This is a genomic window from Inquilinus sp. NPDC058860 (assembly GCF_042743185.1).
Lineage (GTDB): Bacteria > Pseudomonadota > Alphaproteobacteria > DSM-16000 > Inquilinaceae > Inquilinus.
The window spans coordinates 22,023-133,934 of sequence record NZ_JBHYMS010000006.1; the positions used below are offsets into that span (position 1 = coordinate 22,023).

Here is a 111,912-nt window from a genome sequence, read left to right on the forward strand (position 1 = left end):
TCTTCAACACCACCGACGCTTTGGTGGCCGCGCTGCGGGCGCCGGCCGGCGTGGCCCCGCCGGTTGCCGTTGGGTTGGGCTACTGACCCGCCGGCCCGTGACCGGCGGCAGCGCCGGTCACGGGCGACGGCATCGTGGCGGCGTCAGGGCAAGATGCCGATGAACACCCGGCGATAGGCGCCGATCAGATCCCCGGCGGAGGTCGCCGTGGCCCGGCTCAGCTGCTCCGCTCCGGATTCGCGCTCCCGCTCGACAAGCCTCACCAGCTCCTGAAACCGGCGATGCGCGATCGTCGCCGGGTCGATTCCGGCGCCGTCGTGGGGCGTGATGAAACCGGGCTCCGGCAACTCGCGGACCAGGATCCCCAGCAGGTCGAGCAGCTTGGCGCCGGTGTCGACGCGGAGCCACCGGCCCTCATCCCAGACCGATATCGTCGGCCAGATCTCCATCTGCATCCTGCATCTCCATGGTCTGTCCGGAGCCGCCGCGCGGCCGCTGGAATGGCCGTCAGCCCTCCATCGCCCGCAGCAGCGCTGCGATCTCGATCGTCGCGAGGGTGGAGAAGGTGTCGGAGACCGCGTAGGGCAGGACGATCTGATCGCCGTGCCGCATCGCCCCGCAGGTGTAGACGACGTTGGGCACATAGCCCTCGCGTTCCGACGGCTCGGGCCGGACCAGCGGTTCGCGCGACCGGGCCAGGACCTTGGACGGGTCCTCCTTGTCGAGAAGAACGGCCCCGATCGAATATCGCCGGACCGGCCCCACGCCATGGGTCAGCAGCAGCCAGCCCTGGTCGAGCTCGATCGGCGATCCGCAATTGCCGATCTGCACGAACTCCCACGGGAACCGGGGCTTCAGGATGGGCTGGCCGCCCTGCCAGACGCGCAGGTCGTCGGAATAGATCAGATAAAGGCTCTCATTGTCCTGCCTGCCGATCATCGCGTAGCGACCGTCGAGCCTGCGGGGGAACAGGGCCATGCCCTTGTTGACGGCAGCGTCCCCCTGTAGCGGGAACATCCGGAAAGAGACGAAATCGAGGGTCTCGATCATTTCGGACCGGATCGCCTGGCCGCTATAGGCGGTGTAGGTGGCGCGGAAGATCTTCCGGCCGCCCTCGTCGAATTCGACGAAGCGGGCATCCTCGATACCGTGCGCCTGGGAGTCCGTGACGGGAAAGATCACCCGCTCGCTGATGTCTTCGTCCGACGCGAAGACCAGCTCGACCTCGTCCCCGTGCGGGCCGGATGTTCGGCGCTCATCTCCGGGAACGGATGCGAGCCGGGCCGAAGGGTCGATGGACACGTTGCCGTCGGCCGCGATCGAGCCCGACCGGAAGGTCAGCGACGAGATGTGCCCCTCCCCGACGGCACGAAGGCTGAGGATGAAGCGGCGCCCGCCTTCCGGCGCGCCAGACTGGTCGGGATGGGGCACGATGCTGGGGTTGAACAGCGCTGCAGCCTCGAAGGCATATTCATGCAGGAAATACGCACCGACCAGCCGGCGCTGCGTCTCGGTGAACCGGACATGGTTCGCGAAGGCGCGCTCCATGTCGTCCGCCCGAGCCTCGAACCTCTCGAGCAAGCGGCGGTGGCGGCCCTGGAAGTTCCCGAGCACATCGCTCAGCTGGCCGGCGGCTGCCTCGGGATCCAGCGCCAGCACCCGGTCGACGATGTGGTTCGCGCGGGTCCTGTCGGTGGGATTGAGGTTCCGTGGCTCGACCGCCGGCCTGAACGGGCGCACGACCACCCGGGCGGGATCCGGGCGCAGATGGAGAGCCTGCCGGTTCAGGAAGGTGATTTGCGACAAGGCGTCCTCGGACAGTTCAAGGGAAGGTCACGGCGCTCACGTCTCGGCCAGGCGCGGCACGAATTTGGCCCGGCCGTCCATGACATGCGCGATGCGGCGCATCTCCAACTGGCTGAGGAGATAGGAGACGACCGATTCGCCGCCCTGGTTCTCGTTCACCCGGTCGGGATGCAGGCCGTCGCGGCAGCCGCCGGTCTCCGGGTCGACCAGAGGGAGCGACAGTTCGTTGTCGCCGAAGAACCAGGCGAAGGCGTGCACCGCGTCGGCCCTCCATTCCGGGTCACCCTCCACGCGCCACGCCGCCAGGCAGGCGGAGATCGTCGCCGTGACCTCCAGGGGTTGCTGATCGAAGGGCCTCGGCGCCATCCGCTTGTCGCCGAAGCTGCTCGATCCGACCGGCCGGAACACGCCCGTCGGCGTCGTCTGCTTCGACATCAGCCAGTGCAGGGTCCGCAGGCCCGCATCGACGAACTCCGCCGACCGGACGGCCATCCCGGTGACGATCAGGGCCTGCGGCAGTCTTGCATTGTCGTAAGCCAGCCCATCCTCGAACCAGGCCCAGCCCTGGGTCTCGACAGCCGCGAGGATCGACATCAGCCTCGCAGCGAGGCCGTGCCGGACCCGTTCGGCCAAGGTATCCTCGGCCGTCACGGCGCAGTAGGCGTCGAGCCCGAGCAGGGTGAAGGCCCAGGCGCGGGGCGAGCCGAAGGCCTCGGCCGCCGGCAGCGCTTCGGCGAACAGCGCGGCGGCCCAGCGCCGCCGCGACGCGCTGGCGTCGCTGCGGGCGCATTCGCCCAGGGCCCAAAGCGTCCGGCCGTGGCTGTCCTCCGAACCGCTCTCCTCGAGCCAACGCCGGTCGAAACTCATGAAGTTGCGGAACCGCCGCGTGCCGGGGTTCCAGGCATGCTGGACGAAGGCCGCAAGCCGGGCCGTCAGGATCTCGGGCAGACGTGCCTCGTGGGGGTGGTTGAGGGCACAGGCCACCAGCAGCGCGCGGGCGTTGTCGTCGACGCAGTAGCCATGGGACCGGTCGGGCACCGAATGCACCGCATGCTGGAATAGCCCCGTGTCGTCGCACATCGACAGGAAATGGCCGAGCTGCGTCGCCGGCGGCATGAAGCCGGGGCTGATCGGCTCGCGCGGGCCGGGCCGTTCAACCACCCGGAACCGTTGCCCGCGCCGCGCACGCTCGAAGACGTCCCGGTAGTGCTCCGCCGTGCGCGCCCAGGTCATCGACCGGCTGCTCGCATAGGCACGCCGGCGCATCGCCTCGCGCCGGATGTCGTCGGTCAGAAGCCCCGCGACCGCCGCACCGGTGGCCGAGGCGTCGCCGAACGGCACCAGGATGCCGCGCCCGCCGGCCAGCAACTCCTGGGCGTGCCAATAGGGCGTCGAGACCACCGCCTTGCCGAGGCCGAAGCTGTAAGCCAGGGTCCCCGACGTCATCTGCGCTTCGTCGAGATAGGGCGTGACATAGACGTCGCACATGGAGATGAATTCGAGCAGCGTGGCCAGATCGACGAATTGGTCCAGCAGCGCGACGTGCTCTTCGACCCCGCGATCCCGCGCCCGGGCCACCAGGCTTTCGCGGTAGACCTCGCCCTGGTCGCGGACCAGGTTGGGGTGCGTCGCGCCGAGCACGACATACATCGTGTCGGGCCGGCTCCGCAGGATCTCGGGCATGGCATCGATCATGACCTCGATGCCCTTGTTGGGGGACAAGAGGCCGAAGGTCAGGATGACCGGCCGTCCGGCGAAGCCCAGCTTGGCCTTCGCCGCGGTGGGCTCGGCGAAGGCGGCGTCGGGAATGCCGTGCAGGATGACGTCGATCTTATCCGCCGGGACACCATAGACCGTCCGCAGCAGGTCGCGGCCCTTCCTGGCCATGACGACGACCCGCGCCGATGCGGCGACGATCCGGCTCAGCACGTCCAGCTGCGCCGCCGTCGGCTCGGCCAGGACCGTATGGAGCGTGGTGACGACCGGCATGGTCAAACGCGACAGTAGCGCCAGGATATGGCCGCCGGCCTCGCCGCCGAAGATGCCGAACTCGTGCTGGAGCGAGACCACGTCGAACTGGCCGGCATTGAGGGCATCGGCCGCCCGGACGTAGTCTTCGATCCGGTCGTCGGCGATCTCGATGCGGACGGCAGCCGGATAGTCATAGGCGCGACCGGGGTCGGTCATCGCCGCGATGCAGGTGTCGGCCACCGCGTCCGACGCCGCGACCGCCTGCTGCAGATCGGTCGTGAAGGTCGCGATCCCGCAGCGGCGCGGGAGCGAGTTGCCGATGAAGGCGACACGGATCGGCTGGGTCACGGCAGCGCCTCCATCGGAACGGCCGCCTGCCCGTCGCCGTGCGGCGACCGCAAGGGGCCGGAAAAGGACGGTCGATGGGCCGGCCTCAGCTCTTCTTCTTGCTCTGGCCAGCCCCCGGGGCCGCCGTCCGGCTCAGCAGGCTGATGGTCGCCCCGTGCACCACCGGCTTCGCCGCCTGCTTGGGTTTCCGAATTTCCCGATTGCTGCGCTTCTGCCCTTTGGCCATGAAATCTCCTCTGCGCCCGATGCGGCGCCGCGCGGTCCGTGACGAAGAAAATGCAACTGCGGTCGCGCCGGCACGGTCACTCCACGGCCTTGAGATTGTCCGCGGACGGTTTCCCGCTCCTCTGATCGGCGACGAGATCGAAGCCCAGCCGCTGGCCCTGGGTCAGTTGGCCGAGGCCGGAGCGCTCGACGGCGGTGATGTGGACGAAGGCATCCTTGCCCCCGTCATCCTGCGTGATGAAGCCGAAGCCCCTCTGCGGGTCGAACCATTTGACGGTTCCCGTTGCCATGAATTCCTCTTTTCGCAAGCATTGGCCCGGCCGGCCCGCGACGTTCGCGGGGCGGCCGAATTCGCATTCAGATGAGAGAATCCGGATTTCCGCCGCACCCAATGAGCACAAGGCCGAAGTTCTATATCCGGAGCCGATCCAATAATCATGGACCAGAATCGTTGATATCCCTAGAAAATACGACGATCAAATTCAAAAAATAAACTATCAGAATCGATACTGAATCGGTAATACATTTCAACCACATACAAAAATAAGCGAGATTCAGTGATATAATTCTCCCGTGTATCGAGATTTTTTTATCGCAATATCTATTGGCTGACACCATATCAGGAGCCATAACGCAGGGAATCCAGTCCGGAGCTGCGCTCTTCTGGCGTTCCGCTCGTTCGACCCGACACCGAGGGCCGCCGCGCGGTGCCGAGCGCCAGCACAAGGAGACCACCATTGAAGATCGACAGCATGAGGCGGCTGCAGCGGGATGCCGAGCTCGGCGACGCCGTGGCGCAGTTCAATCTCGGCATCGTCTACGGCAATCGGAGCGGTGAACCCGGCCACACCGTCGAGGACAGGCGGATGGACGCCATCCGGTGGCTGCTACGCTCGGCGAACCAGGGCCTGCCGCGGGCGCAGAACCGGTTGGCCGAAATCTATGCCGAAGGCCCGGCCTCATCGAAGGATGCGGTCAAGGCGTGCGCCTGGTTCCTTCTGGCAGCGACGGCGGAACCCGGCGCCCGTGGCCAGGCCGCCCGATCGGGCTACCAGCGTGCCGCCGCGCATCTGACCGCCATGCAGATCGCGCAGGCGCATCGCCGGGCATCGCGCTGGAAACCGAAGATCGAGGCAGTGGAGACCGGGCCAGAGGTGCCGAATCTCGCGACGGCGGCATCGTGAAGGCCTGGTTCGTCCCGCCTCTCGTGATTCCGATCGGCTTCGTGGTGCTGATCGTCGTCTACGCCGCAGTCCGGGCCTTTGCCTAGCCGCCGACCCGGCGGACGCCGGCGTCGGAAGAGGCATCCGGCGAGAGGAAGGAGCCGCGAATGACCCTGCGGACCAGCAGCAGAACCGTGACCTTCGTCCGGCCGTTCACCCTGAGCGGCATCGACGGGCCGCAGCCGCCCGGAACCTACACGGTGGAAACGGACGAGGAGCAGGTCGACGGTTCATCGCCTCCCGTCCACCGGCGGATCGCGACGATGATCCGCCTGCCGGGCCGGCCCGGAAGCGGCGAGCTGGTCCAGGTCGTCACCGTGGATCCGGAAGAGCTTTCCGCGGCTTTGCTGCGGGACGGCGCATCGGCGGAATCCGCAGAAGCCGATGCCGCAGGAAGCGAGCGTTCCGAGGCCCGGCCGGGAGAAGCGCCGGGCCAACCCGCGCCCCGCCCGCTCGATCGGCTGCTCGAAGGTTGGCGATACTGGGTGGCGACGAATCCCCGGGCACCGGCTTGGATCGTCGCGATCGTCGCCGGCATCCTGTTCGCCGCCTTTGTCGTGGCCTGGTGATCGGCTGACACGGGAGGCGGTCGATCCGACGCCCGTCGCCGCGGCCAGATCTCAGCCGAGCGTGATCAGGTTCGGCGGACGGCCGCGGCCGGGAAGCCGACCATCCGCTGCCGCTTCTCGTCCCAAAGCGCGAAGAACGGCGCGCGCAGGGCATCCCACAGGCTCAGGCTCGGCACGGCGCGCAGTTCCTGGACGGCGGCGTGACAGGCCGACAGGCGGTAGTTGGGGATGCGTGGATTGAGGTGGTGGATATGATGGAAACCGATATTGCCGGTGAACCATTGCAGGATCCGCGGCAGCTTCAGATAGGATGAGCCCTGCAGCGAGGCCGCGCCGAACGTCCATTCCGCATCCCGCTGCCACAGCGTCTCTTCGAAGCGATGCTGAACCGCGAACAGCCAGACGCCGATGATCGACGCGATCACCAGGATCGGCAGCTGGACCAGCAGCACGCGCTCGAACCCCAGGACAAGCCCGAGGCCGCCGAAGAGGCCGGCGATGCCGGCGTTCGTGGCGTGGACCGACAGCCGTTCCCGGCGCCACGCCGCCGGCGTGTCGAAGGGAATCCGGTAGAGCAGCAGGAAGACCAGCGGCGGCAGCAGCAGCCCGGTGATGACCGGATGCCGGCTCAGCCGATACAGGAAGCGGCGCCGGGGGGCGAGTGCCTGGTATTCCGAGACCGTGAGGCAGGTCGAGTAGATGTCCACCCCGCTGTCGCGCCGGTCGAGATTGTTCCAGACGGCGTGATGCCCCGCGTGCTGGCGGCGCCAATTCGCAAAGGGCGTGAAGGTGACCAGCCCGCACAGGCGGCCGAGCACGATGTTGGCGCGGCGCGAGCCGAAGAACGACGCATGCCCGCAATCATGCTGGATGATGAAGAGGCGGACGGTCAGGCCGGCCCCGATCACCGCCAGCCCGAGCGTCAGCCAGTACGATACCCCGAAGCTGGCATACATCGTCGCGCAGACCGCGACAAAGCCGGCGAAGGTCGAGGTCAATTGCCACACCGCCCTTGGCAGGCTCGGCATCCGGAAGCGGGCCACCTCGGCCCGCAGCGCCGCGTCGATGTCGAGCGGCAGGCGCGGCTGTGCCGTCATGGGCTTCGAGTCTCGATCGCTTTGCATGTTTGTCCATGAACTGCCCGGCGGAGCCGGGCGGCAATGTCCGTGAGAATCGTCGAGGGCAATGCAGACGACAAACAGCGCTCCACAACGGCCGCGGTCAAACTTCGAAAGGTGCGGAAAGCTGGGCTCGGCGCTCGATCACGAGCTTTGAGAGCTGGCCGAACAAATCTAGGTCGACCGGAGATATATGGGAGCGGCGACCGGCGATTTTAAGCCGCCGCGGCTTGCGAACGGACGCGGCAGTCAAAGCCGGCTCTGCCGTTATCGCCGGAAGACAGCCGTTCTCAGGCGTGCCAAAGCCGTCCCCGGCGCGGTATGCTCGCCGGTGCCTGGAGACGGTTGCGCCCGATGCTGCTCGAGCGAGAGGGTCCACTGGAAGCGTTGCTGGCGGCCGCCCGAAGCGCTGCGGCCGGCGTCGGCCGCACCGTGCTGCTCGAAGGCGAGGCCGGCATCGGGAAAACGTCCCTCCTGCAGGAGTTCGCGGACCGCGCGGGCGGAGGCTGCCGGGTACTGTGGGGCTGGTGCGAGGCGCTGTTCACGCCGCGCCCGCTCGGCCCCCTGCAGGACATGGCGCGGTCGCTCGATCCGCGCGTGGCGGCGCTGCTCGACCAGGCGGCGGCGCCCGAGCGGCTGTTTCCGGCGCTGCTGAACGCCCTCCAGGGCGCGGAAGGCACGACGGTGCTCGTCTTCGAGGATGTGCACTGGGCCGACAACGCGACGCTCGATCTCGTCAAATACCTGGGCCGCCGCATCTCCGTCCTGCGGACGATGATGGTGCTCAGCGCCCGCAGCGACGAGGTCGACGCCGATCATCCCCTGACACATGTGCGCGGCGACCTGCAGCCGGCCTCGGTCACCCGCATCCGGCTCGAGCCCTTGTCTCCCGGAGCGGTCGCCGCGCTGGCGGAGCAGGCGGGCCGCGCCGCCGCGGATCTCCATCGCATCACCGAGGGCAACCCGTTCTTCGTCTCCGAGCTGCTGGCGAGCCGGGAGTTCGAGCTGGGGCAGATTCCGGATTCCGTGCGCGACGCGGTGTGGTCCCGCCTGGCCCGCCTGACGGCCGGCGAGCGCGAGGTGCTGGATGTGATGAGCATCATTCCGGGAAGCGCCGAACCGGGCCTGATCCGGTCGCTTCTCGGCGTCGAGGCCGAAATCCTGGCGGACCAGTGCGTGGCCCGCGGATTGCTGCGGCGCGACGGCAAGGGTGCCCTGACGTTCCGCCACGACCTCGCCCGGCAGGCGACGCTCGACCGGCTGTCGCCGAGCCTGCAGCGGTCGCTTCATGCCAAGGTGGATGCGGCCATATCGGGGCTCCTGACGGCGCAGGCGAGCGCCCTGCTCTCCCGCCGGATGCACCACGCCGCCGGAGCCGGCGACGGCGCGCGCGTCCTCGAGCTCGCGCCGCAGGCCGCCGCGCAGGCCTCGCGCATGGGCGCGCATCGCGAAGCGGCCTCGCACCTGGCCACGGCCCTGACCTATGTCGCGCAGGCGCCGCCGGCGCTGGCGGCCCAGCTTTACGAAGACTGGGCCTACGAGGCCGGGCTGGTGCTGCTCGTCTATGACGAGATCATCGAGGCGCGGCACCGCGCCATCGCGATCTGGCGCGACCTCGGGCGGATCGACAAGGTCGCCCTCAATCTGCGCTGGCTGTCGCGGCTGCACTGGCGCCGCGGCGAAGGCGAGCAGGCGGAGCATTTCGCCAACGAGGCGGTGCGCGAGGTGGAAGGCATGCCGTCGGGGCCGGAACTGGCCATGGCCTACAGCACGCGCTCGCAGCTCCACATGCTGCACTATCGCTTCGACGATGCCGTCGACTGGGGCCTGCGCGCGATCGCCCTTGCCGATCGGCTGGGCGAGATCGAAACGCGGGTCCATGCCCTGAACAATGTCGGCACCGCGCTACTCTTCGCCGACCGCCCGGGCGGCCGCGAGCGGCTGGAGGAAGGCCTCTCGCTGGCGCTCGAGCACGGGTTTCATGACCACGCGGCACGGGCCTACACCAACTTCGCCGAATATGCCGTGGTGTCCAAGGACTTCGCCCTCGCCGAACGGCTGCTGGCCGAAGGCATCGCCTTCTGCAGCCGGCACGACCTCGATTCGGCGGCCCAATACCTGCTCGGCCGGCAGGCGCAGCTTCGCATGGAGCAGGGCCGTTTCCGCGAGGCGGAGACCATTGCCCAGGGCGTCATGAGCCTGGAACGCCTGCCGGTGGTGATGCATCTGCCGGCCCTGACCGTGCTGGGCAGGGTGCGCGTGCGGCTGGGCCAGCCCGGCGGCCCTGCCCTGCTGCAGCAGGCCCTGCAGGAAGGATTGCCGACCGGCGAGCCCCAGCGGATCATACCGGTCCGGCTGGCGTTGACCGAAGCCGCCTGGCTCGCCGAGGACCTCGACGCCGGCCGCGCGCAGCTGGCGGCCCTCGCCGCGATGGGACTCGACGCTTTCAGCCCCTGGGACGTCGGCGAGCTGGCGGTCTGGTGGCGACGATGCGGGATGGCGGAGGCGCTGCCGGCGCCCGAAACACGGATGCTCGAAGCGCGGTCGGCCGAGCTCCGCGGCGATCCGTCCGCGGCCGCGACGGAATGGACACGCCTGGGCCTTCCCTACGAGGCGGCCCTCGCCCTCATGCAGGTCCGGGACGCCGATGCGGGGGCGGCCTTGGCCGGCGCGGTGACCATGCTCGAGGCGGTCGAGGCGCGGTCCGCAGCCGCGCTGACGCGAAAGCTCGCCCAACGCCTGGGGGTCACGGTCCAGCTGCCGAAGGCGCGCCGGGGGCCTTATACGGCCGCCCGCCATCATCCGCTGGGCCTGACCCAGAACGAGCAGCAGGTGCTCGCCCTGATCGCCGAGGGCAAGAGCAACAAGGAAATCGCCCGAAACCTGTCGCGGTCACCGCGCACGATCGAGCACCAGGTGTCGGCAGTGCTCGGCAAGTTCAGCGCCGCCAACCGGATGGAAGTCCTCCTGCGCCTCCGGGGCGAGCCGTGGCTGTTGTCAGCCGCCGGCGCGCGCCCATCCCTCGAAACTTAGGAAGACGGTCGCCAAACCTGGGAGGCCGTCCGGCCAAACTTGGGTGATCGCACCGAAGAGCGCGGCCGCCATGGCGCGTATGGTGACTCAGCCGCGATGATGGACGGGAGCCTCTTCCGGGAGACCGCGTTCGCGACGGCACCGAGACAGGTGCAGCTCCGGACCTCGAGCGACCGCATCCTTCTTCGTGGCGACGCAGCCGTCGACGGGCCGACCACGCCTGCGGGCTGAAATTTCTCAGCAAGGCTTTGGGATGCAATTTCTTGCATTGGAAATGGAGAACCGGACAATGCTCAGAACGATTGCGGCCTCCACGGTTTTGTTCTTGCTCACGCTCCAGGCGGCGCAAGCGGACACGACGTTTCGCCTGGTGTCGCAGGTCTCGGGGAAATGCATGCGTCTGCAAGCCGCGGATCAGAATGACGGCGGCGGGCTGACGATGCGGGACTGCAAAAACTTCCCGGACTTCTTCATGACGGGTGAAGTTTCGACCACCCAGCTCATCTTCCAGCTCAACAGCAGCAGATTCGTCTGCGTCTTTTCCAATGACGCACCGGTGATCGAGCCGAGCGGCCGGCTGGACAAGGTCCAGACGCGCAATTGCGGCGCGCTTGTCGGCAGCATCTGGAAGTTTCGAGGGGAGGATGAATCCGGCTTTCGCCAGCTGGAAAAAATGCAGGCGAACGGCATCGACCCCACGAACTTCTGCGCGCAGGAGAACAGCGAGACGTCCGAAATCGAGTTGGATGTCTGTCAGCCCACCCCGGAACAGAACTGGAAGCTCGAGCGCATCAGCTTTCCACCGGAACGATAACTCATCGATCCATGGAACGGCGATCCTCGCGCTACAGCACGAAGTCGGCGGCCTGCAGGCTGCCGACGTTGCTGAGCACGATGTTGAAATCGGAGACGCGGTCGCCATTGACGTCGCCGGCGATCACGGCGTCGCTGCCGGAGACGACGTAGCGCAGCTGTCCGGCCACGCCGGTATAGGCAGCGGTGCCGATGAAGCCGAAACTGCCGTTCCCGGCCGCGCCGCCATTGGCATCGATCTGCGACAGGTCGATCCTGTCCGCCTGGGCATGGCTGAAATCGGTGATCCGGTCGGCATTGGCCGCCCCCGTCGCGCTGTCGCCGACAGCGGCGAAGACGAAGCGGTCGGCGCCGCTGCCGCCGGTCAGCAGGTCTTTCCCGCCTGCTCCCCGGAGCGCATCGTTGCCTGCCCCGCCGCTGAGCGTGTTGGCGGCGCTGCTGCCGGCGATGGCGTCGGCATGGGCCGAGCCGGTGACCGCCTCGATCGAGACCAGCCGGTCGCCGAAGGCGGTGCCGCTGCTGCCGGTGCCCGTGGCGAGGTTCACCGTCACGCCCACGCTGCTGTCGGCATAGCTGGCGGTGTCCACGCCGGCGCCGCCGTTGATGACGTCCGCCCCGGCCCCGCCGGTGAAGACGTTGGCGGCGGCGCTGCCGGTCAGGGTGTCGGCATGGGTGGAGCCGGTGATCGCCTCGATCGAGACCAGCCGGTCGCCGAAGGCGGTGCCGCTGCTGCCGATGCCGGTGGCGAGGTTCACGGTCACGCCCACGCTGCTGTCGGCATAGCTGGCGGTGTCGGTGCCGGCGCCGCCGTCGAGCCAGTCGCCCCCGGCGCCGCCGCTGAGCACGTCGTTGCCGCCGTCACCCGTCACGATGTCGTCGCCGCCATTCCCGACCAGCCGGTCGTTGCCGCCGAGGCCCAGGATGCGCTCGCCGCCGGCGCCGCCCTGCAGGAGGTCGGCAGCGGCGGAGCCCGTCAGCGTCGCGACCGTGACGCCGGAGAACACGCGACCGCCGATCCCGTCGTCGTCGCCGTCGAGATCCTCGCTCTCATAGGCCACGAAGAATCCGCCGGTCTCCAGCGCCGTGACCGACGGCCACTCCTGGTTGCCGACGAAGGACTGGTTGACCAGGAAGTTGCCGCCGACCTTACGCCCGTCCTCGAAGAAGTATTGGCCGAACACCTCCTTGAAGTGCCGGTCCGGAAGCGGCAATTCGTCCGGGCCCCACTGGTCCCAGACCACGGCAAAGCCGCCGCCCGCCAGGCCGACCACGCTCGAATGGTCCGGGATCTCGCCGTCGAAGGTGTTGATCTGGAACGTCGGCGCCTCGGGCCGCCCGTCGGCCGAGAAGATCCGGCCGTAGAGCCGGTAGGCGGTGTCGCCGTCCGGCCGGCCTTCGAGAACCGTCTCCACCCAGGTCGCGACAAAGCGGCCGCCGGTGAGCGCCGCGACGGAGATGTCCGTGTTCGCGAGCGCGAAGCCCTCGTTGGGGCCGTTCGTCTCGGGGGCCAAGCCGAATTCCGCACTGACCGGCCGACCGTCGGCGCCGAGGATCCGCGCGCGCAGGTCCGAGGGGACGCCGTACGGGCTCTGGCTGCTGTACTCGCTTTCCCAGACCGTGACGATGTTGCCGTTGGAGAGCTGCACCGCACGCACATTGTGCTGGTCGCCGAAGGTCCGCTGGTTGAGCTGGAACGCGGTGTCGATGGGCGAACCGGCCGCCGAGAAGCTCCTGGCGAAGGAGTTGTCGCCATCGAATGCCGGCTCGCCGTCGACCGACCCTTCCCGCGACCAGAGGACGGTGTAGCCGCCATCCGCGCGGGAGACGATCTCCGGGGCGAAGTAATAGTCGTCGGTGGGCTGGTTGACCTTCTGGATCGCACTGACCCGGTTGCCGTTGTCGTCATAGACGGCGGTATAGATGTCGGTCCGCTCCAGGACCGATCCGGCGCTTCCCTCCCACACCGCCGCGAAGCCGCCGCCCTCGAGCGCCTCGATGCGGGCGTAGTTGGCGACGAGGGCGAGGTCCGACAGGATCTTCTCGCCCCCGACCGGCGTGCCATCGGGGCGGAAGACCTGGGCCGCGGCGTATTGGACGTCCAGGTCGTCCTCCAGGTACAGCGAATCCCAGATGACGACGACGTTGCCGTTCGCGAGCGTCGTGATGTCCGGGTTGTCCTGCCACGCGCCGTTCCAGGTGTTGACGACGAATTCGGGTGTGACGGGTCCCGGCATGAGCTCAGCCCTCCTCGTTCCGCCGCCACCCCGGGCGGCCCCCTTCCGGCCGTTTCGTCGGGCGGCCGCGACGCGCTGCGGCACCTCGGACCGACATGTTGCTTGTCCGCAATCTACGGGCGGCCGGTGGCGCTTTCATGACAGGGCCGATCGGATGATCCGGCCGCCTGTCAGCCGGGCGTCAGCGAGACCCAGTAGCCGGACCGGTACTCGACCGGCAGGAAACGCTCGTGGAAGGCGCGGAAGGTGGCGTCCGGGTCGAGGTCGGCGAACAGGTCGGGATGGATCCATTTGGCCAGCGCCTGGATCGCCACGAACTGATAGGGGCTGTCGTAGAACTGATGCCAGATGGCGTGCACCCGGCCGCTCTGCGTCGCCGGGATGGTGGTGAAGGCCGGCCGCTGCATCAGCGCCTCCAGCCGGGCGCGGCTGGCGTCGCGGTCGGCGCCGGGCCCGACGCCGACCCAGGCGCCGGCGGTCTCATAGAGGGTCCAGTTGCTGCCGGTGACGACCACCACATCCGGCTTCGACGCCACGATCTGCTCCGGGTTCAGCGTGCCGAAGGTGCCGGGGATCAGGTCGCGGGCGATGTTGTCGCCGCCGGCCACCGAGACCATGCGGCCGAAATTCTCGTCGCCGAAGGACATGCAGCATTCGTCGCTGTAGCCGCCGGCGCGGTCGATCATCACCTTCGGACGGGGTCCGGTGTAGGATGCGAGCCGGCTCGTCACCTTCTCGATCTCGGCGCGGCGGAAGGCGATCAGCTCCGCCGCCCGCGCCTCCCGCCCGATCACCCGGCCGAGGATGCGGATGCTCTTCTCCGCATTCTCGAAGGGCTTCTCGCGGAAGTCGATGAACACCACCGGGATGCCGACGGCGGCCAGCTTGTCGATCAGCCCGCCCTCGTCGGTCGCCAGCTTCGATTCCAGGTTCATGACGATCAGGTCGGGGTGCAGCGACAGCGCCTGCTCGACGTCGAAGGTCCCCTCCTTGGCGCCGCCGAAGCGCGGCAGGTCGGCGATGAAGGGATACTTCTGGCGATAGATCTCGTAGCCGTCGCGGTCAGCCTTCTCGAGATCGTCGCGCCAGCCGACGACGCGCTGGAACGGCGCCTCGGTGTCGAGCGCCGCCAGCAGATAGATCTGCCGCCCCTCGCCCAGGATGATCCGCTTCGCCTCGGCCGGGACCTGCACGGTGCGGCCGGCGACGTCCTCCACCGTCTGCGTTTCGGCCGCGGGTGCCGTACCGGCGGCGAACAGAAGAGCGGCGGCGAGGCCGAGGGAGCGCCGGGAGATCATGGAGGCTGGTCCGAGGTGAGGCGTTGCGTCGGGCGCACCCAATAACAGATGCGAATGATAATCAACACCTGTTTCAATCAGCACCTCAAAGCCGTCATGGCAAGGCGCGAAGCGCCGTGGCCACCTATGGGGCGGTACCGCTGGATGGCCACGCCCCTGCGGGGCTCGCCATGACGGTGAAGGGAGCCGGAAACCGGCCCTCTACAGCACCGGCCAGGGCCGTTGCGGGCCGCGGCGGTCCTCATAGGCCTTGGCCAGGCGCAGCACGCCGAGATCGTCGAAGCGGCGGCCGACGATCTGCAGCCCGATCGGCGCCCCGGCCCGGGTGTAGCCGCAGTTGATCGACACGGCCGGCTGCTCCGACATGTTCCAGACCACGGTGTAGCCGATGTGCTCGAACGGCTTGTCCGGGTCGTTCAGCGGCGAGGCGAGCTCCGCCGGGAAGCGCGCGACCGGTGCCGTCGGCGACAGCACGAAATCCAACGAGCCGAACAGCCTGGCGGCCGCTTTTCGCATCTCCATGGTGCGGTTGAAGCCGCGGATCACGGCGAGGCCGGAGCGCTGCGCCCCGGATTCCGCCCAGGCGCGGATATAGGGCAGGATCTTCGCCCGGCTCTCCTGCGGCAGCTTCTCGACATCATCCCAGGAGCGGGCCCGCCAGAAATCGTCGAGCCCGTCCAGCATCTCCCGCGTCAGGATCGCCGGCACCGGCTCGACCACCGCACCCTCTGCATCCAGCAGTCGGGCCGCCGCCTCCACCGCGTCGCGCACCTCCGGGTCCAGCGCCATGCCGGCGCCGATGTCCATCATCAGGCCGATGCGCAGCCCCTTCGGGTCGATCGCCAGGTCGGACCAGTCGATCTCCGCCGGCGGCAGGTTCATGCCGTCGCGCCCATCCGGCAGCGACAGCACCGACATGGCCAGCGCAGTGTCGGCCACGGTGCGGGTCATCGGCCCGGCGACGCGGCCGACATAGGGCGGGTCGATCGGGATCCGCCCCAGGCTGGGCTTCAGCCCGACGACGCCGCACCAGCCGGCCGGCAGGCGGACCGACCCGCCGATGTCGGTGCCGACATGGATCGGCCCGTAGCCGGCCGCAGCCGCCGCCCCGGCCCCGGCGCTGGAACCGCCCGGATTGGACGACAGGTCCCAGGGGTTGCGCGCCAGCTTGTGGAAGCTGGAGAGGCCGGAGGACAGCATGCCGTAATCCGGCATGGTGGTCTTGGCCAGGATGACGGCGCCGGATTCGCGCAGCCGGGCGGCCGGCGGCGCGTCCTCGGCCGCCGGCACCAGCGCCGTCGTGGCGGTGCCGACCGGCACCGCCACGCCCTTCGTCGCGATGTTCTCCTTGATCGTCACCGGCACGCCGTCAACCGGGCCGAGCGGCCGCCCCTCGGCCCAGCGCGCGGCCGAGGCCGAAGCGGCGGCGCGGGCGCCGGCCGGGTCGAGCGCCCACAGCGCCTGCAGCTTCGGCTCCCAGGCCTCGATCCGCTGCAGCACCGCCTCGGTCACCTCCACCGGAGACAGGCTGCGGTCGCGGTACCGGGCGACGAGATCGACGGCGGAGAGATCGGCAAGCGAGGTCATGCGTCACCGGCTGAGCAAGAAGACGGATGTCCCGTCCAGGTAAGCGGAAATCCGGCGCCCGGCCAAGCTTAATTGCCCGACATTTCCTGTCCGGGCGGAAGGAGCGCGCCGAAGCGCCGCTACCCCGCCTCCTCCTGGAACGCCTCCTCGCGCTTGCGGCGGATCGCCGGGCTGACCATCACCAGCAGCACGCCCACGGTCAGCAGCAGCAGCACGGCGCTGATCGGCCGGGTGACGAACACCGTGGCGTCGCCGCGCGCCAGCAGCATGGCGCGGCGCAGGTTCTCCTCCATCATCGGCCCCAGGATGAAGCCGAGCAGCAGCGGCGCCGGCTCGCATTCCAGCTTCACCAGGATGTACCCGACCAGGCCGAAGACCACCGTCAGGTAGACGTCGAAGACGTTGTTGTTGAGGCTGTAGACGCCGATGCAGCAGAACGCCAGGATCGCCGGGAACAGCAGGTGGTACGGCACCTTGAGCAGCCGCACCCAGATGCCGATCAGCGGCAGGTTCAGCACGATCAGGAAGAAGTTGCCGATCCACATCGAGGCGATCAGGCCCCAGAACAGGTCCGGCTGCTCGGTCATCACCATCGGGCCCGGCTGGATGCCCTTGATGATCATGGCGCCGACCATCAGCGCCATCACCGGCGTCGGCGGGATGCCGAGCGTCAGCATCGGGATGAAGGAGGTCTGGGCGCCGGCGTTGTTGGCCGATTCCGGCCCGGCCACGCCTTCGATCGCGCCCTTGCCGAAATCCTGCGGCCGGCGGGAGATCTTCTTCTCCAGCGAATAGGCGGCGAAGGAGGACAGGATCGAACCGCCGCCCGGCAGGATGCCGAGGACCGAGCCCAGCGCGGTGCCGCGCAGGATCGATGGGGTCATGCGGCGGAACTCCTGCCGCGTCGGCAGCAGCCCCGAGACCTTGCGCACCATGACGTCGCGCAGATGCTCGGCCTCGAGGTTGCGGATGATCTCGGCGATGCCGAACAGCCCCATCGAGATGGCGACGAAGTTGATGCCCTGCGACAGCTCCGGGATGCCGAAGGTGTAGCGCGGCGTGCCGGTCTCGACATCCTGCCCGACCATGCCGAGCAGCAGGCCGAGCGCGATCATGCCGAGCGCCTTCAGGACCGAGCCGTGCGCCAGGGCGACCGAGGCGACGAGGCCCAGGACCATCAGCGAGAAGTACTCCGCCGGTCCGAATTTGAGCGCGATGGCGGCCAAGGGAGGCGCGAACAGCGCGATCAGCAGGGTGGCGACGGTGCCGGCGAAGAAGGAGCCGATGCCGGCGGCGGCCAGGGCGGCGCCGGCCCGCCCCTGCTTGGCCATCTGGTAGCCGTCGATCGCCGTCACCACCGAGGCCGATTCGCCGGGCAGGTTGATCAGGATCGCCGTGGTCGAGCCGCCGTATTGCGAGCCGTAATAGATGCCGGCCAGCATGATCAGCGCCGCGATCGGCGGCAGCACGAAGGTGGCCGGCAGCAGCATGGCGATGGTCGCGGTCGGGCCGAGGCCCGGCAGCACCCCGACCAGCGTGCCGAGCAGCACCCCGACGAAGCAGTAGGCGAGGTTGGTCGGCGTGAAGGCGACGCCGAAGCCGAGGATCAGGTCGTGCAGCAGGTCCATGGTCGCCTCAGTTCCCGAACCAGCGGCCGAGGATGGGGATCGGCAGGCCGAGCCCCCAGACGAAGACGGCGACGCAGAAGGCGGTCAGGACCACCGCCGCCGCGGCCGCGACCGGCGGCCGGAACTTGACGCTGGCGGCGGCGCCGACGAAGACCACCACCAGCAGCGCGACCACCAGGCCGCCGCCGCGCAGCAGCAGGCCGAACAGCAGCATCGCCCCCAGCACGATCGCCCCGCCGCGCCAGGCCCACTGGCCGACGCCCTCGCCCTCCAGCACGAAGGATCGCACCAGGGTGATCAGCCCGATCAGGGCCAGGATCCCGGCCAGCACGGTCGGGAAGTACCCCGGCCCCATCTTGATGGCGCGGCCCATGGAATAACCTTGGGCGATCCAGCCGAAGCCGATCGCCAGGGCCAGGAAGATCAGCCCGGACCAGAAGTCCTTGGGATGACGGATGGAGAGGCGCATCGCGGCTCCTGGATCAGGGGATAGAATGGGATGCGCGAACTCAATCCGCGTAGACGCCAGCCGCCTTGATCACCGGCTCCCACTTGGCGATCTCGGCCTTGAGATGGGCGTCGAGCACGGCCGGGGTGGCCTGGTCGAGCGGCACCGGCTCGGTGCCGAGATCGGCGAAGCGGGCAATCACGTTCGGGTCCTGCAGCGCCTGCTTCAGCGCCGCCTTGAGCTTCTCGACCACCGGCTGCGGCGTGCCCTTGGGCGCGTAGAGCCCGTGCCAGATGCCGATCCTGAAGTTGGGCAGCCCGGCCTCGGTGGTGGTCGGCACGTCCGGCAGCGACGGCACGCGCTTGTCGGTGGTGACGGCGTAGACCTTGATCTTGCCGCCCTTGATCTGGCTGGTGGTGTTGGTGGTCTGGTCGCACATGAAGTCGAACACGCCGCCCAGCAGGTCGTTCATCGCCGGGCCGGTGCCCTTGTAGGCGACGGTGGTCAGCGGCGTGCCGATCGCATCCATGAACAGCATGCCGCAGAGATGCGAGGCCGAACCGACGCCGGCATTGGCGATGGTCACGTCGTCCTTGTGCGACTTGGCATATTCCACCAGCTCCTGCATCGACTTCGCCTCGAAGTCGCCGCGGGCGACGAAGGTCATCGGCACGTCGGTGACCAGGCCGATGCCGGCGAAGGCCTCGCCCGGCTTGTAGTCGAGGTTGCGGTACAGCGTGGCGCTGGTGGCCTGGCCGATATGGTGCAGCAGCAGGGTGTAGCCGTCGGCTTCGGCCTTGGCGACGCGGGAGGCGCCGATGGTGCCGCCGGCGCCGCCGACATTCTCGACGATCACCTGCTGGCCGAGCGTCTTGCTCATCGGCTCGGCGATCAGCCGCGCCACCGTGTCGGTCGGCCCGCCGGCGGCGAAGGGCACGACCATGGTGATGACGCGGTTCGGATAATCCTGGGCTGCGGTCGGCAGGGCAAAGGCAACGGCCGTGGCGGCAAGCATGCCGAGGCCGATCCGGCGGCTGAAACTCATAGACGTGACCCCCTTCATGTTCGTCAGTCCCGGCCGATTCCCGTCGGCCGTCATTTTTAGGCAATCTAACCTGTCCTTCCCGGATGGCACAGTTGCTTTTCCGGGCCCTGGCGCCAGGGCTGGGGCCGTGCGAGTGTCGGACCATGCTGCGCCCGAATTTCTACGTCCATCCGTCGCTCGACCGCGCCGGCCGCTTCCGCCGCGACGCCGAGTGGATCGCCCGCATCACCGTCAGCGAGCACACCCGGATCCTGCCGGTGTGGCAGGGCCGCAACCTGATCGCCGGGCCGCCGGAGGCACCGCACGTCGCGATGGTGCCGGCGACCGAGGCGTGGTGGCGCAGCGCCGCGGCCGAGACGGTGATGCTCGGCATCGACGGCGACGTCACCTATCTCGCGGTCGATGTCAGTGGCGTCGCCGACCCGGCCGCCGACCCGGTGCTGGCCGGGATGGGCAGCTTCCTCGATCTGCGTGCCGTCGGCCCGCTGCTGCCGCATGACGAGGGCGCCCTGCTGGCCTATGCCCGCGGCATGGTGTGGTGGCATTCGCGCCACCGCTTCTGCGGCGTCTGCGGCAGCCCCACGGCCAGCAGCGACGCCGGCCACCGCCGCGACTGCACCAATCCGGACTGCCGCACCCAGCATTTCCCGCGCACCGACCCGGCGGTGATCATGCTGATCCATGACGGCGACCGGGTGCTGCTGGGCCGCCAGAAGGTGTGGCCGCCCGGCATGCATTCGGTGCTGGCCGGGTTCCTCGAGCCGGGCGAGAGCCTGGAGGATGCGGTGAAGCGCGAGGTGCTGGAGGAAGCCGGCATCCGGGTCGACGACGTCCGCTACCACTCCAGCCAGCCCTGGCCGTTCCCGCAGTCGCTGATGGTCGGCTTCACCGGCCGCGCCGTGACCGCCGAGCTGCAGGTCGACCAGGACGAGCTGGAATCGGCCGCTTGGTTCGAGCGCAACTGGCTGCGCCGCCATGTCGACGACGAATCGTTCCGCCTGCCCCGCCGCGACAGCATCGCCCGGCGCCTGCTGGAGGACTGGCTGGCGGAGGGGTGAGCATCGGCCAAGACGTCGCCACGGCTTGTCTGGACTAACGGATAGACCATCTTTCATGCATGTCCACACCGCCCGATCGATGGGAGGGAACCATGCAGATCTCCGTCAGCGAGGCGAAGGCCCAGCTCACCGAGTTGGTGCGCCGTGCGGAGGCTGGTGAGGAGGTCGTCCTGACCCGGTTCGGCCAGCCCGTGGCTCGCCTGGTGCCGGAGGCCAGAAAGCCGACATTGGCCGAGCGGAAGGCCATCATCGCGGAGATCATGGCATCGGCTGGTCAGGCGAGCCCCGGTCCCTCCGCTGCCCGCAGCCAGGACTTCCTCTACGACGACGCCGGCCTGCCCAAGTGATCATCGTCGACACCTCGGCGCTGATGGCCATCATCATGAAGGAGCCCGAGGCTCAGCGCTGTGCAGCGGTCCTGGGGTCCGAACCGGATCTCGCCATATCGGCCGGCACCGTAGCGGAAGCCATGATCGTCGCCGGCGGGCGTCAGCTTGCCCGCGATATGGAGCGGCTGATCACCGAGACCGGTATGGAGATCGCGCCCGTCACCCCTGCCCTGTCCTGGCGGGTGGCAGAAGCCTATGCCCGTTGGGGCAAGGGATATCATCGAGCCGGCCTCAATTTCGGCGATTGCTTCGCCTATGCGGAGGCCAAGGCACGCTCTTGTCCGCTGCTCTTTGTCGGCGAGGATTTCAAGCAGACCGATCTGGCGAGCGCACTCAGCCCATGAGTTCCCCGTCACTCGTCGGCGGCGATCTGGCTCGGGTCGCGGCGGAAGGGGTGGGCCGGGTAGACGCCGAGCAGGTGGAAGTTCCGGGTGAAGAACTGCAGCTCCTCCAGCGCGAAGCGCAGCGCCTGGTCGTCCGGATGGCCTTCGACATCGGCATAGAACTGGGTCTGGCTGAACCGGCCGCCCAGCATGTAGCTCTCGAGCTTGGTGATGTTGACGCCATTGGTGGCGAAGCCGCCCAGCGCCTTGTAGAGGGCGGCCGGCACCGACCGCACCTCGAACACGAAGCTTGTCATCACCGGGCCGTTGTTCGGCTTCGGCCGCACCGGGTCGCGCGACAGCACGACGAAGCGGGTGGTGTTGTGCTCCGCATCCTCGATGTCGCGGGCCAGGATCTCCAGCGTGTAGATCTCGGCCGCCAGCCGGCTCGAGATGGCGGCGATGGCGGGGTCGCCGCGCTCGGCCACCATGCGCGCGGCGCCGGCGGTGTCGGCATGGTTGACCGGCTTCAGCCCGCGGGCCCGCAGCCACTGCCGGCACTGGCCCAGCGCCTGGACATGGCTGTGCACCTCATGGATATCCGCCAGCTTCGCGCCGGGCACCGCCACCAGCTGGTGGTTCACCCGCAGGAAGTGCTCGCCGACGATGTGCAGGCCCGATTCCGGCAGCAGGTGGTGCATGTCGGCGACCCGGCCGGCGATCGAGTTCTCGATCGGGATCATGCCGAGATCGGCCCGGCCGTCATGCACGGCCGCCAGCGCGTCCTCGAAGGACGGGCACGGCACCGTCTCCGCATCCGGGAAGGCCTGGCGCGACGCCATGTCGGAATTGGCCCCGGCCCAACCCTGGAACGAGATCCTCTTGGCACGGGTCATCGCACGGCTCCGCCAGTCGACAGAGGGGCCGCGAGCAGGCGCCGGGCGCGCTCCAGCTCCTCCTGGGTGTCGACGCCGAGCGGCACGGTGTCGACGATGGCGACATCGATCCGCATGCCGGCGGTCAGCGCCCGCAGCTGCTCCAGCTTCTCGCGCCGCTCCAGCGCCGCGGGCGGCAGCGTCACATAGCGTTCCAGCGCCGCCCGGCGATAGGCGTAGAGCCCGATATGGTGCAGGAGCGGCCCCTCGCCCGACGGCGCCGTGGTGCGGGTGAAGTAGAAGGCCCGGCCGGTCCGCGCCCCCTCCTCCCGCTCGACGATCGCCTTGACGATGGCGGGGTTGGTCTTCTCCTCCTCGCGCACGATCACCGCGGCCAGCGTGCCGATATCCACATCCGGATCGTCGAGCAGCGCCACCGCGGCCCGCGGCAAGGCCGGATCCAGCGTCGGCAGGTCGCCCTGGACGTTGACCACGATGTCGTGCCGGCCGTCCGGATCGACGCTGCGCAGCGCCTGGGCGATGCGGTCGGAACCCGAGGGCAGGTCCGGGTCGGTCAGCACCGCCGTGCCGCCGGCCGCCTCGATCGCATCGGCGATCGGCCGGTCGCCGCAGGCGACGACCACCGGGCCGAGGCCAGCCGCGACCGAGCGGCGCCAGACATGGACGATCATCGGCTCGCCGTGGATGTCGGCCAGCGGCTTGTCCGGCAGGCGGGTCGCGGCCAAGCGCGCGGGAATGACGACGATGGGGTTGGACGCGGTCATGATGCCGCGTCATCCTCCGTTGCCGCGACGGCGTCAAGACCGGCCAGACGCGACGAGGCTGGAGCCGGCCTGCGCGGCCGTCCTCCGCGGCGGCGGCAAAGGGTGTCGCAGCCGGACATCGCCCCTTGCCAGACCGATTGCAACGCCTCTACAAGACCCGCGGGCCCGCACGGTCGAATCGAGTCGTGCGTCCGGGGAGGTTGCCGTCGCGCTTCGAGGTGAGATCCGGCATGGAATTCAATAAAATATTCGCTGCTGTCCTGCTGGCCGGCATCATCGGAATGGCGACCGGCATCGTGGCCGACATCCTGGTCTCGCCGGAGCCGCTGAAGGAAAACGCATTCAAGGTCGACACCAGCGCGGTCGCCACCGCGCCGGCGCCCGGCGCGGAGCAGGCCGGGCCGTCGATCCCGCCGATCGCGCCGTTGCTGGCCGCCGCCGACCCGGCCAAGGGCCAGGCTCTGTCGAAGGCCTGCACCGCCTGCCATACCTTCGAGAAGGGCGGCGCCAACAAGGTCGGGCCGAACCAGTGGAACCTGGTCGACGCGCCGATGGGCCACAAGGAAGACTTCAACTACTCGGCCGCGATCAAGAAGAAGCACGAGGAAGGCGCGCACTGGACCTATGAGGAGCTGAACGAGTTCCTGGCCGGCCCGAAGGCGCATCTCCCCGGCACGACCATGACCTATGCCGGCATGAAGAGCGAGAAGGACCGCGCCGACCTGATCGCCTGGCTGCGCACCAACGCCGACACGCCCGCGCCGCTGCCGAGCCCGGATGCCGCCCCCGCCGGGGGCACGCCCCCCGCGGGCGGCGCCCCCCCGGCGGGCGGCGAGACGCCGGCCGGCGGGTCGGAGCAGGCGCCGAAGAGCGGCGGCTGATCGCCGCAGCCTTCCAGCTTCCGGAGCGGGACCGCCAAAAGCGGTCCCGTTTCCATTTATGTTTGGCTTTATTCCGCGCCGTGGGATTCCCTAGACTCCGCCCATCGACCGGCGCCACGGCGGCGCCGGATGTCCGGCCCGGGAGCCTCATGCGCATCGTCACCGCCCTCCTGCTCGCCCTCGCCCTCGCCCTCGCGGCCCCGGCCGTCGTTCGCGCGGAGGAGCCGGCGGCGAGCCATGCCCTGGCCCTGTTCGGGCAGCCGAAATACCCGGCTGGATTCACCCATTTCGACTATGCCGACCCGGACGCGCCGAAGGGTGGCAGCCTGGTGCTGAGCACGGTCGGCACCTTCGACACGCTGAACGTGATCCCGATCGGCACGCCGCCGCGCTCGCTGGGGCTGCTCTATGATTCGCTGATGGTGGAGAGCCAGGACGAATCCGGGGTCTATTACGGCCTGCTGGCGGAGAGCGTGACGGTGCCGGACGACGTCTCCTGGGCGATTTTCGCGCTGCGGCCGGAGGCGCGCTGGCACGACGGCGTGCCGGTGACGGCCGAGGACGTGGTGTGGAGCTGGGAGACGGTGCGCGACAAGGCCGAGCCATTCCTGAAGTCCTTCTTCCGCGACGTGACCGGCGCCGAGGCGCTGGACGACCACCGGGTGCGCTTCACCTTCGCCAGCCGCAACACCCGCAAGGCGGTCGGCCAGGTGGCGAACTCGCTGCCGATCCTCCCCAAGCACTGGTGGACCGCGAACGGCCGGGACGTCAGCCAGAACACGGTCGAGCCGCCGCTCGGCAGCGGACCGTACCGGATCGCGTCGGTCGATCCCGGCCGGACGCTCGCCTGGGAGCGCGTGCCCGACTATTGGGGCCGCGACCTGCCGGCAAGCCGCGGCCAGTGGAATTTCGACCGCATCCGCTACGACTACTACCGCGACCGCGACGCCGAGTTCGAGGCGTTCAAGGGCGGCAACTCCGACTTCCGGCAGGAGTTCACCTCGCTGTTCTGGGCCACCGGCTACGACATCCCGGCGGTGCGCGACGGCCGCCTCATCCGCGCCGAAATCGCCAGCGAGGATCCCCGCGGCATGCAGGGATACTTCTTCAATCTGCGCCGCGCCCCGTTCTCCGACCCCAAGGTGCGCGAGGCGTTGGCTTGGCTGTACGATTTCGAATGGGTGAACAAGACCCTGTTCTTCGGCCTGTACGAGCGGCTGACCAGCTATTTCAACGCCGAGGGCTTCCGCTCCTCCGGCGTGCCGGAGGGCGAGGAACGGGCGCTGCTGGAGCCGTTCCGCGGCCAGGTGCCGGATGCGCTGTTCGACACCCCGTTCACGCTGCCGACGACCGACGGCAGCGGCAATATGCGCGACAACATCCGCACCGCGCTGCGTCTCTTGAAGGAGGCGGGGTGGGAGCAGCGCGACGGCGTGATGACCAACATCGCCACCGGCGAGCCGATGCGGTTCGAGATCCTCGACGACACGCCCCAGCTCGAGCGGGTGACCCAGCCCTTCATCGACCGGCTGCGGCAGATCGGCATTCAGGCGAGCCTGCGCATTGTCGACGCGGCGCAGTTCCAGCAGCGTTATCAGCGCTTCGATTTCGACGTCACCATCTTCGCCTACACCTTCTACCCGCCGCCGGGCAGCGAGCTGCGCAGCTATTTCGGCTCGGAGGCGGCGGGAATCGAGGGCTCGGGCAACCTCATGGGCATCCGCAACCCGGCGGTGGACGCGCTGATCGACAAGGTCGTGGCCGCCCGCGACCTGTCGTCGCTGCAGGTTGCGACCCGCGCGCTGGATCGTGTGCTGTTGTGGAACCGCTACCTGATCCCGCATTGGGGCAAGAGCGACGCCTGGGTGGCCTACTGGAACCGCTTCGGCCAGCCGAAGACGCAGCCGTCGCATCGCTTCGGCGACCCCAATGGGATCGCGTTCCCCTCGACCTGGTGGATCGATCCGGCGAAAGATGCGGCGCTGAACCGGGCTAGTCGATGAAGAGCATGCTGACGCGACGTGAATTCGGCCGGATGGCCCTGGCGACGGGCTTCGCCGCTCCACTCCTGGGTGGCGTCCCTGCCCTGGCGCGGCCCAAGCTGGCGGCGGGTGCGGGCAACCTGACGACGCTGAAGAGCTTCGCGGAGTTCGGCGACCCGATCTATCCGGCGGATTTCACGCAATTCAAATACGTCGACCCGGCGGCGCCGAAGGGCGGGACCATCCGCCTCGCCGCGATCGGGACCTTCGAGCGCCTGGACACCATCCGCGTCGGCGGCGACTGGGCCGCGGGCATCGGCAACATCCTGAGCAGCCTGATGACCGGCTCGGGCGACGAGCTGTCCAGCTACTATCCGATGATCGCCGAAAGTGTCGCCGTCCCGGATGACCTGTCCCATGCCGTGTTCACCCTGGATCCCCGGGCGACATGGCAGGACGGCACACCGATCCTGGCCGATGATTTCGTCTTCGCCTTCGACTTCATCAAGGCGAATGCGCGCCCGCTGCTGAAGCAGTTCTGGGTCGATATCGAGAAGGCGACGCTGGTGTCGGAACGCCAGGTCCGCTTCGACTTCGCCACCCGGGACAACTGGCGGACCCTCGGCAAGGTCTGCGGCTTCGGCCCGATGCCGAAGCGGTGGTGGGAGGCGTCTGGCCGCGACATCGCCAAATCCTATATCGAGCCGGTGCTGTCCGAGGGGCCGTACCGGATCACCAAGGTCGAGCCGGGCCGCAGCATCACCTATGAACGCATCGACGATTGGTGGGCGAAGGACCTGCCGGTCAATGTAGGCCAGAACAACGCCGATCGGATCACCTACACCTATTATCGCGACCAGGACGTGATGTTCGAGGCTTTCATGGCCGGCGAATTCGACTTCTGGGCCGAGAACAGCGCCAAGCGCTGGGCCACGGAGTACGAGCGGGACGTCGTCAAATCGGGCCGGGTCCAGAAGCTGCTGCTGCCCGACAACACACCGAGCGGCTTCGTCGGCTTCGTCTTCAACACGCGACGTCCGATCTTCCAGGATGCGCGGGTCCGAGAGGCGATCGCGCTGCTCTACGACTTCGAGTGGACGAACCGGAACCTCTTTTACGGCCAGTATGTCCGGGCGAAGAGCTACTTCCCGAACTCGGACTACGGCACCACGGATGTCCCGCTGCCGGAGGGCGAGGAGAAGGCGATCCTGGAGCGCTTCCGCGACCGGATCCCGGCGGAGACCTTCACCACCCCCTTCGCGGTGTCCGAGACCGACGGGTCCGGCCAGATTCGGCCGCAGCTGCGCGAGGCTTGGCGCCTGCTTAAGGAGACCGGCTGGGAGATCCGGAACGGCACCCTGACCAATGTGGCGACAGGCCAGCCCTTCCGGTTCGAGTATCTCCAAGCCGATGGTGACGGCGGCGTGCTGCGGATGGTCGAGCCCTTCTTGGCCAACCTGGCGCGGGCCGGGATCAAGGCCGAGATCCGCGTCGCGGACACGCCGCAGTACCAGCGCCGCGTGCAGGATTTCGACTACGACATGATCTATATCGCGGCGAACTTCTTCCCGCCGCCCGGCCCGGAGATGGAGAGTTATTTCATGTCGACCACGGCCGGCCAACAGGACAGCGGCAACTGGGCCGGGATCAAGGATCCGGTCGTCGATGCGCTGGTCAAGGAGATCATCGCCGAGCACGAGGATCTCGACAGGATCAAGGCCACCACCCGGGCGCTCGACCGGGTGCTGCTGCGCGGCCACTACATCATCCCGTCCTATTATCTGAACAAGACCCGCCTCGCCTTCTGGGACAAGTTCGCTCGGCCGGAGACGCCGCCCTATTACGGCACCGGCTTCCCCGACGCGTGGTGGATCGATCCGGCGAAGGATGCAGCGTCGAAGCGCGGACAGGGATGAGGAGCCAGCGATGAGGGATCCGAGAGTCACCCGCCGGCAGTTCACGTTGGGCTCGATGCTCGCCGCGGCGGCCCAGGTCATGCCCTGGCCCCGCGCCTTCGCCCAGGCTCCCGCTGGCCGGCCCGGATACAAGCCGCCGAGCCATTTCCTGTCGCTGCTGGGCCGCCTCGCTCAATATCCCGCCAACTTCGCGCATTGGGATTATGTGAACCCGGATGCGCCCAGGGGCGGCCAGTTGATCCTCGGCACGCTCGGGACCTTCGACACGCTCAACGACTATTCGGCGCTCGGCACAGGGACCAGGCTCGTCATGAGCGCGCTGTACGAGGCCCTGATCTCCTCCAATCTCGACGAGCTCGCGGTCGAATACGCCAATCTCGCCGAAAGCGTCGAGGAGTCGGAGGACAAGCTCTCGCTGATCTGCCGGCTGCGGGACGGCCCGCATTTCCACGACGGCAAGCCGATCACAACGGACGACATCCTGTTCACCCACGAGACCTTCCGCGAGAAGGCGGCCCCCTACTTCAAGGCGACCTATTACGAGTATCTCGACCGGATCGACGTACTGGACGACCGCACCGTCCGCTTCACCGCCAAGGACCTGTCGAACCCCGAGCTTCTGATGGGCGTTGCCGGAATGCCCATCCTGCCGAAGCACTGGTGGTCGACCCGCGACTTCAGCGCGCCGATCCTGGAGCCGATGCTGGGCAGCGGCCGGCGGCGCCTCAAGGCCGTCGACCCCGGCCGCTCCTTCACGCTGGAGCGCGTCGAGGACTATTGGGGGAAGGATCTGCCGCAGAATGTCGGGACGGGGAATTTCGACCAGATCACCTACCAGTATTATCGCGACTTCAACGTCCTCTACGAGGCGCTGAAGGCAGGCGAGTTCGATTTCATGAGCATCACCTCGCCGCAGGAATGGACCACCGGCTTCAGCAGCCTGCCGGCCTTGAGGACCGGCGCCTTCAAGAAGGAGGAGTTCCCGTCCGAGGCACCGGAATCCTATGGGATGCTGATCTTCAACCTGCGCCGGCCGTTATTGTCGGATGTCCGTGTCCGCCGGGCGCTCAACTTCCTGTACGATTTCGAGACGACGCAGAAGACCAGCTATTACGGGCTTTACCAGAGGGCGCAGGGACATTTTCCCAACACCGAGTTCATGTTCGAGGGTCTACCCCAGGGCCGTGAGCTGGAGATCCTCGAGAAGTACCGGGGCCGCATCCCCGACGAGATCTTCACCACAGAGTTCCGCCAGCCGACCACCGACGGCAATGGCAACATCCGGTCGAACATGCGGGCCGCCCTCGACCTGCTGAAGCAGGCGGGGTGGGAGCTGCGTGACAACCGGCTGACCAATATCGCTACCGGCGATGTTGCCTCGATCGAGATGATCTTCTTCGATTCCGAGATGGAGAAGACGATCCTGCCGTTCACGCAGAACCTGCGGCGCATCGGCATCCAGGCGACGCCAAGGCTGCTGGATGTTCCCCAGTTCCAGACGCGGATGCACGAGTTCGAGTTCGACATCCTGCCCGGCTTCATGCCGCCCGCTTACCCGCCTGGCGCGGAGCAGAAGTCCCGCTGGCATTCGCTCTATGCCGACCAAAAAGGCGGGCTCAACATCCAGGGGACCCGCGATCCCGTCGTCGACGAGATGGTCGATTACCTGGTCGCTACGAACGAGTGGGATGAACGGGGTGCGGCCAGCAGGGCGTTCAACCGCTACATCACCTGGCAGTTCTATTCTATCATGCTGTATTACGATCCGGTCGACCGGATCGGGTACTGGGACATCTTCGGCAGGCCGGACAAGCGGCCCAAGATGAATCTCGGCTTCGCCACCTGGTGGTACAGCGAGCACAACCCGCAAGCCCTGAGGGGACGGCGCCGGTGATCATCAGCCCTTGTCATTTACCTCGGCCCGCATCGCCAGGTCGGGAGGCCGAGGCGTGCTAGCCTATATCATCCGGCGCCTGCTGCTGATCATCCCGACCCTGTTCGGGATCATGGTCATCAATTTCGTCATCGTGCAGTTCGCGCCCGGCGGCCCGGTCGAGCAGATGATCGCGCAGATCCAGGGCACCGCCACCGACGCGACCAGCCGGATCAGCGGCGGGGGCGGCGACTTCAACCGAGCGGCCGATAATTCCCAGCTCGGCGGCAGCGCCATCACCAGCAAGTATCGCGGCGCCCAGGGGCTGGACCCGCGCTTCATCGCCGAGATCGAGAAGCAGTTCGGCTTCGACAAGCCGCCGATCGAACGCTTCTGGATAATGATCCGCGATTATCTGAACTTCGATTTCGGGCGCAGCTACTTCAAGAGCGCGCGGGTGGTCGACCTCATCGTGTCCAAGCTGCCGGTGTCGATCTCGCTGGGGCTGTGGACCACGCTGCTGGTCTATCTGATCTCGATCCCGCTCGGCATCCGCAAGGCGGTCAGGGATGGATCGCGCTTCGACATCTGGACCTCCGGCGTGGTCGTCGTCGGCTATGCGATCCCCAGCTTCCTGTTCGCCATGCTGCTGATCGTGACCTTCGCCGGCGGCCGCTACTTCGCCTGGTTCCCGCTGCGCGGCCTGACATCCGACGGCTGGGCCCTGATGCCCTGGTACCAGCAGATCCTGGACTATCTCTGGCACATGGTGCTGCCGATCACGGCCATGGTGATCAGCGGCTTCGCCACCCTGACCATGCTGACCAAGAACTCGTTCCTCGACGAGATCGGCAAGATGTATGTGCTGACGGCACGGGCCAAGGGCCTGACCGAGCGGCGCGTGCTGTACGGCCACATCTTCCGCAACGCCATGCTGATCGTCATCGCCGGCTTCCCCGCCGCCTTCATCGGCGTGCTGTTCACCGGGTCGCTGTTCATCGAGGTGATCTTCTCGCTCGACGGGCTCGGCCTGCTCGGCTACGAGGCGGCGATCCAGCGCGACTATCCGGTGGTGTTCGCCACGCTCTACGTCTTCACCCTGCTCGGCCTGGTGATGAAGCTGGTGCAGGACGTGACCTATACCCTGATCGATCCGCGGATCGACTTCGAGGCCCGCAATGTCTGAGGCGGCATTGCCCCGGGCCCAGGACTTCGCCCATCCGCGCTTCTTCGGCTTCCGCATCCGGCCGATCACCGCCCGCCGCATCGCCAACTTCCGCGCCAACCGCCGCGGGCTGATCGCGCTGTACCTGTTCCTGGCCGTCTTCCTGGTCACCCTGTTCGCCGAGTTCATCGCCAACGACCGGCCGCTGCTGGTCAAGTATGACGGCCACTACTACGTGCCGGTCCTGGCCACGTATCCGGAGACGGCGTTCGGCGGCGAGTTCGAGACCGAGGCGGATTACCGCGACCCCTTCGTGCGCGAGCTGATCAGCGCCAAGGGCTGGGCGGTCTGGCCGCTGATCCCGTTCTCCTACCGCACCATCAACTACGACCTGGACCAGCCCGCCCCCTCGCCGCCCTCGGCCACGAACTGGCTCGGCACCGACGACCAGGGCCGCGACGTGCTGGCCCGGCTGATCTACGGCCTGCGCATCTCGATCCTGTTCGGCCTGACCCTGACCGCGATCGCGTCCGTCATCGGCGTCTTCGCCGGCGCGATCCAGGGCTACTTCGCCGGCTGGACCGACCTGGTCTTCCAGCGGGTGATCGAGATCTGGTCCGGCATGCCGCAGCTGTACCTGCTGATCATCATGTCGTCCTTCTTCGTGCCGGGTTTCTGGACGCTGCTGTTCATCATGCTGCTGTTCGAGTGGATGAGCCTGGTCGGAGTGGTGCGGGCGGAGTTCCTGCGCGCCCGCAACCTGGACTATGTCCGCGCCGCCCGGGCGCTGGGCCAGCCGGACCGGGTGATCATGTGGAAGCACGTGCTGCCCAACGCCGTGGTCGCCACCATCACCTTCCTGCCCTTCAACCTGACCGGCAGCATCGGCCTGCTGACCGGCCTCGACTTCCTCGGACTCGGCCTGCCGCCCGGCTCCGCCTCGCTCGGCGAGCTGGTCAGCCAGGGCAAGGCCAACCTGCAGGCGCCGTGGCTCGGCTTCACCGCCTTCTTCTCGCTGGCCATCCTGCTCAGCCTCCTCGTCTTCATGGGCGAGGCGCTGCGCGACGCCTTCGACCCGCGCAAGACCCTGGCGGCCGGCCGCACCTCCGCCACCGATCCCGTGACCGATCCCAAGGCCCAGACGCCATGACCCAGACTTCGACCTCCGGCGAAAGGCTGCTCGAGATCCGCGACCTGGCGGTGGAGTTCCGGGTGCCCGGCGGCGCGGTGCCGGCGGTGAAGGGCGTGTCGCTGCATCTCGACCGCGGCGAGACCCTGGCGCTGGTCGGCGAGAGCGGATCCGGCAAGTCGGTCACCGCCCTGTCGGTGCTGCAGCTGCTGCCCTATCCCAGCGCCCGGCACCCCAAGGGCAGCATCCGCTATCGCGGCCAGGAGCTGCTGGGCGCGCCGGAGAAGGTGCTGCGCGAGGTCCGCGGCAACAAGATCGCCATGGTGTTCCAGGAGCCGATGACCTCCCTGAACCCGCTGCACACGATCGAGAAGCAGGTCGGCGAGGTGCTGTCGGTGCACAAGGGCATGGGCAAGGCCCAGTCCCGCGCCCGGGTGCTGGAGCTGCTGCGCCTGGTCGGGCTGCCGAACCCGGAGCAGCGGCTGAACGCGTATCCGCATGAGCTGTCGGGCGGCCAGCGCCAGCGGGTGATGATCGCCATGGCGCTGGCGAACGAGCCGGACATCCTGATCGCCGACGAGCCGACCACCGCGCTGGACGTCACCATCCAGGCCCAGATCCTGGAGCTGATGCAGAGCCTGCAGCGCCGCTTCGGCATGGCGCTGCTCCTGATCACCCACGACCTGGGCGTGGTCCGCAAGATGGCGGACCGGGTCTGCGTCATGAACAAGGGCGAGATCGTCGAGGCGGGCGAGACCGAGGCTGTGTTCACCGCGCCCCAGCACCCCTACACCCAGCGCCTGCTGGCCTCCGAGCCCAAGGGCGACCCGGCGCCGCCCCCGGCCGACGCCCGCGCCGTGGTCTCGGCCAGCGAGATCAAGGTCTGGTTCCCGATCAAGGCCGGCGTGCTGCGCCGCACGGTCGACCATGTGAAGGCGGTGGACGGCATCGACGTCACCGTGCGCGAGGGTCACACGGTCGGGGTGGTCGGCGAGAGCGGATCGGGCAAGACCACGCTCGGCCTCGCCCTGCTGCGCCTGATCTCCAGCCAGGGGTCGATCCGCTACGGCGAACGGGAGCTGCAGGGCCTGCAGTTCCGCGACATGCGACCGCTGCGGCGGGAGATGCAGGTCGTCTTCCAGGACCCCTACGGCTCGCTCAGCCCGCGCATGTCGATCTCCGAGATCATCGAGGAAGGGCTGCAGGTGCACCGCATCGGCGGCTCCTCGGCCGAGCGCGAGCGCATGATCGTGGCGGCGCTGGAGGAGGTCGGGCTCGACCCCGCCAGCCGGCACCGCTACCCGCACGAATTCTCCGGCGGCCAGCGCCAGCGCGTCGCCATCGCCCGGGCCATGGTGCTGAAGCCGAAATTCGTGGTGCTGGACGAGCCGACCTCGGCCCTCGACATGTCGGTGCAGGCCCAGATCGTCGACCTGCTGCGCGGGCTGCAGGAGAAGCACCGCCTGGCCTATCTGTTCATCAGCCACGACCTGAAGGTGGTCCGCGCCCTGTCGGACGAGGTGATCGTGATGAAGAACGGCAAGGTGGTCGAGCACGGCTCGGCGGCGCAGATCTTCGAGGCGCCGCAGCACCCCTACACCCAGGCGCTGCTGAAGGCCGCGCTGGAGCTCAAGGCGGCGGACGCGGCGGAGATCACGATCTGAGATCGGCTTCTCTGGCGGCCGGTCAGTTCCGGCGCGGCGGGAGCCTGATGCCGGGATTGGTCGCGCCGACATCGTCTCTGTGGACGCCGTCGATCCAGTCGCTCAGCTGCGCGATCGTGGTCGGGTTCCAGTCGTAGGCGCGGACCTCGGTGTCGACGAGGTAGCTGTCGTCGTCGATATTTACCATCATCCCGTAGGTCCGCTCCGACAGCTCCCGCAGCATGTCGTTGGGCAGCGCCTCCTCGTTGTAGAGGATGTAGTCGAAGAACTCCTGCTTCTCCGCCGGCGTGTCGTAGCCGCGGTACTCGGCCAGCTGCTCGAGCAGCGGGAACAGCGGCCGGCCCGTCGCCTCGTCGGAGGTGCCGAAATCGTCTCGCCCCTCGGCCAGGATCTCGGCACGCTCGGGGTCCACCGGCGGGTCCAGATTCGCCAGGATTGCTCGCGTGTCCCCTTCGAAATACTCGCGCTGCCTCTCGTTGGACTGCCAGTGCAGGATGCTGGCGCCGGCCAGCCAGACCCCGGCGGCGATCCATCCCACCGGCCCGGCCCAGGACGTGCTCGCGAACGCGACCGTGGCGACGGATGCGAGGCCCATCGAGGTCCAGACGGCTCCTCCAAGGACGTTGCCGTTCGAGAATTCGACGCTCGCCGTCCAGGCGGCGACCCCCACGGTGAGGACCGAGGACGCGGTGCCCAGGGTGCGATAGATCCCCGGCCCGTTGACGTAGCCGAACCGGGTCATACGGTCCAGCCGTCCGCCCTGGTTGAACAGGCTGGGCAACCCGGTGGCCGGCCGGACATGCCGCCCCTGCGGGATCAGGAAGCTCTGGATGCCGGCCGCGGCTCCCCGCGACACGTCCATGCCGGCCAGCAGGCCGAAGACCGCCGCCCAGGCCCTGTCGTCGGGACGGTCGGAGGTCGCGAATTCGCGGACACCCCAGATGTTCAGCGCGCCGCTGATCCCCGCCGCGGGAATCGCCGCGGCCCGGCGGCCCAGCAGCCCATCCCGCGGCTCTGCCTCGCCAGTGGCGCCGCCGTTCGCGCGATTGGCGACGGCCTGCGCGATCGGCGACGACGGCGCCAGCACGGTGGAGACGAGCAGGCTCGAATTCTTGATCTCGCGCGACACGAAGCCGCCGCTGGGGCCGTTGGGCTGGCTGTTCTCCAGCATCTCCAGCGTCATCAGCAGCGCCGCCCCCTGCACCGGCTTGTCGCGCAGGGCGTCCAGCGCTTCCGTCCGGTCCTTGCCCTTCAGACCGTCGAGCACCTCCTGCACGGTGGGCGGCAGCGAGGTCATCCCGGGCGGCAGCTCGATGATGTCCGCATCCGGGTCGTCGAGCTGCCGCTGGATCCGGTCGTAGGTGTCCAGCGCATCTCCGAACACGGCGTCGAACTCGGTGTCGGAGATGTCGCGATACAGCGTCGCGTATTGCTGGAATTCGGGTGAATCCTGCAGCTGTCGCTCCACTTCCGCCAAGGTGAGGGGCTCCGGCGACGCCGACATTCCGCCCATCGCGACCTGGACCATCGGCGGCGGGGCATCATCGCCGTCGTCCTTGTCGCCGACGAGAAGGTGGCGCAGTTCCCCATGAGCCTCCGTCAGGCGCTCATAGCCGTCCAGGTCCTCGCCTTCCAGGTGCCGCAGGGAGTCCGGCAGCGCCTCCAGGACTGCGTCCGTCGACATGGCGCCGGCGAACAGCCGCTCGAAGTTGGCGACCTGCTCCGGATTGTCCTCCAGCTTGCCGTTCTGGACGGTCTGGATGGCGCCGGCGAGCTCCTCATCGTCCCGCAGCCCTTCCAGATAGCTGCCGGCCCATTGCGGGTCACCGATCAGGCGCCCATATTCCTCGGTCGCCTCCCGCGCCTCCGGGGTCAGGTTTTCGACGCCGGACGCCACGGTGTGGAGCATGGCATCGGCCGCGTCGGCCCAGCCATCCTCCGCATAATGCGCCGCCATGGCGACCGCCAGGGTCGCGCCGTCGCCGTGGCTGATGCTGTCGGCAATGGCGGTGCGCAGCACGATGTCCCCGCCCCATGCCGTGGGCGACTCCCGATCGAAGCCGCCGGTGTTCGCATCGGCCATCAGTGCCGCGAGACGCGAGACGCCCTCGCTGATCTGCATGCGGCCGTCATCGTCGACGGGGGCGGAGGCGCCCGCCTGCGTCGCGACGACGTTCAGGTTGCCGATCAGCTCCTCCGCCTCGTCCGAGAGGCCTCCGTTGGAAGAGAGATGGCGCAGCGGATAGACGATCTCGGCCAGCCTCGAGGTCGGCGGGCTCTCCTCGTCCTCGTAGTCTCCTGTCGCCGGCATCTCCGACAGCTCGACCAGGATCTGGTCGGCCCGATCGGCCGGCACGCCTGTGAGGGTCACTTCGAGCGAGTTTCCGTCGGTCACCTGGCTGGCCGGATCGGTCACCATCACCTGATGGCGCGCCGCCTCGAGCGCGTCGAGATATCCCGGGTCGACCTCGAGCGTGTCGGGGTCCATCGGACCATAGAAGGCCAGCTCGGCGATGAACTCCGCGGCCTCCTGATCCGGGTCGAAATCGGGGGTCTGGGCGGGCGGCGGCGGATAGATCCTGCTCCGCAGGGCCTCCTCCACATCGCCCTGGAACGCGCTCCAGTCGCCGCTTTCCAAGGCCTGCGCAGCGCTGTCGCGCAGGCCATTGAACAGCACGTTCATGTCCAGGCGAAGATCCTCGGCCCGGGAATCGACCAGATCCGCGAGCCCCTCGGCCTGCGGCAGCACGGCGCGAAGATGGGCCGCGCGCTCCTCCAGGGTCGCCTCGAAATCCTCCTGGTCCATCGTGCCGGCAACCAGGGCGAGATCCGCGTCGATCAGGTCCTGCAGCTCGTTCTGCTTGGCCTGGGGCAGGTCCTCGACCGAATCCGCGTCGCCCACGATCTCGGAGATATCCTGCAGCCGCTCCACCCGCTCGTCGCTGAGGATGGTGATGACATGGGTCTCGGGCAGGCCGTCCGGATCGTCGCCCAGCTCGGGATTGAACCGCGTCAGAAGCTCGGCGTACTGCTCGGCATAGTCCCGGTTCTCGTCGAAGCCGAGGCGCCGCGCCACCTCGGGGTCCAAATTCTCGTCATAGCCCAGCTGCCGCGCGATCTCGATCAGGCTGTCGCCCGGCTGCGCCCGGTAGGTGATCTGGCCGTCGGGGCTCTCGTTCGCCGGGTTGCTGCCGTCCAGCTCTTCCTTCGGCTCGTCTCGCGGCGCTGCGTTGTAGGCCGGGACCACCGTTCCAGGCCCCTGGTTCGACCGGTTCAGGGCCTGGTTCCAGAGGGTGACGGACGTATTCTGCTTGAACCGGTCGGACAGCAAAGGCCCGCGGTCCGGAAGTCCGGAAATCCCAGTCATCAGCCTCTCCCGAATACAAGTCTGGCCGACGCACGAACAGACCGTTGATCCCAGACAGAACGGCGCTCTTCAGAGCTTTGAGCACTAGATCTTGCAGTCTTTCAATTTGTCTATGACAAAAGGATTATAATCTCAACAAGAAAATTGTAATGATTATGTCACGATCTTACGAAGTCCCGGCCGGACCGATCGAGTTTCGATCGTGATGCTTCAGGATCCGGGTGCATCCTGTTCCTGCCACGGCCCCAGGCGCCATCGACGCAGGCGAAATCATGGCCGGGATCGACGCCGAGCGGCTTCGGGCATGACGTTACGGGCAAGTATCGATCTGGATCTCGCCGTGAACGGCGACGCGTTCTGGCGGGAACGGCCGAAGCGGCATCGCCCCGACGCCCGGCTGGGAGCCGCTACTCCGCCGCCGTGGCGCCCTGCGGCTGCGGCACCGGCTTGGTGTGCGCCCGGGCCGCGGCGGCGCGGGCGCCCTGCGTCACCGAGAACATCTCCAGCGTGTCGAGCTCTTCCTCGCTCACCGGCGTCAGCGCCAGGTCGTGATAGGCCTTGCGGTTCGGGTCGGCCTTGATCCGCCGGCGGACCTGGTTGAAGCGCCACCACAGCCGCGCCATGGCCCAGCGCTTGGCCACGGTCTCGCCGGCATAGCGGAGATAGAACGGCACGGCCGCCTCATGCGGCAGGCCCGGGCGGCGGTCGGTCCGCACCTTGCGGCGCAGATAGCCGCCCTCCAGCGGGTGCAGCCCCTCGACATTGATGCAGGTGGTGAACCACAGCAGCAGGAACAGGATCTTGCCGACGCTGATGCCGGTCGCCGCCGCCCGGCGCATCACCGTCTCCATATGCTCGGGCGAGTAGTAGGTCTGCCAGGCCAGCCTGTAGGCCCGCTGCCACTCCTCGCGCGACATCAGCGCGTGGCCGGTGGTGACGTGGTTCAGGTCGTAGCGGTTCAGGTCGGGATCCATCGGGATGCCGGCGTGGAACAGGTTCTTGTGGTCCTCCGACCCCGGCAGCGGCGTCAGGAAGAAGAACTCAAGCAGGTCGACCGGCAGCTCGCGCTGGATGATGCCGATGTCGCGGACGATCGATTCCGGCGTGTCGGTCGGGAAGCCCAGGATGTAGCCGGCATAGGTCATGGCGCCGACGGCCTTCCAGGCCAGCAGCATCTTGCGGTATTCGGTGATCTTGTTCTGCCGCTTCTTGGCGCCGACCAGGCTGTCCGGGTTGATGTTCTCCAGCCCGATGAACACCCGGGTCACCCCCGCCCGTCCCGCCTTCTCGATGAAGTGCGGGATGCGGTGGCACATGGTGTCGACCTGGATGATCATGCGGAAGGACAGCTTCTCCCGCTCCCGCAGCTCGATCAGCCGGTCGAAGATCGGCTCCCAGTCCTTGTTGCGCGCGAAATTGTCGTCGGTGATGAAGAAGCGGCTGATGCCGCTCTTCACGTTCTCGCGGATGATCCGCTCGACATCGTCGGGCGACCGGCGGCGCGACTTGCGGCCCTGGACGTTGATGATGGTGCAGAACGAGCACTGGAACGGGCAGCCGCGGCCGGCATCGAAGCTGGTGTGCTGGCCGGCGGTGCGGCGCACCCGCGCGATCGGCAGCACCGGCATCGGCACGCCTTCGATGTTCGGCAGGTCGTCCATGAAGTTGTAGAGCGGCTTGAGCCGGTTGGCGAAGGCGTCGACCAGCACCTCGTCCAGCCGCCCCTCGGCCTCGCCGGCGAACAGCGAGATGCCCAGCGCCTGCGCCTCGGCCACCTCCGGCTGCAGGCCGGGCAGCATGGCGATGGTGCCGGAGACGTGGAAGCCGCCGATGCCGACCTGGATCCCCGCCGCCCGCAGCGGCCGGGCGATGTCGACCGCCCGTGGGAACTGGTTGGACTGCACCCCGACCAGCGCCACCATCCCCGCGCCGGCGCGCCGGATCCGGCGGATGATCGCGTCGGGCCGCACCCGCGTGTTGGTCTCGTCGATCGCGGTGATGGCGATATCGACATCCGGGCCGAGGATCAGACGCTCGGAACAGTCGCGAGCGAGGCCGTACAGCACCGCCAGCGTGTTCGACGGGATCGCCGATCGCAGCCATTGGATGACATAGCCGTCGTCGTCGTAATGCGACGGCTTGATCAAGACGAGTTCGAACACCCGCCGTGCGCTCGTCCCCACCGCCATAGGCGTCCCCTGCTGGGTCGTGCTGATTCTGAATAGCACGAATGCCGGTGCGGGGCGACGATTGCCGCCGCCGGCGGCGAAGTTCATACAGGAGTCGTCAAGGCCGGTCCGGGGATGGAAACATGGCGAGCATCGATCTGAACTGCGACATGGGCGAAGGCTTCGGCGCCTGGGAGATGGGCGACGACGCGGCGATGCTGGAGATCGTCACCTCGGCCAATGTCGCCTGCGGCTTTCATGCCGGCGACCCGATCGTGATGCGGCGGACCCTGACCCTGGCGCGCGACCGCGGCATCGGCGTCGGCGCGCATCCCGGCTTCCTCGACCTCTGGGGCTTCGGCCGCCGGGTGATCAAGGGCGACACGCCGGAGGACATCGAGGCCCAGGTGGTCTACCAGATCGGTGCCCTGCAAGGCATCGCAAAGGCGGTCGGCCACCGCGTCACCCATGTCAAGGCGCATGGCGCGCTGAGCAACGTGGCGATGGTCGAGGATGCGGTGGCGCTGGCGATCGGCCGGGCGATCCAGTCGGTCGACCCGACCCTGGCCTATATGGTGCTGCCCGGCACGGCGCTGGAGCGCGCGGCGGTGGAGCTGGGCCTGCCGGTGGTGCGCGAGGTCTTCGCCGACCGCACCTATGAGGACGACGCCACCCTCACCTCGCGCAAGATCGCCGGATCGGTGATCCACGACCCCGAGGTCGCGGCCGAGCGGGTGCTGCGCATGGTCGAGGAGCAGGCGGTCACCAGCCGCAGCGGCAAGCGCATCCCGGTGCCGGTCGACACGGTCTGCGTCCATGGCGACACGCCGGGCGCGGTCGGCATCGCCCGCCGCATCCGCGAGCGGCTGGAGCAGGCCGGCATTCGCCTGGTGGCGCTGAAGGACCGGCCGGCCTGATCCGGCGGAATCGTTGGGATTTCGTCGCAAAAGCATGGCAGAGGAGCGCTGCGGAACGCGCTCTTGTAACCGAACCTTAACGCGTCCATCTCCGGTGCCACGGGTCAGCCGGACCCTCGCCGCCCCTGCCGTCCGGAGACGGAAACCATGATTCTCGCCCGCCGCCGCCTTCTCGCCGGCATCAGCCTGGCCGTGGCCGGCCTGTCCGTGATGGCCGCCGCCGATCCGGACGGAATGTCGCGAAGCGGTGCCGACGGCGAGGTCCCGGTCAAGCCCGGCGTGGTCTATGCGCTGGGCGACAAGCGCGACGGCGGCTTCAACGAAGGCGCGATGCACGCGCTGGAGTTCTTCCGCAACGAGACCGGCGAGGCCTATCTCGAGGCCGAGCTGCAGTCGGTCGACGGGTTCGCCGCCGCGGTGGACGGCATGGTGCGGCAGGACGCCAATCTGGTCATCGCCGTCGGCTTCTACTACGCCGATGCGGTGAAGGCGGCCGCCGCAGCCCATCCGGAGACCCGCTTCGTCCTGGTCGACGGCGTCGCCGAGGGGCCGAACATCCGCTCGATCGTGTTCCGCGAGCAGGAAGGCGCCTATCTGGTCGGCGTGCTGGCGGCCCTGGCCTCGAAATCCGGCACGATCGGCTTCGTCGGTGCCGCCGACATCCCGCTGATGCGCAAATTCGCCGATGGCTACGCCGCCGGCGCCAAGGCGACGCGGCCGCAGATCGCCACCCTGGTCGATTATGTCGGCACCGATGCCGCCGCCTTCCGCGACCGGGATCGCGCGGCCGTGGTCGCTCGCGACCAGATCGGGCGCGGCGCCGACGTCCTCTTCGCCGTCGCCGGCGAGGCCAATCTCGGCGTGTTCCAGGCGGCGCGGGAGGCCGAGAAGCTGGCGATCGGCGTCGACAGCAACCAGAACGGCGTGGTTCCCGGCACCATCCTGACCTCGATGCTGAAGCGGGTCGACATCGCCGTGCTGCGCTCGCTGGACGACATGCGGGCCGGCACCTGGAAGGCCGGCCTGGTCACGCTGGGGGTGCGCGAGCACGCGGTCGGCTGGGCGATCGACGACAACAACCGGCCGCTGGTCACCCCGGAGATGGAGGAGGCGGTCGAGACCGCCCGCCGCGCCATCGCCGACGGCAGCATCACGGTGCCCGACCCGACGACACACTGACATCCTTCCCCGTCACGCGAATGCAACCGAAGCCCTCTAGAGGTGTTTCGGGAGCGGCAAGGGATTCGGCCCTTGCCCGATGAAGAGGGGGGACTTCGTCATGGCCGATCCGTTGCTCAACGAGTTCGTCGCCAACCATGTCGGCACCGACAGCTCGGAATATGTCGAGATCAAGGGCGACGCCCTGGCCGACTACAGCGGCTGGACGCTGGTGCAGATCGAGGGCGACGCCGGCGGCACCGGCCGCATCATCTCCGCCACCGACATCGGCACCACCGACGCCGATGGGTACTGGAGCAGCGGCTTCCAGTCGAACCTGCTGCAGAACGGCAGCGGCACCCTGCTGCTGGTGGAGAACTACAGCGGCACGATCGGCCAGGACCTCGACACCAACGATGACGGCGTGCTCGACGCCACGCCCTGGGGCCGGATCGGCGACGGCGTCGCGATCGACGACGGCGGCAGCGGCGACCGCTTCTACAGCGGCACCGTGCTGGCCCCGGATTTCGACGGCGCCGGCATCACCGTCGGCGGCGCCTCGCGCCTGCCGGACGGCACCGACACCGGCAGCCCGGCGGACTGGACCCGCAACGATTTCGATCTGGCAGGCCTGCCGGGCCAGGCCGGCACCCCCGCCCCCGGCGAGGCGCTGAACACCCCGGGCGCCGAGAACGCCCCGGTGCCCGACACCGAGCCGGACTTCCACGCGATCTACGAGATCCAGGGCACGGGCCACCGCTCCGAATTCGAGGGCGACCGCGTGGCGACCCAGGGCGTGGTCACGGCCATCGCCGCCAACGGCTTCTACATCCAGGACGCCCAGGGCGACGGCGACACCGCGACCTCGGACGCCGTCTTCGTGTTCACCGGTGCCGGCGCCGTGCCGGCCGAGGTGCAGCTCGGCGTCACCCTCGACGTCACCGGCTCGGTCACCGAGTTCCAGCCCGGCGGCGCCTCGTCCCACAACCTGACGATCACCGAGATCACCGGCGCCGGCGTCGAGGTCTCGGCCGTGCAGCAGACCGTCCCGGTCGCGGTCAGCGTCGGTGCCGGCGACTATGCCCCGCCGACCGAGACGATCGACGATGACGGCCGCACCGTCTACGACCCCGGGCACGACGGCGTCGACTACTGGGAGAGCCTGGAGGGCATGCTGGTCGACATCCCGGCCCCGGTGGTGATCGGCCCGACCAACGGCTTCGGCGAGGCCTATGTCCTGGCCGACAACGGCGACCACGCCACCGGCACCCGCAGCGGCGCCGGCGGCCTCATGATCTCCGAGACCGACCAGCAGTCGGAGCGGATCCAGATCGACGACGACCTGATGGGCAGCTTCATGCCGGATTTCAACGTCGGCGCCAAGCTGGGCGACGTCCAGGGCGTGGTCAGCTACAATTTCGGCTGGTACGAGGTCCAGGCGACCAAGCCAGTGACGGTCGAGTCCCCCGGCACGCTGGCGCCGGAGACCACAGAACTGGCCGGCGACCGCGACCACCTGACCGTCGGCTCGATCAACCTGGAGAACCTCGACCCCAAGATCGAGGACATCAACCTGGTCCAGGACAAGAACCCGAACAACGTCGACGACGACATCGGCAGCGGCAAGTTCGACCGTCTGGCCCAGCAGATCGTCGGCAACATGGGCGCGCCCGACATCGTCGCGCTGCAGGAGGTGCAGGACAGCGACGGCGCCGAGATCACCGGCGTCACCTCGGCCGCCGAGACCGCGCGGGTGCTGATCGAAGCCATCGTCGCGAATGGCGGGCCGCGCTACGAATATGTCGACGTGGCGCCGGAGAACGGCACCTCGGGCGGCCAGCCCGGCGGCAACATCCGGACCGGCTTCCTGTACAACCCCGACCGGGTCGGCCTGGTCGAGGGCTCGGTCAAGGCGCTGACCGACCCCGACCTGTCGGATGGCGACGCCTTCGCCGCCAGCCGCCTGCCGCTGGCCGCCGACTTCGTGTTCAACGGCGAGACGGTGACGCTGGTGAACAACCACTTCACCTCGAAGAGCGGCAGCTCGCCGACCTATGGCGAGGACTTCCCGCCGCTGAACCGCGGCGAGGACCAGCGCGAGGCGCAGGCGGCGATCGTCAACGCCTATGTCGACGGCCGGCTGGCGGCCGACCCCGACGCCAAGGTGATGGTGGTCGGCGACCTCAACGAGTTCTCCTGGAACGACCCGCTCAAGGTGCTGCGCGGCGACACCGACGGCAGCCACGTGCTGAAGGACCTGGCCGACGAGCTGCTGTCGCCGCAGGAGCGCTGGAGCTACGTGTTCGAGGGCGCGAGCCAGGAGCTCGACCACATGCTGGCGACCGATGGCGTCTACAAATCGGGGCTGGAGTTCGACATCGTCCACACCAATGCCGGTTTCGCCGACCAGGTCAGCGACCACGACCCGTCGGTGGCGCGGCTGCACATCCCGGCCGAGGGCACGCCGGAGAACCCGAACATCATCACCGCCGACAAGCCGAACTTCTTCTTCAACTTCGCCGTCGTGAAGGGCACCGAGGAGTTCGACGAGGTCCGCGCCACCGTCAACGTCAAGGCGGGCGACGCGGTCGAGCGCATCGTGCTGCAGGGCGACCGCGACCTGATCGTCTGGGCCGGCAACACCGACACCCAGATCACCGGCAACAGCGGGAACAACACGCTCTATGGCGGCTCCGGCAACGACCGCATCGCCGGAGCCGCCGGCAACGACCTGCTGATCGGGGGCCGTGGCGCCGATGTCTTCGCCTTCGGCCATGGCGGCGGCCGCGACACGATCCTCGACTTCGACGTCCGCCACGACAGCCTGGACATCGCCGACGGCGTCGACGTGACGATCAAGCGGGACCTGCTCGGCACCATCGTCCAGCTCGACGACGGCACCCGGATCACCCTGATCGGCGTCCGCCCGGACCAGATCGAGCATGCGGATTGGATGGTGTGAGGGGGGCCAGCTCGTCCGTGCGCTGAGCAGGGGAATCATAATCCCCGGCTCGTAGGTTGGGTTCGCGGAAGCGAACCCAACATCTGCCGCCCCCGAAACAGTGTTGGGTTCGCCACGGCGAACCCAACCTACGACTCCAATTCCTCCAGCCGCCGCTGAAGGAACCGTCGCTCCGACTCCTGCTGCGTCAGGCCCAGCGCGCGTTCATAGGCCGCGCGGGCGTCTGCCGTGCGGCCCAGGCGGCGCAGCAGGTCGGCGCGGGCGGCGTGGGCCAGGCGGTAGCCGCCGAGATGGCCATGCGCCAGGATCGCGTCGATCAGGGCCAGACCCGCCGCCGGCCCGTCGCGCATCGCCACCGCCACCGCCCGGTTCAGCGCCACTACCGGCGACGGGTCGGCCCGCATCAGCAGGTCGTACAGGCCGACGATCTCGGCCCAGTCGGTCGAGGCGGGATCCGGCGCCTCGGAATGCACCGCCGCGATCGCCGCCTGCAGCGCATAGGCCCCCACCTCGCGTCCCAGCAGCGCCCGCCGCACCAGCGCCGTGCCCTCGGCGATCAGGCCGCGGTCCCACAGGCTGCGGTCCTGGTCGGCCAGCAGCACCAGGTCGCCGGTCGGGGAGCTGCGGGCCATCCGCCGGGAATCCTGCAGCAGCATCAGCGCCAGCAAGCCGATCGCCTCCGGCTCCGGCAGCAGCCCGACCAGCAGCCGGCCCAGCCGGATCGCCTCGCCCGACAGGTCCGGCCGGGTCAGGTCGGCGCCGGAGGACGCCAGATAGCCTTCGTTGAACACCAGGTAGACGACCTGCAGCACGCTGTCCAAGCGGTCCGGCAGCTCGGCCTTCGGCGGCACCTGATAGGGGATGCCGGCGTCGCGGATCTTCGCCTTGGCCCGGACGATGCGCTGCGCCACGGTGGTCGGCGCGGCCAGGAAGGCGTGGGCGATCTCCTCCGTGGTCAGGCCGCACATCTCGCGCAGGGTCAGCGCCAGCCGGGCCTCGGGCGCCAGGGCCGGGTGGCAGCAGGTGAAGATCAGCCGCAGCCGATCGTCCTCGATCTCCTCGGCGTCTTGCTCGTGGGGGTCCTCCGCCTCCTCGAGATGCTTCGCCAGCTCGGCCCGCGCCGCGTCGAGGCGGGTGCGGCGGCGCAGCCCGTCGATCGCCTTGAACCGGCCGGAGGAGACCAGCCAGGCCCGGGGATTGGCCGGCATGCCGTCGCGCGGCCACTGCTCCGCCGCCGCGCGGAAGGCGTCGTGCAGCGCCTCCTCCGCCAAGGTGAAGTCGCCGAGCAGGCGGATCAGCGTGGCCAGCACCCGGCGCGACTCCGCCCGGTAGACGGACTCGATCGTCCGCTGCATCGCCGGGTCGGCGGTCATCGGTCGCCGCAATGCTCCCGGACCGGCCGGACCTCGATGCTGCCCATCCGCGCCATCGGGATATTGGCGGCGAGCTGCAGCGCCTGGTTCAGGTCCCGCGCCTCGATCATGATGAAGCCGGAGAGGAACTCCTTGGTCTCGGCGAAGGGGCCGTCGCTGGTGATGACCCGGCCGCCGCGGATCCGCAGCGTGGTGGCGGCGCTGGTCGGCTGCAGCGCCTGGGCGGCGACGAACTGGCCGCGGCGGCGCATCTCCTCGTCATTGGCCATGGATTCGCCGACCAGCGCGTCGAACTCGTCGGGCGACATGGCGTCCAGGGTCCGCTGCTCCATATAGACCAGGCAGAGATATTTCATCGCGGGTCCTCCCGGCGTGAGTGTGGATGCAGGCTGGTCGTTCCGGGAAGCGCGGAATCGACGGCGGCCGGCAGGATTGCGGCCTCGGCGGTTTACGCCGGGCCGCCGCAGGCCTAGATAAGCGCCATGCCCGAAGCCCTGACCATCGGTTCCGTTACCGTGCCCGGACGGGTCTGGATCGCCCCGATGACCGGGGTGTCCGACCTGCCGTTCCGCCGCGCCGCGTCGCGGCTGGGGGCGGCCTATGTCTCGACCGAGATGGTGGCCTGCGCCGAATTCGCCCGCGGCCGGCCCGACGTGCTGCGCCGCGCCGCGGTCGGCGACGGCCTGCCGCTGATGGTGGTGCAGCTGATCGGGCACGACCCCGCCGCGGTGGCCGAAGGCGCGCGCCTGGCCGCAACGCGCCCGACTTCGCCCGCCGCTGTGTCGCCGCCGGCGCCCGGGCGGTGACGGTGCACGGCCGCACCCGCTGCCAGTTCTACAAGGGCACGGCCGACTGGACGGCAGTGCGCGCGGTGAAGGACACGGTCGACGTGCCGGTGATCGTCAACGGCGACATCGTCGACGGCGCCAGCGCACGCGAGGCCCTGGAGCAATCCGGCGCCGACGGCGTCATGGTCGGCCGCGGCGTCACCGGCAAGCCCTGGATCGCCGCCGCGATCGAGGCCGCGTTGGACCGGCCGCAGGACGACGGCGCCGCCGGGCCGGAGGGCGAGGAGCGGCTGGCCATCGCCCTGCAGCATTTCCGCGAGACGCTGGCCTTCTACGGCGACCATCACGGGCTGCGCGTGTTCCGCAAGCATCTGGCCGCCTATATCGAGGCCGCGCCCTGGCCGGCTGCCGCCGAGGACCGGCGCGAGGCCCGCCGGGTGCTGTGCCAGTCCGACTCCCCGGCCGAGGTCGAGACCGGCCTGGCCGCGCTGTGGACCGGCCGGGCGCAGCGTCTGGCGGCCTGAGGTCCTCACTCCGTCGCGGGAGCTTCGGCGCCCTGCCGGGGCGGCCCCAGCACCGTCGCGGCCAGCACCGCGGCGACGACCGCGATGCCGGCGCTGACCAGGGCGGCCAGGCCGAAGGCATGGGTGAAGGCGCCGCGCGCCGTGTCCGCCAGGGCCCGGCCGGTGTCGCCGGGCAGGTCCTGCGCCGCCGCAAGCGCGCCGCCCAGCGTTGCCCGGGCCGCTTCCGCCGCCTCCGGCGGCACGCCGGCCGGGACGCCGTCGATCATCACGCCGCGATAGAGCGCGGTGGCGACGCAGCCGAGCACGGCGATGCCGAGCGCGCCGCCGAACTCGGCCCCGGTCTCGGAGATCGCGGCGGCCGACCCGGCGCGCTCCGGCGGCGCAGCGCCGACGATCAGGTCGGTGGTCAGGGTGAACACCGGCGACAGCCCGGTGGCGAAGACCACCGCGGCGCCCGCCAGCAGCGCCGGGCCCGACACATGATCGACCAGCGTCAGCGCCAGGAAGCCGAGCGCCGCGATCACCAGCCCGCCGGCCATCAGCACCACCGGCCGGGCCCGGCGCAGCGCCATCGGGGTCAGCATCGACCCGGCGACGAAGGCCAGCGACGAGGGCAGCGTCCACAGCCCGGCCTCGAGCGGCGACAGGCCCAGCACCAGCTGCAGGTACTGCGCCACGAACAGGAAGGTGCCGAAGACGGCGAACAGGCCCAGCACATTGACCGCCAGCGCCGCGCCGAAGGCCGGCGACCGGAACAGGCGCAGGTCGATCAGCGGGTCGGCCAGCCGGGCCTGCCGGCGCACGAACACGGTACCGACGGCGAGGCCGGCCACGATCCACAGCAGCGGCGGCCAGCCGGGCCCGTGCTCGGCCAGCATCTTGACGCCGGTGATCGCGGCCAGCACCGCCGCCAGCGACAGCACGACGCTGGCCAGGTCCAGCCGTCCGGCCTGCGGGTCGCGGTATTCCGGCAGCAGGATCGGGGCGACGATCAGCACCAGCACCATCACCGGCACCGCCAGCAGGAACACCGAGCCCCACCAGAAATGCTGCAGCATCACGCCGCCGAGCAGCGGCCCGATGGCGCCGCCGACCGAGTATCCGGTGATCCACACGCTGATGGCGAAGGTGCGCTGCCGGGGGTCGTGGAACATGTTCCGGATCAGCGACAGGGTCGACGGCGCCACAGTGGCCCCGGCGACGCCGAGCAGCGCCCGGGCCGCGATCAGCGTCTCGGCCGTGTCGGCGAAGGCGGCCAGCAGCGAGGCGAGGCCGAACACCGCGGCACCGATCATCAGCAGCTTGCGGCGTCCGATGCGGTCGCCCAGCGTGCCCATGGTGATCAGCGATCCCGCCACCAGGAAACCGTAGATGTCGACGATCCACAGCAGCTGCGCGGCGCTGGGCCGGAGGTCGGCGGTCAGCGTCGGCACCGCCAGGTTCAGCACCGTCAGGTCCATCGAATAGAGCAGACAGGGCAGCGCGATCACCGCCAGGCCGATCCATTCGCGGCGGGTCGCCCTCGGCCCGGCGGTGTCGGGCGTGTCCTCCGGCATGAATAAACCTTTTGGTTAACCAATTATCCTCTGGATACGAGGCGCCATCGGGCGCTGTCAAGCGCGTGCCATGCAGCGCCGCTCCCGCACTTGACGCATTGTTCCCTCTATGTTCTTATCGATGCTTCAGCCCTTCCGCGTTCCGCTTCGCCGGCGGCCCTTCCCCTCCGCCCCTGCCGGACCGATAGTGTCGACATGAGCTCAGCGCCCCTCCTCTCCCCCACCCCGGCCTCGCCGCGCGGCGAGACCTCCCCGGTCGTCGTCCATCGCCCGGCCCTGCCGGAGAAGGATCGCTCGACCCCGTTCAAACTGGTCTCGGACTACAAGCCGGCGGGCGACCAGCCCGAGGCGATCGCCGAGCTGCTGGCCGGGATCGAGCGGGGCGAGCGCGACCAGGTGCTGCTCGGCGTCACCGGCTCGGGCAAGACCTTCACCATGGCGCATGTGATCCAGAAGCTGCAGCGCCCGACCCTGGTGCTGGCCCCGAACAAGACCCTGGCCGCGCAGCTCTATGGCGAGTTCAAGAGCTTCTTCCCGGAGAACGCGGTCGAGTTTTTCGTCAGCTACTACGACTATTACCAGCCCGAGGCCTACGTCGCCCGCACCGACACCTATATCGAGAAGGAAAGCCAGATCAACGAGCAGATCGACCGGATGCGCCACGCGGCCACCCGGGCGCTGCTGGAGCGGCACGACTGCATCATCGTCGCCTCGGTCTCCTGCATCTACGGCATCGGCGACGTCGAATCCTACAGCGAGATGACGATCCCGCTGGAGGCCGGGCAGCGGCTGAACCGGCAGGTGCTGCTGAAGCATCTGGTCGACATCCAGTACCGGCGCAACGACACCGCCTTCGCCCGCGGCACCTTCCGGGTGCGCGGCGACACGGTCGAGATCTTCCCCGCCCACCTGGAGGACCGCGCCTGGCGCATCTCCTTCTTCGGCGACGAGATCGATTCGATCCACGAGTTCGACCCGCTGACCGGCGAGAAGTTCGCGGGCCTGAAGCAGGTGCGGATCTACGCCAACAGCCATTACGTCACGCCGAAGCCGACGCTGCTGCAGGCGATCAAGGGCATCCGGGTGGAGCTGAAGGAGCGGCTGGAGGAGTACAATGCGACCGGCAAGCTGCTGGAGGCGCAGCGGCTGGAGCAGCGCACCCAGTTCGACCTGGAGATGATGGAGGCGACCGGCAGCTGCGCCGGCATCGAGAACTATTCCCGCTACCTGACCGGGCGGGCGCCGGGCGAGCCGCCGCCGACCCTGTTCGAATACCTGCCCGAGGACGCCCTGCTGGTGGTCGACGAGAGCCATGTCATGGTGCCGCAGGTCGGCGGCATGTTCCGCGGCGACCGGGCACGCAAGGACATCCTGGCCGAATACGGCTTCCGCCTGCCCTCCTGCCGTGACAACCGGCCGCTGAAGTTCGAGGAATGGGACGCGATGCGGCCGCAGAGCGTCTTCGTCTCCGCCACCCCCGGGCCCTGGGAGATGGAGCGGACCGGCGGCGTCTTCGCCGAGCAGGTGGTGCGCCCGACCGGGCTGATCGACCCGATCGTCCTGGTCCGGCCGACCGCCACCCAGGTCGACGACGTCATGGCCGAATGCCGCGACTGCGTCGCCCGCGGCCTGCGCGTGCTGGTCACCACCCTGACCAAGAGGATGGCCGAGGCGCTGACCGAATACATGACCGAGGCGGGCATCAAGGTCCGCTACCTGCATTCCGACGTGGAGACGCTGGAGCGGATCGAGATCATCCGCGACCTGCGGCTGGGCGTGTTCGACGTGCTGGTCGGCATCAACCTGCTGCGCGAGGGACTGGACCTGCCCGAGGTCGGGCTGGTCGCCATCCTCGACGCCGACAAGGAAGGCTTCCTGCGCAGCCGCACCTCGCTGATCCAGACCATCGGCCGTGCCGCCCGCAACATCGAGGGCCGCGCCATCCTCTATGCCGACACCATGACCGGCAGCCTCGAGGCAGCGCTGGGCGAGACCAACCGGCGGCGCGAGAAGCAGCAGGCCTACAACGCCGCCCACGGCATCACGCCGGAGAGCATCAAGAAGCAGATCGGCGACATCCTCGACAGCGTCTACGAGCGCGGCGACCGGGTCACCGTCTCGACCGGCGACAGCGGCGCCAAGCACCTGACCGGCAAATCGCTGAAGGAGCATATCGGCGACCTGGAGAAGCGGATGCGCGAGGCCGCCGCCAATCTGGAGTTCGAGGAAGCGGCCCGGATCCGCGACGAATTGCGCCGGCTGGAATCGGCCGAGATGGGGCTCAACGAGGGCGCCGGCATCATCGTCCACGCCCGCGTCGGCTCGCACGGCCACGCCGCGGCGCTGGAGGGCGTGCCCCTGTCGATCGCCAAGCCGACCGAGCGGCCGCGCAAGGGCGGCGGCCGGCGCCGCAAGGGACCGTGAGCCGATGAGCCCCCCCGAACGTCCAACGGGCGAACGTCCCCTGCCTCCCACCGGCAAGGCCGAGCCGCGCGTCGCCGTCGTCACCGGCGCCGCCAAGCGGATCGGCCGGGCGATCGCGCTCGACCTCGCCCGGCATGGCTGGCGGGTCGCGATCACCTGGCACAGCTCCGCCGAGGAGGCGGCGCAGACGGTGCGCGACATCGAGGCCGCCGGCACGCAGGGGCTGGCGATCCGGGCCGACCTGACCGACGAGACCCAGGTCGAGGCCGTCATCCCGCAGGCCGCCGAGGCCCTCGGCGGCCCGGTGTCGCTCTTGGTCAACAACGCCTCGGCCTTCCGCATGGACACGGCGGCGACGGCGACGCGGGCGAGCTGGGACGAGCACCTCGAGACCAACCTGCGCGCGCCCCTGGTGCTGACCCAGGCGCTGGCACGGCAGCTGCCGGTGGAGTGGCCGGGCAACGTCGTCAACATGCTCGACCAGCGGGTGTGGAATCCGACCCCTTATTTCCTGTCCTACACCGTCGCCAAGATCGGGCTGTGGACCCTGACCCGCACCCTGGCCCAGGCGCTGGCGCCGCAGATCCGGGTCAACGGCATCGGCCCCGGCCCGACACTGAAGAGCGACCGGCAGAGCGAGGAGCATTTCGCCAAGCAATGGGATGCCGTGCCGCTGCGTCGGCCGACCGCGCCGCAGGAGATCTGCGACGCCATCCGCTTCATCCTGTCGGCGCCGGCGATGACCGGCCAGATGATCGCGCTGGACGGCGGCGAGCATCTCGGCTGGGCCCAGCCCAGCCGCGGCATCGTGCCGATGGAATGAGCGACATGGCCGGGCCGGCATTCGCATCGAAATCATCTCAAGTTTGCGTCAATCCCCCCTTGACCCGCGCACCCCGTCTAGGCAACCCGGGGCTGCCCACGATGCTGCGCCCGGACGCCGCAGGCGACCGCTCTGCGATAGCCGCTATCGCCTTGGATTTCCTGGCCTCGCCGCTTCGCCACGACCGGAAGTTGTGCACAGGCGAAATCCGAATCGGAGAAGTCCGCAATTTTCCGGCCCGCACATAGTGTGTGATGCTTCTGTTTCAACTTGACTTGGAATTTATCTCTATTTCTCAGAGACTTAACGTTTTTGCCCATTTTTTGAGCAACAACGATGACACTTAGGCGGCGCCTCGATTGCGGGTCGTTCGCAGACGGTTCCCCACAAAGTTATCCACCGATTCGGTGGATATCACCGAAGCGTCATCGCCCCGCTTCGCCGACTCACTCGGACGTTCACGATCCGGTCTTGAAGCCGCGCCCGGACCGGCCGACATTGCCGCCATGAGCGATACCGTCACCGATCGTCCGCCCGATGGCCCGCCCGGCAGCCCGCCGCCCGAGCGCCCGAAGCCCGCGGGCCGCTCGAGGGCGCGGGCGCACAGCATCGCCGACGGGGTCGCGGTGATCCAGGCGCATCTGCGCACCCTGCCCAGCTCCCCCGGCGTCTACCGGATGCTCGACGAGGCCGGCAACGCCCTCTACGTCGGCAAGGCGCGCAACCTGAAGAAGCGGGTCTTCGCCTATACCCAGACCGGCAAGCAGCCGGCGCGCCTGCTGCGCATGATCGCCGACACGGTCGCCATGGAATTCGTGGTGACCCGGTCCGAGGTCGAGGCGCTGCTGCTCGAAGCCAATCTGATCAAGCGGCTGAAGCCGCGCTACAACGTGGTGATGCGGGACGACAAGACCTTCCCGCACATCATGATCTCGGGCGACCACGCCTTCCCGCGCATCGCCAAGCACCGCGGCGCCACGGGCCCCAGCGGCCAGTTCTTCGGCCCCTTCGCCTCGGCCGGGTCGGTCAACCGCACCATCACCGCGCTGCAGCGCGCCTTCCTGCTGCGCAACTGCCCGGATTCGATCTTCGCCACCCGCAGCCGGCCCTGCCTGCAATACCAGATCAAGCGCTGCACCGCGCCCTGCGTCGGCTATGTCACCGAGGCGCAGTACGCCGAGCAGGTGGCGAGCGCGGTCGATTTCCTGAGCGGCCGCAGCCAGGGCGTGCAGGCCCGTTTCGGCGAGCAGATGATGGCGGCCAGCGAGCGGCTGGATTTCGAGCAGGCGGCGCGCTGGCGCGACCGCATCCGGGCCCTGACCAACGTCCAGTCGCACCAGGACATCAATGTCGAGGGCATCGGCGACGCCGACGCCCTGGCGATCCACGAGGCCGGCGGACACAGCTGCATCCAGGTCTATTTCTTCCGCGGCGGCCGCAACTACGGCACCCGCGCCTATTTCCCGAGCCACGACAAGACGGCGGAACCGGCGGAGATCCTGGCCGCCTTCCTGAGCCAGTTCTACGACAGCCATCCGCCGCCGCCCCTGGTCCTGCTCAGCGACGAGGTCGCGGAGACCGAGCTGCTGGCCGAGGCGCTGACCCTGAAGGCCGACCGCCGGGTCGAGATCGCGGTGCCGAAGCGCGGCGACAAGCGCCGGCTGATCGAGCATGCGCTGAACAATGCGCGCGAGGCGCTGGGCCGGCGCATGGCCGAGAGCGCATCCCAGGCGGTGCTGCTGGACGGCGTGGCCCGGGTGTTCGGCCTGGACGCGCCGCCGCGCCGGATCGAGGTCTACGACAACAGCCATCTCGGCGGCACCAACGCGCTCGGCGCCATGATCGTCGCCGGGCCGGACGGCTTCATCAAATCCGCCTACCGCAAGTTCAACATCAAGGGCGCGGTCACCCCCGGCGACGACTACGCGATGATGCGCGAGGTGCTGACCCGCCGCTTCGCCCGGGCGCTGAAGGAAGACCCGGACCGCGAGCAGGAGGGCTGGCCCGACCTGGTCCTGATCGACGGCGGCCAGGGCCAGCTCGGCGTTGTCCGCGAGGTCTTCGCCGAGCTCGGCCTGACGGAGATCGCCCTGGTCTCGATCGCCAAGGGGCCGGACCGGGATGCGGGCCGGGAACGCTTCTTCATGGCCGATCGGCCGCCCTTCAGCCTGGAGCCGAAGGACCCGGTGCTGTACTTCCTGCAGCGGCTGCGCGACGAGGCCCACCGCTTCGTCATCGGCGGCCAGCGCACCCGGCGCGCCGGCGACATCACCCGCTCGCCGATCGACGAGATCCCCGGCATCGGCCCGCGCCGGAAGAAGGCGCTGCTGCTGCATTTCGGCTCGGCCCGCGAGGTCAGCCGTGCCAGCCGGCAGGACCTCGAGGCGGTCGACGGCATCAGCGAGGCGGTCGCGGGGCTGATCTACCGACATTTCCACCCCGACGCCTGAGGCACCTTGTGCTAGCGTTCGGAAGCCCCTGAAGTCAGTGCCGTCGCCATGGTTACCAGCCTGCCGAACCTCCTGACCTATTCGCGCATCGCGGCCATTCCCGTGCTGATCGCGCTGTTCTACGTGCCCGCCGCCTGGGCCTCGTGGACCTGCCTCGCGATCTACGCCGCCGCCGCCATCACCGACTATCTCGACGGCAAGCTGGCGCGGGCCTGGAACGAGACCTCGCCGATCGGCCGGCTGCTCGACCCGATCGCCGACAAGATGCTGGTCACCGCCGTGCTGTTCATGCTGGCCGCCTTCGGCCGGCTGCAGGGCTGGTCGATCATCCCGGCGGTGATCATCCTGCTGCGCGAGGTGCTGATCTCCGGCCTGCGCGAGTTCCTGGCCGGGATGAACGCGCGCGGCCTGCCGGTCACCGCCCTGGCCAAATGGAAGACCACGATCCAGATGCTGGCGATCGGCTTCCTGATCGTCGGCGATGCCGGCACCCGCGCCTTCGGCGGCCAGGTGCCGGTGGCCGAGATCGGCATCGCCGGGATCTGGGTCGCCGCGGTGCTGACCCTGGTGACCGGCTGGAGCTATCTGCGCGAGGGCGTGCGCCAGGCCATCACCGAGGACCCCGGCACGCCGCCGGCCAAGGCCGCCGGGACCGCCGGCTGACCCCGATGCGTGTCCTCGGCATCGCCGGCTGGAGCGGCAGCGGCAAGACCACGCTGCTGGCGAAGCTGATCCCGGCGCTGATCGGCCGCGGCCTGACCGTCTCCACCGTCAAGCACGCCCATCACGATTTCGACGTCGACCAGCCGGGCAAGGACAGCTGGCGCCACCGCGAGGCCGGGGCGACGGAGGTGCTGGTCTCCTCCGACCGGCGCTGGGCCCTGATGCACGAGCATCGCGGCGCCGCCGAACCGCCGCTGGCGGCGTTGCTGGCGAAGCTGCAGCCGGTCGACCTGGTGCTGGTCGAGGGCTTCAAGCGCGAGGCCTGTCCGAAGCTGGAGGTCTGGCGGGCCGCGACCGGCAAGCCGCCGCTGCATCCCGAGGATCCGAGCATCATCGCGGTGGCCAGCGACGGCCCGGTCGCCGATCCCGCCCGCCGGCGGCTGGACATCGACGACATCGAGGCGATCGCCGATTTCGTCGTCGATTTCGCCCGCAAGGCGGACTGAATCGTGGCCCGCCTCGCCGATGATTGCTTCGCCCTGGGCGACCGATTGCTGTCGGTCGAGGAGGCGGTCACCGAGTTCCGCTCCCGCCTGGCCGTGGTCGCCGAGGCCGAGACCGTGCCGCTCGCCGCGGCCCAGGACCGGTTCCTGGCCGGGGATCTGGTGGCCGACCGGTCGGTGCCGCCGCACGCCAACGCCGCGGTCGACGGCTACGCCTTTCACTTCGACGACTTGTCGCCGGATGTCCCGACCACCCTGCCGGTGGCCGGCCGCGCTGCCGCCGGCCATCCGCTCGGCCGCCCGGGCCGACAGGGCGAGGCGATCCGCATCTTCACCGGCGCGCCGCTGCCCGACGGGCCGGACACGGTGGTGATGCAGGAGGACTGCACGGTCGCCGGCGACCGGGTCACCCTGCCGCCCGGGCTGCGGCGCGGCGCCCATGTCCGGCGGGCCGGCGACGACATCCGCGCCGGCGATACCGTCCTGACCGCCGGGCGCCGGCTGGGCCCGGCCGAGATCGGCCTGGCCGCCTCGCTGGGACGCGCCGCCCTGCCCGTCCGCCGGCGGCTGCAGGTGGCGGTTCTGTCGACCGGCGACGAGCTGCGCGATCCCGGCACGCCGGTGGCCGAGGGCCAGATCTACGACGCCAACCGATATCTGCTGACAACGCTGCTGCGCCGGCTGGGCTGCGACGTCGCCGACCGTGGCATCGTGCCGGACCGGGCCGATGCCGTGCGTTCGGCCCTGGCCGCGGCCGCAACCGATGCTGATGCGATCGTCACCTCCGGCGGCGTCTCGGTCGGCGACGAGGACCATGTCAAATCGGCGCTGGAGGCCGCAGGCGGCCGGCTGCATCACTGGCGCCTGGCGATCAAGCCGGGCAAGCCGGTGGCGCTGGGCCAGATCGGCGGCGTGCCGCTGCTGGGCCTGCCGGGCAACCCGGTCGCGGCGATGGTGACCTTCCTGCTGGTGGCCCGGCCGCTGCTGCTGCATCTGGCCGGGGCCGAGCCGCTGCCGCTGCGCCGCTTCCCGGTCGCCGCCGGCTTCGGCCACGGCAAGAAGCCCGGCCGCCGGGAGTTCCTCCGCGCGGTTCTGGACCTCGACCCATCCGGCGTCCTGGTCGCCCGCCGCCACGGCCGCGACGGCGCCGGTATGCTCAGCTCCCTGGCCGGCGCCGAAGGGCTGGTCGAACTGCCGGAAGACGTGACGGCCGTGGCGCCGGGCGATCCGGTTGCCTATATCCCGTTGAGCGCCCTGATCTGAGAACCGGCATGAAGCTCCTGTATTTCGCCTGGGTCCGCAGCAAGATCGGCACGGCCGCCGAGACGGTGTCGCCGCCGGAGTCGGTGCGCGACGTCGCCGGGCTGCTGGACTGGCTGCGCGCCCGCGGCGCCGGCTATGCCGATGCCCTGGCCAACCCGGCGGTGGTGCGGGTCGCGGTCAACCAGCGCTTCGCCAGGCCGGCCGACCCGGTGGCGCCGGGCGACGAGATCGGCATCTTCCCACCCGTCACGGGAGGCTGAGATGGCGGTTCGCGTGCAGGAGGCCGATTTCGATCCCGGCGCCGAGATGGCCGCGCTGTCCGACGGCCGCACCGATGTCGGCGGCGTCGCCTGCTTCGTCGGGCTGGTGCGCGACGTCGCGAGCGGCACCGCGGTCACGGCGATGACGCTGGAGCACTATCCCGGCATGACCGAGCGCCAGTTGGCCGAGATCGAGGCCGAGGCGCGGGGCCGCTGGCCGCTCCTGGAGGTGCGCATCGTCCACCGCGTCGGCCGGCTGGGGCCGGGCGACCGGATCATGTTCTGCGGCGTCGCCTCGGCCCATCGCGGCGCCGCCTTCGAGGCCTGCGCCTTCCTGATGGACTGGCTGAAGACCAAGGCCCCCTTCTGGAAGAGGGAGGAGACGCCGCAAGGCGAGCGCTGGGTCGAGGCCCGGGCCGAGGACGACGAGGCCGCTTCGCGCTGGCGCTGATTCCTGTCCTGCCGATTCCCCGCTTCTCTTCGTGCCGGCGACGGTATAGCCCCGACGGTAACGAAGGGGAAACGCAACATGGTGCAGGTCTCGGCGCAATCGCCGGCGGGCTGGGCGGATCTGCTGGCCGAAGGGCGGCTGCCGCGATTCGCGATGGTCTGCCTCGGCATCTGGCTGAACGCCGCCGACGCCCTGGTCACCGCCACCATCATGCCCAGCGTCGGCGCCGACCTGGGCGGCTACGCCTATTTCAGCTGGGCCACGGCCGGCTTCCTGATCGGGGCGATCCTGGCCGGCGCCAGCGCCGGGCGGCTGTCGGAGCGCTTCGGGCTGCGCTGGGCCTCGGCCATCGCCGGCCTGGCCTTCGCGCTCGGCTGCGTGCTCAGCGCCGCCGCGCCGACCATCGGCATCTTCCTGGCCGGGCGCGTGCTGCAGGGCGTCGGCAGCGGCTGGGTCGCCGGCTTCTCCATGGTCGCGGTCGCCGTGCTGTTCCCCGAGCGCCATCTGGCCCGGATGTTCGCCGTCGCCTCCGGCATCTGGGGCATCGCCACGATCCTGGGGCCGCTGGTCGGCGGCCTGTTCGCCCAGGCCGGCGACTGGCGCGCCGTGTTCTGGCTGTTCACGGCGCAGTCGCTGGTCTTTGCCGCCGCCGCGCCCTGGCTGCTGAAGGGCACGGTCCGCAGCGGCGGCCAGCCGGGCGTGCCCTGGCCGCAGATCGGCGGGCTGGCGCTCGGGGTCGGCGCCATCGCCATGGCCGATGTCAGCCCGAACCCCGCCGTCGCCCTGGCGCTGGTTGCCGCCGGCCTGGGCATCCTGGTGCTGGTGCTGCGGATCGACGCCGGCGCCCGGGTGCGGCTGCTGCCGCGCCGGGCAGGTGACCTGCACACGGTCTGCGGCACCGCCTATGCCGCGATCTTCGCCTTGATGGCGACCTCGATGGGGCTGAACGTCTACGGCCCTGCCATCCTGCAAACGCTGCACGGCCTGTCGCCGCTGTGGGCCGGCTATGTGGTCGGGGGAATGGCCCTGGCCTGGACCCTCGCCGCCTTCGTCGTCGCCGGCGCCACCGGCACCGGGGAGCTGCGCTGGCTGCTGCGCGGCGCCGGCTGCATCCTGGCCGGCGCGGTGCTGCTGGTGCTGGTGATGCGCGACGCCCCGCTGGCCTGGATCGTCGCCGCCGCCCTGCTGATGGGCGCGGGCTTCGGCTTCTCCTCCAGCCTGCTGAACCGCCGGCTGATCGGCGTCCTGGCCGAGGACGACAAGGCGATCGGCAGCTCGGCCCTGATCGCCGTGCGCCAGACCGGCGGGGCGGTCGGCGCCGCCATCGCCGGCGCGACCGCCAACCTGGTCGGCTTCGGCTCGGGCCTGACGGTCGAGACCGCCCGGGCGGCCGCGCTGTGGGTGTTCGTCACCGCCCTGCCGCTGGCCCTGTTCGGCGCCTGGGCCGCCTGGCGGCTGACCGTCGCGGCGAACCGGCCCGGCTAGCGCGATCCGTCGGCGGCCGGATCGAGGCTGATCCACAGCGCACCTTCGAACGGCAGGGCGGAAAAGCGGCTGTTGACCTCGGCCAGGGTGGCGCCGGGGTCGAGGTCGCCGAAGATCTCCGGCCGCACCCAGCGCGCCACCGCCTCGACCGCCACGATGTTCAGCGGCACGGCGTTGAAGAAGTTCCACAGCCCGTGAACCCGGCCGTCGCGGGCCGCCGCCAGGCCGGACAATCCGGGCGCGGCCAGCACCGCCGCGAGGCTCCGCCGGGCGGCTTCGGCAGGGACGCCGGGGCCGACGACGAATCCCGGCGCATTCTCCGCCTGCGGCAGGCCGGTGGCGATGTAGACCTGCGGATCCCGGCCGATCACATATTCGAGGCTGAGCACCCCGCCGCCGGCGTCCGGGAAGCGGTCCGCGGCGATGTTGCGGCCGCCGACCAGCGACACCAGCTCGCCCAGCCCGGTCTCGCCGATCGCCCAGCAGCAGTCCTCCGGCTGCGGATAGGCGTGCATCAGCACGGTCGGGCCGGTTTCCGGATGCGCCGCCATGCGCCGGCGGATGCGGTCCAGCCGCGCCTCGTAGAAATCGGCGAAGGCGTTGGCCCGGTCCTCGCGGCCGAGCACGCGGCCGAGCAGCCGGATGCCCGGCGCCGTGTTGGCCAGCGGCCGGTGGTTGAAGTCGACCACCACCGCCGGCACCCCGGCCGCGGTCAGCCGGTCCAGGATCTGCCACCCCTGCTCGGTCTCCGCCTGCCAGGCGCCGAAGATCGCGAGATCCGCCCCGACCGTCAGCGCCTTCTCCAGCGAGAAGCTCTCATCCGTGCCGCCGCCCACCACCGGCACCTGGGCCAGGCGCGGGAACTTCGCCAGGAAGGCGGCGTAGAGGCCGGGATCGTATTGCCGCGTGTCGTCGGCCCAACCGGCCAGCAGCGACACGGGATCAGGGTCGATCAGCGCCAGCGCCGCCAGGTTGATGCCCGCCCCCAGCAGCACCGCCCGCGGCTGGTGCGGCACCGTCACCTGCCGGCCGGCGGCGTCGGTCACGGTGACGGGCCACTCCGCCCGGGCGGGCGGGGCGAGCAGACAGGTCAGCAGCAGAAGGGCGCAGGCCAGCGCCTTGCATCGGTTCATGAATCATCCTGGTCACGTTCCCAGAACGACCTAGACGAGAATGAGAATTAATGTCAATTACGCCACGTCTCGATCCGGCGTTCCCAGCCGGGCTTCCCGTGACCGGAGCCGACCTGACTTATGCGACATCGACCAAGCCCCCGCACCTGCCTTCTGCTCGGCCTGCTCGCCACCACGGCGCTCGCGCCGGCACCAATCCTGGCCCAGGCCGGGACGCAGGGGCCGGCTCCGGCCGATGACTCCGGGGTGACCCTCGCCCCGATCGTCGTTCAGGGCAGCACGGAAACGCCGACGACCGAGGTGCGCGGCTTCACCGCCACGAGGAGCGCCAGCGCCACCAAGACCGACACGCCGCTGATCGAGACGCCGCAATCCGTCTCGGTCGTCACCCGCGGCCAGATGGACGCGCGCAACGTGCAGAGCCTGCAGGAGGCCCTGGTCTACACGCCCGGCATCCTGACCGGCCTCTACGGTTTCTCGCCGCGGCTCGACCAGTTCTGGATCCGCGGCTTCGACGCGGCCTATTTCGGCATCTTCCGCGACGGGCTGCGGCAGCCGACCGGCCAGGTCTTCGCCGGCATCCGCACCGAGCCCTACGGCCTCTCGGCCATCAATGTGCTGCGCGGCCCCGCCTCGGCCAATTACGGCCTGTCCTCGCCGGCCGGGCTGGTCGACCTGGTCACCAAGCGCCCGCCGGACGAGCCGCTGCGCGAGGTCGAGCTGCAGTTCGGCAACCACGACCGCTATCAGGGCCAGTTCGACCTCGGCGGACCGCTGGACGAGCAGAACCGCTTCTCCTGGCGCCTGACCGGGCTGTTCCGCGACAGCGACACCCAGATGCCGGCGGTGCCGGACGACCGCGCCTATATCGCCCCGGCCTTCACCTGGCGGCCGAACGAGGACACCACGGTGACCTTCCTCGGCGCCTATCAGAAGGACAAGACCGGCGGCAGCCTGTTCAACTACTACTCGCCGGCGACCGGCCTGCTCGACATCCGCACCGCGGATTCGGCCTGGAACGACCTCGACATGGAGAGCGTGCGGGCGGGCTACGAGATCGAGCACCGGGTCGACGACGCGCTGACGCTGCGGCAGAACTTCCGCTACGCCCATGTCGATTCCAACACCCGCTACGTCTACATCACCGGCCTGTCCGACGACGGCAACACCGTCTTCCGCCGCGCCGGGCAGGACCGCGAGAGCCTGGACACGGTGTCGGTCGACAACCAGGCGCAGCTGCGCTTCGACACCGGGCCGGTGCAGCACACGCTGCTGGCGGGCCTCGACTACACCTTCCTCGACACCACCAACATCGCCGGCGACGGCCCGGCGCCGGACCTCGACCTGACCACGCGGAACTACGGCAAGCAGCACATCGACATGCCGGCGGTCTACGCCCGCACCCTTCAGCAGCAGCAGCAGATCGGCGTCTATCTGCAGGACCAGATCCGCTTCGGCGGCTGGCTGCTGACGCTGAGCGGCCGGCACGACTGGCTCGAGACCACGAGCCAGGAGCGCATCGCCGGCACCGATCAGGACGCCTCCGACAGCGCCTTCACCGGCCGCGTCGGCCTGAGCTACGTCACCGATTTCGGCCTCGCGCCCTATGTCTCCTACGCCACCTCCTTCACCCCGAACACCGGGACGGACTGGCAGGGCCGCCTGTTCAAGCCGACGACCGGGGAGCAGATCGAGGCCGGCATCAAGTACCAGCCCGAGGGGCTGAACAGCCTGATCACCGCCTCGGTGTTCCAGATGACCCAGGAGAACGGGCTGATCGCGGACTCGGCCCATGTCAACTTCCGGGCCGCCCGCGGCGAGGTGCGGGTGCGCGGCATCGAGCTGGAGGCCCTCGCCGATCTCGGCGAGGGCTTGAGCCTGCAGCTGGCCTACACCTATCTCGACCCGGAGGTGACCGAGGGCACCGCGGCGACGGAGGGCAAGGACCCGTCCGGCATCCCGAACCACATCGTCTCCGCCTGGGCCGACTACCGGGTTCCGGACACGGTCGTGCCGGGGCTGAGCCTGGGCGCCGGCATGCGCTATATCGGGTCGAGCTATCGCGACGACGACAACACCACCGGCCGGAACGAGGCGGTGACCCTGTTCGACGCCGCGATCCGCTACGATCTCGGCGCGGTCGAGCCGCGGCTGGATGGGGTGCAGCTGGCGGTCAACGCCACCAACCTGTTCGACCGCGACTACACCACCTGCGCCCAGGGCTACTGCTACGAAGGCCAGGGCCAGACGGTGATCGGCAGCATCCGCTACCGGTGGTGATGTACTGAACGGCCGGTGCCGGCTTCGTAGGTTGGGTTCGCGGCATGCGAACCCAACCTACACGATGCAATGGTCCTAGGCCGCAGCCGCCCTCGGCTCCTTCCGCACTTCGGCGCTGTAGGCGTCGATCATGATCTTGCAGATCTGGCCCGGGGTGAAGCGGTGCGCCCCGATCTCGCCGACCGGGGTGATCTCCGCCGCGGTGCCGGTCAGGAAGACCTCGGTGGCCTTCGCCAGCTCCTCCGGCTGGATGTGCCGCTCGACCACCTCGATGCCGTTGCGGCGGGCCAGCTCGATCGCGGTCTGGCGGGTCAGGCCGTTCAGGAAGCAGTCGGCGGTCGGCGTATGCAGCTTGCCGTCGATGGCGAGGAAGACGTTGGCGCCGGTCGCCTCCGCCACATAACCGCGGTAGTCGTACATCAGCGCGTCCTGGTAGCCGGCCGCCTCGGCCTTGTGCTTGGCCAGGGTGCAGATCATGTACAGGCCGGCCGCCTTGGCATGTACCGGCGCCGAGTCCGGCGATGGGCGGCGCCAGTCGGACAGGGTCAGGCGGATGCCCTTCATCTTGGCCTCGGCCGAGAAGTAGCTCGGCCATTCCCACACCGCGATGGCGACATGGATGGTGTTGGCCTGGGCCGACACGCCCATCATCTCCGACCCGCGCCACGCCACCGGGCGGATATAGGCGTCGGTCAGGCCGTTCTTCTCAAGGGTCAGCTTCTTTGCCGCATCGAGCTCCGCCACGCTGTAGGGCAGCTTCATGCCGAGCGTGGTCGCCGAGAAGTGCAGCCGCTTGGAATGCTCCGTGCCCTTGAAGATCCGGCCGTTGTAAGCCCGCTCCCCTTCGAATACAGAACTGGCGTAGTGTAGCCCGTGAGTCAGGACATGGATGTTGGCGCTACGCCATTCGACCAGCTTGCCGTCCATCCATATCCAGCCGTCACGGTCGTGGAAGGGAGGAGTCGTCGACATGATGGGCCTTTCCCGCATTGTCATTTGTGTCGCCGTCGGACCGTGAGCGGTAACATTCGGGGTGAAAACAAGTCAACATGGCTGACATAAAATCGCCCGTGAACCCGCTCTTCCTCCGAGAGGAGGAGATCCGCCAAGGCATCGAACTGTTATTCTACGCCTATCGCGGCTTCACTGCCGAGCCCGATGCGCTGCTCGCAACCCTGGGTCTCGGCCGGGCCCATCACCGTGCGCTTTATTTCATCGGGCGGCATCCGGAGATCACGGTCAGTGCGCTGCTGGCGATCCTGCGCATCACCAAGCAGAGCCTGGGCCGGGTCCTGAACGACCTGGTCGAGCGCGGCTATGTCGAGCAGCGGCAGGGCCAGCGCGACCGGCGCCAGCGCCTCTTGACCCTGACCGACAGGGGCGCGGTGCTGGAGCGCCAGCTGTTCGAGAGCCAGCGCAAGCTGATCGGCCAGGCCTACCGCAACGCCGGGGCGGAGGCGGTGGACGGCTTCCGCAAGGTGCTGGAAGGGCTGATCGCGCTGAGCGAGCCGGCCGCCGCGGAGGAGGAGCCGGAGACTCCGGCCCCCGCCTCCCGGGTCGCGAGCCGGTAGCCGGCCATGACCATGACCGCCGACGAGCCCGCCCATGTCCTGGTCGTCGAGGACGACCGCCGGGTCCGCGAGCTGCTGCGCAAATACCTGATGGAGAACGGCTTCCTGGTGACGGCCGCGGTCGACGCCGCGGATGCGCGCGAGAAGCTGGCCGCGATCGCCTTCGACCTGATCGTGCTGGACGTGATGATGCCGGGCGAGACCGGGCTGCAGCTGACCGCCGACCTGCGCCAGCGCATGAGCACGCCGATCCTGCTGCTGACCGCGCGCGGCGAGCCGGAGGACCGGATCGCCGGGCTGGAGAGCGGCGCCGACGACTACCTGCCGAAGCCGTTCGAGCCGCGCGAGCTGGTGCTGCGCATCAACAGCATCCTGCGCCGCCTGGCGCCCCCGCCGCCGCGGGCCGCCGGCACCATCCGGCTCGGCGCCTTCACCTTCGACATCGAGCGCGGCGAATTGCTGCAGGAGGGCGAGCACGTGCGCCTGACCACCGGCGAGGAGAACCTGCTGCGCATCCTGGCCCAGCACGCCGGCGAGACCGTGTCGCGCGAGGCGCTGACCGAATCCGGCACCATCGACGGCGGCGTCCGGGCGGTCGACGTGCAGGTGACGCGGCTTCGGCGTAAGATCGAGCCGGACCCGCGCCTGCCCCGATACCTCCACACCGTGCGCGGCGAAGGCTATGTGCTGAGACCCGACGGATGATGCGAGCTCCCGCCGCCCTGCCCCGGCTGTCCACCCCCCTCCGGCTGCGGGCGCGGATCAAGAAGTTCCTGCCGCGGACCCTGTTCGGCCGGGCGCTGGTGATCATCGTCACGCCGATGATCCTGGCCCAGGCAATCTCCACCTACGTCTTCTTCGGCCGCCATATCGACGTGATCACCACGACGATGGCGCGCACCGTCTCCGGCGAGATCGGCCTGACCATCGACGAGATCGCCGACGGCATGACACCCGTCGCCCGCGGCGCCGTGTTCCTGCGGGCGCAGCGGAACACCGGGCTGATCTACGGCTTCGATCCCGGCGTCGAGCTTGGCCCGACCGGAAGCGGCGCGCTGGACGAGGGCCAGCGCGCCCTCGCCCGGGCCATCCGCGCCTCGCAGCCCTACGACTTCACCATCCAGTCCTCCAGGGACGACGACACCGACGTCGTCCGCATGCAGCTGCCGGACGGCGTGCTGACGGTGGAGGTGCCGTCGAAGCGGCTGTCCAGCTTCACCACCAACCTGTTCTACCTGTCGATGCTAGGGTCGACGGTAATCCTGTCCGCCGTCGCCATCATCTTCATGCGCAACCAGCTGCGCCCGATCCGGCGGCTGGCGATCGCCGCCGACCGCTTCGGCAAGGGCCGCGACATGCCGGGATTCCGGCCGCATGGGGCGGAAGAGATCCGCCAGGCCTCCGAGGCCTTCATCGACATGCGCGACCGCATCCGCCGCCAGATCCAGCAGCGCACCGAGATGCTGGCCGGGGTCAGCCATGACCTGCGCACGCCGCTGACCCGGATGAAGCTGCAGCTCGCCATGCTCGGCGACGGGCCGGACATCGACGAGCTGCGCGCCGATGTCGACGAGATGCGGCAGATGATCGACGCCTATCTCGCCTTCGCCCGCGGCGAGGGAACCGAGGAGGCGACGCCGACCGACCTCGCCGCCTTCCTGGAGGAGGTGGTGGTGGCCGCCCGGCGGGAGGGCGCCGACATCGCCTTCGACACGCCGGAGAGCCATGTCCTGCCGCTGCGGCGCGAGGCGATGCGGCGCTGCCTGGCGAATCTGCTGTCCAATGCGCGGCGTCATGCCCGGCACGTCTGGCTGTCCGTGGTCCCGGACGACGGCACCGTCGCCCTGGTGGTGGACGACGACGGCCCGGGCATTCCGCCGGACCAGCGCGAGGAGGCGATGAAGCCCTTCGTCCGGCTGGACGAATCGCGCAACCAGGAGACCGGCGGCACCGGCCTCGGCCTCGCCATCGCCCGCGACGTGGCGCGCCGCCATGGCGGCGATCTGGTGCTGTCGACCTCGCCGATGGGCGGGCTGCGCTGCACGGTGCGCCTGCCGCTCTGAACCGTTGGGAGGGGGATCCGATGGGCCTGTTGCGGGAGATCGTGTTCGAAAGCCGGTCGGCGCCGGCCCTGGCCCGGTTCTGGGCTGCGGTGCTCGACGGCTACGCCTTGCGCGCCTACGACCAGGCCGAGATCGACCGGCTGGCCGCGCTGGGCTTCACGCCGGAGACCGACCCTGTCGTCCTGGTCGACGGGCCGGGCCCCAGCCTGTGCTTCCATCAAGTGCCGGGGCGGGACTACACCAACAACCGCGTCCATCTCGACATCGCCGCGCCCGACCGCGCGGCCGAGGTGCGGCGCCTGCTGGCCCTCGGCGCCAGGATCCAGCGCGAGGCGGACGGCTACACGGTGATGCTCGACCCGGAGGGCAACCAGTTCTGCGTCGCCGATCCATCGCACCCGGAACCCTCGACGTGACCGAAACGGATTCGTTTGCGGACCAGCTCGTCGCGCTCCTGCCCAATCTCCGCCGCTTCGCGATCTCCCTGTGCCGGACCCGCGACGGCGCCGACGACCTGGTGCAGGCGGCCTGCGAACGGGCGCTGGCCAATGCCGACCGCTTCGAGCCCGGCACGCGCTTCAACGCCTGGATGTTCCGGATCCTGCGCAACCTGTGGATCGACCAGGTGCGCAAGCGCAGCACGGCCGGACCGCAGGAGGACATCGACCAGCGCCAGGACATCGTCGGCGCCTCCGGCGAGCGCGATGTCGAGGCGCGGCTGACGCTGAACGCCGTCGGCCAGGCGATCATGACCCTGCCCGACGAGCAGCGCGAGGTCCTGCTCCTCGTCTGCGTCGAGGACCTGTCCTACAAGGAGGCCGCCGATGTCCTCGGGATCCCGATCGGAACGGTGATGAGCCGGCTGGCGCGGGCCCGGAAGAATCTCGCCGACGCCGCGGGAATGAACCCCGGCCCGTCACGTTCAGAGATCACGAAGGCGGGGAGCAGATGATCGCGCGCGAATTCGACGACCGGACCCTGATGGCCTTCGCCGACGGCGAGCTCGACGACGAGACCGCCGCCGCGGTCGAGACGGCCATGGAGACCGACGACGAGCTCGCCGGCCGGGTCGCCCTGTTCCTCGAAACCAGGATCCAGGCGAAGGACGCGCTGAGGCCGCTCGTCGAGGAACCGGTGCCCGCGGCGCTCGAGGGTTCGGTGCGGCGGATGCTCGACGCGGCGAAGCCGGGCGTCGCCCCTTCGCAGCAAGGCGGGGCGGCGCCTGTCGTTCCACTCAAGGGGGCCGATCGCCGGGTGCCGTCGCGCCCGCAGCGCCCCTGGGTGATGCCGCTGGCCGCGTCGCTGGCGGCGATCGTCTTCGGCCTCGGCGGATATCTGATCGGCACGGGCGGCCAGGGCGCGCCGCAGGGCTTCGCGGTGGCGGGGCTGAGCAGCCCGGCGCTGTCGGAGGCGCTCGGGCGGGTCCCGTCCGGCGAGGAGGCCGTCCTGGCGGGCTCCGGCGACCGGCTCCGTGCCGTTGCCTCGTTCCGCGATGCCGGCGGCCTGCTGTGTCGCGAGTTCGAGGTGGACACCGCCGCCGGCTCCTCCGTGGTCTCGGTGGCCTGCCGCGCGGACGGCGCCTGGTCGGTGCGTTTCGCCGTGGTCGCCCCCGTGCGCGACGGCGGATACGCTCCGGCGTCGTCGATGGAGGCGCTCGACGCCTACCTCGCATCGGCCGGCGCGCATGAGCCGCTCTCGCCGGCGGACGAGGCCGCGGCGCTGGCCACGGGACGATAAGCGCGGCGGCCGGTCGCCACCCCATCGCGACGGTACGGAATAACGCCTCCTCCGCCCCGTTAACCGGGCAGTGAATCCGGAGGTTTCCGATGCTGTCGCTCATCCGCCGGCCCGCGCCGGTCATCGAATTCGTCTGCCAGCCGCAGGATCACGGGGTGATCGCCGAGCCGAAACCGGCGAAGTCCGTCCTCCCCGACTGGTTCCGCAAGCTTCCGCCGGTCGACAAGGAGCACCTCACCGTCACCAACAACGGGCTGACGGTGAAGCGCTGCATGCCGTTCTTCGACGCCATGGCGACGGGATGGATCCTGCCGCTGGCGGCGACGGTGCGCCTCGACATCCGGGACGGCGGCCGCGCCGTCGAGGCGGGGTGGGAATTCGACCGGGTGATGGTCAGCAACCACGGCGCCCATCAGGTCGCGGGCAACCCGAAGGAGCCCCGCCCGCCCTGCAAGTTCCACAACCACTGGTCGATCCGAACGCCGCCGGGCTGGAGCTGCCTGTTCCTGCCGCCGCTCAACCGCCCGCCGCAGCCCTTCGAATGCGTCGCCGGCATCGTCGACACCGACACCTATGCGGCGCATATCCATTTCCCGTTCTTCGCCACCGCGCCCGACGGGCTGTACGTGATCGAGAAGGGCACGCCGCTGGTCCAGGTCATCCCGTTCCGCCGCGAGGAGGCGGCGATCCGGGCGAAGATCCGGCCGGAGACCGCCGATCAGGCGAAGCAGCGTGAAACCGCCCACCGCAACACGATCGCCGGCGAAGGCTGGTACCGCCGCTGGGCCCGCGCCGCCCGATAGGAATTCCGCTTCGGACCAGATGATACGGGGGCCCTGAGGGCCCCCGTACTTTGCAGGATCAGCGCCGCCGCCAGCGGCCTTCGCCGCCGCTGGAATTGGAGGAGCTGTTCGAGGACGAGTTGGAGCTCGAATTCGACGAGTTGTTGGACGAGGAGTTCGAGCTCGAATTGTTGGACGAGTTCGAGCTCGAGTTGTTCGAGGAGTTGGAGCTCGAATTCGACGATGAGTTCGAGCTCGAATTGGACGAGCTGTTGCCGGCGACGATGATCGTCCCGTCGCTGCGGCCGGCCAGGGCGGTCGATGTGCGCTCGAAGTCCATGGACGCCGCCGGATGCTCCTTCGCCTGCGCCGAGGCGCCCGCAACCGCGGCCACGCCGGCGATCAGGGCCGACATCAGCTTCCCGTATCTCGTCATGGTGCTTGCTCCTGTGAGACCGGACCGGGTTTTGGTCCGCAGGGGGAACGGGCCGCCCTGCGGAATATTCCGGAAGACGTCCAGGCCGGGTGCGAAGATGGCCGGCCGACGGAATAAGGGCCGCGCGCCGCCCGTTCATCCGTCGACCACAGCCTTGCCGCACCGCGCCACCCGGCGTCATGCTGGGACCTGCACGGCCCGACACCGACCAGGAGAGACACCGCTTGGCTTCCGTCCTTCGCCGCTTCGCCCTGGGCGTTCTGTTCCTGGCAGGCGCAGGCGCCGTCCCGGATCCGTGGCCATTCGGCGGCGGCGTGTTCTCCCTGGCGTCGCCGGCGCTCGCCGATGACGACGACGGCGGTGGGGATGACGACGGCGGGGGCGATGACGGCGGCGGACGCTCGGGCAGCGGCAGCGGCGGACGCGACGGCGGGAGGGGTGGTGACGACCGTGACGACGACGGCGGCGTGTTCCCCTTCTTCCGCGACCTCTTCGATCCCGCCCCTCCGCCATCGCCCCCCCAGCGGGCGAGGCGCGCCGCCCCGCCTCCGCCGAGGCCCGCCTATGCGCCGGCCGAGCTGGTCGCCATCGGCAGCGCCGAAGACCTCGCGGCGGCCGAAGGCCTGGGCTTCCTCGTCATCGCCGACGAGGAGATCGGCCTGGTCGGCAGTCGGCTGGCGCGGCTGCGCGTCCCGGCCGGCCTGACGCTGGCCCAGGCGCGACAGCGCCTCGTGGCGGCGAGGCCCGCCGTCGCGGCCGACCTCAACCACTACTACCGCCCCGAAGCCGCGCCCGGCTGTGCCGAAGACCCCTGCCTGGCGCGGTCGCTGATCGGCTGGCCGCGGGACGGCGTGCTCTCCGCCGCCACCCCGCGCATCGGCCTGATCGATACGGGGATCAACCTGGCGCACGAGGCCCTGAAGGACCGGAGGATCGACCTCACATCCCTGTCCGACGCGCCCCGCGATCCGTCATCCAAGGTGCATGGAACGGCGATCGCGGCGCTCCTCGTCGGCGCGAACGGCAGCCGGACGCCCGGGCTGCTGCCCAATGCGGAGCTGGTCGCCGTCGATGCGTTCCATCACGAACGCGGCGACGACCGCAGCGACGCCTATGACCTTGTCCGCGCCCTGAACATCGTCGCGGCGAAGGACGTCGACGTCATCAATCTGAGCCTCGCCGGTCCCAACAACGAGGTTCTCCAGCGGGCGGTCGCGGCGATCGCCGCCCGGGACCTGATGATGGTGGCCGCCGCCGGCAACGACGGGCCCAGCGCCGATCCGATCTATCCGGCCGCCTATCCCGACGTGACCGTGGCGACGGCCGTCGACCACCGGTACCGGCCCTACCGGCGCGCCGGCCGCGGCGGGCACATCGATTTCGCCGCCCCCGGCGTCGATGTGTGGACGGCGGCCTCGGTCAGCGGCGCGCGCCCCAGGACAGGGACCTCCTTCGCCGCCCCCTTCATCACCGCCGCCATCGCCCATGTCCGGGCGGCGTCGCCCGACCTGAAGCGCGCCGAGGTCAAGCAGGCTCTGGCCGCCGCGGTCGAGGACCTGGGCGCCCCCGGCCGCGACCCGGTCTTCGGCTGGGGCCTGCTGCGGCTCGACCGGCTCGATCCGGCGGCGGGAGCGGCCTCTCCGCCGGCCCCTGGCGTTCCGATCGAGGGCGGCCGCATCCACCCCACCGGCATGAATTGATCAGCCCCCCGGCGCCCCCCGCTCCGCGATCAGGCGGTCGACCGCCTGCGGCTGCAGCCGGGTGTCGACCACCAGCCGGGCCGCGCCCAGCAACCCCGCCAGCTCGCCGGCGCGGGCGGCGACGATGGTCAGGTCGCGCGTCGCCAGCGGCAGGCAGCGCTGGTAGACGAACTCCCGGACCCCGGTCAGCAGATGCTCTCCCGCCTCGGACAGGGTGCCGCCGACCACGATGACGCTGGGGTTCAGGACGCTGACAACGTCGGCCGCCACCTCGCCCAGCACCCGGCCGGCCTGGCGCACCAGGCTGATCGCCTCGGGCCGGTTGCGCCCGACCAGATCCATCACGTCGCGCGCGTCCCGTGCCTTGAAGCCCTGGGCCCGCAGGTCGCGGGCGATCGCCCAGCCGGCGGCATAGGCCTCGACGCAGCCCAGCTTGCCGCAGCGGCACAGCGGCGCCTCGGCGTCGCGCAGCTGGATGTGGCCGATGTCGCCCGCGGCCCCGCGGGCGCCGCGATGCATCCGGCCGTCGGTGATGATGCCGCTGCCGATGCCGGTGCCGGCCTTGATGAAGACCAGCTGCCGCTCCTCCGGCCAGAACCGGCGGTGCTCGGTCAGGGTGCGCAGCCGGACGTCGTTCTCGGCCAGAACCGGCGCCGCATAGTCGCCCGCGAACCAGCCGGGAATGTCGAAATCGTCCCAGCCGGTCATCACCGAAGGCCCCACGACCCGTCCGGCGGCATGGTCCACCGGCGCCGGCAGGCACAGCCCGATGCCCAGCACCTCCGATGCCGGCCGGCCGATCTCGGCCAGGAGATCGCGGAACTGCTGCGCGATCCAAGTCAGGATCGGCACCGGACCCGTGCCGACATCGAGCGCGCCGAGCCTCTCCGCGAGCACATTGGGCCCGAGATCGGTCGCCGCCACCCGGATGCGGCTCTCGCCGACATCCGCCGCCAGCACCACGCCGAAGCGCTGGTTCAGTTTCAGCACGCGGGCCGGCCGGCCGCCGCTTGCTTGCGTCTCCTCCGTCTCCTGCAGCAGCCCGGCCTCGAACAGCACGCCGAGGCGCTGGGTGATGGTGGCGCGCGACAGGTCGGAGATGCGGGTGAGGTCGGCCCGCGACCGCGCCTGGCCGGACAGGATCAGCGACAGCACATGGCCGGCGCCGGCGGTGCCAAGGGCGTGGATCTCAGGGTCGGACGCAGTCATCTTCCACTAATGCTCTTTTCCAGACAAAAGATCCAGATCATCGGATTGACTCCGATCAAAAGCCCGATCTATCGTGGCCATCGCCGGTCAATCGTCCGGCCAATGCGCAGGGCTGGCGCCGCAGAAGCGCCCGCCCGCAAACAGGAGGAAACCGCGATGATCCGATCGCAGAGGTCTGCGCTTGCTCCGAACCCCCGCCGCCTCGCCGGCCTGCTCGCCGCCGGCGCCATCGGGCTGGCCCTGGCCGCCGGCAGCACGGCGGCGATGGCGCAGGAGGCCATCGTCGGGCTGGTCACCAAGACCGAGGTCAATCCGTTCTTCGTCAAGATGCGTCAGGCCGCCGAGGCGGAGGCCAAGGCCAAGGGCCTGAAGCTGATCGCCCGCGCCGGCAAGTTCGACGGCGACAATGAGGGCCAGGTGGCCGCGATCGAGGACCTGATCAGCGCCGGCGCCAAGGGCATCCTGATCACCCCGAACAACTCGACCGGCGTGCTCGGCGCGGTCAAGAAGGCGCGCGACGCCGGCATCCTGGTGATCGCGCTGGACACCGCGACCGACCCGGCGGACGCGGTCGACGCCACCTTCGCCACCGACAATTTCGAGGCCGGGGTGCAGCAGGGCCAGTACGCCCGCAAGGCGCTGGGCGACAAGGCGCCGAAGCTGGCGATGCTGGACGGCACGCCGGGCGGCACGGTCGACACCTTCCGCCATGACGGCTTCCTCAAGGGCTTCGGCATCGCCGAGGGCGACGCCGTGATCGTCGGCAAGCAGAACACCAACGGCGCCCAGGACAAGGGCCAGACGGCGATGGAGAACCTGCTGTCGGCCCACCCCGACATCAACGTCGTCTACACGATCAACGAGCCGGCGGCGCAAGGCGCCTACGCCGCGATCCGCGCGGCGGGCAAGGAGGAGGACATCGTGGTCACCTCGATCGACGGCGGCTGCCTGGGCGTCAAATACGTCAAGGACGGGCGGGTCGCCGCGACGGTGATGCAGTTCCCGTACAAGATGGCGCAGATGGGCGTCGACGCCGTGGCCGAATACGCCAAGAGCGGCAAGAAGCCGACCGGCTTCGTCAACACCGGCTCCTTCCTGATCACCGGCAAGCCGCTGCCGGGGCTGGAGTCCAAGGATCTCGACTTCGGAGAGAAGAACTGCTGGGGCTGATGACCAGCGCGACCGGGGCGGGCCGCATCAGGCCCGCCCATCCCCTCCCGAACGAGAGAGCAATGGCCCCTTCCTCGTCCTGGATCGGTCGGGCCGCGCGGGTTCTGACCACGCCGCCGCTCGGGCCCCTGATCGTGCTGGTCGCCTTCGCCGCCGTGTTCACGGCGATGAGCGACCGCTTCCTGACCCCCGGCAACCTGTCGCTGATCGTGCAGCAATCGGTGATCATCGGCACGCTGGCGATCGGCCAGACGCTGGTGATCCTGACCGCCGGCATCGACCTCGCGACCGGCGCCATCGCCGTGCTGGGCACCATCGTCGCCGGCAAGCTGGTGGACGAGGGCCATGCCGCCCTGCCCTCGCTGCTGCTGGCGATCGGGCTGTGCAGCCTGGTCGGGCTGATCACCGGCACGCTGGTCAGCCGGCTGAAGCTGCCGCCCTTCATCGTCACGCTCGGCATGCTCGGCATCGTCACCGCCGCCACCCGGCTGTTCTCAGGCGGCGGCGCCTTCCCGGTGCTGGACGACCTGCTGAGCTGGTCCGGCAACACGCTGCGCCTGGGTGGCGCCGTGGTCACCTACGGCATGATCATCATGCTCGGGCTCTACGCGCTGGTCTGGTACCTGCTGAACCAGACCGCCTGGGGCAAGCATGTCTACGCCATCGGCAACAGCCCGGAGGCGGCGCGACTGGTCGGCATTCCGGTGCAGCGGCGGCTGCTGTCGGTCTACCTCTTCGCCGCCTTCCTCTACGGCATCGGCGCCTGGCTGGCGCTGGGGCGGATCCCGAACGCCGACCCGAACGCGATGCAGACCGCCAACCTCGACAGCATCACCGCGGTGGTGATCGGCGGCACCAGCCTGTTCGGCGGCCGCGGCAGCCTGATCGGCACGCTGATCGGCGTGCTGATCGTCGGCGTGCTGCGCAACGGCCTGACCCTGATCGGCATCGACCCGCTGTGGCAGGACCTGGTCACCGGCGTCCTGGTGATCACCGCGGTCGCGCTGGACCAGCTGTCACGATGGAGGCGGGTATGACCGCGACCGTCCTGGAGGCCCGCGGCGTGGTCAAGCGCTACGGCCATGTCACGGCACTTGGCGGCGTCGATTTCGAGCTGCGCGACGGCGAGGTGCTGGCGGTGGTCGGCGACAACGGCGCCGGCAAGTCGACCCTGATCAAGGTGCTGTCCGGCGCCATCACCCCGGACGGGGGCGAGGTGCGGCTGGACGGCCAGCCGGTGCGGTTCCACGGCCCTCTCGACGCCCGCCGCCGCGGCATCGAGACGGTGTACCAGGACCTGGCGGTGGCGCCGGCCCTGGACATCGCCACCAACCTCTATCTGGGGCGCGAGCTGCGCCGGCCCGGCCCACTGGGCCGCTGGCTGCGGCTGCTGGACAAGCCGCGGATGCGCCGCGAGGCGCAGCGCCACATGGACGAGCTGCGCTTCCGCCTGCCCTCGATCACCCATGCGGTCGAGAGCCTGTCCGGCGGACAGCGCCAGGGCGTCGCCGTGGCCCGCGCCGCGGTGTTCGCCCGCAAGCTGGTGATCATGGACGAGCCGACGGCGGCGCTGGGCGTGCGCGAGACCGGCCAGGTGCTGGACCTGATCCGCGGCATCCGCGACCGCGGCCTGCCGGTCGTCCTGATCAGCCACAACATGCCGAACGTGTTCGAGGTGGCCGACCGCATCCATGTGATGCGTCTCGGCCGCCGCGTCGCCGTCACCTCGCCGCAGCGCCACAGCATGGCCGAGGTGGTGGCGATCATGACCGGGGCGATGCCGGGCGACCAGCCGGCCCCGAACGCCGAGACGGCCCAATGATTCCTTCCCCCAACCGACCGAAAGACGAGAGACCGAGCATGACCCGCCTGGACGAGAAGCTGGCCCGCATCCGCGCCGGACAGTACAAGCGCAGCGACTTCATCATCGCCGACGCCAAGGACGGCGACATGGGGCCGAGCCTGACCTCGACCGGCCCGAAGCGCGCGCCGGACGGCAGCTGGACCCGCTACCGCACCCGCGACGAGTTCCTGGACACCATCCGCCAGGTGGTGGAGCAGGACATCGTCGACATCATGCTGGTCTCGGCCTCGAACCTGGAGCGGCTGGTCGAGAGCGGCACCTTCCGCAACAGCAAGGTGAAGCCGGCGATCCGCGCCAACGACACCACCGATGTCTGGGTGGTGCGCGGCGGCACCTATGCGCAGCAGCCGTCGCGGCCGTTCCGCTCGGCCGTCCTGCCGCAGGTGAGGCATGGCGGCACGGCGCCCGACCCGAAGGCGCCGGTGACCGGCACCGATCTCGGCCTCTACTCCGTCACCTTCAACAACGACCTCGACGCCGACGTCCGGTCGCTGGAGGCCTTCGCCGCGTTCCGGGCCGACTGCGCCGCCAACGGCTTCAAGTATTTCTTCGAGGTGTTCAACCCGAATGTCGCCACCGGCATCGACCCGGCGGTGCAGCCGCACTATCTGAACGACTGCATCCTGCGCTGCCTGGCCGGGGTGATGAAGGCCGACCGGCCGCAGTTCCTGAAGATCCCCTATAACGGCCCGAAGGCGCTGGAGGAGCTGGCCAGCTTCGACCCGAGCATCGTCGTCGGCGTGCTGGGCGGCGGCGCCGGCACCACCCGCGACTGCTTCGAGCTGCTGCACCAGGCCGAGAAGTACGGCGCCCGCGTCGCCCTGTTCGGCCGCAAGATCAACCTGGCGGAATCGCCGCTGGCGATGGTGAGCTTCATGCGCCAGGTGGCGGACGGCACGATCGCGCCGGAGGAGGCCGTGCGCGCCTATCACGGCGAGCTGCAGAAGCAGGGCATCACCCCGCTGCGGCCGCTGGCCGACGACGTGCAGACCACCGAAGCCGTGCTGAAGCAGGGCTGAGATGCGCTCCGGCATCATCTGCGGCGGCACGATCTGCATCGACGTCAACAAGGTCCTCGACCGCTTCCCGCCGCAGGAACACGTCGCCAAGATCGTGGAGGAGACGCCGGATTCCGGCGGTCCCGGCTTCAACATGGCGGTCGACCTCGCCCGCCTGGGCGCGCCCTTCCCGATCGAGGTGGTGGGCGTGGTCGGCGACGACGTCTATGGCGAGCTGGCGCTGCAGGTCTGCCGCGACCACGGCATCGGCGCCGGCCGGATCGCGGTGCTGCCGGGCGGCCGCACGGCCTATACCGACGTGATGATCGTGGCCGAGGGCGGGCGGCGCACCTTCTTCTACCAGGAGGGGGTCAACGCCCTGCTCTCGCCCGGGCATTTCGACCTGGCGGGGTCGACCGCCAGGATCTTCCATGTCGGGTCGCCCGGGGTGCATGCCCGGATGGACGCGCCCCAGGGCAACGGCAACGGCTTCACCGAGGTGCTGGCCCGCGCCCGCGCCTCGGGCCACCGCACCAATCTGGAGCTGGTCGGGGTGGCCGGCGACCGGCTGCGCGACCTGACGGTGCCGTGCCTGCCGCTGCTCGACAGCATCATCATCAACGAGCTGGAGGCGACGGCGCTGACCGGCGTCGAGACCCATCGCGACGGCCGGCCGGACTGGACGCTGGTGGAGCAAGCGGCCGCGGCGCTGATCCGCATGGGCGTGTCCACCCTGGCGGTGGTGCATTTCCCGGAGGGCGTGGTCGCCGCCGACCGCGACGGCCGCCTGTGGCGCCAGGGCGCGGCCTGGGTGCCGCCGGAATCGGTCAAGAGCACCAACGGCGCCGGCGACGCCCTGGCCTCCGGCGTCATGCTGGGGCTGCACGAGGGCTGGCCGGTGGAGAAAGGGCTGCGGCTGGGCGTCTGCGTCGCGGCGCTCAGCCTCGGCTCGTACAGCACATCACGGGCCATTCCATCGGCCGAGGAGTGCTTCGCCTATGGCGAGAGGGCGGGATTCAAGCCGACGGCGTAGGTTGGGTTCGCATCGCGAACCCAACATTGGGGGCCGTGCAAAAGAGGGTTGGGTTCGCTGTCGCGAACCCAACCTACGCGCTCCTACCCGGGGATCGGGAATCTCCGGGCAAAATCCCGCACCGCGTTCGCCAGCGCCGCCTCCGGCCTTGCGCCGGTGACCGCGTCGACGATCAGGTCGGCCAGGGCCTTCATCTGGCCTTCGCGCATGCCGCGGGTGGTGACGGCCGGCGTGCCGAGCCGCAGCCCGGAGGGGCGCAGCGGCGGCCTTGCGTCGTCCGGCACCACCTGCTTGTTCGAGACCAGGCCGACGCGGTCCAGCCGCTGCTGCGCCTCGTCGCCGTCGATGCCGAAGCTGGCGGCCACGTCGACCACCATCAGGTGGTTGTCGGTGCCGCCGGTCACCAGCTGCGCGCCGCGTCCCTGCAGCGCCTCGGCCAGAGCCTTGGCGTTGTCCAGCACGCGGCTTGCATAGGCCTGGAACTCATCCTGCGCCGCCAGGTGCAGCGCGGTGGCCAGGGCCGCCACCTGGTCCATATGCGGGCCGCCCTGCAGCCCCGGGAACACCGCCTGGTCGATCGCCTTGCGGAACGGCTCGCGGCACAGGATCAGCCCGCCGCGCGGCCCGCGCAGGGTCTTGTGCGTGGTGGTGGTGACGACGTCGAAGCCGGCCGCCAGCGGGTTCGGCAGCGCCTTGCCGGCGATCAGCCCGCCGATATGCGAGACGTCGGCCATGGTGATCGCCCCGACCTCGTCGGCGATCGCCTTGAAGGCGGCGTAGTCGGTGTCGCGCGGGTAGGAGGAAAAGCCGGTGATCAGCAGCTTCGGCCGCTCGCGCCGCGCGGTCTCGCGGATCGCGTCGAAGTCGAAGCCGCCGCCGGCCACGGTGCCGTAGCGGACGAAGCGGAAGATCCGGCCCATGGCCGAGACCGGGGCGCCATGGGTCAGGTGGCCGCCATGCGACAGGTCCATCGCCAGGATGGTGTCGCCGGGGGCGAGCAGGCCGAAATACACCGCCTGGTTCATCGGCGACCCGGACAGCGGCTGGACATTGGCGTACTCGGCCCCGAACAGCGCCTTGGCCCGGCCCTGGGCCAGCTCCTCGATCTCGTCGGCATGGAGGTTGCCGCCGTAGTAGCGCCGGCGCGGCTGGCCCTCGGCGTATTTGTCGGCGAAGACCGAGCCGAGCAGCGGCCGCAGCTCCGGAAAGGCGTGGTTCTCCGACGCGATCAGGGTCAGGCCCTGGCTCTGCCGGCGCTCCTCGCGCTCGAGGATGGCGGCGGCCTCCGGATCGGCGGCGGCCAAGCGGGCTCGCGGATCGAGATCGACCGGGTCGGGCTGGTGCTGGTATTCCATTCGGGGCTGCTCCGTTTCGATGCCTGGACACGAATCGCCCGACCAGCTTCCAAGGAAGGCTGCCCAGGCGAGCGGCATCGAAACGGTCCTCCACGCTCCCTCGGGGTGCTCCCCGTCTCGCCAGTCACGTGGAGGGTATGGCTGATCCTGCGATCGCAATGATGATCGGCGGGACGCGGCGCCGCGTCAATCGCGGAGAGCTAGAACATCCGCCCGCCATTCGGCACGGGCCGCTCGATCGCGGCCAGCACGACGTTGCCGTCGGAATCGGGGAAGCCCAGCACCAGGATCTCGGAGAGGAAGCGGCCGATCTGCTTCGGCGGGAAGTTCACCACCGCCGCGACCTGGCGGCCCAGCAGCGTCTCCGGCGTGTACAGCGCGACCAGCTGGGCGGAACTGCGCTTCTGCCCGATCTCGGGGCCCAGGTCGACGGTCAGCTTGTAGGCCGGCTTGCGCGCCTCGGGATAGGGGTCGACCGCCACGATGGTGCCGACCCGGATGTCGACCTTGGCGAAATCGTCGTAGCTGTTCGTCATTCTGCCCTCCGCGAAAACCGGCGCAACCTGACGCGCCGGCGCCCGAAAGGCAAGAAGGCCGCCCGGAGGCGGCCTTCCCTCATGTCGGGATCAGCGCTTCGTCGTCGGCGCCTTCAGGACCGTCTTCAGCTCGTCGAAGCTGGCGCTGACGCGCTTGCTGACGATCTCGGCGGCCTCGGTGTTCGACTTGGCCAGGAGCTCGGCCAGCTCCTTCATGTCGGCGATCGCCTTCTCGAAGGCGGACTTCGCCAGCTCGGTCTGCTTCGCCAGCTTCTCGTCCGGCGCGCCGGGCGCGGCGATCGAGGAGAACTGGCTCTGCAGTTCGGCCAGGTTCTGGCGCAGGATCTCGCCCTGGCGGCGGGCGAAGGCCTGCAGCCCCTCGGCCGCGGTGCGGTTGGCGGCGGTCAGCGCCTCGATGTTCTTGCGCTGGGCCTGCAGCACCGCGTCGAGGTCGACGCCCGGCACCTTGAACTCGCTCAGCAGCTTGGTGAAGTCGACGTCCCAGACCGGCGGCACCTTGCTCATGGCCCAACTCCTGATTGCACAATTAAACAGCACCTTACACGGGGCCGACCGCACCGCAAACGGAAATTGTGCACTGCAGCAAAGTTGTCATCCAGCGCAACCGATTGCCATCTAGTGCAGCGTCGGCTCCTGTCCCGCCTGGGCCCGCGGCTCCTCGGCCGGCTGCTCCGCCCGGCGTTCGCCCCGGCCGCGGCTGAAGGTGTTCTCCCACTGCTCGGCCTGGCGCAGCCGCTGGTCCAGCGCCTTCATGGTGCGGTCGAGATCCGGCGAATCATCCTGCTCCCAGGCCCGCAGCACCAGCCCGTAGATCAGGCAAAGCGCCTGCACCCGCGCCCGGCCGAGCAGGCCGGAGGTCGAGATGCCGGCGGATTGCAGCGTCCAGCGCATCGACAGCTCCAGCTGCCGCGCCTGCAAGAGCGTGGTCAACGGGTCGAGCCGCAGGTCGCGCAGGATCGCCTTGATCCCGGCACGGTGGCCCGACAGCACGTCGAAGCGGCGCATCAGCAGGTCGAACAGCCGGTCGCGCGGGCTCTCATCGGCACCCGGCAGGCCTTCGGACAGCACCGCCTGGTCGATCATCCGGCTGAACCCGGCCAGCAGCTCCGGCTTGGTCGGGCAGTGGCGGTACAGCGCCGACATCGGCACCCGCGCCGCCTGGGCGACGTCGGAGAGGGTCAGGGCGCGCCACCCCTTCTCCGCCGCCAGGTCGACCGCGGTGGTGACGATGTGGTTCGCAATATCCGCCTTCTTCGGCATGGTCCCGGCCCTCGCGCGCTCGGCCTTGCGGCCCCCCGGGCGTCGGCCCCGAAGAACGGAGCCGACGCAATCGGTTCCAATCTAGCGCAATTCGGCGCGAAGGCGAGCAGCCACCGGTTCCGACATCACGCCCGCAGATGCTCCAGGATCTGGACGGCGTTGAGGGCGGCCCCCTTCAGCAGCTGGTCGCCCGAGACGAAGAAGGCCAGGGAGCGGCCGCTGGGGTCGCCGAGATCCCTCCGGATGCGGCCGACCAGCACCTCGTCCCGGCCGCTGGCCTCGGACGGCATCGGGAAGTGGTTCGCGGCACGGTCGTCGACCAGGCGAAGCCCCGGCGCCCTTTCGAGAAGGCCCCTCGCCTCCTCCGGCGTCACCACGGCGTCGAACTCGACCGAGAGCGCGATCGAATGGGCCCGCAGCACCGGCACGCGGATGCAGGTGATGCCGATCGGGAGATCCGGCGCGCCCAGGATGCGGCGGGTCTCGGCGATCGCCTTCAGCTCCTCGCCATTGTAGCCGCTGGCCGGATCGACATCGGCGTTGTGGCTGAACAGGTTGAAGGCATAGGGGTGCGGCAGCACCTTGGGCTCGAAGGGCCGGCCCTGCAGATGGGCGGCCGTGGCGTCGCGCAGCTCCTCCATCGCCGCGGCGCCGGCGCCGGAGGCCGACTGGTAGGTCGCCGCCGTCACTCGCCGCAGCGGATGCGCCCGGTGCAGCGGCGCCAGCGCCACCGTCAGGATCGCGGCGACGCAGTTCGGGTTGGCGACGATGCCGGCATGGGCCGCCAGCGCCGCCGCGTTCACCTCCGGCACCACCAGCGGCACCTCGGGCTGCATGCGGAAGGCCGAGGAGTTGTCGACGACCACCGCCCCGGCCGCCACCGCCGCCGGGGCGTAGCGCCGGGAGATGCCGGCCCCGGCCGAGAACAGCACGATGTCGACGCCGGCGAAGCTGCTTTCCGTCAATTCCTCGACCATCAGCTCGCGCCCGCGGAACGGGATCCGCCGGCCGGCGGAGCGCGCCGAGGCCAGCAGCCGCACCTCCCCGGCCGGGAAGCGCCGCGCCTCCAGGCAGCGCAGCAGCTCGATGCCGACGGCGCCGGTGGCGCCGACGATCGCGACCACCGGGTCGGGCGAGCGTACGCCGCGTCGCGCCTCTTGCAGATCGGATGATGAAAGCATGATGTCGTCCTTCCTGTGGGCCGGGAGGGACGATGGCTGAACCTGGGGCCCCGTCCGTCCTCGGCGGGGCCTCTGGCTGTTATGTCGCGGCCGTCACCGCGCGCGCCAGAGAACGCCCGCCGCAGCGGTCGTCTTGGTGGTGCGCTTCAGGGTGATCGTCGTCGCCATGCGCCTGTCGTAGCGTCCCGCAACGGAGCGAGTCAACGGCCGCCGTCGCGCTTCGGTCCGCCAGCCTACTGGCAGACGGCTTCGAGCTTGTGGCCGTCCGGGTCATAGACGAAGGCGGCGTAGTAGCTGGGCCCGTAATGCGGCCGCAGCCCGGGCGCGCCGGCATCCCGGCCGCCTTGCGCCAGGGCGGCGGCGTGGAAGCGGTCGACGGCCTCGCGCGTCGCGGCATTGAAGGCGAGATGGAAGCCGGGCCCGGGCGGCACCACCGGCTGCGGCTGCAGCATCAAGGCGAGCTTGTCGTTGCCGCCGGGCGGGCCGTAGCCGGCGGCGGTGGTGCCGGCCCACACCCGCACCATGCCGACCGGGGCCAGCACCGCATCGTAGAAGCGAATGGCGCGGTCGAGGTCGAACACGCCGAGGGACAGATGGCCGATCACGGCGCGCGCTTCGCCACATCGGCGACGACGCCGCCGGTCAAGGCCACCAGCTGCTCCGGCGTCAGGGCGAAGACCGAGTTCGGCGTCCCGGCCGCGGCCCAGATCCGCGGCAGCGCCAGGAGGTCGCGGTCGATCACCACATGCGGCGGCGTGGCGTGGCCGACCGGGGCGACGCCGCCGATGGCGAAGCCGGTGGCGTCGCGCACGAAACCCGCATCGGCGCGCTCGATCCGGGCGCCGTCGATCCGGTCCTTCAGCGCCGCGGCCACCGCCGCCTCGTCGACCCGGTTGACGCCGCTGGCGATCACCAGCACCGGCCGGGCGCTGCCGCGGATTCGGAACACCAGCGACTTGGCGATCTGCGCCACCGTGCAGCCGATCGCCGCCGCGGCATCGGCCGAGGTGCGGGTCGAGGCGTCGAACACCCGGATCTCGGGCGCATGCCCCGCCGCCGCCAGCGCCGCGGCGACGCGCTCACCGCTGCTGGCCATCAGGCCAGTTCCCGGCCGCGCCGGGTCGCCGCGGCGACCGCCTTGGTCATCAGCGGCTGCAGCCCGTCCGGCGCCATCAGCACGTCGAGCGCCGCCTGGGTGGTGCCCTTCGGGCTGGTCACGGCGATGCGCAGCTCGGCCGCGCTCTCGGTCGCGGCCCCGGCCAGGGCGCCGGCGCCGACCACGGTCTGCCGCGCCAGTTGCATGGCGAGCCCGGCCGGCAGGCCGGCGGCGCGGCCGGCCTCGGCCAGGGCCTCGATCAGATAGAAGACATAGGCCGGGCCGCTGCCGGAAACGCCGGTGACCGCGTCCATCAGCGCATCGTCCTCGATCCAGGCGGTCTGACCGGCGGCCTGCATCAGCGTCTCGGCACGCCTGCGCTGGCCCGGTGTCACCGCGGTGTTCGCCACCAGCACCGAGATGCCCTGGCCGATGGCGGCGGGCGTGTTCGGCATGGCGCGGACCACCGCGGCCTCGGCCCCCAGCCCCTGCTCGAGATACGCCAGGGTGCGGCCGGCGGCGATCGACAGGAACAGCGTGCCCGGCTGCACGAAGCGGCGATAGTCCGGCAGCGCCTCGGGCATCATCTGCGGCTTCACCGCCAGCACCACCACCTCGGGCGCGAGGTCGGCCGGCAGCCCGGCGGCGTCGCGGACATGATGCAGGCAGGGGTCGGCGAGGCCGAGCTCCGCCGGCTCCACCGCCCAGATCCGGTCGGCGGCCTTGCCCGCCAGCCAGCCCTTGACCAGCGCGCTCCCCATCCGGCCGCAGCCGACCAGCAGAAGATCGGACACCCTGTCGCTCCCCGTTCCGTCGAGACGCGCCATCATGGCGCCGCCGCGGGCCGGCGCAAGGTTCTTCGCGGGCCGGCTTTGGAACCTGGACCGATGCTCTCCATTTCTTAAGCTGCGGAGATCCCGGCTTTGCCGGAGATTGAGGCCCGCAGTTCCCGCCGCCGGGTTACCGCCCCGGCGCCGAAGTTGGAGAGCGAAGCCATGGTCACCTTCCCCCGCGCGGCCGCCGCCGCCCTGCTCGCCGGCCTGGTGGCCGCATCGCCGGCCCGGGCCCAGCAGACCACCGTCACCCCCACAGCACCGGCCCCCGCGACCGTGCCGGAGAAGGCGATGCCTTATCCGGTGCCGCCGGATACCCGGGTCGAAGAGCCGCGCCGGTCGCCGGTCGCGCCCGAGCCGCGCCATCCTGCCGTCTCGGCGACGGCGGGCGGGGCGGCGCCGGCCGATCCGCGCGAATACGCGACCGGCACGCCGATCACCGTGACCGGCCGGATCGACGGCGTCTCCCGCCGCAACGGCGTGACCTCGTTCCGCCTGCAGACCCCGACCGAGGCCTGGACCGTAGTGGTGCCGCCCGACCAGCCCAAGGTCGCCAGCGGCCGCCGGGCCACCGTGGTCGGGTTCCCGCATGTCGAGATCCGCAACCAGCTGCTGGCCCAGAGCGTCGCCGGCGGCGGGTAACCCGGCCGGCTACGCCACACAGATGCCGGGCACCGCGGTCTTCTGGAACAGGTGCGGCGACGCGACGGCCGAGGACGGATAGGCGGCGAGCTTCGCCCGGAACTCCGGGTTCGTGAAGGCGGCCCGGAAGTCGGCGATCGATTCCCAGACGGCATAGTTCAGATAGGTCGGGCTGTCGCCGACCGCACGGTGCAGCTGGGTCGAGATGAAGCCCGGCTGGCGCTTCATGATCTCCGCATCGCCCTGCCAGGCCCGGAGGAAGGCCTGCTCGTCGGCCGGGTCCATCGTGAAGACGTTGACCAGCACGACCGGCGCGGCGTCGACGGCGATCTGGCGGTCGATCGGGAAGGCGGGATCCAGGGGTCGCAACTGCGGCATGACAAGCTCCGTCCGATATGGTTGCATGATGTCAAATTAGATGACCATAACAACCATATTGACATCATGATGTCAATATCACTGCATGGTGACGGATGACCGGAGCGACGCGAACGCGGGTGGGGACCGCCTTGACCGACCTGATCCTCGACCTGTTCCGGCTGAACAGTCGGATCGTCAGCGCGGGGGACCGGCTGGTCGCCGGCCTTGGCCTGACCAGCGCCCGCTGGCAGGTGCTCGGCACCATCGTCGCGGCGGACCGGCCGCAGCCGGTGGCGTGGCTGGCGCGCGACATGGGCGCCAACCGCCAGAACGTCCAGCGCATCGTCAACGATCTGGAGGCGGAAGGGCTGGTCGCCTTCCGGCCCAACCCGCATCACCGGCGGGCGCAGTTGGTGGTGCTGACCGGCAAGGGCAGAGAAACCTTCGACGCTGCCATGCGCCTGCAGGCCCCCTGGGTCGATGGGCTCGCCGAAGGGCTGCGGGTCGAGGACATCGCGACGACGCACGGCGTCATGGCGGCGCTGCGCCGGAAGCTGGAAGCAAGCGGTGATGCCGGCGGGCAGGACTGACCTCCGGTCGTAGGTTGGGTTCGCGGCACGCGAACCCAACATGGCGACGATGGTGCCAACGGTTGGATGCTGGGTTCGCCATGGCGAACCCAGCCTACACGCTTCCTCCGCCCGCCGACCGCTTCCGCCTCAGCGCCCGCCCTCGATCTTGCGGCGCCGCTGGTTGATGCCGCCGGTGCCGTAGGGGTATTCCGCCATCTCGGGCCGGCTGACCGCATCGAGCGCGGCGATCTCCTCGCCGCTCAGCGCCAGCGTCGCCGCGCCGAGATTGTCGGCCAGCTGCGCCGGAGTGCGCGCGCCCAGGATCACCGAGGTGACCGCCGGCTGCGCGGCGACCCAGGCCAGCGCCACCTGCGCCATGCCGACCCCGCGCGCCCGGGCGATGTCCTCGACCGCCCCGATCACCGCCCAGGTGGTCGATCTGGCGTTGCGGGCGTCGTAGGCCTCCATGCCGCGCTGGGGGTTCTCGCCCAGGCGGGTGGCGCCGGTCGGCATCTGGTCGCGCTTGTACTTGCCCGACAGCCAGCCGCCGCCCAAAGGCGACCACGGCAGCAGCCCGATCCCGGCATCGAGCGCCGCCGGCACGATCTCGTGCTCGATGTCGCGGACCAGCAGGTTGTACTGCGGCTGCAGCGTCACCGGCGGCGCGCAGCCGTTGGCCTTGGCCAGCCACACCGCCTTGGTCAGCTGCCAGCCGAGGAAGTTCGAGAAGCCGTAATAGGCGATCTTGCCGTTGCGGACCGAATCGTCGAGGAAGCGCAGCGTCTCCTCCAGCGGCGTCAGCGCGTCCCAGGCGTGCATCTGGTAGAGGTCGACCTGCTCCACGCCCAGGCGCCGCAGCGAGGCGTCGAGCGCCGCCCCCAGATGCTTGCGCGACAGGCCCAGGTCGTTCGGCCCCTGCCCCATCGGGAAGCGGCCCTTGGTGGCGATCACCAGGCTCTGGGCGATGCCCGGCCGGCTCTTCAGCCAGCGGCCGATGATCTCCTCCGACACGCCGGTGCCGTAGACGTCGGCCGTGTCGAGGAAGTTGCCGCCGGCCTCGACATAGTCGTTCATCAGCGCGAAGGCGGTGGCCTCGTCCGCCTCCTTGCCGAAGGTCATGGTGCCGAGGCAGTAGGCCGTCACCACCGCGCCGCTGTTGCCGAGCTTGCGATATTCCATGGTCTTCCTCCCGTCGGAATGTCGAGGCCGGCCCCCCGGGCCATGGCCGGGAGCCGCCGTCTTCTGGAGAGCAAACGAACAGGGATTCCGGCCGGCCGCCTGCCGCGTCGCTGGATCGAAGCCAGAATGAGACGCCCGGTTAGATCGGACAAATAGATTGTGCAGATCCGATTGATCGGATTCCCAGCACAGTCGCCGGCGGGATCAGACCCGCCCCAGGAATCCGAGCACCCGCCGAGTGAGCAGCGCGGTCGCCTCCGGGTCGTAGGACGGCAGCGAGCTGTCGGCGAAATAATGCTGGTCGCCGGGGTACAGGAACAGCTCCGCGTCCTCGGCCTTGGCCACGATCTCACGGGCGGCGTCGATGTCGCCCTCGCCGACGAAGATCGGGTCGGCGTCCATGCCGTGGATCTGGACCGGGACGCCCTCCGGCCATGGCCCGAAGGCCCAGTCGCCGCTGATCGGCAGGCAGGAATGGAACAGCAGGGCGCCGCGCGCCCCCGGCCGGGTCTGGGCCAGCTTCTGGGCCGGCAGCACGCCGAAGGAGAAGCCGGCATAGACCAGCCCGGACGGCAGGTCGTCGGCGATGCGGACGCCGCGCTCGCGCAGATCGTCGAACCCGGCCTCGCGGATATGGGCCATGCCCTCGTCGATGCTGCCGAAGATGCGGCCGTCGAACAGGTCCGGCGCGTGCACGACATGGCCGGCGGCCCGCAGCGCGTCGGCGAAGGCGCACACACCGGGGGTCAGCCCCTGGGCATGATGGAACAGCAGGACCTCGGCCATGGGCTACCTCCTGGTCTCGGGATGGACGAAGGGATGCGGCGCCGCTACCGCGGCTCGGGATAGGGCGTGCCGTCCTTGTGCAGGAACCGGCCGTCGGTGCTGGGGCTCATCATGTCGATGTCAGAGCAGGTGATCACGTCGGTGGGCGAGCGCGTGCCGACCTCGAGATAGACCGCCACGGCACCCGACCGGTTGATCATGTGGTGGCCGTTGCCGGAGTTCTTCGGGAAGGCGGCGCAGTCGCCGGCGCGCAGCACCGTCTCGCCGCCATTCTCGACCAGCGTCAGCTCGCCGTCGAGCACGTAGACGAACTCGTCCTCCTCCGAATGCCAGTGGCGCTGGCTCGACCAGCCGCCCGGCGGCAGGCGCATCAGGTTGACCCCGACATCGGCGAGCCCGCCGGCCTGGCCCAGGCGCTGCCGGATGCGGTCGGCGCAGGGCGCGTCGAAAGGGTGCGGATAGCCCGAGCCTTTGCGTTCCGGCACGGCGGCGAGGTCGATCTTGGGCATGGCGGTCATCCCGGCGATCAGCGCATTGCCGACCTAGCACGATTCCCGGGAGTCCGTCATCGCGCCGGTCCGGGACGGACATGCCGGTGCGCCGGTGCGAAGCGTTCCGCTTGCGGCAGGACTTTCGACCCCAGAGCCGGCTCCAGCCCGCATCAGTCCGCCGTCACCGGCAGGAAGCGGGCGAAGGGCTCCTCCACCGTCCGCCGCAGGATGTCGCGGTAGCGGGGATGGCAGGGCTGGTCCGGCCCGATGCGGCCGAACTCCGCCGCCGGTCCGGCCGCCGCCATCGGCACCAGCACGATCGGCGACGCCACCGGCGTCAGCTGCGATCCCGGGCCGGCCTGCAGCGTGGTCAGGATGCCGTGCATCTCGCCGGTGATGGCCGGCCGGCCGAGGATCGCCATTCGGTACTGGCCGTGGGTGTTGGTCACCAGATAGATGTGGCCGGACTGGTTCGGCACCGACACGACGCCGTTCTGGGTGAAGGCCGCGTCGACCCGCTCGGATTCCCGGAACGCCAGGCGCGACCCGGCATCGTCCCAGTGGATCTCGGTGCGGTAGGCGTAGATCGCCCGGCGATCGCCGAAGGACGGGCGCAGCGTCAGGTAGACGCCTTCGATCCAGGACACGGCCGGCCGGGCATAGGAGCCGAGATCGGCCGCGGCCACCCCGACCGGCAGGGCCGCCGGCGCGGCGGCAACGGGGGTGGCGGCCGGCCGCGGCTCCGGGTGGCGCAGCTTGACGCCCAGCGCCTCCTCCAGCCGGATCAGCGTCGGCAGGGTGAAGGGCCGGCGCCCGGACAGCGCCTTTTCCAGCGTCGACAGGCTGATCTTCGCCTGGTCGGCCAGGAACTGGCGGGAGATGCGGCGGCGCGCCAGCTCCTCCCGCACCAGCCCGGCGACGACGTGGCTCTGCTCCTCCGACAGCTCGTGCTCGGCCGCGTGCGTCGACAGCCCGACCAAGGCGCCCTCCTCCGGACAAATCCGCACCGATCCGCACAGGCCGGTGCGGACCAAGACCTATCCCGGCCGCCGCCTGCGGAACAAGCCGGATCATCACCGTGGCCGGACAAAGCCCGCCGGACGGACAAAAACCCAGGCCGGACGGACGCCGGCCGAAGTGTTTCGGAGGGTTCTATGGGTTTCATGACAAGGGGCATGACGAGGGAGGCGCCGGCGGGGATGTGGCCGGCGCTCCAGTCCCGGTTCGGGCACGCGGCACCTTTGCTGCTGCTGTCGCTGCTGCTGGCGGTCCTGACATTGGCCGCCGGTGGACGCGCCGCCCGGGCCGAGGCCGGGCCGGCGCTGGTGACGCCGGGCGAGATGCAGTCCGGCGCGCTGCTGTTCCGCGCCAATGAAAAGGGCCGCTACGTCGAGGCGCCGCGCCTCGGCACCGATGTCGACCTGACGGTCAGCGGGCCGACGGCGCGGGCCCATGTCACCCAGGTGTTCCAGAACCCGACCGACCAGTGGGTCGAGGCCGTCTATGTCTATCCGCTGCCGGAGGACGGCGCGGTCGACACCCTCAAGATGGTGGTCGGCGACCGCGTCATCACCGGCGACATCGCCGCCCGCGAGGAGGCCCGCCGCACCTACGAGGCGGCGAAGCAGGCCGGCCAGACCGCTGGGCTGGTCGAGGAGGAGCGGCCGAACCTGTTCACCACCTCGGTCGCCAATGTCGGTCCGGGCGAGACCGTGCTGATCCAGATCGAATATCAGGAGACCGTGCGCCAGTCGGGCGACCGCTTCTCGCTGCGCGTGCCGCTGGTGGTGGCGCCGCGCTACAACCCGACGCCGGTGTCCCAGTCGGTCGACTTCCAGCCCGGCCAGGGCGGCTGGGGCCGGACCACCACCGACCCGGTGCCGGACACCGACCCGGTGCCGGGCCGCGACCGCATCACCCCGCCGGTGCTGGACCCGCGCGGCAACGCGCCGGTCAACCCGGTGACCCTGAAGCTGCGGCTGCAGGCCGGCTTCCCGCTCGGCGAGGTGGTCAGCGCCAACCATGCCGTCGACATCGAGGCGCAGGGCCCGGACAGCCGCGTGGTCACGATGAAGGGCCCGGTCCCGGCCAATCGCGACTTCGAGCTGAGCTGGACCCCGGCGGCCGGCGCCGCGCCCTCGGTCGGGCTGTTCCGCGAGCGGGTCGCCGGCGAGGACTATCTCCTGGCCTTCGTCACCCCGCCCGCGCTGCAGCAGACAGAGGACAAGCGGCCGCGCGACGTGGTCTTCGTGATCGACAATTCCGGGTCGATGGGCGGCGCCTCGATGGACCAGGCGAAGTCCAGCCTGCTCTACGCCCTCGGCCGCCTGTCCCCTGCCGACCGCTTCAACGTGGTGCGCTTCGACGACACGCTGGACGTGCTGTTCCCGGACGTGGTGCCGGCCGATGCCGGGCATGTCGGCCGGGCGAAGTCCTTCGTCGCCGGCCTGGAGGCGTCGGGCGGCACCGAGATGGTGCCGGCGATGCAGGCGGCTCTCACTGAGCACAATGGGGCCGACCGCGGTGATGATGGCGCGCCGCGCCTGCGCCAGGTGGTGTTCCTGACCGATGGCGCCATCGGCAACGAGCAGCAGCTGTTCGACACCGTCGCCGGCATGCGCGGCCGGTCGCGGGTGTTCATGGTCGGCATCGGCTCCGCCCCCAACACCTATCTGATGACCCGCGCCGCCGAGCTGGGCCGCGGCACCTTCACCCAGATCGGCGCGCCGGAGCAGGTGGAGGAGCGGATGCGCAGCCTGTTCGAGAAGCTGGAGAGCCCGGTCGTCACCAACCTGTCGGCCCGCTTCTCGGCCGGTGCCGCCGACGCGACGCCAGAGACGCTGCCCGACCTGTATCGCGGCGAGCCGGTGGTGCTGGCGGCGAAGCTGGCCGCGCTGTCGGGCACGATCGAGGTCAAGGGCATGGTCGGCGACCGGCCCTGGATCGTCACCCTGCCGGTGGCGCAGGCGGCGAAGGGCGAAGGCCTGTCCAAGCTGTGGGCGCGGCGCAGGATCGCCGATGCCGAGGTGGCGCAGACCCTGGGCCAGATCGGTCCGGAGCAGGCCGACCAGCGGATCCTGTCGCTGGCGCTGCAGCACCATCTGGTGACGCGGCTGACCAGCCTGGTCGCGGTCGACCGGACGCCGCGCCGGCCGGACGGGGCGACGCTGAGCCGCAACGACATCCCCCTGAACCTCCCCGCCGGCTGGGATTTCGAGAAGGTCTTCGGCGCCAGGCCCAAGCCCGAGTTCCGCCAGGCCGGCCTGCTGCTGCCCGCCGCCGCCCGCTCCGACGCCCCGGCGGCCGCGGGCAAGCCGATGCCGGTGGAGGATGTGGTGCTGCCGCAGACCGCGACCGACGCCGAGCTGCGGATCATCGCCGGGCTCCTGCTGCTGATCGCCGGGCTGGCGGTCCTCGGGTTCGGCCGCCGGTCGAAGGGAGGCCGGGCATGAGCGCGACCCTGCCGCTGCCCCATCCCCTGGCCGGCCAACACCCGCGCCGGCCGAAGTCCCGGCTGATCGCCCTCCTCCTCGTCCTGGCCGGTCTGGTGCTGGCCGGCCAGGGCGTCTGGATCCACGCCAAGGCGATGCTGGCGCAGGTGCTGCTGGACCGCGCCTTCGCCGCGACCCTGGAAACCGGCCGGGCGGTCAAGCCCTGGCCCTGGGCCGACACCTGGCCGGTGGCCCGGATCGAGCTGCCGCGGCTGGGCGAGAGCGCCATCGCCCTGGCCGGCGCCAGCGGCCAGGCCCTGGCCTTCGGCCCCGGCCATGTCCAGGACACGCCGGAGGCCGGCGACCCCGGCACTGCCGTCTACGCCGCCCATCGCGACACTCATTTCCGGGTCCTGCGCGACGTCAGGGTCGGCGACGAGATCGACGTCAGCCGCCGCGACGGGCGCCACGTCACCTTCCGGGTGACCGGCACGCGGGTGGCGACCTGGGACGTCTCCGGCATCGACCCGCGGGCGCCCGGCCGCAACCTGGTGCTGGCCACCTGCTGGCCCTTCGACGCCACCACCCGCGGCCCCTACCGCTACCTGGTGGAGGCGGAGGAGGTGACGCCCGGAACGGCTGTGGCGGACGCGGCCGGCGTCCGGCCACGGTGATCATGTCGGCGAGCCAGCCTTATTGGATCGGCTGCAGCGTGTACATCAGCGTGCCGTAGCCGAGCTGGTCGTAGCCGCCGCTGTTGGGGCCGTAATTGCCGCCGCCCTCGGGCCGGAGCTTCGCGGCATAGGCGGCGATATGGGGCGCGCTGAGCCCCTTCAGCACCACATAGTGGTTATACAGCAGCTCCCAGACCGGCCGATCGGAGCCGCGGCCGGCGCTGGATATCTCCGTCTGGGTGACGTCGCTGTTGCGGTAGGTGGTGTAGGGGACCGTCTCGCCCAGATTGTAGGCCGCCACGTATTCAGCGCCCTTGAGGACGCGGTTGTCGTCATAGCCGAACAGGTCGTCCCCCTGGTTCCAGGCCATCTGGCAGAGGGCGCCGACGAGCGCGATGTCCAGGGTGGTGTGGCCTTGGTCGCGGCCGCTCTCCTGCACCTGTCCCATGCCCTGGTCGGGATAGAGCGTCCAGACCAGATGCCCGACCGAGCCGTTGCCGGCGCCGGCCTTGAAATAGGCGACGGCCTCGTCATAGAGGTCGCGCCGGTCGGCCAGCACGCCGATCGCCAGGATCGAGGCCATCTGCGCAAGATCCCAATTGGCCCAGTAATGGTCGATGCGGGCGTTGTTGTGGCGCACCAGGAAGTCGTGATTGATCGGGTAGAACACGGTCAGCATCATGTTTTGGAAGCGCTTGAAATCCGCCGCGGACCAGCCGGAGTAGCCGCGCATCAGCTCGGCCGCATTGGCGAATTCATAGCCGTAGATGCCGGCCGCCAGGGCGGCGTCCGCACTGCCGCGGATCGCGGTCAGCGTGCCCGACCAGGCGTTCATGATCTCCACCGCCTTGTCGGCATAGTGGCTGTCGCCGCTGACCTTCCAGCGCAGGGCCAGGGCGTAGGCAGCGGCGACGTCCTTGTACAGCAGCGAATAGTTCTGCGAGTGCGCGCCGTCATTGCCGCGATAGACCACCGCCTGCGGCCACGACCTCCAGTAGAGCGAGGCCTGCCCGTTGGCGGTCAGCCGGTTCCAGCCGTCCTGCCAGGGCTGGGTGCTGGCGACCAGCCGGGCCTTGATCCGACTGAAATCCTCGTCGGTGTGGAGCAGGCCCGGATGGGTGAACGGCTGGTCCGCGGCCGCGGCACCGGCGAGGAGAAGCGCCGCCGCGGCCGATAGCAGCGCCGCGCCGATGCAGCGGCGCAGAATCGCCCGCCCGGAACGCAGGAGGGCTGTGCTGGTCTTCATCGATCGTGCTTTCGTCGTTCAAGAGTGGGTGGACCGACACCCGGCGCTCCCCCTCCGCCCGGCCGGCGCGGGGAGCTCTAGCAAGAGTCGGATCGAGAAGCGATGTCACGTCCGCCTTCCCGACGTGGTGTAGAGTGCCGCCAGCGCGAGGAGAGGTTGGTTGGCGACAGAGGCGGAGACCACCACGGATCGGCGTGCCGCGTCCGCCCGGCGCCGCACCATCCCGCTGTCCGGCACCCTTGCGGTGGTGATGGCCGGGCTGGTGGCGCTGACCGCGATCGACGTGCTGGCCGTGTTCTGGTTCATGACCGCCGGCACCACCCGCGACCTGCTGGCCCGGGCGGCGCAGCTCGGGCTCGATTCGGTCCAGGCCCGGATCGCCGACCGCTTCACCCCGGTCGAGGACCAACTGGCCTTCCTGGCGCGGGAGATCGCGGCCGGGCGTACGGATGATGGAGCGGCGCTGGACCGGCTGATGACCGGCGCCTTGGCCGGCACGCCGCAGGTCAGGGTCCTGTCCTTCGTCACCCCTGACGGCACGATCCGCGGCGTCACCCAGGGCCCGCACGGCGTCTTCGCCTTCACCGACACGATCCGCACCGACCAGGAGCGGCGCGAGATCGAGGAGGCGCGCGGAAGCGACCAGGCCGCCTGGGGTCCGGTCTATTTCGTGCCGGCGGAGGCGATGCGCACCTCGGTGGCCAATCTGCGCCGGCCGGTCCAGGCCGAGGGCCGCTTCGCCGGCGTGCTGCGGGCCACGATCACGGTCGACGACCTGTCCGGCCATCTGCGGACGATCTCGGAGGCCAATCCCGGCACCACGCCCTTCATCCTCTACGGCCGCGACCGGGTGCTGGCGCATCCCGCCATGGCGGTGCGGCGGCCGGCCCTGTCGGCCGAGCATCCCCTGCCCCTGCTGGAGCAGGTCGGTGATCCGTTCCTGGCAGCGCTGTGGACCGAGGCGAAGCGCGAGACGGTGGGCGACATCGACCTGGAGGCCCGCGTCGTGCGCCTCGGCGATGACGGCCGCGTCATCCTGACCCGCGCGGTCGAGGGCTACGCCCCGGCGCCGCTGATCGTCGGCGTCGAGGTGCCGGTCTCGGCCCTGGACAAGCCGACCGACGACCTGCTGCGCGCCGCGCTGGCCGGGCTCGCGGTGCTGGCGATCGCCATCCTGGTCGCGATCGCCGTCAGCCGCGCCATCGCCCGCCCGGTCGGCGCCATGGCGCGGGAGGTGCGGGCCGTCGGCTCGCTCGACTTCGCGTCCCTGCGCCCCCTGCCCGGCAGCCTGTTCTCCGAGCTGAACGAGCAGGCCCGCGCCTACAACACCATGCTGACCGGGCTGCGGTGGCTCGAGACCTATGTGCCCAAGGCGCTGGTGCGGCGCCTGCTGCGCAGCGGCGGTGCCGTGCCCTCGGCGGATCGGCTGGTGACGGTGATGTTCACCGACATCGTCGACTTCACCGCCGCGGCCGAGCAGATGCCGGCGGCCGAGGTCGCTTCCATGCTGAACGCCCATTTCGACCTGCTGGGCCGCTGCGTCGAGGCCGAGGGCGGCACCATCGACAAGTTCATCGGCGACTGCATCATGGCCTTCTGGGGCGCGCCGGACGACCAGCCGGACCATGCCGACCGGGCCCTGCGCGCCGCCCGCGCCATCGCCGCGGCGGTGGCGGCCGACAATGCCGACCGGCGCGGCCGCGGCCTGGCGCCGCTGCGCGTCCGCATCGGCCTGCACAGCGGCCCGGTGGTGGCCGGCAACATCGGCATGAGCGGCCGGTCGGGCTACACCATCGTCGGCGACGCGGTGAATCTCGGCAACCGGCTGGAGCAGCTGGGCAAGGCCGTGGCCCCGGCGGACGAGATCGTTGTGCTGGCCAGCGGCGAGACCGTCGCACTGGCCGCGGGCGACCGGTCCAACCTGCGCAGCCTCGGCCTCCACGCCGTCCCGGGACGCCGGACGGAGATCGAGATCTTCCGGCTGGAAACAGCGAAACCCTGACACGCCGGCATCAGGCCTCGCGCAAAGCAGGTTTCGTGTGCGGACGGCATACGCCCGGCGCCTTGTTCCATAACGCAAGCGCATGGCGCTGCCGCGGCCCATCTGGGACAGGATGGGTTGGCCGGGATGTCGCCTGCAGGTGCTGCCCAGCCGCATCGGCCCGCAACCGACAAGAGGGTATCTTGGACATCCTCCTCTTCGCCTCGGCCTATAATGGCATGACCCAGCGCATCCATTGCGAGTTGGAAGCACTCGGCCACGACGTCTCGATCGAGCTCTCCGACGACGAGGCCACGATGGTCCGGCGGGCAGAGGCCGTCGCCCCCGACCTGATCATCTGCCCGTTCCTCAAGCACCGCGTGCCGGACCGCGTCTGGCAGGCCTATCCCTGCCTGATCGTCCATCCCGGGATCGAGGGGGACCGCGGCCCGTCCTCGCTCGACTGGGCGGTGACCCGCGGCGACCACCGCTGGGGCGTCACCCTGCTGCAGGCCGACCGGGAGATGGATGCCGGGGACATCTGGGGGACGCGGGAGTTCGACATGCGTCCCGCCGGCAAGGGCAGCCTCTATCGCCGGGAGGTGATCGCCGCCGCGGCTGATCTCGTCCGCCAGGCGCTCGAGGACCATCTCGATCCGTCCTTCCGGCCGAGGCCGCTGGACTACGCCCGGCCGCAGGTCCGGGGCCGCCTGCACGAACCGATCCGCCAGGCGTCGCGGCGTATCGACTGGAGCCGGGAGTCGACCGGCGAGATCGTGACCAAGATCCAGGCGGCCGATGGCTTCCCGGGCGTGCTCGACCAGATCGGCGGCGCTGCGGTGCACCTGTTCGGCGCCGTCGCCGACCATGAGCTCCATCATCGGCGGAAGCCGGGCGAGGTGCTCGGCCATCGCCACGGCGCGATCTGCCGGGCGACGCTGGACGGCGCGGTGTGGATCCGGCAGCTCCGGCAGGCGACCATGGAGGGGCGGCGATTCGCCAAGCTGCCGGCCATGCTGGCCCTCGGCTCGATCGTTCCGGAGCAGGTCTGGGTCAACGGCCTCGAACCGCTCGGCCCGTCGCCTGCCGACGAGATCCGCGTTTGGGTCGACGACGGCGTCGCCCATATCGAGTTCGACTTCTACAACGGCGCGATGAGCACGGAGCAGTGCGACCGGCTGGCCGAAGCGCTGCGGCAGACGAAGCGCCGGGACGATGTGCGCGTGATCGTGCTGATGGGCGGTCAGGACTTCTGGAGCAACGGCATCCATCTCGGCTGCATCGAAGTCGCCGACAGCCCGGCCCTGGAATCGTGGCGCAACATCAACGCGATGAACGATCTGGTCCGCGAGATCGTCCTGACCGAGGACAAGATCACCGTCGCGGCGCTGCGCACGAATGCCGGCGCCGGCGGGGCGATCCTGCCGCTGGCCTGCGACGTCGTGGTCGCGCGCAGCGGCGTGGTCCTCAACCCGCACTACCAGACAATGGGGCTGTACGGCTCCGAATACTGGACCTATCTGCTGCCCCGCCGCGTCGGCCCGTCCCGCGCCGAGGTGCTGACCTCCTCCTGCCTGCCGGTGCTGGCGGACGACGCGCTGCGCCTCCGCCTCGTCGACCGGGTGCTGCCGGAGGACTGGCGCCAGTATCACGACGTGCTGGCCCGGCACTGCCGGACCCTGGCGGCCGACGAGCCGTTCCGGCGCCGGCTCGACGCCAAGGCAAGAACCCGCGCCGCGGACGAAGCCCGGCGACCCTTGGAGACCTATCGCGAGGAGGAACTGCGACGGATGAAGGCGACCTTCGACGATCCCGGGGCGAGCTATCACCGGCTGCGGCACGATTTCGTCTACAAGATCAACTGCGGCGGCACGCCGGCCCGGCTGCTGGGCCGCGGCCGGGGCAAGGCCGCCCACGCATCGGGATCCGAACCCGCGCCGGCGGCGCTCGCGGCGTCCGATTGAGCAGAGACGCGGCCGGCGCCGTATGCTCCGGCGGCGCATCCGCCCGGGGGGCCACCATGCTCGACCATGTCTCGATCACCGTCTCCGACCTCGCCGCGGCGGAGCGCTTCTACGACGCGGTGCTGGCGGCGCTCGGCGTGACCAAAGTCGGCATCCTTCCCGCCGAGGCCTGGATCGGCTATGGCGAGCGCAGCGATGCCGACCATCCGGAGCGCAGCTACCTGTCGATCCGGCTCGGCCCGCCGCCGGAGGACGCGCCGCGCCGCCACTGGTGCTTCAAGGCGCCGGACCGCGCTGCGGTGGACACGTTCTGGCGCGCCGGCCTGGCCCATGGCGGCCGCGACGACGGCGCGCCGGGCCTGCGGCCGGAGTACCATCCGAGCTACTACGCCGCCTTCCTGCTCGACCCCGACGGCAACCGCATCGAGGCGGTGTGCCATCGGGCGGGGTGACGGCGACCTTCTAGGCGAGATCCCGGCCCTCTGGCATGTGAATGAAATGGGTCGTGATCAGGAACTGTTTCAGGCCGATGGATTCGGCCAAGCGGGTCGATGCTTCATTCCTCTCATGGACCTGGTAGCGCGGGATCAGCCCGCGCCGCCCGAGCTCGGCCAGGGCCGTGCGGACGACCCGCCGCGCATGGCCCTGCCGGCGAAACTCGGCAGGTGTACAGACACCCCCGACCTCCCAGACCCGCCCGTAGTTCTGGAAGGCGAAGCATGCGGCCAGCACGTTCCTGTCTCGCTCGAGCACGGCAACGAAGGCTCGACCGGATTCGAGGAGGGAGCGCAGCCAGCCCCTGGCATGGCCTTGTGCTTCGAACAGGCTGAAAGCCACTTCGTCCGGCCGGATCGTGATCCGGACGCGCTCATCCGGAGTGAACGCCGTCTCGGCCGTGAAGGACCGGAAGCTCGTGGCGCGCCGCAGCGAGTAGGCCGCCCCAACGACATCGCGGTCAGCGTCGTTCATCAGCTTGAACACGACGCCTACGCCGCGCGGCACATACGGAAGCAGGCCGGCGGTCAGGTCCGGATGGTCACTGGAAATGACCGCCGAGTACTCCACCTCCGGATAGGCCTGACGGTCATAGGCGCTCGCGGCGGCGCTCAGCAGCACCAGCGTCGCGGCTCCCGCCGTGCCCCGAACATGATGCACCCGCGTGTCGCCGGGGAACGCTTCCAGATGCTTCAGCAGCACGATGTTGCGCAACGGGTCCCGCGCCAGCGCATCGATCACATCATCCATGACAGCCCAACGGCTTTCCGCGGCAACGTCCGGCTGACGATGGCGGATGAGGTCGCGGACGGCAACGCGCCGTCACCGGCAGGCCCCGAGATTCTATCGCCCGGGCGGGCAACGCCGCGGCGACGGCATCATCCTTGCCGGGCCGGCGGGCGGATGATCGCCATCCGGATCCGGCGCGACAGGGTGTCGATCACCGCCACCGTCACCAGGATCATCAGGATGATGAACAGCACCTCGTCCCAGTTGTTGATGCGGATGCGCTCCGACAGCTGCAGGCCGATGCCGCCGGCGCCGACGATGCCGAGGATCGCGGCCGAGCGGGTGTTGGATTCGAAGAAGTAGAGGGCGTGGCTCAGCATCAGCGGCAGCACCTGCGGCAGCACCGCCAGGCGCAGCGACTGCAGCCCGTTCGCCCCGGCCGCGCGAACGCCCTCGACCGGCCGGCGGTCGGCGCCCTCGATCGCCTCGGCATACAGCTTGGCCAGCACCGCGACATCACTGAAGGCGATCGCCAGGATGCCGGCGAAGGGGCCCATGCCGACGGCGCTGACGAAGATCAGCGCCCAGACCAGCGTGTCGATGCCGCGGAAGCCGTCGAACAGCCGGCGCAGGCCGAAATGGAACACCCAGTTCGGCACGATGTTGCGGGCGCCGAGGACGCCCAGCGGCACCGCGGCGACCACCGCCAGCAAGGTGCCGAGGAACGCCATCGCCAGCGTCTCCACCAGCGCATAGGCGAAGTCCCAGGCGGCGCCGCCGTCCGAGGGCGGCAGCATCAGCCGGACCAGGAAGCCCAGCTTCGACAGCCCGCCCCAGATCCGCGCCGGCGAGGCGTCGATCCACCACAGGCCGAAGCCGAACAGGGCGAAGAAGCCGATCCACGCCCCCCAGCTGCGCGCCCGCTCGGCGGCGGAGCGCCGGAACAGCCGGGGATGGGCCGTGCGCAGCGCCGCCAGCTCCGCCGCGGCGAGGGTCGCCTGGGCCATGGTCACACCACCCTGAGCGCGTCGCGGCCGATCAGGCGGTGGCGCACCGCCTCGCAGCCGAGATCGATGATCGACACCATCGCGATGATCAGCAGCAGGATCGCGCTGATGTCGGGGTATTCGAACTGGCGCACCGCCAGATACAGCTCCTCGCCGATGCCGCCGGCGCCGACGATGCCGATCGCGGAGGCGGATCGGACATTGATCTCGAAGCGCAGCAGCCCGTAGCTGGCGAAGTTCGGCAGCACCTGCGGCAGCACCGCCAGCCGCATGATCATCGGCCAGGTGCCGCCGGCGGCGCGGACGCCCTCGATCGGCCCCGGGTCGACATTCTCGTTCACCTCGGCGAACAGCTTGCCCAGCGAGCCCGCTGTGTGGACCGCGATCGCCAGCACGCCGGCGAAGGGGCCGAGGCCGAAGGCGTAGACGAAGACCAGGGCGTAGACCAGCTCCGGCACCGTCCGCGCCACCTCCAGCAGCCGCCGGCAGGCGAAGTGCAGGATTCGGCTCTGGACCAAGTTGCGCGAGGCCGGGAAGCACAGCAGCAGCCCGGCCGCGCCGCCCAGCACCGTGCCGGTGAAGCCCATCAGCACGGTCTCGCCGGCCAGGCGCAGCCAGATGCCGAGCCCCCAGTACCACTCGCCCAGATCGGCGCCGAGGGTTTCGACGCGCAGCACCGGAACGGTCCCCCAGACATAAGCCCAGGCCTGCGGCAGGCCGGCCGCCAGCCGCGCCGGGTCGACCTGGCCGACGAGGACGGAGGCGACCAGCGCCGCGGCCAGCACCAGGCCGAAGCCCAGCGTACGCAGCCGCTTCTCCGCCAGCTGCCGGCGATAGCCGCGCTCGAAGCCGTCGATCGTCCCGGGGCGGTCGGTCATGGCGCCGCGCCGGTCAGGAACCGCGGCGGCGGCGTTCCGCCGCGTTCATCTCGGTGATGGCGATGACGTCGAGATAGTCCTCGTGCCTGGCCGGGGCGAAGGCCGACCATTTGCCGTCGCTGAGCTGCTTCTGCGCCTCCGGATCCTCCTTCGGGAAGGCGGACAGCGCCTCGGTGAAGGCGTCCTGCAGCTCCTGCGGCAGGTCGGTGCGGACCACCCAGGGCGAGTTCGGGATCAGGTCGGAGGTCCAGATGATGCGCACAGCGCCCTCGGGGATCATCCCCTTCTCCCCCATGCGCTGGATGTTGCCGCGCTGCGGGTTGGTCCAACTGGTGGCCGCGGCCTCGAAGGTGCCGTTCACCAGGGCGATGATGCCGAGCTCGTGGCTGCCCGCGAAGGCGGTGTTGCTGAAGAAGGTGTCCGGATCGATGCCGTTCTTCTTCATGAAGTAGAGCGGCACGGCGTAGCCCGAGGTCGAGTTCGGGTCGGCATAGGCCAGCGACTTGCCCTTCAGGTCCTGCAGGCTCTGATACGGGCTGTCGGCGCGGACCGCGATCACCGAATGATAGCCGGTGGCGCCGTCCATCTCCTGCGTCACCGCGACCGGCTTGATCCGGTCGCCCATCACCTTGCGGGCCAGGGCGTAGCTGGCCGGGCCGATAGTGGCGAATTCGGCGTTGCTCGATCGCAGCGCCTCGACCACGGCGGCATAGTCGGTGCCGCGGGTGATCTTCACCGGCACGCCCAGCTTGCGGCTGAGATAGGCGGCGAAAGGCTGGTAGCGGGCGACCGCGTCCTTCTCGTTCTCGCTGCTGGAGATGCCGAAGCGCAGCTCCGGATACTGCTGGCGCCAGTCATCGGCCCGCGCCGGCAGGGTGGCCAGGGCGGTGACGGCGAGGGCGGCGGCCAGGGCCAGGCGGCGCCGCAGGGAAGCGATCGGCATGGGGGCTCTCCGGGCAAGATGGCCGGCCCGCGGGCCGGCGGGTCGTCAATGGGCGAAGGCCGGTTGCGGCCGGGGCACGGCCGGCCGGGGGGCCGCCGCGGGGATGGTGTCGGTCAGGCTCTCGTCGACCGCCTCGTCGCCGCCGCGGCCGTAGATCGCCTGGACCCGGCCGGCGGTCAGCTCGGCCGGCGCGCCGTCGAACACCACCCGGCCGGCGGCCATGCCGATGATGCGGTCGCAGTAGCGGCGCGCCGTCTCCAGCGTGTGCAGGTTGCACAGCACGGTGATGCCGTCCTCGCGGTTGATCCGGCGCAGCGCGTCCATCACCAGCCGGGCGTTGCGCGGGTCGAGCGAGGCGATCGGCTCGTCGGCCAGGATGATCTCGGGCGACTGCACCAGCGCCCGGGCGATCGCCACGCGCTGCTGCTGGCCGCCGGACAGGGTGTCGGCGCGCTGCAGCGCCTGGGGCAGCAGATCCAGCCGGTCCAGCGCCCGGGCCGCCATGCCGCGCTCGGCCTGCGAGAAATGCTTGAACATCACCGGCAGCGTGCCGCTGGCGCTGACCCGGCCGATCAGGACGTTGGTCAGGACGTCGAGCCGGTTCACCAGGTTGAACTGCTGGAAGATCATGGCGCAGCGGGCCCGCCAGGCCCTGAGCGGGGCGCCGCGCAAGGCACCGATGTCGGTGCCTGCGAACAGGAGGCGGCCGCCGCTGGGGTCGACCAGCCGGTTGACCAGGCGCAGCAGCGTCGACTTGCCGGCGCCGGAGCTGCCGATCACGCCGACCATCTGCCCGCGGGGGACGTCCAGCGTGACCGCGTCGACCGCGGCCACGGATCCGTAGCGCTTCGTCACCCCGCCGAGCTGCAACATCCGTCGACCTCCTGATCCATAGACCTTGATCCTAAAGGTCTACATGAATTCGTCAGTTGTCGTGCCCGGACCTGAAGAACTCCCGTTCTCACGAAGAAACGATCCGGCGCCTTCGCCAATATCTACGCGAAGTTCATGACACCGGTATTTCGGATATCTGAAATCGACAGGACGGACGACTCGGCCAAAGGTCGATCTCGGACCGGCCGTATCGGGACAGCCATGGGCCTGTTCTAGGACAAGGCTTGTCGGACCGGCCCGGGTTCTACAGTCCCACCGCCCCCGGCGGCGCCAGCGACAGGCGGCGGGCGGCGGCGATCAGGGTGTCGAGCAGGGCGCCCTGCCGCTCCTCCGGCGTGTCCAGCGGGGTGACCAGGCACACGGTCGCCACCGCCCGTGCGTCGCGGTCCACCACCGGCGCCGCCAGGCAGCGGGTGAAGCGGTCGACCAGCTCCTGGGTCACGGCATAGCCGCGCGCCCGCGCCGCCTCGGTCTCGGCGACGAACTCCGCCGGCTCGATCCGCTCGCCCGAGGGCAGCACGAAATCCTCGGCCGGGATGAACTCGGCGATCCCGGCGGCGTTCATATGCGCCACCAGCAGGCGGCCGGAAGCGGTCCAGGGGATCGGCAGCCGGATTCCGACCTCCGAGGTGATGCGGAAGGTGCGGCGCCCGGGCTCGTTCAGCATCACCACGTATTTGTCGCCGTCGAGCATGCAGAACTGCGCCGTCTCGCCGGTCTCGGTGGCCAGCCCCAGCACCTCGCGCCGGGCCCGGCTCAGCAGGTCGACGCCGGCGACATAGGTCTGGGCGTAGTAATGCACGGCGCGGCCGAAGAACACCGCCCCGCCGTCGCCCGCCGGCTCCAGGATCCGGGCCGCGGTCAGCCGGCCGACGATCTCGTAGAGGGTCGAGCGCGGCGCGCCGATCGCCTTGGCCAGCTCGCCCATCCGCACCGGCCCGCGCCGCGCCTGCAGATGCTCCAGGATCGCCACCGCCCGGTCGATACCCCGTTCCCGGCTGGTTGCCATGGTTCCCCCTTCGCTGCGGTCGATTGCATTCGCCCGAAGCCGAGCCTATCGTGCCGGTTGTCCGACATACAAGATGATTGTCCGATATACTGGACAACAAACATGGAGGCTGAGATGCGCATCGTGACCCGGACGCTGCTGTCCGTCAGCGCCGCCGCCCTGCTGCTGGGCACCGCCGGCAGCGCCCTGGCGGCGGACAAGCTCCAGGAGGTGCTGAGCCGCGGCAAGCTGATCGTCGGCACCGGCAGCACCAACCCGCCCTGGCATTTCAAGACCGAGCAGGGCGACCTCGCCGGCTTCGACATCGACATCGCCAAGATCATCGCCAAGGGGCTGTTCAACGACCCGGGCAAGGTCGAATTCGTGGTCCAGTCCTCCGATGCCCGCATCCCGAACCTGACCACCGACAAGGTCGACATCACCTGCCAGTTCATCACCGTCACCGCCGCCCGGGCGCAGCAGGTGAACTTCACCATCCCCTATTACCGGGAAGGCGTCGGCCTGCTGCTGATGAAGGACGGCCGGTACAAGAGCTATGACGAGCTGAAGGCGGCGGGCAGCGGCGTCACCGTCTCGGTGCTGCAGAACGTCTATGCCGAGGCCATGGTGCATGCGGCGCTGCCCGAGGCGGCGGTCGACCAGTACGAGAGCACCGACCTGATGTACGAGGCGCTGAACTCCGGCCGCGCCGACGCCGCCGCCACCGACATGTCGTCGCTGCGCTGGTTCATGAAGCAGAACCCGGACCGCTATGTCGACGCCGGCTACGGCTGGAACCCGCAGACCTATTCCTGCGCCGTGAAGAAGGGCGACCAGGACTGGCTGAACTTCGTCAACACCGCGCTGCACGAGGCGATGACCGGGGTCGAGTACAACACCTACGCCGCCTCCTTCGAGCAGTGGTTCGGCCAGCGCCCGCCGGCCCCGGCCATCGGCTTCCCGACCGAGATGCGCTGAGAGCCCATCCGATAATGCTACTGGCGTGGCCGTCTGATGGCGTCTTCTCCGCTTCCGGTGCTCACGGACTTGAACGTCCGCTGCGCGCCGGTTCTCGAAGCCACCACCAGCCGACTCACGCCAGCGCATTCTCGGACGGGCTCTGTGCCCTTCCTGTGACGGGCCGGCACCAACGGAGACGCGGGTGAACTACCAGTTCAATTTCGGCGCGGTCTGGGATAGCCGCGACCTGCTGCTGAGCGGCCTGGCGCTCGGGCTCGGCCTCGCCGTCGTATCGATCCTGATCGGCTGCGTCATCGGCCTGGTCGGCGCCTTCGCCGCCACCTCGCGCAGCCGGGTCGCCCGCGGCCTGGCCTCCGCCTATGTCACCTTCTTCCGCAACCTGCCGATCCTGGTGATCCTGCTGTTCGTGTTCTTCGCCCTGCCGCGGGCGGGGATCCGCCTCGACAAGATCGACAGCTTCGTCGCCTCGCTCTCCGCCTATGCCGGCGCCTATCTGGTCGAGGTGTTCCGCGCCGGCATCCAGTCGGTGCCGAAGGGCGTGCTCGAGGCCGGCACCGCGCTCGGCCTCAAGCCGATGCAGATCCGCCGCCTGCTGGTAGCGCCGCTGATGCTGCGCAACATCCTGCCGGCGCTGGGCAGCAACTTCATCTCGCTGTTCAAGGACACCTCGCTGGCCGCCGCCATCGCGGTGCCGGAGCTGACCTTCTACGCCCGCAAGATCAACACCGAGAGCTTCCGCGTGATCGAGACCTGGATGGTCACCAGCCTGCTCTACGTCGCCGCCTGCACCGTCATCGCCCTCCTGCTGCGCCGGCTCGAGGCGCGGTTGCGGCTGCCCGGGGGAGCCCGGTGATGGACGCTTTCCTGCAGCAGATCTGGGTCGCCCGCTGGGCCCTGCTCGACGGGGCCTGGCTGACGGTGCAGATCTCGGTCGTGTCGATCGCCGCCGGCACCGTCTTCGGCGTGCTGGTCGGGCTGGCCCTGACCTATGGTGGCCGGGCCCTGCGCTGGCCGGCGCGGCTGTTCGTCGACTTCATCCGCGGCACGCCGGTGCTGGTCCTGGTGCTGGCCGCCTTCTACGTCCTCTCCGTCGTCGGTATCCAGCTGACCGCGATGCAGGCCGGTGTCTTCGCGCTCGCCGTGTTCTGCAGCTCGCATGTCGGCGAGATCGTGCGCGGCGCGCTGCAGGCGATCCCGCCGGGCCAGACCGAGGCAGCGAAGTCGCTCGGCCTCAGCTTCCGCCAGACCGTCGCCCTGGTCCTGCTGCCGCAGGCGCTGCGCCAGATCCTGCCCAGCTGGGTCAACACCGGCACCGAGATGGTCAAGGCCTCGACCCTCTTGTCGGTGATCGGCGTCACCGAGCTGCTGCTGGCCACCAAGGAGGTGATCAGCCGCAACTATATGAGCCTGCAGTTCTACCTGCTGGCCGCGGCGGCCTACTTCGTCGTCAATTTCGCCATCGAGCGCCTCGGCAAGACCCTCGCCCGCCGCACTGCGCTGAAATGACGGCGGACATCAGGGCCTGCCCGCGAAGAGCTTCTGCATTCGTTCCGAAATTGCCTCAAATAAATATTACCGTTTTATGCGCGTCGGACTTGAAGTTCGATCCCGAACATTTACTTTAATTTTGTTGAGTCAGAAAATAAGATTTCGAGAGACAGAATCCGCTCCCTATCTTGGCAATATCGAGTCTATATAGACTTCGAATCGGCCTCGAAATCAGCCAGAAGCCGGCGAAACCTTTCAAGGCTCTCCGGTCCCGCCAGCTTTCGCGGCCGTCCGTGGCCTTTGCCTTGGGCAGGGTCGCGCCCCCGGGGCGTGCGAGCGGCGGCCTCCGGGCCCTGCCCCGCCTCGGGCACCGTCTTCGGACCATAGCTTCTGACTGGAAGGGGGAAACGGACATGACTGCGACCAACGGCACCAACGGTTCCGACATCATCATCGGCACGCCGGGCGACGACACCATCGACGCCGGCGGCGGCAACGACGTGGTGAGCGGCGGCGGCGGTGACGACGTCATCGACGGCGGCAGCGGCTTCGACGTGATCACCGGCGGCGCCGGCGACGACATCATCGACGGCAGCGAGGGCTTCGACGTCATCGATGGCGGCGGCGGCGCCGACTGGCTGCGCGGCGGCGCGGACGGCGACGTCATCACCGGCGGCGCCGGCCACGACCGGATCGCCGGCGGCGACGGCGCCGATACGCTCGACGGCGGCGCCGGTAACGACCTGCTGCGCGGCGGCGCCGGGGCCGACATCCTCAGCGGCGGCGACGGCCTCGATATCGCCAGCTACGCCGAAAGCGATGCCGCGGTCTCGATCAACCTGGCGACGCATGTGAACCACGGCGGCAACGCCGAGGGCGACGTCATCGCCGGCGATATCGAGACGATCCACGGCAGCCGCTTCGGCGACACCCTGACCGGCGATGCCGGCGACGACATCCTGCGCGGCCTGGCCGGCGACGACGTCCTGGCCGGGGGCGCCGGCGCCGACCGCCTGGTCGGCGGCGACGGCAGCGACCGGATCGAGGGCGGCGCGGGCGCGGACACGCTGATCGGCGGCACGGGCGCCGACAGCTTCGTCTACGCCGCGGCCGGCGACACCGGCACCGGCCTCGACACCCGCGACGTCATCGCCGACTTCTCTGCGGCCGACGGCGACAAGATCGACCTTTCCGGAATCGATGCCGACGGCGACGCCGGCAACGGCGACACCGCCTTCACCTTCATCGGCGAGACCGCCTTCTCCGGCCAGGCCGGCGAGCTGCGCTTCGCATCCGCCGGCGGACTCACCACGGTCGTCGCCGACATCGACGGTGACGGCCAGGCCGACCTGTCGATCGCGCTGATCGGCGGCCAGGACCCGGTCGCCGGCGACTTCGTGCTGTAGCGGCGGCGGCGACCGGCGGGCGCGGCCTTCCCGCGTTCGCCGGTCGCGTCTTGCAGCAAGGCCTTGGGCGGGACGGAACAAAGCACGGGCGCCGCGGGTTGCCTGCCTCGTTCCGTCCCGTCCCGAGAGCCCCATGACCCGCCGCCTCCTGCCGATCGCCCTCGCCGCCGCCCTGCTCGCCGCCGGCTGCACCAATATGAACCGGGAGGCCCAGGGCACGCTCAGCGGCGCCGGCATCGGCGCGGCGGGCGGCGTCGCGCTGACCGCGCTCACCGGCGGCAGCCTGCTGGCGGGCGGCGTGATCGGCGCCGCAGCCGGCGGCGTGGCCGGCAACCTGAAGAGCAAGGGCTACTGGTAGCCCCGCCCGGCGGGCACCCTCCCCGCCGCGCCCCATATCCGGGTACGCGCCTCTCCCCCGGCGCCATCTATCATTTGATTATTCTCCCGAAAGGCGGAAGACTAGTTCCGTCATTTCAGTCGGGAGGAAATAATGGCGTTAATATCCATTAGGCCCCTGCTTGTCGGGGCCGTGCTGATCGCCGCCGCCGCGGCGATGCCGGCCCAGGCCGGCGATGTCCCGCTGGTCACCGGCGATCACTGGACCAAGGCGTCCGAAGCCGAGAAGAAGGCCTTCCTGGTCGGCGCCGCCAACGTCATCTCGGTCGAATACGAACTGCGGAAGGACGACCGCCGCGCCCGGCCGGGCATGATCAACGCCCTGATCACCAAGCTGCAGCCGATGTCGCTGACCGACATCTCCAAGGGCATCGATGACTACTACACCACCCATCCGGACCAGCTGTCGCGGGCGGTGGTCGAGGTCATCGTCACCGACGTGGCCAAGATCGAACCCCAGCGGAAATAAGGAGGGCGTGATGATGAAGCGGATTCTTCTGCCCGCGGCGCTGTGCGGCGCGCTGCTCGCGGGGGCCTGCAGCAACATGACCCGCGAGGAGCAGGCCACGCTCAGCGGCGGCGCGCTCGGCGCGGCCGGCGGCGCTGCGATCAGCGCCATCGCGGGCGGCAATGCCGGTGTCGGCGCCCTGATCGGCGGCGCAGCTGGCGCCGTCGCCGGCAACCTGAAGGGCAAGGGCTACTGGTGACGTCTCGGCGCGGTCCGCCACGCCGGCGGGCCGCGCCCGTTTCAACCGACGACAGGAGGGCGTAATGATGCGCGCATGTCTCGTGCTGGCCGCCCTGGCCGGGATCGGCCTCGCGGCGGGCACCGCAAATGCCGGCGGGAGCAGGCTCGAAGGCCTCGGCAAGCCGGATTCCGTCACCGCGGACAGCGTCACGGCCGTGAAGCCGGTCGCGATCGAGGCCAAAGGCAAGGGGAAAGGCAAAGGATAGGATCGATATCCCTCCTGCCGAAACCTGTCCTTGACGCGAAGCCTTTTGCCCGCGATACAGAAGCCATGTCCGTGATCGCGTCCCACATCGTCGTCAGACGCCGCCGCATCGCCGTCGGCGGGACGCCCGGACTCTGTGTGTGCCGACCCTTGGTCGGCACCTGATCCCATGCAGCCCCGCCGGAAACGGACGGGGCTTTTTCTTGGCCATCGCGCACCCCGTCCGCCCGCTTCAGATGGAGTCCGCAAGATGACCCAGAACATCTACGACAACCCCGCCTTCTTCGCCGAATACAGCCGCCTTCGCCGGTCGGTCGAAGGTCTCGACGGCGCCCCGGAATGGCCGGCCCTGCGCGCCCTGGTGCCGGATCTCACGGGCCGCCGCGTGGTCGATCTCGGCTGCGGCTTCGGCTGGTTCTGCCGCTGGGCGCGGCAGGCCGGCGCCGCCGAGGTGCTCGGCCTCGACGTCTCGGAGAACATGCTGGCCCGCGCCCGGGCCACCGATCCGGACGCCGCCGTGACCTACCGCCGCGAGGATCTGGAGCGGCTGGAGCTGCCGCCGGCGTCCTTCGACGTCGCCTACAGCTCGCTGGCGCTGCATTACATCGCCGACCTGGAGGGGCTGCTGGCCAGGCTGCACCGGGCGCTGGCACCCGGCGGCCGGCTGGTGGCCTCGGTCGAGCACCCGATCTATTCCGCCCCTTCCGATCCGAAATGGGTGCGGGACGAGGCCGGGCGCGACGTCTGGCCGGTCGACCGCTACCTGGACGAAGGGCCGCGCGTCACCGACTGGCTGGCCAAGGGCGTGGTCAAGCAGCACCGCACCATCGGCAGCTATGCCGGGCTGCTGCTGCGCGCCGGCTTCACCCTGTCGCATCTCGAGGAATGGGGCCCGACCGCGGAGCAGATCGCCGAGCATCCGGACTACGCGATCGAGCGCCAGCGCCCTGCGTTCCTCCTGCTCGCCGCGGATCGTCGAGAGGCCTGAGGACATCGTGATCCGCCCCCGCAGCCTGCCCTTTCTGGTCCTGCTCGCCGCCCTGGTCGCCCTGGGCGGGATGGCGATCGACATGTATCTGCCGGCGCTGCCGACCATCGGGGCGGAGTTCGCGGCCGGGCCGGACCGGGTGCAGCTGACCATGAGCGTCTATCTGCTCGGCGCCGCCGCCGGCCAGCTCGTGATCGGCCCGTTGAGCGACCGCTTCGGCCGGCGGCCGGTGCTGGTCGGCGGCTTCCTGCTGTTCGCGCTGGCCAGCCTCGGCGCCGTGTCCTCCGGCTCGGTCGAGGCGCTGATCGCCTGGCGGCTCCTGCAGTCGTTCGGCGCCGCGGTCGGCGGCGTCGTCGCCATGGCGATCGTGCGCGACAGCTACCCGGTCGAGGGCGCGGCGCGGACCATCGCCCATCTCAGCACCATCATCGGCCTGTCGCCCGCCGTCGCGCCCTTCATCGGCGGCGCCCTGCTGGAAGCGTTCGGCTGGCGCAGCATCTTCGCCGCCCTGGCCGCGGCCGGGCTGGCCCTGGCCGGCACCGTGGCATTCGGCCTGGGCGAGACGCGGCCGCCGGGGATCCGGCCCGCCAACCTGTTGCGGCAGCTGCTGCACAGCTACACCACGCTGCTCGGCGACCGCCGCTACCTCGCCTACGTGCTCTGCGTCTCCTTCGCCTTCGCCGGGCTGTTCACCTTCATCGCCGGCTCCCCCTACGCCGTGATCGAGCATTGGGGCGTGCCGCCGACTCGGTTCGGCTATGTCTTCGCGGTGCTGCCGATCGGGTTCATGGTCGGCGCCCAGCTCGGCGCCGTGCTCGGCCGCTGGCTTTCGGTCAGCGCCTTGCTGTCGATCGGCGTGGCGCTATGCTGCGCCGCGGGAGTCGCCCTCGTGGCGCTCTATGGGCTCGACGGCGGCCTCGTCGCCTTCATGCTGCCGGTCGCGGCCTATGTCGTCGGCGTCGGCATCATCCTGCCGCAGGGCATCGCCTGCGTGATGGCCGACCACCCGCAGATCGCCGGCGCAGCCTCGGCCGTGCTCGGCTGCGCCCAGCTCGCCCTTTCCGCCGCGGTCGCGGCGCTGGCGGCAGCCATGTCCGACGGCACGCCGCTGTCGATGGCCGTGACCATGGCGCTCGCCGCCCCAGCCGCCCTGCTGGCCGAGCGCATCGCCGCCCTGACCCGCCGGCCGCAGCCGGCCTGACACCATCCATCGATCCCGCTTGACCAAGCGTTCCGCCTATGTTCTCTTGCTCAGACAAGAACATAAGAGGAACATCATGAGCGACTGGACCTTCATCCGCGAGACCGTGACCCTCACCCTGCTGTTCGGCGCCTGCTACGGCCTGGCGGTGGTCGGCTACGGCTGGGGCCTCTGAGCCCCCTACCCGATCGCGGTCTGCTCCGGCGGCAGGGGCCGGGACTTGCCGTCCGCATCGATCGCGACATAGGTGAAGGTGCCGTCGGTGACCTTGACCACGCTGTGGTCGGTGCGCCGCTGCACGAAGGTCTCGATCCGCACCTTCATCGAACTGCGGCCGTTGGCCACCAGCTCGGCATAGCACGAGACGGTGTCGCCGATCCGCACCGGGGCCAGGAAGCTCATCGCGTCGACCGCCACCGTCGCCGTGCGGCCCCGCGCCCGCTCATGCGCCACCACCGCGCCGGCCAGGTCCATCTGCGACAGCAGCCAACCGCCGAAGATGTCGCCGTTCGGATTGGCGTCCTTCGGCATGGCGATGGTGCGGAGGGCCGGCATCCCGGGCGGCAGCAGGAGGGTGGTCACCGATGAAATCCTAGATTTGGTTACGCAGAGGCCGGAAGTGTCTATATGATGGAGGCAGCCCGCACATCCACGAGAAGACCCCGAATCCGGATCATGGCAGATCTGTTCGAGCCCGGCACCAACTCCAACGGCCGCTACACCGCCAGCGACATCGAGGTCCTGGAAGGGCTGGAGCCGGTGCGCCGCCGGCCCGGCATGTATATCGGCGGCACCGACGACCGCGCCCTGCACCATCTGGTGGCGGAGGTGCTGGACAACGCCATGGACGAGGCGGTGGCCGGCCACGCCAACACGATCGACCTGTCGCTCGACGCCGACGGCTTCGTCACGGTCCGCGACAACGGCCGCGGCATCCCGGTCGACGACCATCCGAAATACCCCGGCAAATCGGCGCTGGAGGTGATCCTCACCACGCTGCATTCCGGCGGCAAGTTCTCGAACAAGGTCTATGCCACATCGGGCGGCCTGCACGGCGTCGGCCTGTCGGTGGTCAACGCCCTGTCCGACGAGCTGCGGGTCGAGGTCGCGCGGGATCGCCAACTCTATCTCCAGCGCTATTCCCGCGGCCTGGCGCTGGGGCCGCTGGAGCGCGGCGGCGCGGTGCAGAACCGGCGCGGCACCACCATCAGCTTCCATCCGGACCCGGAGATCTTCGGCGCCGATGCCCGGCTGCAGCCCGGCCGGCTGTACCGGCTGGCCCGGTCCAAGGCCTATCTGTTCCGTGGCGTCGAGATCCGCTGGCGCTGTGATCCGGCGCTGGTGGCGGGCGACGACCGCACCCCGGCCGAGGCGGTGCTGCACTTCCCGGGCGGCCTGTCCGACTACCTCAAGGCGGCGCTGAACGACCGGCCGATGCGCACCCCGACCGCCTTCGCCGGCACCGCCAGTTTCCCAAGCAACGGGGGTCCCGACGGCGGCGGCCAGCTGGAATGGGCGGTGGCCTGGCCCGAGGACGACGACGAGGGCTTCGTCCACACCTACTGCAACACCATCCCGACGCCGCAGGGCGGCACCCATGAGCAGGGCCTGCGCGGCGGCCTGCTGCGCAGCCTGCGCGGCTTCGCCGAGCTGGCCAACCACAAGCGCGCCGGCCAGATCATCGCCGACGACGTGATGTCCGGCGTCGCGGTGCTGCTGTCGATCTTCATCCCGAACCCGCAGTTCCAGAGCCAGACCAAGGACCGGCTGTCCTCGCCCGAGGCGGCCAAGCTGGTCGAGGGCGCGATCAAGGACCATTTCGACCACTGGCTGTCGGCCGACCCGAAATCGGCCGAGGGGCTGCTGGAGTTCCTGACCGACCGGGCCGAGGAGCGGCTGCGCCGCAAGCAGGCCAAGGAGAACGGCCGCAAGACCCCGACCGCCCGCGTCCGCCTGCCCGGCAAGCTGGCCGATTGCAGCCGCACCGCGCCGGAGGGCACCGAGATCTTCCTGGTCGAAGGCGACAGCGCCGGCGGCTCGGCCAAGGCGGCGCGCAGCCGCGAGATCCAGGCGATCCTGCCGTTGCGCGGCAAGATCCTGAATGTGGCCAGCGCATCGGCCGACAAGCTGGCCGGCAACCAGGAGATCGCTGACCTGACCCTGGCGCTCGGCTGCGGCACCCGCAGCCAGTATTCCAGCGACAAGCTGCGCTACGAGCGGGTCATCATCATGACCGACGCCGATGTCGACGGCGCCCATATCGCGTCGCTGCTGATGACCTTCTTCTACAAGGAGATGCGCGGCCTGATCGCCGACGGCCACCTGTTCCTGGCGCAGCCGCCGCTGTACCGGGTGCAGGCCGGCACCACCACCGTCTATTGCCGCGACGACGCCCACAAGGACGAGGTGCTGGCCACCCAGTTCGCCGGCAAGAAGGTCGAGATCAGCCGCTTCAAGGGC

General features: G+C 69.8%; 104 protein-coding genes and 1 riboswitch (1 of these 105 cut by a window edge). Of the genes, 60 read left to right on the top strand and 44 right to left on the bottom strand.

Annotated elements, in window-relative coordinates:
• Positions 1 to 143: 143 nt before the first annotated feature.
• From ACFW16_RS05910 to ACFW16_RS05930, 5 genes are all read right to left on the bottom strand, one after another.
• A complete protein-coding gene (locus ACFW16_RS05910; protein ID WP_380302800.1) occupies positions 144 to 455 on the bottom strand; it encodes a hypothetical protein in 312 nt (103 codons plus the stop codon).
• 52 nt (positions 456 to 507) lie between these two features.
• A complete protein-coding gene (locus tag ACFW16_RS05915) occupies positions 508 to 1,806 on the bottom strand; it encodes a glycoside hydrolase family 130 protein (RefSeq protein WP_380302801.1) in 1,299 nt (432 codons plus the stop codon).
• 36 nt (positions 1,807 to 1,842) lie between these two features.
• Complete coding sequence (locus tag ACFW16_RS05920) at positions 1,843 to 4,125, bottom strand: glycosyltransferase family 4 protein (protein ID WP_380302803.1); 2,283 nt, start codon at positions 4,123 to 4,125, stop codon at positions 1,843 to 1,845.
• Positions 4,126 to 4,210: 85 nt separating this feature from the next.
• The gene (locus tag ACFW16_RS05925; RefSeq protein ID WP_380302805.1) at positions 4,211 to 4,351 is read right to left on the bottom strand and encodes a hypothetical protein; all 141 of its coding nucleotides are present in this window, start codon (positions 4,349 to 4,351) and stop codon (positions 4,211 to 4,213) included.
• 76 nt (positions 4,352 to 4,427) lie between these two features.
• Positions 4,428 to 4,640 (bottom strand): cold-shock protein, encoded by a 213-nt coding sequence (locus tag ACFW16_RS05930; protein WP_380302807.1) that lies wholly within the window; start codon positions 4,638 to 4,640, stop codon positions 4,428 to 4,430.
• Between the two features lie 447 nt (positions 4,641 to 5,087).
• On the opposite strand from ACFW16_RS05930, the gene ACFW16_RS05935 reads away from it, so the two are divergent.
• A complete protein-coding gene (locus tag ACFW16_RS05935; protein WP_380302809.1) occupies positions 5,088 to 5,534 on the top strand; it encodes a tetratricopeptide repeat protein in 447 nt (148 codons plus the stop codon).
• A 146-nt stretch (positions 5,535 to 5,680) separates the two neighbouring features.
• Positions 5,681 to 6,142 (top strand): hypothetical protein, encoded by a 462-nt coding sequence (locus tag ACFW16_RS05940; RefSeq protein WP_380302811.1) that lies wholly within the window; start codon positions 5,681 to 5,683, stop codon positions 6,140 to 6,142.
• 65 nt (positions 6,143 to 6,207) lie between these two features.
• Here the strand turns inward: ACFW16_RS05940 and ACFW16_RS05945 are convergent, their stop codons facing one another.
• Positions 6,208 to 7,239 carry a fatty acid desaturase gene (locus tag ACFW16_RS05945; protein ID WP_380302813.1) on the bottom strand — a complete coding sequence of 344 codons (1,032 nt, stop codon included), beginning with the start codon at positions 7,237 to 7,239 and terminating at the stop codon, positions 6,208 to 6,210.
• 375 nt (positions 7,240 to 7,614) lie between these two features.
• Between ACFW16_RS05945 and ACFW16_RS05950 the strand changes: the two genes are divergently transcribed.
• Both ACFW16_RS05950 and ACFW16_RS05955 read left to right on the top strand, forming a co-directional pair.
• Positions 7,615 to 10,293, top strand: coding sequence for an ATP-binding protein (locus ACFW16_RS05950; protein WP_380302815.1), 2,679 nt, complete (start codon positions 7,615 to 7,617; stop codon positions 10,291 to 10,293).
• Positions 10,294 to 10,480: 187 nt separating this feature from the next.
• On the top strand, positions 10,481 to 11,107 hold the full coding sequence (locus ACFW16_RS05955; RefSeq protein ID WP_380302817.1) for an RICIN domain-containing protein: 627 nt from the start codon (positions 10,481 to 10,483) through the stop codon (positions 11,105 to 11,107).
• Between the two features lie 31 nt (positions 11,108 to 11,138).
• On the opposite strand, the gene ACFW16_RS05960 is transcribed toward ACFW16_RS05955, so the two are convergent.
• The 6 genes from ACFW16_RS05960 to ACFW16_RS05985 form a co-directional block, all read right to left on the bottom strand.
• On the bottom strand, positions 11,139 to 13,340 hold the full coding sequence (locus tag ACFW16_RS05960) for a calcium-binding protein (protein WP_380302819.1): 2,202 nt from the start codon (positions 13,338 to 13,340) through the stop codon (positions 11,139 to 11,141).
• Between the two features lie 170 nt (positions 13,341 to 13,510).
• The gene (locus ACFW16_RS05965) at positions 13,511 to 14,638 is read right to left on the bottom strand and encodes an ABC transporter substrate-binding protein (protein WP_380302821.1); all 1,128 of its coding nucleotides are present in this window, start codon (positions 14,636 to 14,638) and stop codon (positions 13,511 to 13,513) included.
• Between the two features lie 201 nt (positions 14,639 to 14,839).
• Entirely contained in the window at positions 14,840 to 16,225 is a 1,386-nt protein-coding gene (locus tag ACFW16_RS05970) for an amidase (RefSeq protein ID WP_380302823.1), read from the bottom strand.
• Between the two features lie 119 nt (positions 16,226 to 16,344).
• Positions 16,345 to 17,853: a tripartite tricarboxylate transporter permease gene (locus ACFW16_RS05975; protein WP_380302825.1), complete on the bottom strand. Its 1,509-nt coding sequence runs from the start codon at positions 17,851 to 17,853 to the stop codon at positions 16,345 to 16,347.
• Positions 17,854 to 17,860: 7 nt separating this feature from the next.
• Positions 17,861 to 18,322, bottom strand: a complete 462-nt coding sequence (locus ACFW16_RS05980) for a tripartite tricarboxylate transporter TctB family protein (protein WP_380302827.1) — start codon at positions 18,320 to 18,322, stop codon at positions 17,861 to 17,863.
• 40 nt (positions 18,323 to 18,362) lie between these two features.
• Positions 18,363 to 19,346, bottom strand: coding sequence for a tripartite tricarboxylate transporter substrate binding protein BugD (locus tag ACFW16_RS05985; protein ID WP_380302828.1), 984 nt, complete (start codon positions 19,344 to 19,346; stop codon positions 18,363 to 18,365).
• Between the two features lie 143 nt (positions 19,347 to 19,489).
• Between ACFW16_RS05985 and nudC the strand changes: the two genes are divergently transcribed.
• The 3 genes from nudC to ACFW16_RS06000 all read left to right on the top strand — a co-directional run bounded on the left by nudC (position 19,490) and on the right by ACFW16_RS06000 (position 21,137).
• Positions 19,490 to 20,404: an NAD(+) diphosphatase gene (nudC, locus tag ACFW16_RS05990; RefSeq protein ID WP_380302830.1), complete on the top strand. Its 915-nt coding sequence runs from the start codon at positions 19,490 to 19,492 to the stop codon at positions 20,402 to 20,404.
• Positions 20,405 to 20,496: 92 nt separating this feature from the next.
• Complete coding sequence (locus ACFW16_RS05995; protein ID WP_380302832.1) at positions 20,497 to 20,751, top strand: type II toxin-antitoxin system Phd/YefM family antitoxin; 255 nt, start codon at positions 20,497 to 20,499, stop codon at positions 20,749 to 20,751.
• Complete coding sequence (locus tag ACFW16_RS06000; protein ID WP_380302834.1) at positions 20,748 to 21,137, top strand: type II toxin-antitoxin system VapC family toxin; 390 nt, start codon at positions 20,748 to 20,750, stop codon at positions 21,135 to 21,137. Before ACFW16_RS05995 ends, ACFW16_RS06000 begins: the two co-directional genes overlap by 4 nt.
• Before the next feature lie 8 nt (positions 21,138 to 21,145).
• Here the strand turns inward: ACFW16_RS06000 and ACFW16_RS06005 are convergent, their stop codons facing one another.
• Positions 21,146 to 22,012, bottom strand: a complete 867-nt coding sequence (locus ACFW16_RS06005; protein WP_380302836.1) for a prephenate dehydratase — start codon at positions 22,010 to 22,012, stop codon at positions 21,146 to 21,148.
• Positions 22,009 to 22,776 carry a 3-deoxy-manno-octulosonate cytidylyltransferase gene (locus ACFW16_RS06010; RefSeq protein ID WP_380302838.1) on the bottom strand — a complete coding sequence of 256 codons (768 nt, stop codon included), beginning with the start codon at positions 22,774 to 22,776 and terminating at the stop codon, positions 22,009 to 22,011. Before ACFW16_RS06010 ends, ACFW16_RS06005 begins: the two co-directional genes overlap by 4 nt.
• 230 nt (positions 22,777 to 23,006) lie before the next feature.
• On the opposite strand from ACFW16_RS06010, the gene ACFW16_RS06015 reads away from it, so the two are divergent.
• The 7 genes from ACFW16_RS06015 to ACFW16_RS06045 all read left to right on the top strand — a co-directional run bounded on the left by ACFW16_RS06015 (position 23,007) and on the right by ACFW16_RS06045 (position 33,386).
• Entirely contained in the window at positions 23,007 to 23,657 is a 651-nt protein-coding gene (locus ACFW16_RS06015) for a c-type cytochrome (protein WP_380302840.1), read from the top strand.
• A gap of 149 nt (positions 23,658 to 23,806) precedes the next feature.
• Positions 23,807 to 25,660 (top strand): extracellular solute-binding protein, encoded by a 1,854-nt coding sequence (locus ACFW16_RS06020; protein WP_380302842.1) that lies wholly within the window; start codon positions 23,807 to 23,809, stop codon positions 25,658 to 25,660.
• A 5-nt stretch (positions 25,661 to 25,665) separates the two neighbouring features.
• Complete coding sequence (locus tag ACFW16_RS06025; protein WP_380302844.1) at positions 25,666 to 27,555, top strand: extracellular solute-binding protein; 1,890 nt, start codon at positions 25,666 to 25,668, stop codon at positions 27,553 to 27,555.
• A 10-nt stretch (positions 27,556 to 27,565) separates the two neighbouring features.
• Positions 27,566 to 29,449 (top strand): extracellular solute-binding protein, encoded by a 1,884-nt coding sequence (locus ACFW16_RS06030; RefSeq protein ID WP_380302846.1) that lies wholly within the window; start codon positions 27,566 to 27,568, stop codon positions 29,447 to 29,449.
• 55 nt (positions 29,450 to 29,504) lie between these two features.
• The gene (locus ACFW16_RS06035) at positions 29,505 to 30,614 is read left to right on the top strand and encodes a microcin C ABC transporter permease YejB (RefSeq protein ID WP_380302848.1); all 1,110 of its coding nucleotides are present in this window, start codon (positions 29,505 to 29,507) and stop codon (positions 30,612 to 30,614) included.
• Positions 30,607 to 31,743: an ABC transporter permease gene (locus ACFW16_RS06040; protein ID WP_380302850.1), complete on the top strand. Its 1,137-nt coding sequence runs from the start codon at positions 30,607 to 30,609 to the stop codon at positions 31,741 to 31,743. Before ACFW16_RS06035 ends, ACFW16_RS06040 begins: the two co-directional genes overlap by 8 nt.
• Positions 31,740 to 33,386, top strand: a complete 1,647-nt coding sequence (locus ACFW16_RS06045) for an ABC transporter ATP-binding protein (protein WP_380302852.1) — start codon at positions 31,740 to 31,742, stop codon at positions 33,384 to 33,386. The genes ACFW16_RS06040 and ACFW16_RS06045 overlap by 4 nt, the downstream gene beginning before the upstream one ends.
• A gap of 22 nt (positions 33,387 to 33,408) precedes the next feature.
• Here the strand turns inward: ACFW16_RS06045 and ACFW16_RS06050 are convergent, their stop codons facing one another.
• A complete protein-coding gene (locus ACFW16_RS06050) occupies positions 33,409 to 36,753 on the bottom strand; it encodes a hypothetical protein (protein ID WP_380302853.1) in 3,345 nt (1,114 codons plus the stop codon).
• 407 nt (positions 36,754 to 37,160) lie between these two features.
• Entirely contained in the window at positions 37,161 to 38,942 is a 1,782-nt protein-coding gene (locus tag ACFW16_RS06055; protein ID WP_380302855.1) for a B12-binding domain-containing radical SAM protein, read from the bottom strand.
• Positions 38,943 to 39,064: 122 nt separating this feature from the next.
• Between ACFW16_RS06055 and ACFW16_RS06060 the strand changes: the two genes are divergently transcribed.
• From ACFW16_RS06060 to ACFW16_RS06070, 3 genes are all read left to right on the top strand, one after another.
• Positions 39,065 to 39,838: a LamB/YcsF family protein gene (locus ACFW16_RS06060; RefSeq protein WP_380302857.1), complete on the top strand. Its 774-nt coding sequence runs from the start codon at positions 39,065 to 39,067 to the stop codon at positions 39,836 to 39,838.
• A 147-nt stretch (positions 39,839 to 39,985) separates the two neighbouring features.
• Positions 39,986 to 41,017: a BMP family protein gene (locus ACFW16_RS06065; RefSeq protein ID WP_380302859.1), complete on the top strand. Its 1,032-nt coding sequence runs from the start codon at positions 39,986 to 39,988 to the stop codon at positions 41,015 to 41,017.
• Between the two features lie 100 nt (positions 41,018 to 41,117).
• Positions 41,118 to 43,958 carry an endonuclease/exonuclease/phosphatase family protein gene (locus tag ACFW16_RS06070; protein WP_380302861.1) on the top strand — a complete coding sequence of 947 codons (2,841 nt, stop codon included), beginning with the start codon at positions 41,118 to 41,120 and terminating at the stop codon, positions 43,956 to 43,958.
• Positions 43,959 to 44,086: 128 nt separating this feature from the next.
• On the opposite strand, the gene ACFW16_RS06075 is transcribed toward ACFW16_RS06070, so the two are convergent.
• On the bottom strand, positions 44,087 to 45,331 hold the full coding sequence (locus ACFW16_RS06075) for an RNA polymerase sigma factor (protein ID WP_380302863.1): 1,245 nt from the start codon (positions 45,329 to 45,331) through the stop codon (positions 44,087 to 44,089).
• Positions 45,328 to 45,687: a YciI family protein gene (locus ACFW16_RS06080; RefSeq protein ID WP_380302865.1), complete on the bottom strand. Its 360-nt coding sequence runs from the start codon at positions 45,685 to 45,687 to the stop codon at positions 45,328 to 45,330. Before ACFW16_RS06080 ends, ACFW16_RS06075 begins: the two co-directional genes overlap by 4 nt.
• Positions 45,688 to 45,813: 126 nt before the next feature.
• Between ACFW16_RS06080 and ACFW16_RS06085 the strand changes: the two genes are divergently transcribed.
• Positions 45,814 to 46,137, top strand: coding sequence for a tRNA-dihydrouridine synthase (locus ACFW16_RS06085; protein WP_380302867.1), 324 nt, complete (start codon positions 45,814 to 45,816; stop codon positions 46,135 to 46,137).
• On the top strand, positions 46,134 to 46,643 hold the full coding sequence (locus tag ACFW16_RS06090; RefSeq protein WP_380302869.1) for a tRNA-dihydrouridine synthase: 510 nt from the start codon (positions 46,134 to 46,136) through the stop codon (positions 46,641 to 46,643). The genes ACFW16_RS06085 and ACFW16_RS06090 overlap by 4 nt, the downstream gene beginning before the upstream one ends.
• 5 nt (positions 46,644 to 46,648) lie before the next feature.
• On the opposite strand, the gene ACFW16_RS06095 is transcribed toward ACFW16_RS06090, so the two are convergent.
• Positions 46,649 to 48,199 (bottom strand): MFS transporter, encoded by a 1,551-nt coding sequence (locus ACFW16_RS06095; protein ID WP_380302871.1) that lies wholly within the window; start codon positions 48,197 to 48,199, stop codon positions 46,649 to 46,651.
• 195 nt (positions 48,200 to 48,394) lie between these two features.
• Here ACFW16_RS06095 and uvrB point away from each other — a divergent pair, with 195 nt between their 5' ends.
• From uvrB to ACFW16_RS06140, 9 genes are all read left to right on the top strand, one after another.
• On the top strand, positions 48,395 to 50,623 hold the full coding sequence (uvrB, locus tag ACFW16_RS06100; RefSeq protein ID WP_380302872.1) for an excinuclease ABC subunit UvrB: 2,229 nt from the start codon (positions 48,395 to 48,397) through the stop codon (positions 50,621 to 50,623).
• Between the two features lie 4 nt (positions 50,624 to 50,627).
• The gene (locus ACFW16_RS06105; RefSeq protein ID WP_380302874.1) at positions 50,628 to 51,446 is read left to right on the top strand and encodes an SDR family oxidoreductase; all 819 of its coding nucleotides are present in this window, start codon (positions 50,628 to 50,630) and stop codon (positions 51,444 to 51,446) included.
• A 506-nt stretch (positions 51,447 to 51,952) separates the two neighbouring features.
• Positions 51,953 to 53,896, top strand: a complete 1,944-nt coding sequence (gene uvrC / locus ACFW16_RS06110; protein WP_380302876.1) for an excinuclease ABC subunit UvrC — start codon at positions 51,953 to 51,955, stop codon at positions 53,894 to 53,896.
• 48 nt (positions 53,897 to 53,944) lie between these two features.
• Positions 53,945 to 54,559, top strand: coding sequence for a CDP-diacylglycerol--glycerol-3-phosphate 3-phosphatidyltransferase (gene pgsA / locus ACFW16_RS06115; RefSeq protein WP_380302878.1), 615 nt, complete (start codon positions 53,945 to 53,947; stop codon positions 54,557 to 54,559).
• A gap of 5 nt (positions 54,560 to 54,564) precedes the next feature.
• Positions 54,565 to 55,065 carry a molybdopterin-guanine dinucleotide biosynthesis protein B gene (gene mobB, locus ACFW16_RS06120; RefSeq protein WP_380302880.1) on the top strand — a complete coding sequence of 167 codons (501 nt, stop codon included), beginning with the start codon at positions 54,565 to 54,567 and terminating at the stop codon, positions 55,063 to 55,065.
• A gap of 3 nt (positions 55,066 to 55,068) precedes the next feature.
• On the top strand, positions 55,069 to 56,325 hold the full coding sequence (glp, locus tag ACFW16_RS06125; protein WP_380302882.1) for a gephyrin-like molybdotransferase Glp: 1,257 nt from the start codon (positions 55,069 to 55,071) through the stop codon (positions 56,323 to 56,325).
• Between the two features lie 8 nt (positions 56,326 to 56,333).
• A complete protein-coding gene (gene moaD, locus ACFW16_RS06130; protein WP_380302884.1) occupies positions 56,334 to 56,585 on the top strand; it encodes a molybdopterin converting factor subunit 1 in 252 nt (83 codons plus the stop codon).
• A 1-nt stretch (position 56,586) separates the two neighbouring features.
• Positions 56,587 to 57,036 carry a molybdopterin synthase catalytic subunit MoaE gene (gene moaE, locus ACFW16_RS06135; RefSeq protein WP_380302886.1) on the top strand — a complete coding sequence of 150 codons (450 nt, stop codon included), beginning with the start codon at positions 56,587 to 56,589 and terminating at the stop codon, positions 57,034 to 57,036.
• 78 nt (positions 57,037 to 57,114) lie between these two features.
• The gene (locus ACFW16_RS06140; protein ID WP_380302888.1) at positions 57,115 to 58,521 is read left to right on the top strand and encodes an MFS transporter; all 1,407 of its coding nucleotides are present in this window, start codon (positions 57,115 to 57,117) and stop codon (positions 58,519 to 58,521) included.
• On the opposite strand, the gene ACFW16_RS06145 is transcribed toward ACFW16_RS06140, so the two are convergent.
• Positions 58,518 to 59,654, bottom strand: a complete 1,137-nt coding sequence (locus tag ACFW16_RS06145) for an ABC transporter substrate-binding protein (RefSeq protein ID WP_380302890.1) — start codon at positions 59,652 to 59,654, stop codon at positions 58,518 to 58,520. The two genes, ACFW16_RS06140 and ACFW16_RS06145, sit on opposite strands and share 4 nt — an antisense overlap.
• Before the next feature lie 120 nt (positions 59,655 to 59,774).
• Between ACFW16_RS06145 and ACFW16_RS06150 the strand changes: the two genes are divergently transcribed.
• Complete coding sequence (locus ACFW16_RS06150; RefSeq protein WP_380302892.1) at positions 59,775 to 61,934, top strand: TonB-dependent siderophore receptor; 2,160 nt, start codon at positions 59,775 to 59,777, stop codon at positions 61,932 to 61,934.
• A 75-nt stretch (positions 61,935 to 62,009) separates the two neighbouring features.
• Here the strand turns inward: ACFW16_RS06150 and ACFW16_RS06155 are convergent, their stop codons facing one another.
• Entirely contained in the window at positions 62,010 to 62,906 is an 897-nt protein-coding gene (locus ACFW16_RS06155) for a branched-chain amino acid aminotransferase (RefSeq protein WP_380302894.1), read from the bottom strand.
• Positions 62,907 to 62,983: 77 nt separating this feature from the next.
• On the opposite strand from ACFW16_RS06155, the gene ACFW16_RS06160 reads away from it, so the two are divergent.
• The 7 genes from ACFW16_RS06160 to ACFW16_RS06190 all read left to right on the top strand — a co-directional run bounded on the left by ACFW16_RS06160 (position 62,984) and on the right by ACFW16_RS06190 (position 68,108).
• Positions 62,984 to 63,505 (top strand): MarR family winged helix-turn-helix transcriptional regulator, encoded by a 522-nt coding sequence (locus ACFW16_RS06160; protein WP_380302896.1) that lies wholly within the window; start codon positions 62,984 to 62,986, stop codon positions 63,503 to 63,505.
• 12 nt (positions 63,506 to 63,517) lie between these two features.
• Positions 63,518 to 64,210 (top strand): response regulator, encoded by a 693-nt coding sequence (locus ACFW16_RS06165; protein WP_380303050.1) that lies wholly within the window; start codon positions 63,518 to 63,520, stop codon positions 64,208 to 64,210.
• Positions 64,207 to 65,568, top strand: a complete 1,362-nt coding sequence (locus tag ACFW16_RS06170) for an ATP-binding protein (RefSeq protein ID WP_380302898.1) — start codon at positions 64,207 to 64,209, stop codon at positions 65,566 to 65,568. The genes ACFW16_RS06165 and ACFW16_RS06170 overlap by 4 nt, the downstream gene beginning before the upstream one ends.
• 20 nt (positions 65,569 to 65,588) lie before the next feature.
• Entirely contained in the window at positions 65,589 to 65,984 is a 396-nt protein-coding gene (locus ACFW16_RS06175) for a VOC family protein (protein ID WP_380302899.1), read from the top strand.
• Positions 65,981 to 66,520 carry an RNA polymerase sigma factor gene (locus ACFW16_RS06180; protein ID WP_380302901.1) on the top strand — a complete coding sequence of 180 codons (540 nt, stop codon included), beginning with the start codon at positions 65,981 to 65,983 and terminating at the stop codon, positions 66,518 to 66,520. Before ACFW16_RS06175 ends, ACFW16_RS06180 begins: the two co-directional genes overlap by 4 nt.
• Entirely contained in the window at positions 66,517 to 67,305 is a 789-nt protein-coding gene (locus tag ACFW16_RS06185; protein ID WP_380302903.1) for a hypothetical protein, read from the top strand. Before ACFW16_RS06180 ends, ACFW16_RS06185 begins: the two co-directional genes overlap by 4 nt.
• An 89-nt stretch (positions 67,306 to 67,394) precedes the next feature.
• Entirely contained in the window at positions 67,395 to 68,108 is a 714-nt protein-coding gene (locus ACFW16_RS06190; protein WP_380302904.1) for a DUF6065 family protein, read from the top strand.
• 58 nt (positions 68,109 to 68,166) lie between these two features.
• On the opposite strand, the gene ACFW16_RS06195 is transcribed toward ACFW16_RS06190, so the two are convergent.
• Entirely contained in the window at positions 68,167 to 68,523 is a 357-nt protein-coding gene (locus ACFW16_RS06195) for a hypothetical protein (RefSeq protein ID WP_380302906.1), read from the bottom strand.
• 224 nt (positions 68,524 to 68,747) lie between these two features.
• Here ACFW16_RS06195 and ACFW16_RS06200 point away from each other — a divergent pair, with 224 nt between their 5' ends.
• A complete protein-coding gene (locus ACFW16_RS06200; protein WP_380302907.1) occupies positions 68,748 to 70,223 on the top strand; it encodes a S8 family serine peptidase in 1,476 nt (491 codons plus the stop codon).
• Here the strand turns inward: ACFW16_RS06200 and ACFW16_RS06205 are convergent, their stop codons facing one another.
• Complete coding sequence (locus ACFW16_RS06205; protein WP_380302909.1) at positions 70,224 to 71,432, bottom strand: ROK family protein; 1,209 nt, start codon at positions 71,430 to 71,432, stop codon at positions 70,224 to 70,226. It abuts the gene before it with no gap.
• A 156-nt stretch (positions 71,433 to 71,588) separates the two neighbouring features.
• Here ACFW16_RS06205 and ACFW16_RS06210 point away from each other — a divergent pair, with 156 nt between their 5' ends.
• The 5 genes from ACFW16_RS06210 to ACFW16_RS06230 all read left to right on the top strand — a co-directional run bounded on the left by ACFW16_RS06210 (position 71,589) and on the right by ACFW16_RS06230 (position 76,497).
• Positions 71,589 to 72,602: a substrate-binding domain-containing protein gene (locus tag ACFW16_RS06210; RefSeq protein ID WP_380302911.1), complete on the top strand. Its 1,014-nt coding sequence runs from the start codon at positions 71,589 to 71,591 to the stop codon at positions 72,600 to 72,602.
• A 62-nt stretch (positions 72,603 to 72,664) separates the two neighbouring features.
• Positions 72,665 to 73,639 carry an ABC transporter permease gene (locus ACFW16_RS06215; RefSeq protein ID WP_380302913.1) on the top strand — a complete coding sequence of 325 codons (975 nt, stop codon included), beginning with the start codon at positions 72,665 to 72,667 and terminating at the stop codon, positions 73,637 to 73,639.
• Positions 73,636 to 74,424, top strand: coding sequence for an ATP-binding cassette domain-containing protein (locus tag ACFW16_RS06220; protein ID WP_380302915.1), 789 nt, complete (start codon positions 73,636 to 73,638; stop codon positions 74,422 to 74,424). The genes ACFW16_RS06215 and ACFW16_RS06220 overlap by 4 nt, the downstream gene beginning before the upstream one ends.
• A gap of 38 nt (positions 74,425 to 74,462) precedes the next feature.
• Positions 74,463 to 75,485, top strand: coding sequence for a hypothetical protein (locus ACFW16_RS06225; RefSeq protein WP_380302917.1), 1,023 nt, complete (start codon positions 74,463 to 74,465; stop codon positions 75,483 to 75,485).
• 1 nt (position 75,486) lies between these two features.
• Entirely contained in the window at positions 75,487 to 76,497 is a 1,011-nt protein-coding gene (locus ACFW16_RS06230) for a carbohydrate kinase family protein (RefSeq protein ID WP_380302919.1), read from the top strand.
• Between the two features lie 83 nt (positions 76,498 to 76,580).
• Here ACFW16_RS06230 and glyA read toward each other — a convergent pair whose 3' ends face one another.
• The 8 genes from glyA to proC form a co-directional block, all read right to left on the bottom strand.
• On the bottom strand, positions 76,581 to 77,852 hold the full coding sequence (gene glyA, locus ACFW16_RS06235) for a serine hydroxymethyltransferase (RefSeq protein ID WP_380302921.1): 1,272 nt from the start codon (positions 77,850 to 77,852) through the stop codon (positions 76,581 to 76,583).
• Positions 77,853 to 77,906: 54 nt separating this feature from the next.
• Positions 77,907 to 77,990, bottom strand: a riboswitch (ZMP/ZTP riboswitch).
• Positions 77,991 to 78,052: 62 nt separating this feature from the next.
• Complete coding sequence (locus tag ACFW16_RS06240) at positions 78,053 to 78,388, bottom strand: tRNA-binding protein (protein WP_380302923.1); 336 nt, start codon at positions 78,386 to 78,388, stop codon at positions 78,053 to 78,055.
• 90 nt (positions 78,389 to 78,478) lie between these two features.
• Positions 78,479 to 78,913, bottom strand: coding sequence for a phasin family protein (locus ACFW16_RS06245; RefSeq protein ID WP_380302925.1), 435 nt, complete (start codon positions 78,911 to 78,913; stop codon positions 78,479 to 78,481).
• A 111-nt stretch (positions 78,914 to 79,024) separates the two neighbouring features.
• Complete coding sequence (locus tag ACFW16_RS06250) at positions 79,025 to 79,669, bottom strand: TetR/AcrR family transcriptional regulator (RefSeq protein ID WP_380302927.1); 645 nt, start codon at positions 79,667 to 79,669, stop codon at positions 79,025 to 79,027.
• A gap of 125 nt (positions 79,670 to 79,794) precedes the next feature.
• Positions 79,795 to 80,850, bottom strand: a complete 1,056-nt coding sequence (locus ACFW16_RS06255) for an aspartate-semialdehyde dehydrogenase (RefSeq protein WP_380302929.1) — start codon at positions 80,848 to 80,850, stop codon at positions 79,795 to 79,797.
• A 233-nt stretch (positions 80,851 to 81,083) separates the two neighbouring features.
• Positions 81,084 to 81,455 carry a VOC family protein gene (locus ACFW16_RS06260; protein ID WP_380302931.1) on the bottom strand — a complete coding sequence of 124 codons (372 nt, stop codon included), beginning with the start codon at positions 81,453 to 81,455 and terminating at the stop codon, positions 81,084 to 81,086.
• Entirely contained in the window at positions 81,452 to 81,946 is a 495-nt protein-coding gene (locus ACFW16_RS06265) for a YbaK/EbsC family protein (RefSeq protein ID WP_380302933.1), read from the bottom strand. Before ACFW16_RS06265 ends, ACFW16_RS06260 begins: the two co-directional genes overlap by 4 nt.
• On the bottom strand, positions 81,946 to 82,740 hold the full coding sequence (gene proC / locus ACFW16_RS06270; RefSeq protein WP_380302935.1) for a pyrroline-5-carboxylate reductase: 795 nt from the start codon (positions 82,738 to 82,740) through the stop codon (positions 81,946 to 81,948). Before proC ends, ACFW16_RS06265 begins: the two co-directional genes overlap by 1 nt.
• 201 nt (positions 82,741 to 82,941) lie before the next feature.
• Between proC and ACFW16_RS06275 the strand changes: the two genes are divergently transcribed.
• Entirely contained in the window at positions 82,942 to 83,421 is a 480-nt protein-coding gene (locus ACFW16_RS06275) for a hypothetical protein (RefSeq protein ID WP_380302937.1), read from the top strand.
• Between the two features lie 9 nt (positions 83,422 to 83,430).
• Here ACFW16_RS06275 and ACFW16_RS06280 read toward each other — a convergent pair whose 3' ends face one another.
• Positions 83,431 to 83,799, bottom strand: a complete 369-nt coding sequence (locus ACFW16_RS06280) for an antibiotic biosynthesis monooxygenase family protein (RefSeq protein WP_380302939.1) — start codon at positions 83,797 to 83,799, stop codon at positions 83,431 to 83,433.
• Between the two features lie 131 nt (positions 83,800 to 83,930).
• On the opposite strand from ACFW16_RS06280, the gene ACFW16_RS06285 reads away from it, so the two are divergent.
• A complete protein-coding gene (locus tag ACFW16_RS06285; RefSeq protein WP_380302941.1) occupies positions 83,931 to 84,371 on the top strand; it encodes a MarR family winged helix-turn-helix transcriptional regulator in 441 nt (146 codons plus the stop codon).
• 129 nt (positions 84,372 to 84,500) lie between these two features.
• On the opposite strand, the gene ACFW16_RS06290 is transcribed toward ACFW16_RS06285, so the two are convergent.
• The 4 genes from ACFW16_RS06290 to ACFW16_RS06305 form a co-directional block, all read right to left on the bottom strand.
• Positions 84,501 to 85,532 carry an aldo/keto reductase gene (locus ACFW16_RS06290; RefSeq protein WP_380302943.1) on the bottom strand — a complete coding sequence of 344 codons (1,032 nt, stop codon included), beginning with the start codon at positions 85,530 to 85,532 and terminating at the stop codon, positions 84,501 to 84,503.
• Positions 85,533 to 85,736: 204 nt separating this feature from the next.
• On the bottom strand, positions 85,737 to 86,318 hold the full coding sequence (locus tag ACFW16_RS06295; protein WP_380302945.1) for a dienelactone hydrolase family protein: 582 nt from the start codon (positions 86,316 to 86,318) through the stop codon (positions 85,737 to 85,739).
• 44 nt (positions 86,319 to 86,362) lie between these two features.
• Positions 86,363 to 86,827: a cupin domain-containing protein gene (locus ACFW16_RS06300; RefSeq protein ID WP_380302947.1), complete on the bottom strand. Its 465-nt coding sequence runs from the start codon at positions 86,825 to 86,827 to the stop codon at positions 86,363 to 86,365.
• Between the two features lie 152 nt (positions 86,828 to 86,979).
• The gene (locus tag ACFW16_RS06305; protein ID WP_380302949.1) at positions 86,980 to 87,843 is read right to left on the bottom strand and encodes a multiprotein-bridging factor 1 family protein; all 864 of its coding nucleotides are present in this window, start codon (positions 87,841 to 87,843) and stop codon (positions 86,980 to 86,982) included.
• A 141-nt stretch (positions 87,844 to 87,984) separates the two neighbouring features.
• On the opposite strand from ACFW16_RS06305, the gene ACFW16_RS06310 reads away from it, so the two are divergent.
• Both ACFW16_RS06310 and ACFW16_RS06315 read left to right on the top strand, forming a co-directional pair.
• Positions 87,985 to 90,261: a marine proteobacterial sortase target protein gene (locus tag ACFW16_RS06310; RefSeq protein ID WP_380302951.1), complete on the top strand. Its 2,277-nt coding sequence runs from the start codon at positions 87,985 to 87,987 to the stop codon at positions 90,259 to 90,261.
• Positions 90,258 to 90,914 carry a class GN sortase gene (locus tag ACFW16_RS06315; RefSeq protein ID WP_380302952.1) on the top strand — a complete coding sequence of 219 codons (657 nt, stop codon included), beginning with the start codon at positions 90,258 to 90,260 and terminating at the stop codon, positions 90,912 to 90,914. Before ACFW16_RS06310 ends, ACFW16_RS06315 begins: the two co-directional genes overlap by 4 nt.
• Positions 90,915 to 90,933: 19 nt before the next feature.
• Here the strand turns inward: ACFW16_RS06315 and ACFW16_RS06320 are convergent, their stop codons facing one another.
• Positions 90,934 to 92,160: an alginate lyase family protein gene (locus tag ACFW16_RS06320; protein WP_380302954.1), complete on the bottom strand. Its 1,227-nt coding sequence runs from the start codon at positions 92,158 to 92,160 to the stop codon at positions 90,934 to 90,936.
• A gap of 160 nt (positions 92,161 to 92,320) precedes the next feature.
• Between ACFW16_RS06320 and ACFW16_RS06325 the strand changes: the two genes are divergently transcribed.
• The 3 genes from ACFW16_RS06325 (at position 92,321) to ACFW16_RS06335 (ending at position 96,557) form a co-directional block, all read left to right on the top strand.
• Complete coding sequence (locus tag ACFW16_RS06325) at positions 92,321 to 94,162, top strand: adenylate/guanylate cyclase domain-containing protein (RefSeq protein ID WP_380302956.1); 1,842 nt, start codon at positions 92,321 to 92,323, stop codon at positions 94,160 to 94,162.
• 182 nt (positions 94,163 to 94,344) lie between these two features.
• Entirely contained in the window at positions 94,345 to 96,105 is a 1,761-nt protein-coding gene (locus tag ACFW16_RS06330) for a hydrogenase maturation protein (RefSeq protein WP_380302958.1), read from the top strand.
• Between the two features lie 56 nt (positions 96,106 to 96,161).
• Positions 96,162 to 96,557: a VOC family protein gene (locus ACFW16_RS06335; protein WP_380302960.1), complete on the top strand. Its 396-nt coding sequence runs from the start codon at positions 96,162 to 96,164 to the stop codon at positions 96,555 to 96,557.
• Positions 96,558 to 96,567: 10 nt separating this feature from the next.
• On the opposite strand, the gene ACFW16_RS06340 is transcribed toward ACFW16_RS06335, so the two are convergent.
• The 6 genes from ACFW16_RS06340 to ACFW16_RS06365 form a co-directional block, all read right to left on the bottom strand.
• On the bottom strand, positions 96,568 to 97,350 hold the full coding sequence (locus ACFW16_RS06340) for a GNAT family N-acetyltransferase (RefSeq protein ID WP_380302962.1): 783 nt from the start codon (positions 97,348 to 97,350) through the stop codon (positions 96,568 to 96,570).
• 128 nt (positions 97,351 to 97,478) lie between these two features.
• On the bottom strand, positions 97,479 to 98,336 hold the full coding sequence (gene phnE, locus ACFW16_RS06345; protein WP_380302964.1) for a phosphonate ABC transporter, permease protein PhnE: 858 nt from the start codon (positions 98,334 to 98,336) through the stop codon (positions 97,479 to 97,481).
• A 2-nt stretch (positions 98,337 to 98,338) separates the two neighbouring features.
• On the bottom strand, positions 98,339 to 99,214 hold the full coding sequence (phnE, locus tag ACFW16_RS06350) for a phosphonate ABC transporter, permease protein PhnE (protein WP_380302966.1): 876 nt from the start codon (positions 99,212 to 99,214) through the stop codon (positions 98,339 to 98,341).
• A gap of 13 nt (positions 99,215 to 99,227) precedes the next feature.
• Complete coding sequence (gene phnD, locus ACFW16_RS06355; protein ID WP_380302968.1) at positions 99,228 to 100,157, bottom strand: phosphonate ABC transporter substrate-binding protein; 930 nt, start codon at positions 100,155 to 100,157, stop codon at positions 99,228 to 99,230.
• Positions 100,158 to 100,202: 45 nt separating this feature from the next.
• Entirely contained in the window at positions 100,203 to 101,030 is an 828-nt protein-coding gene (gene phnC / locus ACFW16_RS06360; RefSeq protein WP_380302970.1) for a phosphonate ABC transporter ATP-binding protein, read from the bottom strand.
• 265 nt (positions 101,031 to 101,295) lie between these two features.
• Positions 101,296 to 102,060 carry an IclR family transcriptional regulator gene (locus ACFW16_RS06365; RefSeq protein WP_380302972.1) on the bottom strand — a complete coding sequence of 255 codons (765 nt, stop codon included), beginning with the start codon at positions 102,058 to 102,060 and terminating at the stop codon, positions 101,296 to 101,298.
• 114 nt (positions 102,061 to 102,174) lie between these two features.
• Here ACFW16_RS06365 and ACFW16_RS06370 point away from each other — a divergent pair, with 114 nt between their 5' ends.
• The 10 genes from ACFW16_RS06370 (at position 102,175) to ACFW16_RS06415 (ending at position 109,452) form a co-directional block, all read left to right on the top strand.
• Positions 102,175 to 103,017, top strand: coding sequence for a transporter substrate-binding domain-containing protein (locus tag ACFW16_RS06370; protein ID WP_380302974.1), 843 nt, complete (start codon positions 102,175 to 102,177; stop codon positions 103,015 to 103,017).
• 184 nt (positions 103,018 to 103,201) lie between these two features.
• Positions 103,202 to 103,873, top strand: coding sequence for an amino acid ABC transporter permease (locus ACFW16_RS06375; RefSeq protein ID WP_380302976.1), 672 nt, complete (start codon positions 103,202 to 103,204; stop codon positions 103,871 to 103,873).
• Positions 103,873 to 104,526: an amino acid ABC transporter permease gene (locus ACFW16_RS06380; protein WP_380302978.1), complete on the top strand. Its 654-nt coding sequence runs from the start codon at positions 103,873 to 103,875 to the stop codon at positions 104,524 to 104,526. Before ACFW16_RS06375 ends, ACFW16_RS06380 begins: the two co-directional genes overlap by 1 nt.
• Before the next feature lie 395 nt (positions 104,527 to 104,921).
• Complete coding sequence (locus tag ACFW16_RS06385) at positions 104,922 to 105,914, top strand: calcium-binding protein (RefSeq protein WP_380302980.1); 993 nt, start codon at positions 104,922 to 104,924, stop codon at positions 105,912 to 105,914.
• Positions 105,915 to 106,047: 133 nt separating this feature from the next.
• Positions 106,048 to 106,272 carry a hypothetical protein gene (locus ACFW16_RS06390; RefSeq protein ID WP_380302982.1) on the top strand — a complete coding sequence of 75 codons (225 nt, stop codon included), beginning with the start codon at positions 106,048 to 106,050 and terminating at the stop codon, positions 106,270 to 106,272.
• Between the two features lie 171 nt (positions 106,273 to 106,443).
• Positions 106,444 to 106,779 carry a hypothetical protein gene (locus tag ACFW16_RS06395; RefSeq protein WP_380302984.1) on the top strand — a complete coding sequence of 112 codons (336 nt, stop codon included), beginning with the start codon at positions 106,444 to 106,446 and terminating at the stop codon, positions 106,777 to 106,779.
• Between the two features lie 13 nt (positions 106,780 to 106,792).
• Positions 106,793 to 107,017: a hypothetical protein gene (locus tag ACFW16_RS06400; RefSeq protein WP_380302986.1), complete on the top strand. Its 225-nt coding sequence runs from the start codon at positions 106,793 to 106,795 to the stop codon at positions 107,015 to 107,017.
• 82 nt (positions 107,018 to 107,099) lie between these two features.
• Positions 107,100 to 107,264, top strand: coding sequence for a hypothetical protein (locus tag ACFW16_RS06405; RefSeq protein ID WP_380302988.1), 165 nt, complete (start codon positions 107,100 to 107,102; stop codon positions 107,262 to 107,264).
• A 249-nt stretch (positions 107,265 to 107,513) separates the two neighbouring features.
• Positions 107,514 to 108,251, top strand: coding sequence for a class I SAM-dependent methyltransferase (locus tag ACFW16_RS06410; RefSeq protein ID WP_380302990.1), 738 nt, complete (start codon positions 107,514 to 107,516; stop codon positions 108,249 to 108,251).
• 7 nt (positions 108,252 to 108,258) lie between these two features.
• Positions 108,259 to 109,452, top strand: coding sequence for a multidrug effflux MFS transporter (locus tag ACFW16_RS06415; protein ID WP_380302992.1), 1,194 nt, complete (start codon positions 108,259 to 108,261; stop codon positions 109,450 to 109,452).
• A gap of 180 nt (positions 109,453 to 109,632) precedes the next feature.
• On the opposite strand, the gene ACFW16_RS06420 is transcribed toward ACFW16_RS06415, so the two are convergent.
• Positions 109,633 to 110,007, bottom strand: a complete 375-nt coding sequence (locus ACFW16_RS06420; RefSeq protein ID WP_380303052.1) for an acyl-CoA thioesterase — start codon at positions 110,005 to 110,007, stop codon at positions 109,633 to 109,635.
• A 120-nt stretch (positions 110,008 to 110,127) separates the two neighbouring features.
• Between ACFW16_RS06420 and parE the strand changes: the two genes are divergently transcribed.
• Positions 110,128 to 111,912, top strand: the 5' portion of a protein-coding gene (gene parE / locus ACFW16_RS06425; protein ID WP_380302994.1) for a DNA topoisomerase IV subunit B. Its footprint extends 213 nt past the window's final position; only the first 1,785 of its 1,998 coding nucleotides appear in the window; the start codon lies at positions 110,128 to 110,130; its stop codon lies off the right edge, out of view.

What these genes read in the sequence shown, in the direction of transcription:
- ACFW16_RS05910 (WP_380302800.1), bottom strand. Translation starts at nt 455, where the DNA reads ATGCAGATGGAGATCTGGCCGACGATATCGGTCTGGGATGAGGGCCGG.
- ACFW16_RS05925 (WP_380302805.1), bottom strand. Translation starts at nt 4,351, where the DNA reads ATGGCCAAAGGGCAGAAGCGCAGCAATCGGGAAATTCGGAAACCCAAG.
- ACFW16_RS05930 (WP_380302807.1), bottom strand. Translation starts at nt 4,640, where the DNA reads ATGGCAACGGGAACCGTCAAATGGTTCGACCCGCAGAGGGGCTTCGGC.
- ACFW16_RS05940 (WP_380302811.1), top strand. Translation starts at nt 5,681, where the DNA reads ATGACCCTGCGGACCAGCAGCAGAACCGTGACCTTCGTCCGGCCGTTC.
- ACFW16_RS05945 (WP_380302813.1), bottom strand. Translation starts at nt 7,239, where the DNA reads ATGACGGCACAGCCGCGCCTGCCGCTCGACATCGACGCGGCGCTGCGG.
- ACFW16_RS05950 (WP_380302815.1), top strand. Translation starts at nt 7,615, where the DNA reads ATGCTGCTCGAGCGAGAGGGTCCACTGGAAGCGTTGCTGGCGGCCGCC.
- ACFW16_RS05960 (WP_380302819.1), bottom strand. Translation starts at nt 13,340, where the DNA reads ATGCCGGGACCCGTCACACCCGAATTCGTCGTCAACACCTGGAACGGC.
- ACFW16_RS05965 (WP_380302821.1), bottom strand. Translation starts at nt 14,638, where the DNA reads ATGATCTCCCGGCGCTCCCTCGGCCTCGCCGCCGCTCTTCTGTTCGCC.
- ACFW16_RS05970 (WP_380302823.1), bottom strand. Translation starts at nt 16,225, where the DNA reads ATGACCTCGCTTGCCGATCTCTCCGCCGTCGATCTCGTCGCCCGGTAC.
- ACFW16_RS05975 (WP_380302825.1), bottom strand. Translation starts at nt 17,853, where the DNA reads ATGGACCTGCTGCACGACCTGATCCTCGGCTTCGGCGTCGCCTTCACG.
- ACFW16_RS05980 (WP_380302827.1), bottom strand. Translation starts at nt 18,322, where the DNA reads ATGCGCCTCTCCATCCGTCATCCCAAGGACTTCTGGTCCGGGCTGATC.
- ACFW16_RS05985 (WP_380302828.1), bottom strand. Translation starts at nt 19,346, where the DNA reads ATGAGTTTCAGCCGCCGGATCGGCCTCGGCATGCTTGCCGCCACGGCC.
- nudC (WP_380302830.1), top strand. Translation starts at nt 19,490, where the DNA reads ATGCTGCGCCCGAATTTCTACGTCCATCCGTCGCTCGACCGCGCCGGC.
- ACFW16_RS05995 (WP_380302832.1), top strand. Translation starts at nt 20,497, where the DNA reads ATGCAGATCTCCGTCAGCGAGGCGAAGGCCCAGCTCACCGAGTTGGTG.
- ACFW16_RS06005 (WP_380302836.1), bottom strand. Translation starts at nt 22,012, where the DNA reads ATGACCCGTGCCAAGAGGATCTCGTTCCAGGGTTGGGCCGGGGCCAAT.
- ACFW16_RS06010 (WP_380302838.1), bottom strand. Translation starts at nt 22,776, where the DNA reads ATGACCGCGTCCAACCCCATCGTCGTCATTCCCGCGCGCTTGGCCGCG.
- ACFW16_RS06015 (WP_380302840.1), top strand. Translation starts at nt 23,007, where the DNA reads ATGGAATTCAATAAAATATTCGCTGCTGTCCTGCTGGCCGGCATCATC.
- ACFW16_RS06020 (WP_380302842.1), top strand. Translation starts at nt 23,807, where the DNA reads ATGCGCATCGTCACCGCCCTCCTGCTCGCCCTCGCCCTCGCCCTCGCG.
- ACFW16_RS06025 (WP_380302844.1), top strand. Translation starts at nt 25,666, where the DNA reads ATGCTGACGCGACGTGAATTCGGCCGGATGGCCCTGGCGACGGGCTTC.
- ACFW16_RS06030 (WP_380302846.1), top strand. Translation starts at nt 27,566, where the DNA reads ATGAGGGATCCGAGAGTCACCCGCCGGCAGTTCACGTTGGGCTCGATG.
- ACFW16_RS06040 (WP_380302850.1), top strand. Translation starts at nt 30,607, where the DNA reads ATGTCTGAGGCGGCATTGCCCCGGGCCCAGGACTTCGCCCATCCGCGC.
- ACFW16_RS06045 (WP_380302852.1), top strand. Translation starts at nt 31,740, where the DNA reads ATGACCCAGACTTCGACCTCCGGCGAAAGGCTGCTCGAGATCCGCGAC.
- ACFW16_RS06050 (WP_380302853.1), bottom strand. Translation starts at nt 36,753, where the DNA reads ATGACTGGGATTTCCGGACTTCCGGACCGCGGGCCTTTGCTGTCCGAC.
- ACFW16_RS06055 (WP_380302855.1), bottom strand. Translation starts at nt 38,942, where the DNA reads ATGGCGGTGGGGACGAGCGCACGGCGGGTGTTCGAACTCGTCTTGATC.
- ACFW16_RS06060 (WP_380302857.1), top strand. Translation starts at nt 39,065, where the DNA reads ATGGCGAGCATCGATCTGAACTGCGACATGGGCGAAGGCTTCGGCGCC.
- ACFW16_RS06065 (WP_380302859.1), top strand. Translation starts at nt 39,986, where the DNA reads ATGATTCTCGCCCGCCGCCGCCTTCTCGCCGGCATCAGCCTGGCCGTG.
- ACFW16_RS06070 (WP_380302861.1), top strand. Translation starts at nt 41,118, where the DNA reads ATGGCCGATCCGTTGCTCAACGAGTTCGTCGCCAACCATGTCGGCACC.
- ACFW16_RS06075 (WP_380302863.1), bottom strand. Translation starts at nt 45,331, where the DNA reads ATGACCGCCGACCCGGCGATGCAGCGGACGATCGAGTCCGTCTACCGG.
- ACFW16_RS06080 (WP_380302865.1), bottom strand. Translation starts at nt 45,687, where the DNA reads ATGAAATATCTCTGCCTGGTCTATATGGAGCAGCGGACCCTGGACGCC.
- ACFW16_RS06085 (WP_380302867.1), top strand. Translation starts at nt 45,814, where the DNA reads ATGCCCGAAGCCCTGACCATCGGTTCCGTTACCGTGCCCGGACGGGTC.
- ACFW16_RS06095 (WP_380302871.1), bottom strand. Translation starts at nt 48,199, where the DNA reads ATGCCGGAGGACACGCCCGACACCGCCGGGCCGAGGGCGACCCGCCGC.
- uvrB (WP_380302872.1), top strand. Translation starts at nt 48,395, where the DNA reads ATGAGCTCAGCGCCCCTCCTCTCCCCCACCCCGGCCTCGCCGCGCGGC.
- ACFW16_RS06105 (WP_380302874.1), top strand. Translation starts at nt 50,628, where the DNA reads ATGAGCCCCCCCGAACGTCCAACGGGCGAACGTCCCCTGCCTCCCACC.
- uvrC (WP_380302876.1), top strand. Translation starts at nt 51,953, where the DNA reads ATGAGCGATACCGTCACCGATCGTCCGCCCGATGGCCCGCCCGGCAGC.
- pgsA (WP_380302878.1), top strand. Translation starts at nt 53,945, where the DNA reads ATGGTTACCAGCCTGCCGAACCTCCTGACCTATTCGCGCATCGCGGCC.
- mobB (WP_380302880.1), top strand. Translation starts at nt 54,565, where the DNA reads ATGCGTGTCCTCGGCATCGCCGGCTGGAGCGGCAGCGGCAAGACCACG.
- moaD (WP_380302884.1), top strand. Translation starts at nt 56,334, where the DNA reads ATGAAGCTCCTGTATTTCGCCTGGGTCCGCAGCAAGATCGGCACGGCC.
- moaE (WP_380302886.1), top strand. Translation starts at nt 56,587, where the DNA reads ATGGCGGTTCGCGTGCAGGAGGCCGATTTCGATCCCGGCGCCGAGATG.
- ACFW16_RS06140 (WP_380302888.1), top strand. Translation starts at nt 57,115, where the DNA reads ATGGTGCAGGTCTCGGCGCAATCGCCGGCGGGCTGGGCGGATCTGCTG.
- ACFW16_RS06145 (WP_380302890.1), bottom strand. Translation starts at nt 59,654, where the DNA reads ATGAACCGATGCAAGGCGCTGGCCTGCGCCCTTCTGCTGCTGACCTGT.
- ACFW16_RS06150 (WP_380302892.1), top strand. Translation starts at nt 59,775, where the DNA reads ATGCGACATCGACCAAGCCCCCGCACCTGCCTTCTGCTCGGCCTGCTC.
- ACFW16_RS06155 (WP_380302894.1), bottom strand. Translation starts at nt 62,906, where the DNA reads ATGTCGACGACTCCTCCCTTCCACGACCGTGACGGCTGGATATGGATG.
- ACFW16_RS06160 (WP_380302896.1), top strand. Translation starts at nt 62,984, where the DNA reads ATGGCTGACATAAAATCGCCCGTGAACCCGCTCTTCCTCCGAGAGGAG.
- ACFW16_RS06165 (WP_380303050.1), top strand. Translation starts at nt 63,518, where the DNA reads ATGACCGCCGACGAGCCCGCCCATGTCCTGGTCGTCGAGGACGACCGC.
- ACFW16_RS06170 (WP_380302898.1), top strand. Translation starts at nt 64,207, where the DNA reads ATGATGCGAGCTCCCGCCGCCCTGCCCCGGCTGTCCACCCCCCTCCGG.
- ACFW16_RS06175 (WP_380302899.1), top strand. Translation starts at nt 65,589, where the DNA reads ATGGGCCTGTTGCGGGAGATCGTGTTCGAAAGCCGGTCGGCGCCGGCC.
- ACFW16_RS06185 (WP_380302903.1), top strand. Translation starts at nt 66,517, where the DNA reads ATGATCGCGCGCGAATTCGACGACCGGACCCTGATGGCCTTCGCCGAC.
- ACFW16_RS06190 (WP_380302904.1), top strand. Translation starts at nt 67,395, where the DNA reads ATGCTGTCGCTCATCCGCCGGCCCGCGCCGGTCATCGAATTCGTCTGC.
- ACFW16_RS06195 (WP_380302906.1), bottom strand. Translation starts at nt 68,523, where the DNA reads ATGACGAGATACGGGAAGCTGATGTCGGCCCTGATCGCCGGCGTGGCC.
- ACFW16_RS06205 (WP_380302909.1), bottom strand. Translation starts at nt 71,432, where the DNA reads ATGACTGCGTCCGACCCTGAGATCCACGCCCTTGGCACCGCCGGCGCC.
- ACFW16_RS06210 (WP_380302911.1), top strand. Translation starts at nt 71,589, where the DNA reads ATGATCCGATCGCAGAGGTCTGCGCTTGCTCCGAACCCCCGCCGCCTC.
- ACFW16_RS06215 (WP_380302913.1), top strand. Translation starts at nt 72,665, where the DNA reads ATGGCCCCTTCCTCGTCCTGGATCGGTCGGGCCGCGCGGGTTCTGACC.
- ACFW16_RS06220 (WP_380302915.1), top strand. Translation starts at nt 73,636, where the DNA reads ATGACCGCGACCGTCCTGGAGGCCCGCGGCGTGGTCAAGCGCTACGGC.
- ACFW16_RS06225 (WP_380302917.1), top strand. Translation starts at nt 74,463, where the DNA reads ATGACCCGCCTGGACGAGAAGCTGGCCCGCATCCGCGCCGGACAGTAC.
- ACFW16_RS06230 (WP_380302919.1), top strand. Translation starts at nt 75,487, where the DNA reads ATGCGCTCCGGCATCATCTGCGGCGGCACGATCTGCATCGACGTCAAC.
- glyA (WP_380302921.1), bottom strand. Translation starts at nt 77,852, where the DNA reads ATGGAATACCAGCACCAGCCCGACCCGGTCGATCTCGATCCGCGAGCC.
- ACFW16_RS06240 (WP_380302923.1), bottom strand. Translation starts at nt 78,388, where the DNA reads ATGACGAACAGCTACGACGATTTCGCCAAGGTCGACATCCGGGTCGGC.
- ACFW16_RS06245 (WP_380302925.1), bottom strand. Translation starts at nt 78,913, where the DNA reads ATGAGCAAGGTGCCGCCGGTCTGGGACGTCGACTTCACCAAGCTGCTG.
- ACFW16_RS06250 (WP_380302927.1), bottom strand. Translation starts at nt 79,669, where the DNA reads ATGCCGAAGAAGGCGGATATTGCGAACCACATCGTCACCACCGCGGTC.
- ACFW16_RS06255 (WP_380302929.1), bottom strand. Translation starts at nt 80,850, where the DNA reads ATGCTTTCATCATCCGATCTGCAAGAGGCGCGACGCGGCGTACGCTCG.
- ACFW16_RS06265 (WP_380302933.1), bottom strand. Translation starts at nt 81,946, where the DNA reads ATGGCCAGCAGCGGTGAGCGCGTCGCCGCGGCGCTGGCGGCGGCGGGG.
- ACFW16_RS06275 (WP_380302937.1), top strand. Translation starts at nt 82,942, where the DNA reads ATGGTCACCTTCCCCCGCGCGGCCGCCGCCGCCCTGCTCGCCGGCCTG.
- ACFW16_RS06280 (WP_380302939.1), bottom strand. Translation starts at nt 83,799, where the DNA reads ATGCCGCAGTTGCGACCCCTGGATCCCGCCTTCCCGATCGACCGCCAG.
- ACFW16_RS06290 (WP_380302943.1), bottom strand. Translation starts at nt 85,532, where the DNA reads ATGGAATATCGCAAGCTCGGCAACAGCGGCGCGGTGGTGACGGCCTAC.
- ACFW16_RS06295 (WP_380302945.1), bottom strand. Translation starts at nt 86,318, where the DNA reads ATGGCCGAGGTCCTGCTGTTCCATCATGCCCAGGGGCTGACCCCCGGT.
- ACFW16_RS06300 (WP_380302947.1), bottom strand. Translation starts at nt 86,827, where the DNA reads ATGCCCAAGATCGACCTCGCCGCCGTGCCGGAACGCAAAGGCTCGGGC.
- ACFW16_RS06310 (WP_380302951.1), top strand. Translation starts at nt 87,985, where the DNA reads ATGACGAGGGAGGCGCCGGCGGGGATGTGGCCGGCGCTCCAGTCCCGG.
- ACFW16_RS06315 (WP_380302952.1), top strand. Translation starts at nt 90,258, where the DNA reads ATGAGCGCGACCCTGCCGCTGCCCCATCCCCTGGCCGGCCAACACCCG.
- ACFW16_RS06320 (WP_380302954.1), bottom strand. Translation starts at nt 92,160, where the DNA reads ATGAAGACCAGCACAGCCCTCCTGCGTTCCGGGCGGGCGATTCTGCGC.
- ACFW16_RS06335 (WP_380302960.1), top strand. Translation starts at nt 96,162, where the DNA reads ATGCTCGACCATGTCTCGATCACCGTCTCCGACCTCGCCGCGGCGGAG.
- ACFW16_RS06340 (WP_380302962.1), bottom strand. Translation starts at nt 97,350, where the DNA reads ATGGATGATGTGATCGATGCGCTGGCGCGGGACCCGTTGCGCAACATC.
- phnE (WP_380302964.1), bottom strand. Translation starts at nt 98,336, where the DNA reads ATGGCCCAGGCGACCCTCGCCGCGGCGGAGCTGGCGGCGCTGCGCACG.
- phnE (WP_380302966.1), bottom strand. Translation starts at nt 99,214, where the DNA reads ATGACCGACCGCCCCGGGACGATCGACGGCTTCGAGCGCGGCTATCGC.
- phnD (WP_380302968.1), bottom strand. Translation starts at nt 100,157, where the DNA reads ATGCCGATCGCTTCCCTGCGGCGCCGCCTGGCCCTGGCCGCCGCCCTC.
- phnC (WP_380302970.1), bottom strand. Translation starts at nt 101,030, where the DNA reads ATGTTGCAGCTCGGCGGGGTGACGAAGCGCTACGGATCCGTGGCCGCG.
- ACFW16_RS06365 (WP_380302972.1), bottom strand. Translation starts at nt 102,060, where the DNA reads ATGGCAACCAGCCGGGAACGGGGTATCGACCGGGCGGTGGCGATCCTG.
- ACFW16_RS06370 (WP_380302974.1), top strand. Translation starts at nt 102,175, where the DNA reads ATGCGCATCGTGACCCGGACGCTGCTGTCCGTCAGCGCCGCCGCCCTG.
- ACFW16_RS06380 (WP_380302978.1), top strand. Translation starts at nt 103,873, where the DNA reads ATGGACGCTTTCCTGCAGCAGATCTGGGTCGCCCGCTGGGCCCTGCTC.
- ACFW16_RS06385 (WP_380302980.1), top strand. Translation starts at nt 104,922, where the DNA reads ATGACTGCGACCAACGGCACCAACGGTTCCGACATCATCATCGGCACG.
- ACFW16_RS06390 (WP_380302982.1), top strand. Translation starts at nt 106,048, where the DNA reads ATGACCCGCCGCCTCCTGCCGATCGCCCTCGCCGCCGCCCTGCTCGCC.
- ACFW16_RS06400 (WP_380302986.1), top strand. Translation starts at nt 106,793, where the DNA reads ATGAAGCGGATTCTTCTGCCCGCGGCGCTGTGCGGCGCGCTGCTCGCG.
- ACFW16_RS06410 (WP_380302990.1), top strand. Translation starts at nt 107,514, where the DNA reads ATGACCCAGAACATCTACGACAACCCCGCCTTCTTCGCCGAATACAGC.
- ACFW16_RS06420 (WP_380303052.1), bottom strand. Translation starts at nt 110,007, where the DNA reads ATGCCGGCCCTCCGCACCATCGCCATGCCGAAGGACGCCAATCCGAAC.